The sequence below is a fragment of the Glycomyces sp. NPDC050141 genome (assembly GCF_055586545.1).
Genome location: NZ_JBVJHZ010000008.1, coordinates 55,845 through 156,689, shown reverse-complemented (window position 1 = coordinate 156,689; position 100,845 = coordinate 55,845). Strand labels below are relative to the sequence as shown.

Sequence of the window (100,845 nt, the reverse complement as noted above, 5' to 3'; positions counted from 1 at the left end):
CCGGCCGCCGCGCGGCGGCCGGGCCCGCCCCGACTTGAACTACCCCTAACCCCTTGCCGCCCAGGCCCTCCCACCGGGCCTGGGCGGTCCTCCGCCCGCGTGGGCCCGGTCGCCTCCCGGGGCCGCCGGGCCCGCGCCCGCCGCCCGCACTGCCAGACTGGGCCGGTGAACCGACCGCGCGTGATCGCCACCGACCTGGACGGCACCCTCCTGGCCCCGGGCCGCGTCCTCACCGAACGCTCCCGCCTCGCACTGCGATCCGCACGCGCCCAAGGCATCGCGGTCGTCGCCGTGACGGCCCGCCCGCCCCGCGTCTTCCGCGAATGGCCCCAGCTCTCGGCCGTCCTCGACGCCGCGATCTGCGCGAACGGCGCCATCACCTACGCCCCGGACCGGCACGAGATCGAGTCCACCCGCACCATCGACCCCGAAACCGCTGCGGCCGTGGCGAAGACCCTCCGCGCCGCCCTCCCCGGCGTGAAGGTCGCGGTCGAGACCGGCTTCGAGGTCGTCGCCGAACCCGGCTACCGCAAGGTCGACACCGTGGGCGACAAGCGGGTCTTCGTGCAGACCTTCGACGAGGTCTTCACCGCCGCCGCCCCGATCGCCAAGCTCCTCGTCCACGACGCCGCGGGCCGCGCCGACGCGATGCTCGCCGCCGCCCGCACCGCGGCCCTCCCCGGCGTCCACCTCTCCCACTCCGGTGGCGAAGGGCTGCTTGAGATCACGGCCGCCGACGTCTCCAAATCGACCGCGCTCGCCGCCTGGTGCGCGGCCCGCGGCATCGGCCCGGCCGAGGTGGTCGCGTTCGGGGACATGCCGAACGACGTCCCGATGCTGCGCTGGGCGGGCCGCTCCTTCGCCGTCGCGGGCGCCCACCCCGAAGCGGCCGAGGCCGCCACGGACCGGTGCGGTCCGAACGGGGACGACGGTGTCGCCCGTGTCGTCGAGGCGCTGCTTTCGCCCGAATAGCGTGCAAGGCCGCATGACTTTCGGCACCAATCTCCGCCAAATCCAGGGACAATACCGGACAAACAGTCAAATGCGAGAATAATTTCCGCGCTGGCCGGGTGCAATGCGGCGGGAGTGCTGTAGGGTCCAGGGGCCACCTCGGATCACGGCAACGCGAACCGGAGTGGAGAAGCGCCAGCAATGGCGGCAATATCAGACCGCGTGGCGGCAGAGGACCAAGGGATGCGAATCCCCGATTCCGAGCCGTCGGTCTGAGCATCAACACCAAGGATATGTAGTAATGGCGCAAGGCACCGTTAAGTGGTTCAACTCGGAGAAGGGCTTCGGCTTCATCGCTCCGGAGGGCGACGGCCCCGACATCTTCGTTCACTTCTCCGCGATCACCGGCAACGGCTACAAGTCGCTCGAAGAGAACCAGCGCGTCGAGTTCGACATCGAGCAGGGCCAGAAGGGTCCGCAGGCCGCTAACCTGCGCGCCCTCTAAGCTCCCACAGCTCTGAGACAGGAAGCCGCTGCCCTTCGTTGAAGGACAGCGGCTTTCATGGTGTCCGGGAGTCATTCCGCCACGGTGACGACCACGTTCCCGCGGGCGTGGTGGCCGTACATGTGCGCGACGGCCTGCGGGGCCTCCTCCAGCGGGTAGGCCCGGTCGACGACCGCCCTGACCGCGCCCGAAGCCAGCAGTTCCCCTACGGCTGTGAGGTTCTCGCGGCTCGCCTCCGAGGGGCAGAAGCGCACGTCGACCCCGCGGAACATCCCCAGCAGCTTCGCGCCGCCCATGCGGCCGAGCCCCGCGAAGAGCCCGCCGCTGTTCCCGACGCTGTTGGGAATGAGCACCCCGCCCGGCGCCAATGCGCGGGCAGTGCGCCGCGGCGGGTGGTTCACGACGTTGTCGAGGATGACGTCATAGCGTTCGCTCCCTTGCGTGAAATCGGTACTGGTGTAGTCGACGACATGCGCCGCGCCGATACCGCGCACCAGTGCCGCATTCGCGCTGCCGCAGACTCCGGTGACTTCGGCGCCGAAATGCGCGGCGAACTGGACCGCGAAAGTCCCCACCCCGCCGGAGGCGCCGTTCACGAGCACCTTCATTCCCTTTCGGACTTCGACGACGTCCCTCATGGCGCACAAGGCGGTCACTCCCGACATGACCGAAGCGGCCGCGTCCTCGAATCCCACGCCTTCGGGAATCGGCGCGAGCTGCCCTGCAGGGACCACCGTGAATTCGGCGAAAGCCCCGGCGGTGACGAACCCTTCGGTCCACAGCGAGCCGAACACCTTGTCGCCCACGGCGAAGTCCTCGACGCCCTCGCCGAGCGCCGCGACGGTCCCGGCGACATCGCTGCCGCGCACCGCGCCCGCCGAACGGCCCATCTGGAGCCGCAGCACGTAGGGGACGCCCGCTACCGCGATCCAGTCGGGGGTGTTGACGCTGCTGGCCCGCACCCGGACGAGCACCTGGCCCGGACCGGGCTCAGGCCGGTCGATCTCCTTGAGCCCGAGCACTTCCCCGGGCGGCCCGTACCGTTCCTGGACGATGGCTTTCACGGTTCCTCCTCCACGCGTTGCAAGCCACGATAAGCGCTCCGCCGCGCTGATGTCCAGGACCAACCTTCCGTTCACCTGCGCAAACACGGACCAACCCGGTCTAAAGTGCTTGGTTCCCGACCCCTCCGCGCTACATCGGGTACGAGTCGGTCATGAGCAGGAAGACCTGGAACACGGTTCCGGCGACCGAGATCCACCCGAGAACGATCCCGGCCTGCGCCAGGCCCTCACCGGCCTCCCCGGTCACCTCGATCTTCTGCTTCGCGATCGAGCCGAACACGAGCCCGAGGATGCCGAGGCAGCCGCAGAGGCCGACGATGCCGAGCACGAGCGCGGCCACGGCGAAGCCGTTGGTGCGGGGCCGGGGCGGAGGGTGGTAGTGCACGGCGGGGTCGGTCCCGAAATACGTCATGGGCGTGCCTTCAGTTGTCGAGGGGTGGGGGTTTGGCACCAGCGTACGAGATCACGCGGCCGCCGTGGGTTCTCAGCGGAAGGCCGGGCCGAGGACGGACGTGGCCGGGAGCTTCACGTCCGCGATTTCGCATCGCGGCCTCTCACCGCGCCATACGATCAGCACCATGCTCAGCGACTACGCGCACCTTGACGCCGGCACGCTTCACGTGGACGGTGAACACCCGATCGACGGGCGAGTGCAGTTCCGCCCCGGCACCCCGAACTATCAGGGCGCCGAATTTCACACCGAACCCCTCACGCAAGAAGAAGCTGCGACCGTCAACGACGGCGGGATGACCTTGACGTTGATTCACGGGGACACGGAGATCGAGATCGACCCGGAAGCGCTTGTCATCGGTGCCACGGTGACGGCAGGCGATGAGGTCGTACAGCTTCAAGCCAGCGGCCCGGAAGGATGGCCGCTCGACCTCTGACACGCATTCCCGAAGGATTTCCCGGTCCGGGTCTCGTTCGTGTGAAGGGCCGGCGACTGACGCCTGCCGTTCCCATTCGGTGAAGGAGGGGCGGGCCTCGGCCGGGCCGTGAATCCTGTCGGGACTGCTGTACCCTGGCTGAGGCCGCTCAGCGGCCGATCGGGACGTGGCGCAGCTTGGTAGCGCACCTCGTTTGGGACGAGGGGGTCGCAGGTTCGAATCCTGTCGTCCCGACATTCACCCAGGTCAGAAGCAATTTCTGACCTGGGTTTCGTCGTGTTCGGGTCGGTGTTGCGGCTCGGAGCGGGGCTAGGGGTGCCGTCGGTCTCGGGGGTGGGTTTCGGGCATGCGCAGCGCCACTGTGATGCCGGAGGCGAGGGAGAGGACCACGGCGGCCCAGACGGCGGCGCGGAGGTCCCACAGGTCGGCCACGACCCCGCCGACGACCGCGCCGAACGCGTACCCGCTGTCCCTCCACAGTCGGTAGACGCCGACCGAGCGGGCCCGCCAGGACGGGTGGGCGACATCGCCGACGGCGGCGAGGAGCGTCGGGTAGACCATCGCGGTCCCGGCCCCGAGCAGCGCGGTCGCCCCGGCCCATCCTGCGAAGCCGTCGGCGAGGGCGATCCCGGCCAGCGCGGCGGCCTGGGTGAGCATGCCGGTCGTGATGAGCGCCTTGCGGCCGATGCGGTCCGAGAGCCCGCCGGTGACGAGCTGGCCCGCGCCCCACACCGCCGGGTACAGCGCGACCAGGACGCCGATCTGGGTGACCGCGAGGTCGGCGGCCGCGAACAGCAGCGGGAACAGCCCCCAGGAGAGCCCGAAGTTCAGGTTGTTCACCAGCCCCGCCTGACTCGCCGAGGACAGGGCCGGGTCGGTGAGCGTGGTCCGCTTGATCACTTCTCGGTCGGACAGGGTCTCGGCCGGGGCGGGCCCGGTGTGGTCGGCGGTCTCGAACGCGGCGTGGCCGCGGGTCTCGCGCACGGCCCAGGCCGTGAGGGCGATCCCGAGCACGGCGTACGCCAGGCCGACCAGGAACGGGACCGGCCGCAGCCCGTACTGCCCCGCGAGGTACCCGGCCAGCGCGGAGGCGACCGCGACCGCGCCGTACCCGGCGGCCTCGTTGAGCCCCATGGCGAGTCCGCGCTGGCGGGGGCCGATGAGGTCGATCTTCATGATCACGGTGGTCGACCAGGTGAGGCCCTGGCTGACGCCGAGGAGCACGTTCGCGGCCACCACCCAGCCCCAGGCGGGGGCCCAGATGAGCAGGAGCGGGACAGGCAGGGCGAGGAGCCATCCGGCGAGGAGGACGGGCTTGCGGCCGAACCGGTCCGACCAGGTGCCCGCGAAGTAGTTGGTGGCGGCCTTGGCGAGGCCGAAGGCGAGCACGTAGGTGAACAGGAACGTGTAGCCGGTCAGCCCGAACTCGCTCTCGGCCATGAGCGGCAGGACGGTCTGCTCCTGGCCGACCATGGCGCCGACGAGGGCGTTCACGGCCACGAGGAGGCTGAACTGGGCCAGGTTCTCCTTGAGGCCCAGCCGGATCGGCGCGGCGGCGCTCACGCGCCGGTCTCCAGGGCCGTGCCTGCGGCCCGGGCCAGGTCCGCGCTGCCGCCGGACAGGACGGCGACGTCGGCGCCGCGGCGGGCGGCCAGGCTCGCGCCGGTCATGGCGCGCTCGCCGTGGCCGCAGAGGGTGAGGAGCGGCCCGTCAGGCAGGGGTGCGACTGCGATGTGTCCCAAGGGGATGGCGATCGCGGAGGGGACGTGCCCGCTGCGGTACTCGCGCGCTTCGCGGACGTCGACGACCGCGGTCCCGCCGAGGCGTTCGGCGGCGCGGGCGGGGTCGAGGAAGGGGATGGCGCGGACGGGGCCGTCCCAGGCGTTCATGCCGCCGTCGAGCTCCCCGGCGAGGTCGTAGCCGATCTTCGTTGCCTGCCAGGAGATCTCGTCCGTGTCCTGGTCCGTGTCGCGGACGACGACCACGGGGGTGTCCTCGGGGACGACCCAGCCGAGCCAGGTCGCGAAGGCCGACCTGAGCGGGATCGAGACCGCCCCGGGGACGTGCGCTTCGGCGAAGGCGGCGGCGGGCCGCACGTCCACGACCGTCGCGCCCGCGTCGATCGCAGCGCGGAAACCGCCGATCGCCAAGGGCGCGAGCGCGGGCGGTTCGGCGATGACGCCCGGGCCGCGCCTATTGACCTCGCCGAGGCGGTCGAAGTACGCCGGGTACTCGCCGAGTGCGGCGAGGAGCCGCCGCACGAAGTCGTCTTCGCCGTCGGCCGCGAGGAGCGTGTTCGTGGCCTTCTCGGCGCCGATGGTGGAGGTGCGGGCGGCTCCGGCCGGGGCCGAGCAGAACGAACCGGCCCCGTGCGTGGGCCAGACCGCGGTCTCGTCGGGCAGCTCGGTCAGCCGCTGGACCGACCGGTACTGGGCGCGGGCCAGTTCCTCGGTGCGGGCGGGGTCGACCAGGTCGGTGCGGGCGGCGGTGCCGACGATGAGGGAGCCGCCGGTGAAGACGCCCAGCGGTTTCGGGCCGTCCAGCAGCAGGTAGGAGAGGTGCTCGTCGGTGTGGCCCGGGGTGCCCAGCGCCCGCAGCGTCAGGCCGCCGAGGTCCACTTCGTCGCCGTCGGCCAGGCCGCGGTGCGCGAAGGAGCGGCCCCCGGCCGCGGCGGCGAGGATCTCGGCGCTGTCGCTCGCGTTGAGTTGTATTGCGCCGGAGACGAAGTCGGCGTGGAGGTGGGTCTCGGCGGTGAAGCGCGGCCGCAGTCCTGCCCGCCTGGTCGCTTCTCGTACCTGGCGCAGGTCTCTGGACGGGTCCACCACCAGCGCGCCGCCGTCGCCCAGGTCGAGCACGTAGGCGCTGTTGCCCAGGCCCGTGTCGACGAGCGCCGCCAGTCCGTTCACGGTCATCGCGGTCTCCTCCCGATATGAGTAATGATACGATATTCCATGGAATCTTGGATTATCGAGTCTAGCGAGGAGTACCGCGGTGGGTCACCCCGGGAAGAAATCGGCGCTGTTCGACCAGCTCGCCCGCGTCGGCAAGGCCCTGGGCAACGGCAAGCGGCTCGAACTGCTCGACCTGCTCATCCAGGCCGAACGCTCGGTTGAAGCCCTCGCGGCCGCCAGCGGCCAGGGCCTGACCACCGTCTCGTCCCACCTCCAGACCCTCAAGGCCGCCGGGCTCGTCACGGCCCGCCGCGAAGGCCAGCGCATCTACTACGCCCCCGCAGGTGAGGACGTGCCCGCCCTCTACCGGCTCGCCCGCGACACCGCCGCCGCGCACGTCGCGGAGGTCGAGCGGGCCGCCGCCGACTACCTGGGCGACCGGCCGCGCCAGGTCGGCCGGTCCGAGCTGCTCGCCGGGATCGAGGCGGGGCGGTACACGGTCCTGGACGTGCGCCCGGCCGAGGAGTACGCCGCCGCCCACCTCCCCGGCGCCGTGGGGATTCCGGTCGGCGAGCTCGCCGACCGCCTCGGCGAGCTTCCCGCCGACACCGAGATCGTCGCCTACTGCCGCGGCGCGTACTGCGTCTTCGCCCACGACGCGGTCGCCCTGCTGGAGCGGTCAGGCCGCACCGCGTTCCGCCTCGAGGACGGCCTGCTCGAATGGTCCCTCGCCGGTTTGCCCGTGGAGGTCGGGGCCTGAGCGGTCCCGGCCTAGGTACCGGGCGGCCCGGCGGGTCGGCTGAGGTCCCAGAGCCGCTGCAGGAGTTCGTCGTCGAGCCGCGGGACGGGTTCGGCGCGCGGGCCGGAGGGCCCGTGGACCTCCGCGTGGAGCTGCTCCATGCGCGCGTCCAGGTGCGCGGCGGCGTCCGCTGCCGCTGAGAGCTCCGCGGCGAGGTGCTCGGGGACCTCGCCGTCGTACTTGTAGAAGATCTTGTGCTCCAGGCTCGCCCAGAAGTCCATCGCGATGGTCCGGATCTGCACCTCGACGATGACCGGCACGGCTCCTGTCGAGAGGAACACGGGCACCTCGATGATCGCGTGGAGGCTCTTGTAGCCGTTGGGCTTCGGGTCGGCGATGTAGTCCTTGACCACGACCACGCGCACGTCCTGCTGCGAGGTGAGCGCGTCGAGGATCCGGTAGGTGTCGGCCTTGAAGGAGCAGGTGATGCGGATGCCCGCGATGTCGGTGATGCCGGCCCGGATCGACGGCAGCGTGGGGGCGACCTTGCGGCGCGCGACCTTCTCCAGGATGCTCTCGGGCGTCTTGACCCGGGAGGAGACGTGCTCGATCGGGTTGTAGCGGTGGAGGTGCCGGAACTCCTCTTGGAGGATGGTGACCTTGGTGAGCACTTCGTCGACCGCGAACCGGTACTCCATCATGAAGCGCCCGAAGTCCTCGCGGATCTGGCGGGCGAAGTCCAGCATCTCCCGCTCGGGGAGCGCGACCGCCGCCGCGCCCGGTGCGGCGACGGGCCCGCGCCAGATGGCGGTGATCGAATCGATGAGGTCCTCCAGGCCCGCGTCGGCCTCGGCCGGTGCCGCTTCGGGCCGCTCGGCGAAGCGCCGTTCGCGGTCGACCATGGCCTGGTCGACCAGGTGGCGGGTCATGGCGGCGCGTGAGTCCGCGACCGCCTCGGGCAGGTCCGGCAGGCACCGGATCATGCCCTTGCGCAGCGTCTCCAGCGACGGCGACTCGGCGTCCTCCGGGTCGAGCCGGTGCAGTTCGGGGTCGGCGGCGACCTGGGCCGTGAAGCGGGCGTACCAGGTCGGCTGGGGCAGGCTCGCGAGATGCGAGGCGACCGACCGGACCGCTACCGCGACCCATCCGCGCAGGTCGTCCTCGTCGTGCAGCTCCGCGATGAGGCGGGCGCGGACGCGTTCGATCGCGGCCGAGTGCTTCGCGGTGATCGCCTGGACGAGCGACTCCTTCGTCCCGAAGTGGTAGCCGACGGCCGCGGTGTTGCCCTGCCCGGCGGCCTCGACGATCTGCCGGTTCGACACCGCGTGCACGCCCCGCTCGGCGAACAGGCGCTCGGCGGCGACCAGCAGCGCCTCCCGCGTCTCCTCGCTGCGCTCGTCCCGGCGCCGTTTGCCGTCTTCCACGTCCGCATCCCTTCGGTCGAAGCCCCGACCATATCTAAACCAAGTGATTGAACCATGGTAGCGACACGACCCCAAAATTCAATCAGTTGGTTGACTTAGGTCGGGGCCGTGGCTGTACGCCGTCGAAGAATGATCAAAGCGCATAGATTTATGTATTGACAAAGTTTAACGAGCAAACTTAGTCTGGACCGGTGGCGCTCCGAGCCCGATCCTCCCCGGTAGCGACGCTGCGCCCTTCATGAGCACGCACCTCTTCCGGCAAGGAGACTCGCCATGAGTCCGACCACTGTGCATAGACAACGGCTGCGCCTCGGCGCGATCGCTGCGTCGGCCGCCGCCGTCCTCACCGCAGGCCTCCTCGGGGCCGTCGGCGCCCAAGCGGCCCAAGGCTGCGAGGTCCAGTACGAGGTCACCGGCCAGTGGCCGGGCGGCTTCACCGCCGATGTCGAAGTCACCAACCTCGGCGAGCCGATCAACGGGTGGGACCTCGAATGGGTCTGGCCCGAAGGCCAGCACGTCACGAGCATGTGGAACGCCCAGTACACGAACACGCCCCCGGCCGTCAAAGCCGAGAACATGAGCTACAACGCCCAGATCGCCACGGGCGCTTCGACCTCCTTCGGCTTCCTCGGCTACTGGGCCGGGGTCAACACCGACCCCACCGAGTTCCGCCTCAACGGCCGCGTCTGCGACGGCTCCGTAGGCCAGCCGACCACCGCGCCCACGACCGACCCGCCCACGGGCTCGGTCTCCGCGATGGAGCAGGTCGCCGCGATGCAGCCCGGCTGGAACATCGGCAACACCCTGGACGCGCTCGGCGGCGAGACCGCCTGGGGCAACCCGATGATCACCCAGCAGCTCCTGCAGACGGTGAAAGCGGAGGGCTACAACTCGATCCGGCTCCCGGTCACCTGGGACGAGTTCACCGGCGACGGCCCGAACTACACGATCGATTCGGCCCGCATGGACCGCGTCGCCCAGGTCGTCGACTGGGCGCTCGCCAATGACCTGCAGGTGCTCTTGAACCTCCACCACGACTCGTGGATGTGGCTCGACGAGCTGCCGAACGACCACGACAACGTGATGGCCAAGTACGAGGCCATGTGGACCCAGATCGCCGACCGCTTCAAGGACTACCCGGCCGAGCTCTCGTTCGAGAGCATCAACGAACCGCAGTTCGTCGGCGCCGAAGGCGCTGCCGGTGACGCCTACACCGAGGAGCTGAACCTCGCGTTCCACGAGATCGTGCGCGCTTCCGGCGGGAACAACGACGACCGCCTGCTGGTGATGCCCACCTTGGTGACCAACGCCGAGCAGCCCCGCCTGGACGCCCTGAAGGCGACCATCGACGGCCTCGACGACGACATGATCGCCGCGACCATCCACTTCTACGGGTTCTGGCCCTTCAGCGTCAACATCGCCGGGTTCACCACCTACAACGCCCAGGTCGAAGCGGACCTGGTCGGGACGTTCCAGCGCGCCAACGACACCTTTGTGGACAACGACATCCCGGTCATCATGGGGGAGTGGGCCGTCCTCAACTACGACCACAACCGCCCCGGCGTCCACGAGCACGGCGAGCTCATGAAGTTCTTCGAGGCCGCCGAGTTCCAGGCCCGGGACAAGCAGGTCACCACCATGCTGTGGGACGCCGGCCAGTTCCTCGACCGCAGCACGCTCCAGTGGCGCGACGAGCACATCGCCTCCTACTTCGAGTCCGGTTGGAGCACGCGTTCGGGGACCGCCTCGTTCGACGCGATCTACCTGGAGAAGGCCGGGACGATCGGCTCTGAGTCGCTCACCTTGAATCGCAACGGGCTTCAGTTCCAAGGCCTCTGGCATGGAAGCACGAAGCTGACCGAGGGGGCCGACTACACGGTCTCCGGCGACACCCTGACGCTCCACGCCTCTGCGCTCACCCGCCTCGCCGGGAGCCGCGCCTACGGCACCAACGCCGTGATCGAGGCCCGCTTCTCCGCCGGAATCCCCTGGCGCATCAACATCATCACCTATGACACGCCGGTCTTCGCCGACGCGACCGGGACCACGACCTCGTTCGCCATCCCGACCCAGTTCAAGGGCGACCAGCTCGCGACGATGGAGGCCAAGTACGCCGACGGCACCAACGCCGGGCCGGCGAACTGGACCTCCTACAAGGAGTACTGGCAGCACTTCCAGCCCGACTACACCGCCGGGACGACCCTGCTCAAGACCGCGTTCTTCGACGAGGTCAACGACGGCCAGCCCGTGACGCTGACGTTCCACTTCTGGGGCGGCGGCCAGGTCTCCTACGAGATCACCAGGACCGGCACCACCGTGACCGGATCGGCCGCTTAACGCGGCAACCGCCAAGGCGGCGTGAGGGTTCCGACCTTCACGCCGCTTCGCGTCCCCCGACGATCACCGTAGCCGGGTGCCCGTTCACCAGCACCTCGTGGACCGAGCCGATGCTGAGCCGGTTCGCCTTGAGCGCCTGCTCGGCCACCTCCGCCGCCATCCGCGCGACCAGCAGCACGAACCGCCCGGTGCGCGGGTCGAGCACCCGGTCGAACGACCGTGCCATCGCGCCGAGGAACTCCGGGAGCGCAAGCGGCAGCTCCTCGTACTCGCCCCAAGGCGGATCGGTGACGATCACGTCCACCGCGTGGTCCTCGAACGACGCGAGCGTCAGAGCGTCCTCGCCCAGGAACTCGATCTCGCGGCTCCCGCGCACCGACGCCGGGAACTCCTCCTGCAGCCGCTCCAGATCCGAGTCCGAGTACACGATCCGCTGCGCCGGGAACGACATCCGCGCCAACGGGAACGAACCCGAACCCGCGAACGGGTCGAGGAACACGTCCTCCGGATGCGGCTTCGAAGCCGCGATGAGCAGCGAGGAGAGCTCGTGCGAGATCGCGCCCGCCGCCTTCGCGGCCCGCTTCGGCCGGATGTGGCGGCGGCACAGCATCAGGTACTCGAAGTCGGACCTGCCGACCACCCAGTACTCCTCGCCCGAGCCCCGGCCGACCATGCGCTGGCCCGACGCGTACTGAATCTCCGTTTCGAGCGCCCGCTTCGCCCTCGGCGCCACCGGGATCAGCGCACCGTCCACATGGAACATCACCCGGAACGAATCGGCGTAGGCGTCCAGGCCGCCGTAGCGGAGGCTGTCCGCCAGGTCCAGCACGTTCCCGTCGACATCGCCCCGCACCACGTCCGCGATCACCGTGAACGAGTTCTTCACGAACGGAATCCGCACCACCTGCTCATAGCGGCTGTCCGACTCGAAGACCAGCGAACTGTCGTCGGCATAGACGGTCTCCGGGCGGTCCACGTAGGAACCGATCGACTCGGCGACCAGTTCGCCGGTGCCTGCGGGAAACTGAACGAAGTAGCGCACGCCCGGAATCCTACGCGCGGGCCGCGACCCTAGACTTGCGCGCGACGCACACGAACGACTTGGGGGGACCAATGGAGCAGCGCGCATTCGGCCGGAGCGGCCAGCGGGTATCGGTGGTCGGGCTCGGCACCTGGCAGCTCGGCGCCGACTGGGGCGACGTGCGGGAGGAGGACGCGCTCGCCGTCCTCGACGCGGCAGTGGAAGCGGGCGTCACTCTCTTTGACACCGCCGACGTCTACGGCGACGGCCGCTCCGAGCAGCTCATCGGGCGCTTCCTGAAGGAGCGGCCCGACGCCGGAACCATGGTGGCCACCAAGATGGGCCGCCGCGTCGCACTCGACCCGGCGCTCTACACGCTCGAGAACTTCCGCGCCTGGACCGACCGCTCCCGCGCGAACCTCGGCGTCGACCGGCTCGACCTCGTGCAGCTCCACTGCCCGCCCACCCCGGTCTACGCCTCGGACGCGGTCTTCGACGCGCTCGACACCCTCGTGGAAGAAGGCCGGATCGCCGCGTACGGCGTGAGCGTCGAGACCTGCGACGAGGCCCTGACCGCGATCGCCCGGCCCGGCACCGCCAGCGTCCAGATCATTCTGAACCCGTTCCGCCTCAAGCCACTCGAAGCCGTCCTGCCCGCCGCCGAGGCCGCCGGAGTCGGCATCATCGCGCGCGTGCCGCTCGCCTCGGGCCTCCTCTCGGGCAAGTACACCGCTGCGACGGTGTTCGCCGCCAACGACCACCGCACCTACAACCGGCACGGCGAGGCCTTCGACCAGGGCGAGACGTTCTCGGGCGTCGACTACGCCACGGGCGTGGAAGCCGCCGTCGAGTTCGCCGCCCTCGCACCGGAAGGCGCGACTGCGGCCCAGACCGCGCTGCGCTGGCTCATCCAGCAGCCCGGCGTCTCGACGGTGATCCCGGGGGCCCGGAACCCCGAGCAAGCCGAGGCGAACGCGGCGGCGGCCGAGCTCGCACCGCTGCCCGAGTCCACGCTCGCGGCCGTGCGGGACCTCTACGACGCGAAGCTCCGCGCCCAGGTCCACCACCGCTGGTAGCAGGCATTCGAGCCCTTCGATACGACCGTCCGGGAGCCGCGGCTCCCGGGCGGTCTCCATACTACGGCGAACCGGTTCTCTAGAGTCTTGCCAAAGCCGCCTCAGGCTCGGTACGGTGTTGAGCGAACCGGTTCGCTGGGATGCTTCCCTCCCAGCGGACCTCTCAATGACGAGAGTGAGGCGACATGAAGTCCCGCGCACCCCTATGGCGAACGGCGAGCGCCCTCGCCGCGATCGCCATCGCGCCGCTCGCGGCCGTGCCGGCAACGGCTGATCCGGCTCTTGAAGAAAGCACAGGCGAGCACCTGATCCTCTCCTACTCGTTCGAGGAAGGGCAGGTCGCGAACGGCATCGTCGACGACCTGTCGACCTCGGGCCTCGACGGCACGGTCGTCAACGCCGGGCAGGCCCCCTCGGTGCCCGGCCGCGCCGATGGCTCGGCCGCGCTCGACCTCACCGGCGGCGCCTCGACCTCCACCACCGCGCCCTATGTGCAGGTCCCGCACGGCCTCTTCGCGGGCCGCGACCAGATGACCATCGCGACCTGGCTGCGCTGGGACGGCGGCGCCGACTTCCAGTGGGCCTACAACCTCGGCAAGAACAATGCCAGCGCCACCTTCCTGACCCCCTCCTACCAGGGCCCCGGCACGAACCGCTCCTCGATCAAGCCGGTGAACGGCGGCAGCGAGGTCGGCGTGGACGGCACCGGCAAGCTCCCGGCGGGCACCTGGGTCCAGGCCGTGACCGCCATCGACGGCGAGCAGATCGTGTACTACCTCAACGGGGTCGAGGTCGGCCGTACGCGGGCGCAGCTCGACCTCGACGCGGTCATGCACGACCCGAACGGCACGACCTCCGGCTTCATCGGCAAGGCGTTCTGGTCCGGGCACCCGTTCTTCGACGGCGCGATCGACGAGTTCCAGGTCTACGACCTCGCGCTCGACGCGGCCCAGGTCGCCGGGCTCTACGGCGGTACGCTGCCGGTCCTCGAAGGGCTGCAACAGGACTCGTTCGAGACACGCACGATCGTCGGCGAGGCCCCCGAGCTGCCCGCCACCGCCCCGGCGGACTTCAGCGACGGCATCGGCCGCACGGTGGCCATCGACTGGGACGACATCCCGGCTGAGCAGTACGGCAAGCCCGGCTCGTTCACGGTGTCGGGCACCGTGGTCGGCCACGACCTGACGGTGTCGGCCACTGTGGAGGTCGTCGAGAACGCCCTCAACGTGAACCTCGGCAAGACCACCGGTGATTTCCTCGGCGGCGCCTCCGGCACCCTCTACGGCCTCTACGACGAGGGCCTGCCGTCCGAGAACCTGATCGACGGCATCGACCTCGCCACTGTCGCAACGAAAGCCCAGGACGGCCCGCAGCACCCCGGTGCTGACGCGCTCGAAGTGCTCGGTCCCCTCGTCGAGGCCTCGAACGGCGACGTCTACATCTATATGACGGACATCCACCGGGGCTTCCCGTACCAGTGGCCCGGCAGCACTCCGGAAGAGAAGATGGACCTTTACATGGAGCAGCTGCGGCTCCAGGCCGAGCAGGTCGCGACCCTGCCCGCCGAGAAGCAGTCCAATGTGGTGTTCATGCCGTACAACGAGCCCGAGGGCAACATGTTCGGCACCGGCCAGTGGAGCTACAACGGCACCAGCTGGCTCAGCGACCCCGACGACTTCTTCGCCGCCTGGGACCGCGCCTACGCCGTCATCCACGACGTGCTGCCCGACGCCCGCATCGGCGGGCCGAACACCAGCGTCCTCTACAACCAGGTCAAGGGCTTCATGGCCCACGCCATCGAGGCGGGCACGGTTCCCGACACCGTCGTGTGGCACGAGCTCTCCGACCCGGCCAACATCCGCGCCAACGTGGACCGCTACCGCGTCTGGGAGTCCGAGCTGTTCGCGGGCACCGCATACGAAGGCACGCAGCTGCCGATCAACATCACCGAGTACGCCTTCAACTACCACACCTCCGTCCCCGGCCAGATGATCCAGTGGATCTCCGCGCTCGAGGACAAGAAGGTCTACGGCGACATCGCCTACTGGAACATCGACGGCAACCTCTCCGACTCCGCCGTGCAGGCCAACCGCGCCAACGGCCAGTGGTGGCTCCTCAACGCCTACAGCAACATGAGCGGCTCCACCGTGGAGGTCACGCCGCCGCACCCCGGCCAGAGCTACACCCTTCAAGGCGTCGCGACGCTCGACGAGAGTCTGCAGCAGAGCCGTGTCATCCTCGGCGGCGCGGGCGGCAACTACACGCTCCGGCTGGGCGACGTGCCGACAGAGGTCTTCGGCGAGTCCGTGCGGGTCACCGTGCGCGAGATCCGGTGGAGCGGGCAGATCGGCGACAGCGCCCGGCCGGACGTGATCGCCGAACTGGACGTGCCTGTGGCCGATGGCGATGCGGCCGTGCACTTCGGCGCCGGGGACCTGCCGGAACTCGACGCCGAATCCTCCTACGAGGTCATCGTGACCCCCGGCGCCGACACCGGCACGAGCGCCGAACCGAGCGCCGCGTGGGAGGCGACCTACGAGGCCGAGGACGCCGCGTTCCAGGGCTCGGGCCTGAACGTGAACGGCCCCGAGGGCTCGCCCTCGAACGTCTCGAAGTTCTACACCTCCGGCGGCTACAACGTCGGCGGCATGCGCACCGGCACCGACAACGGGATCAAGTTCACTGTGGACGTGCCCGAAGACGGCGAGTACGACCTCAGCGTCTTCGCCGGGTCGCTCAACACCGACGCCGAAGTGCAGGCCCAGGGCCCCACCAACATGTTCGTCAGCGTCGACGGCCAGGCCGAGCAGGAGATCTTCCTTCCCCTGGGCTACAAGTGGGTCGTGTGGGACCACGCCGACACCACTGTGGACCTCACCGCAGGGGAGCACGTGATCACCCTGGCCACCAAGAGCCTCGACGGCACCGGCGCGATCTCCGGCGACGTGCTCGTCGACAAGATCGACCTCGCCCTCCCCAACCCGGACCACACGTCCGACGTCTACGAGGCCGAGCACGCCGAACTCGCAGGCGCGAGCCCGGTCTACGGCACCTCCAGCGGCGCCTCGATCCCGAAGGGCGCCACCGCGACCTTCTGGGTCTACTCGGCAGCTGACGCCCCCGCGCTCCTCGACCTCGGCAAGAAGGTGAACCTCGAAGTCAACGGCGAATCCGTCAGGACCGACAGGTACGGCAAGGTCGACGCCTTCCTCCTCGGCGGCGTCAACAAGATCGTCGTCCAAGGCGCCCGGAGCCTCGTCATCGACCGGCTCACCGTGGCTTCGTCGGACGCGCTCGAATCCACCGCCTACGAAGCCGAGTCCGGCACGCTCGCCGGAACCGCCACCGCCACGGACCTGTCCCTGGCCTCCGGCGGCCAGGCCGTCACCGGCATCGGCGGCGAACCCGGCAACGGCAACACGCTCACGTTCGACGCCGTCGAGGTCGACGAGGCCGGGCAGTACGCGCTGACGTTCCGCTACTCCAACGAGGAGCAGTCCCCGGCGACGCACTACAACCCCGACCCCGTGGCCCGCTACGCGCTCGTCTCCGTCAACGGGGCCGAACCGATCCGCGTGGTCTTCCCGCACTCGTTCCACGAGAACAACTTCTGGGAGCTCACCGTAGTCGTCGAACTCGAGGAGGGGGTGAATGAGATCGGCGTGAGCGGCGAGGAGAAACCGCAGTTCGACGGGGTCAGCTACGGCTCCGACGTCTGGCCCGGCGTCCTGCTGCGCTCGCAGTACGCGCCGAACCTCGACCGGATCACCCTCACCCCGCTGTTCGACTAGGTGATCGGGGGCGGCCGGGCCTCCTCGGCCGCCCCCGACACCACCGCTCCCGACACCACCGCTCCGACCAGGCGAACCGCTACACTCGCCGAGACAACGAGAGAAGGACACCTCTTGAGAGGAGCGGCAGTGGCGACGATCGGCGATGTCGCACGCGAGGCCGGCGTCTCGCGCAGCACCGTCTCGTCCGTGCTCACCGGGCGCAAGTTCGTGACCCCCGAGACACGCGCCCGCATCGAAGCGGCCATCGCCAAACTCGACTACTCCGTCAACAGCGGCGCCCGCGCCCTCGCGACCTCCCGCACCATGACCTTCGGCGTCGTCGTCCGCTTCCACGAGGCCGAGTTCAGCCCCGCGCTGGCGACCTACCTCGTAGCGTTCTCCGACGCCGCGCGCGAACGCGGCTACGCCGTCATGCTCCTCACCGAACCCGATGGGGCCGAAGCGGTCCGCCGCGCGATCGCGGGCCGCCAGGTGGACGGCCTCATCCTCCTCAACGTGCTCGACGGCGATCCCCGGCTCGACCCGATCTCGCGGTCCGGCTTCCCGGCGGTGCTCGTCGGCAACCCCGAGGACACGCGCGGCATCGACGCCGTCGACCTCGACTTCGGCGCGGCCGCGCACATGCTCGTCGACCACCTCGCCGACGCCGGGCACCGGGACGCGGTGTTCGTGCGCTGGCCCGAGGAGCTCTACGACTCGGGCTCTACCTACGCGACCCGGTTCGAGCGGGCGGCGCTGCGGCGCGCGGCCGAGCGGGGCGTGCGGCTCGTGCCCGTCCCGGTTCCCGTGGGCCCCGAGCAGGTGCGCGAGACGCTCCGTGCGGCGCTGCAGGACCCGAACCTGCCGAAGACCCTGCTGATCCACAACGACGCCGCGGTTGCCATGCTGCCGTTCGTGCTCGGCGACCTCGGCCTGCGGGTGCCCGAGGACCGCAGCGTGGTCTCGCTGCACTCGGCCGAGCTGGCGCGGCTCTACGTCTTGTCGTACACAGCGGTCGAGTCCGAGCCGGTGGCCGTGGCCGAAGCCGCGGTCGACGTCTTGTGCAAGCGGGTCGAGGACCCGCGCGGGCCTGCGGAGAAGCGGCTCATCGTGCCGCACCTCGACCGGAAGTCGAGCGTCGCTCCCAAGGCCTGACCCCCTCCTTGACGTTCTGCCGAACTCTTGGCATGATGCTCAGCGAACCGGTTCGCTGGCAATATCAGCGGACCTAGAGCCGTACCGAAGAGAAGAGTGAACCCCCATGAACCAGTTCGAGACTGCGAAGGACGCCATCACCTGGCGCGGCGACGGCGAGACCCTCGTCGTGCAGGCCTGGGGCCGCGACTCGCTGCGCGTGCGCAGCACCCGCGCGGGCGAGGTGCTGGACACCGACTTCGCGCTCCTCGAACCCGAACCGGTCGACGTGCAGATCACTGTGGACGGCGACACCGCGACCCTCGTCAACGGCGCCATCACCGTCGTCCTGAGCGCCTGGGGCGGGCTCGACTGGCAGACCGGGTACGACCGCTTCGAATGCTCGCTCGAGTTCCGCGACGCGAGCGGCAAGACGCTGCTGAAAGAACTCGGCACCGGCGGCGCGCTCAAGCGCATCGCCCGCGAGTTCCGGCCCCTGCCCGGCGGCGCGCACCGGCTGCGGGCCTCGTTCGAGCCCGCCCCGGGGGAGAAGCTGTACGGCATGGGCCAGTACCAGCAGGCGATCCTCGACGTCAAGGGTTCGACTTTCGAACTGGCGCACCGCAACTCGCAAGTGAGCGTCCCCTTCGTCCTGTCGAGCGCCGGGTACGGCTTCTTCTGGCACAACCCCGCGATCGGCACGGCCACGTTCGCCGCCAACCGCACCGAGTGGACCGCTGAAGCCACCGAGCAACTCGACTACTGGATCACCGCCGGGGAGCACCCCGCCGCGATCACCGCCGCGTACGCCGACGCCACGGGACATGCCCCCGTCATGCCCGAGTACGGCCTCGGGTACTGGCAGTGCAAGCTGCGGTACTGGAACCAGGAGCAGCTGCTCGAAGTCGCGCGCGAGCACCAGCGGCGCGGCCTGCCGCTCGACGTGATCGTCGCGGACTTCTTCCACTGGCCCAAGATGGGCGACTTCCGCTTCGAAGAGGAGTTCTGGCCCGACCCGGCCGCGATGGTCGCCGAGCTCAAGGAGATGGGCGTCGAACTCATGGTCTCGGTGTGGCCGCAGGTCTCGCTCGAATCGGAGAACTTCGCGGCGCTCAAGAAGGAGAACCTGCTCGTGCGCACCGAGCGCGGCCTGGACGTGCAGATGAGCTTCCTCGGGCCCAGCATGTTCCTCGACCCCACCAACCCGCGCACCCGCGAGAAGGCCTGGGAAATCTTCAAACGCAACTACCACGACCTGGGCATCAACGTGTTCTGGCTCGACGAGGCCGAACCGGAGTACGGCGTCTACGACTTCGACAACTACCGCTACCACCTCGGGCCGAACGCGCAGGTCGGCAACGTCTACCCGCAGGCGTTCTCCCGCATGTTCTACGAGGGCCAAAGGGCCGCAGGGCAGTCGGAGGTCGTGAACCTCGTGCGCTGCGCCTGGGCCGGCTCCCAGCGCTACGGCGCCCTGGTGTGGTCGGGCGACATCCACTCCTCGTACGCGGACTTCCGCAAGCAGATCACGGCCGGGCTCCACATGGGAGTCGCGGGCATCCCGTGGTTCACCACCGACATCGGCGGGTTCGGCGGCGGGAACATCGAGGACCCGGACTTCCGGGACCTGCTCGTGCGCTGGTTCCAGTTCGGCGCGTTCTGCCCGGTGATGCGGATGCACGGCGACCGGCAGCCCGGCGAGGAGGTGCTCGCGGCCGACGGCTCGAAGCGCTGCAACTCGGGCGCCCCCAACGAGCTGTGGAGCTTCGGCGAGGACGTGTACGAGATCCTGGTGCGCTACGTACGCCTGCGCGAGGCGATGCGGCCGTACACGAGGCGGCTCATGACCGAGGCGCACGAGTCGGGGCAGCCGGTCATGCGCGGCATGTTCCACGAGTTCCCCGCGGACCCGGTCTGCTGGGACCTGGCCGACCAGTACATGTTCGGGCCCGACGTGCTCGTGGCCCCGGTAGTGGAGGCGCACGCGACCGCGCGCCGCGTGTACCTCCCCGAGGGCGCGTCGTGGACCGACCTCCACACTGGAGCATCGTTCGCGGGCGGGCAGTGGATCGACGCGGCCGCGCCGATCGACGTGATCCCGGTGTTCGCGCGCGACGGCGCGCTGGCGGAACTGGTGGGTACCATCTGAGGACCGTCGGCTTGACACTGCTCCAGAACGTGGCGTAGGTTACGCCTGACAACGTAGTCACACCAGTTCTGGAGCTCTATGCCGTCCCCGACCATGCCCGACGACGCCCGGCGCCGACCGCCCGGGATGACCGACGTCGCGCGCCTGGCCGGGGTCTCGCAGAAGACCGTCTCCCGCGTCGTCAACAACGAGCGGTACGTCAGCGAGGAGCTGCGCGAGAAGGTGCTCCGGGCCGCCGCCGAGCTGGGCTTCCGGCCCAACACCGCCGCCCGCGCGCTCATCACCGGCCGCTTCAAGCGCATCGGCGTCGTCTCGCTCGGCTCCGCGCTGTACGGCCCGGCCTCGATGCTCGTGGCCCTGGAGCGCGCCACCCGCGCCGCCGGGCTCTCGTTCATGGTCGCCAACACCCCTGAGGGCCAACCGGAAGCGGTCCAGGACTCGGTCGACTGGCTGCTCGCCCAAGGCGTGGACGGGATCATCCTCTCCGAGCCGATCGACGAGGGCCAGCACGTGCGCCCCGACGCGGGCGTCCCGATCGTGAGCCTCGGCCAGGCCGCCGACCTGCCCGCCGACCGCGTGGCCCTCGCGCGCGGGCGCACCGCCGCGTCATGCCGCGAAGCCGTCGAGCACCTGCTCGACCTCGGCCACGAACAGGTTTGGCACGTGGCCGGGCCGCTCGACTGGTGGGAGGCGCGCGAACGCCTCGAAGGCTGGGCCGAGGCCCACCGCGCGCGCGGCATCGAGCCGCCCCCGCACCTCGAAGGCGACTGGACGCCCGCCGGGGGCTACGCCGCCGGGCTCGCCCTGCCGCGCGAGGCCACGGCCGTGTTCTGCGCCAACGACGACACCGCGATCGGGCTCGCCCGCGCGCTCCACGAGGCCGGGCGGCGCGTCCCCGAGGACGTCTCGCTCGTCGGCTTCGACGACATCCCCGCCGCCGCCTACCTCTCCCCGCCGCTGACCACCGTCAAGCAGGACTTCGAGGGCGATGCGACCCATGCCCTCGACGTCCTCATGCGGCTCCTGCCCGGAGCCGAGCCTTCGGCGCCGGAGGCGACGGCGGCACCACCGCGCCGCCGCCTCGTCGTCCGCGCCTCGACCAGACCGCCCCTCTCCCACAAGTAGTGCCAGCTGGCAGATCCTGAGTCGCACTGGCGCGCAACAGGAAGAACCGAGTCGGATGAATCCCCGTTTCAGCCGCAGGACCGGCCTCGCGGCCGCCCTGGCGGGCCCGCTGGCGCTCGCGGCCTGCGGCAGGCACACCGTCGATCCGCCCAAGAGCGTGACCCAGGCCGAGATCGACGCGGCCATGCGCCAGCCGACCGAACTGAACTTCTGGACCTGGGTGCCGGGCATCGAGAAGGAAGTGGCGCTCTTCCAAGAGGCGTATCCGCAGATCACTGTGGACATCGTCAACGCCGGCCAGGGCAACCCGCACTACGCGAAGCTGCGCACCGCCCTGCGCGCCGGGAACGGCGCCCCCGACGTGGCCCAGCTCGAATACCAGATGATCCCGTCGTTCACCATCACCGAAGACCTGCTCGACCTCGGCCCCTACGGCGCCAGCGAGATCGGTGACAAGTTCGTGGCGTTCGCGTGGGCGCAGGTGAGCGGCGCGAACGGCGAGATCTGGGCCATCCCGCAGGACACCGGCCCCATGGGGATGCTCTACCGCGAGGACATCTTCCAGGCCCACGGCATCGCGGTCCCCGCGACCTGGGACGAGTTCGCCGCCGCCGCGAAGACGCTGCACGAGGCCGACCCCGAGGTGTACCTGACGAACTTCGCGCCCTCGCAGGGCGCGTTCTTCGCCGCGATGCTCTGGCAGGCCGGGGCCGACCCGTTCGGCGGTTCCGAAGGCCCCGACCTCAACGTGGACCTGACTTCCCCGGAAGCGGAGAAGGTCGCCCGCTACTGGGGCGAACTGTCCGAACAGGACCTCATCTCGGTCGACGCGGACTTCAACGACCAGTGGTACCAGGCCCTCAACAAAGGCAAGTACGCCACGTGGATCGCCCCCGCCTGGGCCCCCACGTTCCTCCAGTCCGCCGCCGCCTCGACCTCCGGCCTGTGGCGGGTCGCCCCGCTCCCGCAATGGGAAGCGGGCCAACAGGTCTCCTCCAACTGGGGCGGCTCCACCTCCGCCGTCATGGCCACCACCCGCAACCCGATCGCCGCCGCCGTCTTCGCCCAGTTCATCAACACCGACCCGCAGTCGACCGAGACGATGGCGAACGAGCAGTTCCTCTACCCGCCGACGAAGGCGATCCTCGAAGACCCCGCCTTCACAAAGCAGCCGCTCCCCTTCTACGGCGGCCAAGAAGTGAACGGCCTCTTCGCCGAGATCGGCACCACCGTCGCCGAGGACTTCCAGTGGGCCCCGTTCCAGGACAAGGTCTACGCCGACTTCACCGCCACCGTAGGCACGGCCGTCGCCGAGCAGACCGACGCCGTCGCCGCCATGCAGGCATGGCAGGAGCGCATCGAGGAGTACGCGAAATACCAGGGATTCACGGTGAGGCAGCCATGACAGCGACCGCCCAGACCCGCAAGCGCCGCCAGGAGGGCACCAAGCGCAAGGCCCTCGCCGGGTACATGTTCGTGGCGCCCTTCATGATCGTGTTCCTCGCGATGTTCGCCCTGCCGCTCCTCTACGCCGCCTACTTCAGCCTCTTCCGCGAACAGCTCGTGGGCGGCAACGTCTTCGTCGGCTTCGAGAACTACACCCGGGCCTTCGGCGACGAGCAGCTGTGGACCGGCATCGGCCGCGTCTGCCTGTTCTTCCTGATCCAAGTACCGGTCATGCTCGTCGCCGCGCTCGCCTTCGCGCTCGCCCTCGACACCGGCCTCGTCCGTCTCAAGAGGACCACCCGGCTCGGGATCTTCGTCCCGTACGCCGTCCCCGGCGTCATCGCGACCCTCATGTGGGGCTTCCTATACGGGCCCGAGTACGGGCCCTTCGCGCAGCTCGCCGACGCGATCGGCACGGCCGCACCCGACTTCCTCGGCCCCGACCTCATGCTCGGCTCCCTCGCCAACATCGTGTTCTGGGAGTTCACCGGTTACAACATGGTGATCCTCTTCGCCGCCCTCCGCTCGGTCCCGACCGAGATCTACGAGGCCGCCGCCGTCGACGGCGCCGGGCAGTGGCGCATCGCCTGGAGCATCAAGATCCCCGCGCTCAAAGGCGCGCTCGCGGTCTGCATGATCTTCTCCATCATCGGCAGCTTCCAGCTGGTCAACGAGCCGCAGCTCATGCAGTCCCTGGCGCCCACCGTGATCGACGCCGCCTACACGCCCAACCTGTACGCCTACAACCTCGCGTTCGTCGGCCAGGAGTACAACTACGCCGCCGCCGTCTCGTTCGTGCTCGGCCTGGTCATCCTCGTCGGCTCGTACGCGTTCATGTTCGCCACCAACCGCAGGAGCCGGCGATGACCACCACCGCAATCAAGCCGCGCCGCCAGAAGCCCAAGCGCAGCACCGTCCTCACGATCGGGATGCTCGCCGCCGCGGCCTACTTCCTCCTGCCGCTGTTCTGGCTCCTCGTCGCCTCCTCCAAGACCAGCGAAGACCTGTTCTCCACCTTCGGACTCTGGTTCTCCGGCGACTTCCACCTGTTCCAGAACATCCAGCTCACGCTCACCCAGGACGACGGCGTCTTCCTCAAGTGGCTGTGGAACACGCTCCTGTACGCCGTCACCGCCGCGGGCGGCGGCGCGCTCCTGGCCGCCCTCGCCGGATACGGCTTCTCCAAGTACCGCTTCCGCGGCAACCGCACCATGTTCATGGTCGTACTCGGCGCGGTCATGGTCCCCACGACCGCGCTCGCCATCCCGACCTACCTCGTGTTCAGCGAGATCGGCCTCGCCGACACGCCCTGGGCGATCATCCTGCCCTCGCTCGTGAACCCGTTCGGGCTCCTCCTCATGCGCGTCTACGTCGAAGCCGCCGTGCCCGACAGCCTCCTGGAGGCCGCCCGCATCGACGGCGCGAGCGAGTTCCGGATCTTCTTCCAGGTGGTGCTGCGCCTCCTCGCGCCGGGCTTCGCCACCGTCCTGCTGTTCGCCCTGGTGCACACCTGGAACAACTACTTCCTGCCGCTCATCATGCTCAACGACCCCGAGCTGTACCCGATCACCGTGGGGCTCGCGCGCTGGCAGGGCCAGGCCGCGGCGGCGGGCGGCGCGAGCGGCGACCTGATCCCGCTGGTCGTCACCGGTTCGCTGCTGTCGATCATCCCGCTCGTCATCGCCTTCCTGTTCCTGCAGCGGTACTGGCAGTCCGGCCTCGTCGCCGGAGCGGTGAAGCAGTGAAGGCCCGGTTGTGCGAACTTGTTCGAAGATGAAGTTCTTATAACGAATCCGTAAGCACTCCTTGGGGTCGCGAAGGCGCCGTCCGCATACCCGCGGGCGGCGTTTCGGCGTCCCCGCTGCTCAACCCGCTCGCACGCATCGAAACCCGTTGGTATCCAGCCGATTACCCACATTCGGTGCGCCGGGTGCCGAACACCGGGTTTCGGAAAGGTGTGCTTATCATTGGCGCCATCTCCGCTCCTAGCGCGCGCCAGCCGGGCCGAAACCCCTGCGGGCGTGCGCCTCAGAGAGCGCTCTATACCGGCACTGGGCCCGAGCGCCCTCACCCACGGATAGGCGACCTCAATGGCCGAACGAGTAATCGACACCGAAGCGCTAGAGGAATACCGGACGGTCGTCCGCGAGCAGCTCGACCACCTCGAATCCCTCATCCCCCGGATGGAGAATGGCCAGCGGCTCGGCCTCCTGCCCGCGTTCGGGCAGCTCGACGCCTCCGCGACCGCGCGCACGAACTACGAGACGTTCCACCAGACCACTTGGGACAACCTGCAGGACCTCCGCGAGGCCCTGCACGGGATGATCACGACCCTCAACGACTCCGCAGACCTGGCCGAGGAGGCCGACTCGACCTCCGCGGGCGAGATGGACGGCTATGCCGACCTCCTCTGACGCGCCGCACCCCCAGCCCGCCACCCGATCTGAGAGCGAGTAGCCGCCATGTCCGAAGAGGAAGATTTCGAGCGCGCCGATTACGGGAAGCTCTCGGAAGGCCAGAGCAGCGCCGAGTACACGACCTCGCTCAACGAGCTGAAGGTCAGCCCGCAGTGCAGCCACGACGCGTGCACCAACGCCGCCGAGGACCCGGCCGAACCGGCCTGGGTCAAGCTCATGTCGGCCGTTCCGGTCGCCGCCCAGATCGACAGCCTGAAGGCCGCGCGCGAGGGCACCATGATGCTCCCCGAAGGCAAGACCATCAAGAGCATGGTCGCCTCGATCCGCCCGCAGCCCGAGGCCGACTACGCGCTCGACACGATCCGCGACCAGTGGATCGAGTTCCAGGAGGCGTTCTCCAGCATCAACCCGAAGCTCAAGGAGGGCCTGGCGACCCTCTCGGGCTTCTGGAAGGGCGACGACTTCGACGCCTTCGAGGAGCAGGCCGAGACCGTCCTCAAGAACTGCACCACGGTCAGTGGCGACATCGCTGGTGAGGACGGCAAGGGCGGCGTCGTGAAGCTGCTCGACGACAAGCAGGCCGAGATCTACGAGCAGCAGGGCGGCACCTCGTGCGTCTACCCGGCGCCGAAGTTCTACATGCAGGGCACCAGCTGCGGCTCGCACCAGATCCACATCAGACCGCCGTTCTTCAAGAACTGCGAGATCCACAAGAACGACGAGATCGCGAAGGCCGTCGAGCTCGCCGGGTTCGACCCCACGGTGATCGACGAGGTCCAGGAGGGCCGCGAGACCACCTACAACCGGTGGATCGAGTACGTCAACGCCAACCCCGAGTACGAACAGGACGGTCTCAAAGGCGAGGAGCTGGCCCGCAAGAAGGCCGACGAGTATGCCGACGAGCGCCTGATCTCCCTTGGCGCGCAGGGCTCCGAGCAGCTGGAGGAGGAGGCCGCCCGCGTCAACGAGGAGGTCACCGAGCGCCACGCGAACGTCGAGGCCCACGTCCAGGAGATCGCGCCCGACGTGCGCAAGGGCGAGCAGACCACGTTCAACGACGGCGGGACCGACAAGTTCGACCCGCCGGAGCTCGACACCGGCGACGGCGGCGGCATGCCCGACCTCGACGGCGCGGGCATCGACTCGATGGCCCCGCCCGGGAGCCTCGACTCCCTCGGCGGCAGCGGCCTGAACGGCAATGGCCTGAACAGCAACGGCCTCAACGAGAACGGCCTGAACGGCAACGGCTTGGGCGGCAACGGCCTCGGCTCCGGGAGCGTGCCCGGCAGCGTCAACGGCGGCGGCGACATCAACGGCCTGAACGAGGACAACCCGTTCAGCTCCAGCACCGACCCCGACGACCTCCTCGGCAGCGGCAACGGTTCCAACCTCCCCGGCTCCTACTCCGGCGGCGCGGGCCTGGACTCCCTGGGCGGCAGCGGCCTCGGCGCCAACGGCGGCGGCGTCCCGCCGACCGGCTACACGGGCGGTTCGGGCCTCAACGGGCTCGACGACAACCCGTGGAACGCCAGCACCGACCCCGACGACGTCTCCGGCGGTCTCGCCAGCGGCGGCACCACCACCTCCTTGCCGCCCACCAGCATCGGCGGCAGCGGGCTCGGCCCGAGCAGCAGCCACCTCCCGCCCGCCATGACCACGCCGACCTCGACGCGCACACCAGGGATCACCCCGCCGCGCTCGTCCCTGCCCCGCGGCAAGGGCCTCGGCGGCTCCGGCGGCACCGGCAGCACGGGCCCCCGCAAGCTGGACTCGGGCCGCTCTTCCGGCCTGTCCGGCAAGGGCATCGGCGGCACCAGCGGCGGTGGCGGCGGCGTGCCCGGCTCGGGCGGACGCGGCAGCGGCCTCGGCGGCGGTGCCGGAGGCGGCGGACGCGGCCTCGGCGGCGCCATGGGCGCGGCAGGTGCCGCGGGCGCCGGAGCCGGCGGCCGCGGGGCGGGCGGCTCGGGCGGCATGATGGGCCCCGTCGGGGGCGGCCAGCGCCCCGGCGAGGACGACAAGGAACTGGAGCGCCAGTTCTGGATCGCCGAGGACGAGGACGTCTGGGGCGGCGGACCCGAGGACGAGGAAGAGGACCCCTACGCGTAGGGCCTCGCAGACCATTCACCGCAAGAGAAACCGGAGCCTCCATTGTTCAATGAGGACAAGATCGCCGAGCAGCTGGCGGCGGCCCGCGCCGAGCTGAGCGCCGTCGCCGCTACCCAGGTCGGCCCGCCCGAGCCGGTCACCGTGGAGAACGAGAAGGGCCGCATCCGCATCACCGTCGGCTCCGACGGGCGCCTCTCGGAGCTCATGGTGAGCGCCAGGGCGATCCGCGACGGCTCGGACGACCTCGGCCCCGAGCTGATGCGGCTCGTCAACGAGGCGCTGGACAGGCACCGCGAGCACAGCGCCGCGCCTGAGGCCGTGCCGGACCTGAACGCGATCAACGAGCGGTTCGCTGAGATGCAGGACCGTTCGCTGCGCAACTTCGCGGCGATGAGCCAGCAGATCAGCGAGACCATGGCCAAGCTCCAAAACCGGTCCGCGTAGTGGCCGGGCTGGAGATCACCCCGGAGTCGATGCACAAGTCGGCCGGGGACATGGACGCGGTGAAGGACCAGATCCAGGCGCTCATCGACAAGTTCAACGGCAAGGTCGAGGAGTACGCGGACGCGTTCGGCGGCGACGAGATCGGCTCGCTGCTGGGCATGGCGCACGAGGCGTGCACCGGGGCCCTCAACGACTGCTTCACCACGAACATCGAGGAGCTCGTCCAGTACGGGCAGAACATCCGCGAGATGGCCGACAGCCACCAGGCCACCGACGACGAGATCGCGAAGGGCTTCGAACAGCTCCTCGGCGAGCTTGGCCGCTAGCTGAACCCCTTGCAGAGGAAGGCGATACGCACATGGGCATGGACCTGCCCCCCGAGGTCGCGGGACTGCTGAGCGCCGTCACCGGCTCGACCTGGCCCGAATCGGACGAGGAGTCGATGTTCCGCCTGGCGGGGGAGTGGACGGCGATGGCCGACGAGCTCCAGCCGCTCATCGAGCAGCTCCAGCAGGCGGCCGGGACGATCCCGGCGAACAACGCGGGTGCCGACATCGATGCGTTCCAGACCCGTTGGGACGCCGAGGAGTCGGCCGCGCGGAACCTCGCCGACGCGGGCGATCCGTCCAATGTGATCAACATCGGATTGACCGTGGGTGCGGGTCTGGTGCTGGCCCTGAAGATCCAGATCATCATCCAGCTGGTGATCCTGGCGATCCAGATTGCGCAGGCCATCGCGTTCGCGGCCGTGACGTTCGGGGCCTCGCTCGCGCAGATCCCGATCTTCAAGAAGATCGTGGGCACCATCATCGACCAGCTGATGGAGATGGCCACCAACCGGATTCTGAATGGTTAAACGCAAGCGCTCCAACGCCTCCGACGGCGAGGCGCCGGGCGCGAAGCTCGTCTCCGGCGTCCTGGAGGACCGCCGGACCTACCGCCAGGGCGAGGGCCTGGGCGACGGTGACCGCACGCCCGACGCCGACCGGGTCGCCGGCCCGCCCGGCCCGGGCTGGCGGCACCCGGACAACCCCGACAAGGCCTTGCATCCGGACGACAACGCCGCCGTGGACAAGTTCCTCGCCGACGCCCGCGACGCCGAGGAGCGGATCACGCCCTCGTTCAAGAAGGCGATGGAAGAGAACGGCGGCAGCCCGCAGGGGCTCGACAACCGTTTGAAGACCGAGAACTCGCTCAAGCTCAAAGTCGCCAACATGCTCGACGAGGACCCGGCTCTCGGTGTCGACGGCGCTTTGAAGAAAGTGAACGACTCGGTGCGCTACACCGTCGAGTTCGACACCAAGGACTACACCAAGGGCGCGGGCGGCGTGCACGATTCGCTGAAGAACGACGGCTTCAAGCCGAACAGCGATCGCGGCAGGTTCAACTGGAACGAAGGCCCTGGGTACAAGGGGATCAACTCCACTTGGAGAGATACGAAGACCGGTACGGAGTTTGAAGTTCAGTACCATACGAAGGAAAGTTTCACGGCCAAGGAGTCCACGCACGACCTGTACGACAAGAAGAAACTGGTCGAGTACGGGGGCCCGGAATGGCAGAAGCTGGACGCTGAGCAGGGGAAGACCTTCGGTGCGGTGCCGATGCCCGAGGGCGTCGAGAGTCTGAGGTGGATGGATGGAAAGTATTAGGTACTACTTCAAGACCGACGCCGACAGGACCCGGGCGAACCCCGCCGGGATCATGCGGCGCTACACCGCGGACGGCGTGAACCGCGACGAGGTCTACAACTTCCGCCTCCGGCGCTGGACCGAGACCGACTTCTTCGACAAGTACCGCCTCGGCCACCAGGACTTCGAGTATGTCGAAGTGCCGCAGGAGGAAGCGGAGCAGATGCTCGCCGAGAAGGCCCGTATTCAAGCCGAGAAGGGCCGCTGATGCCGCCTAAGAAGGGCAAGAAGGGCTCTAAGGGCGCGAAGCTGATCTCCGGGGTCCTGGACGACGACAAGACCTTCGTCGAGGGCTCGAAGCTCCCCGGCGGGAAGCAGAAGACCCGGCCGGACGCGAGCAAGCAGGAGTTCAACAAGCAGGACGAGGACGCGATCGCGTTCTACTCCGGCCCCGGTTTCCGGGACCTGAACAAGTACCTGCGCGACCCCGACTCGGTGAAGAACCCGCGCCAGCGGGCCGAGTACGACGCCCAGGCCGCGAAGATCTCCAACGCGCTCAACAAGATGGAAACCTACGACGGGACCACCTACCGTGGCACGTCGAACAAGGCCAAAGACCTCTACAACAAGGGCGACATCGTCGAGGAGAAGGCCTTCACCAGCAGTTCGAAGGACAAGACCGAGGCGGAGCAGTTCGCCAAGTGGGACGGCTCCATTATGGAGATCAAGGGCAAGAACGGCCGCCCGATCGAGAACTACACGAAGTTCCAGGGCCAGGACGAGGTGGTCTTCGACCGCAACTCGAAGTTCAAGGTCACCGACGTCGACAAGTCGAGCGACCAGTACAAGATCTTCCTAGAGGAGATGTAGCCGTCACCGCGGCGGGACGATCTGGTTCACCGCCGCGGTGACGAGCGCTTTCGTGCGCTCCTCGCCGAACACGTCCGGGAGTGTCAGCCGCTCCACGATGAGCCAGCTCAGCGCCAGGTAGAGCAGCTCCACCGTCTCGGCGTTCCCGGGCATCCCGGCATCGACGTGGAACCGGATGTTCTGCTGCACGTTCTCGCGGATCTGCTCGGTGAGCACCTTCGCCAGTTCGGGGCGGCGCGTGGCCTCGAGCCGCAGCTCCAGCATCGCCAGATACCCCGAGCCGAACGCGGTGATGCGCTCGATCATCTCGTGCATCAGCTGCGCCACGGACTCGCGCGTGCGCGGCAGCGCGAGCGCCTCGCCGACCACTTCGGCCCCGGGGTCGAGCCGCTGGAACACCCGCTGACCCGCTTGCACCAGTAGGGCATCGCGGTTGGGGAAGTAGTTCGAGGCTGTGCCGATGGGCACACCCGCCTGGTTGTCGACGGCCCGGAACGTGAGCCCGCGGGCCCCCTGGTCTGCGAGTACTTCGATGGCCGCGTCGATGAGCGCCGTCCGGCGCTCGGGGTTCTGCCGCATCAGTCCCACCCTCCTGTTGACACCACTTCATGTGTAGTGGTAAGTTCAAACCACTTCAATCATAGTACTTCAAACGGAGTGAACTTGCGAGATCTCACGTACTACATCGGCACCTCCCTCGACGGCTTCATCGCCGGCCCGAACGACGAAGTCGAACCGCTCATGGTCTTCGCCGACGTCATCGAAGCCATCAAAGAGGACTGGCCCGAGACCCTGCCGGTCGTCGCCCGCGAAGCCTTCGGCATCAACGACAAACCCAACACCCGCTTCGACACCGTCGTCATGGGCCGCCGCACCTACGACCCGGGCCTGGCCATGGGCATGACGAGCCCGTACGCCCACCTGGAGCAGTACGTCTTCACCGGCAGCCTCGACGCCGAGACCGACAAGGACGTCAACTTCGTCAGCGGCGACCCGCTCGAACTCGTCCGCGACCTCAAAGCGCGCGAAGGCAAGGGCATCTGGCTCTGCGGCGGCGCCACGCTCGCGGGCCAGCTCAGGAGCGAGATCGACGTGATCGTCGTGAAGCGCTACCCCGTCCTGTTCGGCGCCGGCGTGCCGATGTTCCTCGGCGGCTACGAAGCGACCCCGTTTACGCTCACTGAGCACCGCACCTTCGACTCGGGAGCGGCGATCCAGACCTACCGAAAGGCATAGCCCCGTGCGACTCCTCCAACTCCTCGCGCTCCTCGCCTCCACCCTCAGCGTCGGCCTCATGGCCGGGCTCTTCACCGGGTTCTCCTACGCGGTGATGCCCGGCCTCAAAGTCCTCGACGACCGCGGCTGGATCGCCGGGATGCAGAGCATCAACCGCGTGATCCTCAACGGCTGGTTCATGACCGCGTTCCTCGGCTCGGTGCTCTTCACCGTCGCCGCGCTGGCGCTGAACTGGTTCTCGGGCAACCGCGCCGCGTCCCCGTGGCTCCTGCTCGCCCTCGTCCTGGCCCTGGTCATGTTCATCGGCACGATCGCCGTCAACGTGCCGATGAACGACCGCCTCGAAGCCGCGGGCGACCCGGCCGCGATCGCCGACCCCGCGGCCCTGCGCGCCAGCATCGAGTCGCGCTGGATCGCCTGGAACACCGTGCGCGGCGTGGCCTCGCTCCTGTCGCTCCTGGCCCTCGCCTGGGCCCTGGTCGTCCACGGCCGCAACTCCTTAGCCCACAAGAAGACGGGGCGACCGTTCCCGGTCGCCCCGTTTCGCTATGCGCCGCTTAGCAGCCGATGCTGCCGAAGCGGTCCTTGACCACGTTCACCACGGACGGGCGGGGGAGGGTGCCCTCCGGGCCGTCGGGCCACTGCGAGAGCGGGACCTCGGCGCTGGCGCCGTCGATCTCGCCCGGGTGCTGCACGGAGACCAGGATGTGGCGGTCCTGGACGACCGGGCCGCAGGTCTCCGCGCCGAGCGGCACGGTCAGGAACTGCTTGGTCAGGCCGCGGGTCGGGCCGGTGAGCGAGACGCCGAAGAGGCCGTCGTTCATGCCCAGGGCGTTGCCGTCAGTGGAGATCCACAGGTTGCCCTGCGGGTCGAACGCGACGTTGTCCGGGCACGAGATCGGGCTGACCTGGTCCTTCGGGTAACCCGCGAAGTACGTGGCCGGGTCCTCGGGGTCGCCGCAGACGAGCAGCAGGCTCCACCCGAAGGTCAGCGAGGTGACGTCGCCGTTCGTCTCGGTCAGCTCGAGCACGTGGCCGTGCTTGTTGCTGTTGCGCGGGTTGGCCTCGTCGGCCGCGGCCTTGCCGCTGGCGCCGCGCTGGGAGTTGTTGGTGAGGGCCGCGTACACCTTGCCGGACTTCGGGTTGACCTCGACGTCCTCGGGACGGTCCATCTTGGTCGCGCCGACCTTGTCGCCCGCGAGGCGCGTGAACACGTACACCTCTTCGGCGGTCATGCCGTCCACGAAGGACTCGTCGCCGCTGGCGAGCTTGATCCACTCGCCGGAGCCGTCGAACGCGCCGTCGTCGGGGAGCGCGCCGGTGCCGTCGATCTCGCCGGTGCTGTCGCCGGTGAACTTGGCGACGTAGAGGGTGCCCTCGTCCAGGAGCGTGCGGTTGTGCTCGCGCGCGCTCCGGCCCGAACCGGACTTCATCTTGTGCTTGGAGACGAACTTGTACATGTAGTCGAAGCGCTCGTCGTCGCCCATGTAGACCACGACGCGGCCCTGGCGGTCCACGCGCGGCCCGGCGCCCTCGTGCTTGAAGCGGCCCAGGGCGGTGCGCTTGCGCGGGGTCCAGTCGGGGTCGTACGGGTCGAGCTCGACGATCCAGCCGAAGCGGTTGGGCTCGTTGGGCTCCTGGAGCACGTTGAAGCGCGGGTCGTACTGCTCCCACTTGCGCTCGCTGGCGTTCCCGGAGAGGCCGTAGCGGGCCAGGCGCGCCTTCGCGGTCGCGTCGGTGACCTGGCCGGCGTTCGCGAAGTACTGGTTGAAGTTCTCCTCGCCGGAGAGGACGGTGCCCCACGGGGTGACGCCGCCCGCGCAGTTGTTCAGCGTGCCGAGCGCGAGCGCGCCTTCGGCGTCGGCGGTCGTCTTCAGCAGGTCGCTGCCCGCGGCAGGACCGGAGATCACGAACTCGGAGGTGGCGGTGATGCGGCGGTTGAGCTCGTGGCCGACGATCGGGGTCAGGTCGCCGGAGTCCTTGTCCTCCTTGAGGACCACCACGGAGAGGCCGTGCGAGGCCCAGCCGATCTCGACCTGCTCGCGCGTGGGCGCGGCGGAGTCGTAGCCGTAGTGCATCATCGACTCGGAGGTGTACTCGTGGTTGGCGACGAGCACCTTGCGGCGCCGCTCCCCGGGGAGGTCGAGCAGGGCCAGGAAGTCGCAGTTGTAGCCGAACTGGCCGTTCGCGTCCTCAGGGGTCTGCGACTCGGGGTCGAAGTCGTTGACGTCGTCGAGGATCGGGTCGCCCCAGCGGATCACGACCTGCTGCTCGTACCCGTCCGGGATCGTGACGGCGTCCTCTTTGTTCGGCTCCACGGCGTCGAACCGGAGGCCGCGAGGGACCGAGTTCCACTGCGCCGCACCGGCTTCGTCGGTCTCAGAGGCGAACACGGCGCTGCCGCCGAGCGCCCCCGCGACGCCGGCGCCCGCGGTCACCACGGCACCGGTCTTGAACAGGGAGCGGCGGGAGACGACGGAGGCGATGAGGTCGCCCATGTAGGGGTTGTCCGAGGTGTTCGGCACGGGGTGGCTGCAGGCGTCGCCGCAGCGGTAGAGGCAGGTCAGCTGCGAGCGGCCGCCGATGTGGTCGGACAGGAGCGGCAGCTTGCGCCGCTTGGCGGCGTCACGGTGATTCATTTGGGACTCCTATGGCAGTACGTCCGGAACAGGATCGCCGATGCACGGGTCGGGGCGGCGGATCGGCGCGTTCCGATTCCGGAGGCTATTCGCCGCGGGTACCCCGCCCACCAACCGAAAGTGAACAAAACGTGAAGGGGCGCTCTCGGATTGCGCAAGGCCACTCGGTTTCGGAAACGCTTTCGGAGCCGTTCCGGCCACGCCGCGTTCCGCAGCGTGGGACCCCTGTATCGGTAAATGCGCGGCCCGGGTAGCCTGTCCGAAAACCTTTTCCGTCCGTCCTCTCCGCCACGCCGAAGGAACCGCCATGCCCGCTCCGCACCGGACCTCCCTCCCCATCGCCGACGTGCAGATCGCCGACGATTTCTGGTCCCCGCGCCGCGAGACCGTGCGCACCCGCACCATCCCCCACCAGGAGACCCGCCTGCGCGAAGGCGGCATGTTCGACGCCCTGCTCCTCACCCCCCGCAGCCACGACGGCGACGACCGCGAGCGCTTCCCGATCTTCTGGGACTCCGACGTCGCCAAGTGGATCGAGGCCGCCAGCTACGTCCTCGCCACCGGCGAGAACCCCGAACTCGATGCGGCCGTTGACAAGGCGATCGACCTCCTCGCCGGGGCCCAGCAGGAGGACGGCTACCTCAACAACTACTTCACCGCCGTCAAGCCCGGGAAGCGCTTCACCGACCTCAGCGACGCCCACGAGCTCTACTGCGCCGGGCACCTCATCGAAGCCGGCGTCGCCCACTACGAGGCGACCGGCAAGACCAGCCTCCTCGGCATCGTCCGCCGCTACGCCGACCTCATCGACCAGGAGTTCGGCCCCGGCGGCTCCTGCGAAGGCGGCTACGACGGCCACCAGGAGATCGAGCTCGCCCTCGTCAAGCTCTACCGCGCCACCGGAGAACGCCGCTACCTCGACCTCTCCCTGCGCTTCATCGACAACCGCGGCACCCAGCCGTTCTTCTTCGACCTCGAAGGCGAACGCCGCGGCCACGCGGGCTACTTCGCCGGACGCGAAGCCCGCCCCTTCAGCCCCCGGGACCAGCGCGGCCGCGAATACGCCCAGTCCCACGCGCCCGTACGCGAACAGACCGAAGCCGTCGGCCACTCCGTGCGCGCCATGTACCAGTACACCGCGATGGCCGACCTCGCCCTCGAACTCGGCGACGCGGGCCTTCGCGAAGCCTGCGAACGACTCTGGGACGACCTCGTCTCCACCAAGCTCTACGTCACCGGCGGCATCGGCTCCGACCCGTCCATCGAGGGCTTTGGCAAGGCCTACGACCTCCCCGACCACACCGGCTACGCCGAGACCTGCGCCGCGATCGGCCTCGTCCTCTGGGCCCACCGCATGATGATCCTCACGGGCGACGCCAAGTACGTCGACGTCCTCGAACGCGCCCTCTACAACGGCGTCCTCTCCGGCGCCTCCGCCGACGGCACCAAGTACTTCTACGGCAACCCCCTCGCCAGCGACGGCACGGTCGAACGCAGCGACTGGTTCGACTGCGCCTGCTGCCCGCCCAACCTCGCCCGGCTCCTCACCTCCCTCGAGCAGTACGCGTACGTCGCCGACACCGAGGGCCTGTGGGTCAACCTCTACGTCACCGGCTCCGCCCGCTTCGCCCACGGCGGCCAGCGCGTCACCGTCGCCCAGGAGAGCGACTACCCGTGGGACGGCACTATCACCTTCGAAATCACCGAAGCCGAAGCGCCCCTTCCCATGACGCTCCGCCTGCGCCTGCCCGAATGGGCCACCGGCGCGGCAACCGTGAGCGTCAACGGCACGGTCCTGCCGTACACGACCGACAAGGGCTACGCCGTCCTCGACCGCGCCTGGGCCCTCGGCGACCGCGTCGAACTCGTCCTCCCCATGGCCCCTGCGCTGGTCCGCGCCGACGCCCGCGTCACCTCCACTGTGGGCAAAGTGGCCATCCAGCGCGGCCCGATCGTCCACTGCGTCGAAGAGGTCGACAACGCGGGCCCCGTGCCGCGCCTCGTGATCGACCGCGGCGGCGAGCTCCGCACCGAGCACGCCGACGGCCAGGACGTCATCGTCGCCGCAGGCCTGGTCGACGGCCCCGCCCCGACCGGCCTCTACGCCACCGCACCGCTGGCGGCCGAGCCGACCGAGATCCGCACCGTCCCGTACTACGCGTGGGCCAACCGCGGCAAGGGCACCATGGCCGTCTGGGTCCGCGAGACCCCGTAGCGGTTTCGCCAGCGCCTTGTCGGTGCCGCATGGGACCCTGGGCCCATGGCTTACGACGAGGCGCTGGCCGAGCGCGTGCGCGACATCTTCGACAACCGGCCGTACGTGACCGAGAAGTTCATGTTCGGCGGCCTGTGCTGGTTCGCGCACGGCAACATGGCCGCGGCCGTCCTGGGCGGCGGCGGTGCGATGATCCGGGTCGGCCGCGAGGACTTCCCGGACCTGGTCCTGGAACCCGGCGCGGAGCCGATGGTCATGGGCGGCAACGACTCCAAGACCTGGATTCGCATCGCCCCAGAGGTATGCGCCTCGGACGAGCAGCTGCGCACGTGGATCGAGCGGGGCCTGGCGTTCGCGGAGTCCCTGCCCCGCAAGTGATCACCGCCCGGGGGAGAGCGGCAGCGGGAGCCGCTTGAGGGTGCCTGCGGTGAAGAGCGCGGCGGGCCTGCCGCCGTCCCTTGTCGTGGTCTCCCCGGTGGGCTGCAGGAAGTCTTCGATGCGGGTGACCTTGCGGTGGAAGTTCCCGGGGTCCAGTTTGGTCTCCCAGACGATCTCGTAGACGCGCCGCAGTTCGGCGATGGTGAACGCCTCCTGGCAGAACGCGGTCGCGTCGGTCGTGTACTCCAGCTGCCGCCGCGCATGATCGACGGCCCGCTCCAGGATCGCGACGTGGTCGAACGCCAAGGGCTCCTTGAGGGCCCGGTCGACGGGCAGCCACTGGGTCGAGGCGGCGTCGCCGCCCGCGCGCGACTCGCCGGGGTTCGGTACGAGGGCCGCGAAGGCGACGCTGATGACGCGCCGCCGCGGGTCGCGCTCGGGCTCGGAGTAGACGCCGATGCTGTCGAGCCGCGACGCGGACTTGGGTATCCCGGTCTCCTCGAACAGCTCCCGCGCGGCCGCGCGCTCGACGGTCTCATCGGGCTCGACGAACCCGCCCGGCAGCGCGAGCCTGCCTTTGAACGGCGGGTTGGCGCGCCTGATGAGCAGGACCGAGAGGACGCCGTCGCGGATCGTCAGGATCGCCACGTCGGCCGCCACGAAGTACTGCGGGCTCGTGCTGTCGCTCAAGGTGATCCCCTTATTGACGTCTTGACAATTATTGGCGGCGCGGTATACGCTCGCTCTTGTTGTTATATCAACAATAACCGAGGCTCCGCCACACCCCCTGGAGACGCGATGAACGACCTCCCGACCGCCGTCCTCTGCACTCCCATCGACCTCGAACGCCGCGCGGTGCTCGACCTCCTCCCGGGGCACGAGTTCACCGACCACGAGATCGGCGGTACCGTCTACCGCGAGACCGAGTACGAAGGCCCCCAAGGGCTCTGGCGCCTCGTCCTGGTCATGGCCGGGCGCGGCAACGAGCGCACCGCCGCCGCCGTCGAGCACGCCCTCGCCACCTGGCGCCCGCAGATCCTCGTCCTCTGCGGCATCGCCGGGGGCCTGCGCGACGCCCGCGTCGGCGACGTCGTGGCCGCCACCCACGTCTACGGCTACGAGTCCGGCCAGGACACCGACACCGGGCTCCTCCCGCGCCCCGAGTCCTTCCGCACCTCCTTCCCGCTCCACCAGCGCGCCCAGCTCATCGCCGACGACCCGGCCTGGGCCGACGGCCTCGACACCGCGCCCCGCGTCTTCCACCGCCCCATCGCCTCCGGCTCCAAAGTGATCACCGGCAACGCCTCGGCCTCCGCCGAGCTCATCAGCCGCCACTCCAGCGACGCCCAGGCCGTCGACACCGAGAGCTACGGCGCCATGGCCGCCGCCCACCGCCGCCCCGCGGTCGACGCATTCGTCGTGCGCGGCATCTCCGACCTCCTGGGCGACAAGACCAAAGAGGCCGACAAGCTGCGCCAGCCCATCGCCGCCCGCAACGCCGCGGCATTCTCGCTCGCCCTCATCGGCCGCTCCAAACCCAAGCAGGCCGAGATCCGCAAGCTCGGCCAAGGCCGCAGCAACACGTACATAGGGGCGGTAGGCAACGGCGCCAACGCCAACATCGCGGCAATGGGCGACAACGCCCAGGGCCGCATCACCATCGAACACCGGAAGTGAGTCCGCACCCGCACTGAGAAAGGTGTCACCCCCATGACCACACCCGCCTCTGCTCAACCGAACGACTACGAACCCGTCTTTCGCCGCCCCAACCGGCCGCACCCCCCTGCCCCGCCTTCCGAACCGCCGGTCGCTCCACCGCCTGGGCCGCAGCCGGCCCCCAAGAACGCGGCGACCCAGCATCTCTGCGCGGCCGCCTACATCGACCGCGACTTCCGCAACGCCGTATTCGACGAGGTGTACGACCGCCCCGATCGCGCCGTCGCCCCGAACCCCGGCACCGACGCCGTGCCGATCCTGCGGCACATGCGCAGGGCCCGCGCGATCGACCTCTCCCAACTCGGAATCCTCGCTATCCTGCTCGTGTTTCTCCTCTGCGCCCCGGTGGTGTCGAAGACCGCGCTCCTCTTCGGACTCGCCATCTGGTCGCTGATCGCCATCCCGGCCCTGCTCGCCGAGTCCCGCTCGGTCACCCCGACCGGGAGCGTCTCGGCCCTGCCGCTCTCGCGGCTCGGTGGCGCCCGGATTGCGCTGTTCGCGCTCGCCGCACTGGTCGTAGCGGCCTTCCTCTTCACAGTCCTGCCTGAACTCGTCGGGGTACTGTTCCTGGACGCGTCCGGACCGGGCATCGACGAGGGCCCGGGCCCCGGATCGGCGATCGCCTGGCTGTTCGTCCTCGCCGCGGTGTGCGCGGTCTGCGGGGCCACGCGCGCCCACAGTCTGATGTCCATTCCGGATGAACTCGAACCTGCTGGCACGGTCGACAAACGGACCCATTTCATCGGCCTGGTCCAGCGCTCGCCCGTGGTCACCTTCAACGCCAACCGGGCGCCGTTCGTCGGCTCCGGATTCACGCTCGCCACTTGGCAGTTCGCGATGACGCTGCACCCGGCCGACGAGAAGGCGGGCGGCGGCTCTGCAATGACCATCGACCCGGTGGGCCTCAACCGCTTCGTCAAGAGCCGCATCGAGCAGCTCAGCACGGACACCGCGGTGACCAGGCGACTGCCGGGGCTCGAACTGAGCGACAACGTGTACGTGTCGGGCCGGGACACTGCCGTTCCGGCGTTCGACCCCAGCCACCTGCGGAAGTCGAACTACACGTTCGAAACCATCGAGGAGATCCAAGCCGACCCGACCACGCCTGTGCGGCACTACCTGCGCTGCACGATCGACTCCTGGAGCGGCGAACTGGTCACGACCGTATTCCTCCACTGCGCACTGCAGGGCGAGACCCTGTACGTCGAGTTCACCAGCTGCGTGCTCCCGCCGACGCCCGAGCGGTACCACGTATACGGCGGCGCGTCGAAGGACTACGCGATCTTCCTCGGCGTCGTTCGCGGGATCATCGGCATGCCGATCGATTTGCTGCGCAGTCCCTTCGTGGTCCTCGCCGAGCTCGCCCGAGGCAACGGCGGCACCTCACGTGGCGGCACGAAGGTCGGCGCGGGCGACCACGGCGCGGTCGCGGGCATCCGCGAGCTCGGCACCGACGTCGTCGAGCACAACTACTTCCAGTACCGCGACTCGATCAAGTACATCGAGATCCTGGAGCGCCAGATCCTCGACGCCCTCCTGGACTACCTGCGGGAGAACAACGTCGACATCAGCGAGCTCGACGAGCGCGCCAACACCATCGTCAACAACGGCGTCATCAACTACGGCAAGCTCAACACCGCCGCGGCGGGCGCCAACTCGAAGGCCAACGTCGGCTCGGTCGGCGATTCGAGCCGCGGCACCGTGGCCTGAGGAAGCGGGGGCCGCGAGGCCCCCGCTCTCCTAATCCAGCGTGACTTCGAGGTGCGCCGTGCCCGCCTCGCCGAGTGCGAAGGAGGCCTGGCGGTCTGCGAACGCGACCTTGTAGTCGCCGAGGAAGCCGTTGAAGCGGAGCCGCCCCGCTTCATCCGTCATGAGCGTCGTAGGCGGGGTGCCCCATTCCTCGTTCACCAAGTGGTGCAAGCGATCGTAGGAAGGCTTCGGGGTCCCGTCGAGGCGGACGAAGCCGCCGGGGGCGCCGAGCCACATGCCGGTGTCGTACATGCCCCAGTAGGTGACCGCCTCGACCGACGGGTGCGCGAGGAGCGTCCGGTAGTGGCGTTCGATCTCGTCGGCCTGGCGGGCCTCGCCTTCAGGGGTCGAGGGCCAGGAGTCGACCTGGTGGTCGTTCAGGTCCTCGATCTCGGGCGGCATGATCTCGCCGGAGACGATGGTGGTCTCGGTGAAGTGGATCGGGAGGCCGTAGCGGGAGAACCGCTCGAGGATCGCCTCGGTCTTCTCCTCGCCCCAGTAGCCCTGGTGCATGTGGCTCTGGAGCCCGAGCGCGTCGATCTTGATGCCCGCTTCGAGGACGCCCTCGATGAGGCATTCGTACGCCGCGGACATGTCGAAGTCGTTCAAGAGCAGTGTGGCGTTCGGCCCCGCCTCACGCGCGGCGTCGAAGACCATGCGCACCATCGGAATCCGGCCAATGTCGCGGCAGATCCTGGTGATGCCGTTGTCGTACTTGTCGAAGATCGGCATGATGACGACCTCGTTGATGACGTCCCACATGTCGATGACGCCCGCGTACTCGCTGACTTCCCGCTTGATCCGCTCGACCTGGACGCGGGCGATCTCCTCGTTCTCGAGGTCGAGCAGCCATGGGGCGCATACGGTGTGCCACGCGAGCGGGTGGCCCTTGACCGGGTGCCCGCGATCGGCGAACCACTGCGCGGCCTTGAGCAGCGCCTCGGTGCGCGGCTTGCCCCGCTCGGGCTCGAACGTGCCCCAGTAGAACGGCAGGGTCGCGAAGTTGAACAGGCCCTCCCACAACTCGGCGTTCCGCGCGTCGGCCTCGGGGTCCGCTGAGGTGCCGTTGGCGTGGTCCATCAGCTCGAACCCGGTGCAGCCGAACAGGAACTGGTGCCGCGTCTGCTCCAGCACCACCTCGCGCCCCGCGAGTGGCTCCCCGTCAAGCGTCAGCGTCACCGTCGCATCGGCCGCCCGATGCTCCCTGATCCGAGCATCACCGAAAGTTTCAGTCATTAAATCGCTACTTTCCATGGAAGTTTCACCACCCGTATTCCAACAGCCCGAAGCCCCCGAGTCAAGCTCGCTTTCTGCGCCGTGGGATCGATACCAAAATCTTTCGCGGAGTAGGCAACCTTGGGTACACCCTTGCGCGTTCATAGTGCGGCATCGTCGTTTGACGCGGATTCCCCTGCCGCGCAGCGTGTCTGCGGCAACCCGCTCAGTAGCCGACTTGAGTGGGAGCCTTAGTCAAGAAAGGAACGCAATGATGCGAAAGCGGATTCCCGCAATCCTTGCCATGCTCGCCGTCTCACTCCTCACCGTCCTGGGGATCGCCTCCCCGGCCGCGGCCGCCACCGAGATCAACTACGCCGTGGACGCCGACTGGACCGGCTCCTGCACCGACCGCCGATACACCCCCAACGTCGACGGCTGCGTCCAGCCCAGCGGCGACATCCTGTGGCTCAAGGACAACGTGGCCAACGGCTACGGCGTCAAGCTCAAGTGGTACGACCTGGACGGCGACCGCACCGGCGAGTGCATCGACACGCTCGGCCAGGCCAAGGCGTGGACCGTCTGCAACAAGGACTTCCCCGAGGGGCATGACTTCCGGTGGAGCATCTGCTGGGACTCCGCCAACGGATGGGACTGCTCCGACTGGTTCACCACCCGAGTCTGAGTGAACGAATGCGCGCCGGTCCGCAAGGGGCCGGCGCGCTAGCCGTGCCAGCGCTGCCACAGCGCCGCGTAGGTGCCGTTCTGCTCCAGGAGTTCGTCGTGGGAGCCGAGTTCGGTGATGCGGCCGTGCTCGACGACGGCGACGCGGTCGGCGTCGTGGGCGGTGTTGAGGCGGTGGGCGATGCTGACGACCGTGCGGCCCGCGAGGATGCGGTTGAGGCCCTGCTCGATGTCGCTGGCGGCGTTGGGACTCAGCATCGACGTGGCCTCGTCGAGGACGATCACCTCGGGCGCGGCCAGGATGACGCGCGCGAGCGCGACCTGCTGCACCTCGGCCGGAGTGAGCGCGTGGTCGCGGCCGCCCACGACGGTGTCGAGGCCGTCGTCGAGCCGGTCGGCGAGGTCGCCCGCGCCGACGACCGCCAGCGCCTCCTGCAGCTGCTCGTCGGTGGCTCCGGGCGCGCCGAGGCGCAGGTTGGAGCCGAGGGTGTCGTTGAAGAGGTGGTACTCCTGGGTCGCGAGGATCACGAAGCGGCGCAGCATGGTCTCGTTGATCTCGGCCGTCTCCGCGCCTCCTACGAGCACCCTTCCGGCATCAGGCTGGTGGATGCCCGCCATCAGGCGGGCCAGTGTGGACTTTCCGGCTCCGGTGGGGCCCACCAGCGCCAGGCGTTCGCCCCTTCGCAGCGCGAAGTCGACCTCCCGCAGGACCGGCTTCTCCGGGACGTAACCGAAGGTCACGCCCTTGAGCTCGATGATCTCGTCCTGCTCCCGGTCGGGCTCCGCGTCGCCGCCGGCCTGCTCGCCCGCGACGCCGATGAGCCGCCCGAGCGACACCATCCCGCTCTGCACCCATTCGAGCGAGAGGATCATCTCGATCGCCGGGGCCACCGCGAGCTGCATGATGAGCACCACGGTGGTCGTCTGCGCGATCGTCAGGTACCCGGTCGCGGTCAGGACGCCGCCCAGGAGCAGTGCCGTGAAGCACGGCAGGAACGCGGAGAAGTCCAGCACCGGGAACAGCGTGCCGCGCAACCGCATCGACCGCATCTGCGCCCCGAGGAGCCGGTCGATCGCCCGGTCGGTGTGCGCGACGCGCCGCGTCTGCCAGCCCAGCGCCTCGACGGTCTTGACGCCGTCGATCGTCTCGGCCACGGCTGAGGTCATCTCGGCCTTAGCGGCCTGCACGTCGTGGAAGATGTTGAACGCGCGCTTGAAGTACCAGCGCAGGATCAGGACCATCGGCGGCACGGCCACCAGGATCGCCGCGCCCAGCACCGGTGAGACGAGGGCCGCGCCCGCCACGTACACGAGCACCGTGACCATCCCGGTGAAGAACTGGGGGGCGGCCTGCACGAGCGAGTGCTGCACCTGGGAGACGTCGAGGCTGCTGCGCGACAAGAGCTCCCCGGTCCCGGCGGCCTCGACCTGGCCCGGCGGGAGGGCGAGCGTGCGCTCCATGAACTCCTCGCGCACGTCGGCCACGATCTGCTCCGAGAGCACCGCCAGGTTCCGGTACGAAGCCCACGTCAGGCCCGCCTGCGCGAGCACCGCGGCCAGGATCAGCGGGATCTGCCACCGCAGGTCCGCGCCCGGGTCGCCGATGCCGTCGCGCGCCCATGACGCGAACGCGTCGGTCATGAGCCCTACGATGTACGGCGTCGACATGCCCGCGAGGGCCGCGCCGATCGTCAGGGCCACAACGAGACTGAAACGGAGACGGTGTCGGCCGACGAGCCCGCGCAGGTACTTGCGGGTCTCGGCCGGGGTCGCGATGGGGAGCGTCGCGCGGCTCATCGGGTGACCGCCTCTCGGTACTCGGCCTGGTGCAGCAGTTCGGTGTGGGTCCCCGACACGACTTCGGTGCTGAGGCTGTGCCCATAAAGGAAGTGGACGCGGTCGCAGACCGCCAGGAGCTGCGGGGAGTTCGTCAGGATCGCGGTGGTCCGGCCCCGCCGGTGCCTTGCGAGGCGTTCGGCGATGCGGGCCTCGGTCTGGGCGTCGCACGCGCTGGCCGGGTCGTCGAGGACCAGGATCTCGGGGTCGACGAGGAGCGCGCGGGCGAGGATGAGGCGCTGGCGCTCGCCGCCGGAGAAGTTCCGGCCCCGTTCGCCCGCAACGGTGTCGAGGTCGTAGCCGCTGTCCGGGACCTCGTCGCTCTCAATGAGGGAGGGGTCGACGCCGACGATATCGACGGCCGAAGCGGTGTGGAGCGCCCGCATGATGTCGGCGTCGGTGCGCTGCCCGTCCACGTCGAGCTGGTCGCGCAGCGGCCCGCTGAACAGCTGCGCGCGGGCTTCGAGGAGGTGCACGTGGCGCCGCACGGTCGCGGTGCTGAAGGCGTCCAACGGAGTCGAACCGATGCGGGCGGGCTCGCCGGTCTCGGTGTAGCCGGAGAGCCGGTCGAGGAGCTCGGTCGCGCCCTTGCCGTCGCCGGTGACGATCCCGGTGATCAGGCCCGGCTCGATGGTGGTGCCGGTGACCGGGTCGCGCAGCCGCTCTCCTGCGGGCCAAGGGGTCTCGTCCTCCGGCTCGGGTTCGGGGTGCTCGTCCTGGAGCTTCTGGAACCGGCCCGAGGCGATGATCGCCCTGGTGAGGGCGTCCACGCCCTGGATCGTGTAGCCGAGCGGCCGGGTGAGCGCGACGAGGTACCCGAAGAGCGCCACGAACTCGCCCGCCGTGATGCGGCCGTTCAGCGTCATCTCCGCGCCCATCCACAGTACGAGCACGAGCAGCGTCCCCGGCAGCGCGAGCCGCGCGAACTCCAGCCCGGCCGCCGTGCGGCGCACCTGGACCCCGGCGCGGCGCGACGCCTGCGACGCCGCCTTGTAACGGCCGATGAAGTGCGCTTCGCCGCCGATGCCGCGCAGTACGCGCAGGCCCGCGACGGCGTCGGTGCCGATGCCGGTCTGCTCGCCGATGCGGGCGCGGAACTCGCGCCCGCGCGCTTCCAGGCGAAGGAACAGCGGCCGCAGGAGCATGAACATGGCCGGGACGCCCACGCCCGCGGCGAGCACGAACCACCACGACAGCGTCGCGAGGATCGACAGCGCGAGCACGAACGCGAGCACCGCGGAAGCCAAGCGGCCGAACATCATCGACACCGAGCTCAGGGCGTGCGCGTCGGCCGCCGAGATCGCGACGAGCTCGCCCGCGTCCGCCCGCGACCTGATCCTCGAACCGACCGCCACGACCGTGTCGACCAGCCGCCGCTGCACCCGGAAGTCGGTGTCCATCGACGTGTACATCATCCAGTAGAAGCTCGCCACGCCCGTGACCGTGGCGATCCCGATGCACGCCATGAGGCCCGCGGACCACCAGTACAGCGCGGTCCGGTCGCCCGCGACCAGGCCCTCGTCGACCGCCCGCCCGACCACGAGGGGCACGAACTGCTGGGCGCCGAGGAACGCGAACGAGATGAGCGTGCTCATCAGCAGCATCCGCCATTGCGACCGGAAGAGCCAGCCGATCACCGCGACCGCCGGTTTCGGGTGTGCGAGGGGCCCGCCCGGGTCCCGAGGGGGAGTGAAGCGTGCCATCTGCGGTGCTTTCGGTTCGAGGGAATGCGCGAGTGAACGCTACCGGGCGCGAACGGCCAGCCCCAACCCTTTTTTCACTCATTGGACGATGTCCCGGCGGCGCCCGGAAAGCGCTGGCGAGGCGGTGCCCGCCTCCCGGATACTGTCCCGATGCCTCGAGAGACCGCGTACCACGGCGCGCTCGGCGACGCCTTCGCCGCCCATGCGCTGAACGGCGCCTACAACGCCTACGTCGACCGGCCCGCGATGCTCGCCCTCGCCGGGGACGTCACCGGCGAACGCATCCTCGACATCGGCTGCGGCGCAGGCTATTACGTCGAAGCGCTCCTCGAACGCGGTGCCGCCGTGACCGGCCTTGACGGCAGCGCGGAACTCCTCGCCCACGCGAGAGCCCGCGTCGGCGACCGCGCCGAACTGCGCCGCCACGACCTCGAACGCCCGCTCGGCTTCGCCGCCGACAACTCCTTCGACACCGCCCTCTGCGCCCTCGTCATCCACCACATCCGCGACCGCGCCGGGCTCCTCGCCGAGGTCTTCCGCGTCCTCAGACCCGGCGGGCGGCTCCTCATCTCGACGACCCACCCGGCCGCCGACTGGAAGCACTTCGGCGGCTCCTACTTCTCCGACGCCTGGGTCGACCTCCACCTCCGCGACGACCTGCCGCCGATCCACTTCCAGCGCAGCACGGTCGCAGGGTTCGTCACCGACCTCCTCGACGCCGGGTTCCTCCTGGAGCAGCTGATCGAGCCCCGCCCGGTCCCCGAACTGGAGGCCGTCGACCCGCAGGCGTTCGCGAAGCTCAACGCCCGGCCCTCGTTCCTCGCCGTGAGTCTGCGCCGCCCCTGACCTCGCCGAGGCGCAGTAGAGTGGGCCGCCCCGACCCGATCGAAGGACCCCATGCCCGCATCCCCGACCCGCCTCCTCGACCGCTGGAACTGGCGCGACACCCTGCTCGCCGCATTCGGCGGCCTCTTCGCCGCCACTGGCGTCCAGGCATTCGCCAGCGACCCGGAGGTCAAGACGATGTTCGCGGCGGTCTTCTGCATCGCGCTGTTCGGCGGCCTCCCGATCGCCCGCGGCGTCTTCCTCGCCCGGGGCGCGGTCGTCGCCGAGCTCGACCACCAGGGGCTGCGCCACTTCGAGGACACCCCGCACCTCGCCCTGCACAAGCGCAACCGGTCCCCTCGGACCGAAGCCGCGTGGACCGAGGTGCGCCGGATCGTCCTGTGGCACCGCACTTACACCGCTCGCGGCCTGTCCTACCGCGCCACGATGCTCGGCATCGAACTGCGCTCCGAGCCCGAAGCCCGCGCTGGCGACGTGGACGGCCTGCTCCTCGACCCCGGCGCCACGGCCCTGACCGACCTGGGCAAAGCATTCAGCAGCGATCCGCGCCAAGGCATCCCCGCCCACATCCCCGATTCGCTGGTCCGCCGCAGCGTCGTCTTCAGCGCGAGCGGCAGCCGCGCGCTGGCGGCAGCGGTAGCCCAGTACGCGCCCGCAGTGCCGGTGATCGACGCCCGCAAAGCCGGCCGTGAGCGCCCGGTCGAGGTCTAGTCCGCCAGCCCTGCGTCGTTGACCAGCAGCGCGAGCTGCACGCGGTTGTTCAAGCCGAGCTTGCTCAAAGCCGCCGAAACGTGGGTCTTCACGGTCGGGACGCTCAAGTGCACGGCCGCCGCGATCTCCGCGTTCGAGCTGCCGCGCCCGACCTCGACCGCGACCTCGGTCTCGCGGTCGTTCAACGCGCCCAACCGCTCCCGGGCCTCGGCCCGGCGATCAGGGGCGCCGCCCGCGACGATGCCGATCAGCCGCCGCGTCACCTCAGGAGAGAGCACCGGCTCACCGGCGGCGACGCGGCGCACCGCCGCCACGATCTCGGCGGGCGGCGTGTCCTTGAGCAGGAACCCGCCCGCTCCCGCGCGCAGCGCCCGCCGCACGTGCCCGTCGGCCTCGAACGCGGTGAGCACCAGCACTTCCGGCGCGTCCGGGACGGCCCGCAGCCGCTCGGTCGCGGTCAGCCCGTCGACACCGGGCATGTGGAGGTCCATGAGCACCACGTCCGGCCGCAGCCTCGCGACCAGCTCCGGCACCTCGGCGCCGCTCCCCGCCTCGCCGACCACGACAAGGTCCTCGGCGCCGCCGAGGATCATCCGAAGGCCCGAACGCACCAGCGGATCGTCGTCCACGACCAGGATCTTCACGGAGGGCTCGCTCATGCGGTCCAGGGTAGCCACGCGTGCACCCGCCAGCCGCCATCGGCCGTCGCCCCGTACTCGAGTCGCCCGCCCGCGAGCGCGGCGCGCTCTTCGAGGCCGATGAGCCCGTGGCCCGGCCCTGCCCCCGACACCGGCCCGGTGTCGCGGCCCGGCCCGTTGACGACCGTGACGCCGAGCCCGTCGAGGACCCGTCCCTCCACAGTGATCACGACCGGACCGTCCTCGGCGTGCTTGCGGGCGTTCGTCAACGCCTCCTGCACGATCCGGTAGGCCGTGCGCCCCGCCCGCTCGGGCACCTCGCCGTCCACGCTCACGTCCAGCTCGATCCGCGCACCGGGCCGGGCCTCGTCGACCAGGGCCCGCAGGTCGGCCATCGTCGGCTGCGGCAGCTCGCCGATCGGGGCGCGCAGGATCGCGATGATCTCGCGCAGGTCCCGCATCGCCAGCTGCGACTGCTCCCGCACGACCCCGGCCGCGCGCGTCAGCTCCTCGGCCGGGGCGTCGGGCCGGTACTCCATGCCGCCCGCGTGCAGGCTCAGGATCGAGAGCCGGTGCCCGAGCATGTCGTGCAGCTCCCGCGCGAGCTCGTCGCGCGCCCGCTGCCGGGCCCGCTCGCGCTCGTCCGCTTCCGCTTGGGCCGCACGGGCCTGCAGCTGCCGCCGGTACCGCACGAACAGGCCCCAGCCCGCGGTGGCCGCCAGCAGCGCCAGCGAGAATCCGAGCGAGCCCGCGACGCTCATCTCGTCCGGCCGCAGGGCCATGTACACGACCCCGGCGGCGAACGCCGCCGCGAAGACCCACGCAGCGGTGCGCAGCGGCCGCCGCACGACCACCGAGAACAGCATGACGATCAGCGGGAACGCGACGGTCTCCGCGTACGCCGACGCGACGACGAGCGCCACGGCGGCCTGCACGGGCCAGCGCCGCCGCAGCCACAGCAGCGGCAGCGCCAGCAGCCCGGTCGCCATGTCGACATCGAACAGCCAAGGGGGCGAGGGCATCTCGGCGTTCAGTCGCTCCCCGGCGATGAACAGCCAGGAGAACACCCCGATCGCGAACACGCCCAGGTCCACCGCCAGGCCGCGCGCCCCGCGCCTCGTTCCGTCGCCGCTCATGGGCCCGAACCTATCCGCCCCGGGCCGCCGCGGCGAGCATCCCGGCCCGATCCGATACTTTCGTCGGCCCGCATCCTTCCTCGGTCGCGGATTCCGTTGCGGGGAGGCGCGGTCTGCGCCAGGCTTGAGGCATGCACGAGGCGCTCACCGACGGCACGGTCTCGCTCCTCCCGCTCGGGCCCGCCGATTTCGCGGCCCACTATGCGGGGGAGGACGAGGAGCTGGTGCGTTGGCTCAGCGGCGACCCGGCCTCCCCGGAGGGCCTGCGCGACTACCTCGACAGCTGCGCGCGCTGGTGGCGGGACGGCGGGCCGTTCCACAACTTCGGCATCCGCGTGGTCCCCGGTCTCGCGCTGGCGGGCACAGTGGACGTCCAGACCGGCCTGTACTACCTGCGCGAGGGCCAGGCGAATCTCGCGTACGGGCTGTACCCGCAGTGGCGCGGCCGGGGTCTCGCGACCCGCGCGGTGCGCCTCGCCTGCGTCTACGCGGCCTCGATCGGCTGCGTTGAAGCGGTGATCCGCTGCGAGCCGGCGAACACCCGCTCGGCGGCGGTCGCCGCTCGGGCGGGCTTCGCGTTCCTGCAGCGCCGCAGCGAACCCGACGGGCGCGTCCTGGACTGGTACACCCTCGGCCTGCGGGCGTTACCGCCCTTCGATCGCCGCGTCGAGCCGGGCCTGGAGGCCGTCGAAATCGGGGGCGGCGTCAGTGCTCAGCTTCTGGTGCACGACTTCGCAGAACGCGCGGCTGAACTGGGTGTACCGCTGCACTTCGGGCCGCTGGCCGGTGCTCTCGCCGGTGAGGGCGTCGTACATCGCGCGGGCCTCGCTGCGCGGCCCGCCGGTGGTCTCGCAGTCGCTGCCGGCCGCCGCGATGCCGCTGTCGATCTGCGCGATCGCGTCGAAGTACGGCTCGGGCCGGGTCGCGGCGAAGCCGCCGCGTTCGAACAGGAGCTGCTGGCTCGTCGGCCCGGTCAGGAACTTGACGAGGTCGCGGGACACGTTCGGGCGCTTGGAGTACGCGCTCACCGCGAGGCTGCCGCCGCCGAGCACGCCGCCGGGCATCGGGACGACGCCGATCTCGAAGTCCACTGCGGACTGCGCGGCGGCGAACGCGTCGCACGCTTCGAGGGTGCGGATCGCCTGCGGCCAGTGCCGCAGGAAGGGGGTGCGGCCCTCCTGGAACGCGGCGAGCGATTCGTCCTCGTTGTGCTGCAGGGCGTCGGGCAGGATCGTGTACTTGCCGTCCGCGACCTCCTCGTGCAGGTCGCCCGCGAGGTCGTCGAGCTGGTCCTTGGCCGCGGCACTGCTGAAGTCGATCGTCGCGTGGTCTCCGGTTTCGACGCCGTTGGCCAGGAGGTACTCCCAGACGTTGACGGTGAAGCCCTCGTAGTCCGCCAGCTGCATCGCGATGCCGCCTTCGAAGTCGTTGTCCTCCTTGAGGATCACCTCGATCTGGTCGCGCAGGCCGCGCCAGTCCGTGATCGACTCGGCCTGCTTCTGGGTCAGGACGCCGTTGGCGAAGTCGTGCTCGCGGGCCCTGCGGTAGTACAGCATCCCCACGTTGGTGTTGAACGGCAGCGCGAACAGCTCGCCGTCGTAGCGCCCGGCTTCCATGGGGCGCTTGAGGAAGCCCTGCTTGTCGGCGTCCTCGAACGGCCGCAGTCGCCCGGCGGCGGCGAACTCGGCGATCCACGGCACGTCGAGTTCGACGACGTCGACGCCGTCGTCCTCGGCCTGGAGCATGGCGTGGACGGCGCTGTACTGCAGGTCGGCGGTCGGAGGGAGCTCGACCATCTCGCACTTGTGGTCGGGGTGCCAGGCGTTCCACTGCCCGATGAGGAGCCGCCGCTGCCCGTTCGCGGTGTCGTCGCGGGCGGCGTAGAGCCGCAGGTGGTCCTCGCCGACCTCCTCCCATCCCCGTGCTGCCTCCCGGGAGCCGAGGAGGTACGCGCCGCCGATCGCGCCCGCGGCGGCGAATCCCCCGACCGCTTCGAGCACGGTCCGGCGGGCCAGGCGCAGGTTCAGCGGTCGCCGTCTACTCATTGCCGCTCCACAGCTTGTTGAAGAGGTCGTCGAACTCCTTCGTGAGCTCGTCGCTCTCGGGGTTGATGCACTCGACGCGGGCGTCCTCGACAAGCGGAGCGAGATTCGCTGAGCCGCAGGACTTCTCGCCCACCGGGATCAGGTACAGGCGCGCCTGTGAAGCGTCGAGCGCCGCCAGCACCGCATCCACTGTGGTCTGCGAGTGGTCCTGGTCGTCGCCGTCGGTGAGCACCACCATCGCGCTGCTGCCCTCCGCGGGGACGGCCGCTTCGAGCTCGGCGAGGCCGTCGACCACGGTCTGGTGCAGGTCGACCCCGTCGCTGGGCTCGGTGGCGGCGAGCAGCCCCGCGACGTCGTCCACCGGCTCCGAGGTCATGCCGAACACCTCCTGGTGCGAGGCGTCTCCTGCCGCAGGGAACGTCCACAGTGCCGCCTGGTCCGCCGCGTTGGCGCCCAGGTATCCGAGGGCGGTCGCCGCGCCGTCCGCCGCGAACTGGAACCTGGTGCGGCCGCCGCTCGCCGTCTCCTCCATGGAAGGCGAGTGGTCGATCGCGAGCAGGACGGTCGTCGGCGGGCGGTTCTGCCCGTAGACGCCTTGGAGGTCGGTGAACTCGGTGGCGCTGATCGGATCGGCCGCGACCGGGAACTCCTTGTCGAAGTCGCGATCGCCCCAGAGTTCCCCGCCCTTGTAGTCCTCGCCGCGCACCCCCATGTCCCCGGGCTTCCAGCCGGTGTCGTCCGCGAGCCACTGCCGCAGTTCGCGGGCGACCTCGGCCCGCTCCTTGCCGTACGGCTCGTCCCAGTCGAGCAGCACGCCCTGGTAGTCGAGGGCGCCGAAGCCGGTGCTGTAGACCGGGACGAGCCCTGAGCGCCCGCTCTCGGTGAGCGGGCAGTCGTCGCCGAGCGGGGACCCGGCGTTGTACTGGGCGAGGGCCGCTTCGGTGGTGAGCACGGCCGCGGTCGGGTTGGGGCCCTGCTCCCGGGTCAGGTCGCACAGCAGGTCGGTGTCGCTGGGGGACAGGGCGATGCCGGTTGCGGCGGCCGCGTCGCCGAGCATGGCCTCGATCCGCGCGCCGGCCCCGCCGGGCACGGCTTCGGGGCCGTAGAGGGCGCGCAGGAACAGCAGCCCTGAGGTGGTCACGGCCGGGTCGGAGCGGAGCACGGGCGTGCCGTGGTCCTCGCCGAGCGCGGTGACCAGGTCCGGCAGGGAGGTCTCGGTGACGCGGTGGCCGCCGTTGAACCCTGCTGCGATCAGCCTGTCGGGCACGGCCAGGACCAGCGGGGTGCGGCCGATCGGCTCGGTCCCGCTGGGCTTGAACACCTCGGCGTTGAACGTCGAATCGTCCAGCAGGTCGTACGCGAGGTCGACCTGGGTCTGCGATTCGGCGATCCACAGGTGCGGGCGCGGCCCGAGGTCGCGCAGCGGCTCGAACGGCACCGCCTGCTCCTCCTCGCCCTCGGGGCGCGGCTCCCAGCCCGCTTCCATGGCCTGCCGGATCTCGGGCCAGGTCGCGCTGTACGCGGTGACGTTCGCCTTGCGGCACTTGTTGGCGTCCACGTACGTGCGGTTGAACTCGGTGATCGCGTTCTGGAATCCGAGCGCGCCGTCCTCCGGGACCATGACCGTGAGCTCCACGGGGTCGTCGCAGTCGACGAACCACTCCTGGTGGACCCGGTGCACCACCGGGCGCAGGAGGTACCCGAGGACGAGGCAGAACACGCTGACGCCGACGATCACGCCGATCATCGAGCGGCGCCTGCCGTCGCCCGGGTGCAGCAGGTTCCACACCCAGGAACCGGCGGAGAGGCCGATCGCGGCGACGATGAGCGCGATCCGCCACGGCTGCGAGGCGGCGCTGATGAGCAGTTCGAGGCAGAGCACGAGCACGCTGACGCCGGTGATGGCCGGCGCGGCGCGGCGCAGGCCTTCGGTCACCGCGCGGGCGATCGCGCGTTCTTCGCTGTCGCGCTTCGGGTCGGGCTCGGGTTCGTCGCTGGGTTCGGTGCGGTCGGGTTCGTCGTCGGCCACTGGTGGCTCCGTTGCCGTATCGCGGGGGGGGGGGGGGGAGTGTCGTCCGAGGGAGGTTCGGGAACAGTATGCCGCAACCGCGCTCCCATCGGGGAGTGTCTATGTCCGCAACCCGTACCGCCGGGACGCCCGGGACGCGGCAGAATCAGGTCATGATCACGATCCGCCCCGTCGCGCTCGGCGACGCCGAAGCGATCGCCGCGCTGCGCCGCGACGGCCGCGACTACCTCGCGCCCTGGGAACCCGAGAAAGGCGAGGCCTCGTACACCGCTGCGGGCGTGCGCGAGGCGATCGAGGCCGCGTTCGCGCGCGCCGAGGCCGGGACCGGGCTGACCTACGCGATCGAGGACGACGGCGAGGTCGCGGGCCAGATCTTCCTCAACTCGATCATCCGCGGCCCGTACTTCCGCTCGTGCAGCACCGGCTACTGGGTCGCCGCGGCCATGGCCGGGCGCGGCATCGCGACCGAGGCCGTGCGCCTCGCCAAGCGGGTCGCGTTCGGGGAACTGGGGCTCTGCCGCGTCCAGGCCGAGACCCTGATCGACAACCGGGCCTCCCAGAAGGTGCTGGAGCGCAACGGCTTCGAGCCGATCGGCGTGGCCCCCGCCTACCTCAAGATCGCCGGGAAGTGGCAGGACCACCTGCTCTTCCAGGTGCTCAACCCGGAAATGGACTGACCGTGGACTTCAACGTCAACTACCCCGAGGTCGGCGCGACCCGCACCGGCGACCTCCCGCCCGGCTACCGCCACATCGAACTCGCCACCGACCTCGACGCCCCGCTCGCCGCGGCGGCCGAGATCGTCATGACGTTCGGCCTCCAAGCCCGCACCGGCCTGCGCCCGGAAGCGTCCGTGCCGCGCGCCGCGCCCGGGGCCGAGTTCACCCTCCGCTATCTCGGCCTGCGCCTGCCCTGCCAGGTCGTGTGGGCCGAGGAGGCACCCGAGCGGACCGGCTTCGGATACGGCACCATGCGCGGACACCCCGAATGCGGCGAAGCGTCCTTCCTGCTCGAACCCCTCGGCGCGGACCGCACCCGGTTCACCGTCCGGTCCTTCTCGGTCCCGGGCACGCTCCTCACCCGCCTCGGCGCCCCCGTCACCCGGTTCCTCCAGACGCGCGCCAACGCCCGCTACCTCACGGTCATGCGCGCGGCCTGCGGGCGGGCGAATCCCACCGAATCCCGGTAGCCTTTCGCCTCTGCCCGTAGATTTCGGACCATGAGGCGCTGATACGGAGGTGAGGACATGGACATCGCGCTGCTCGGCGTGGGCCATCTCGGCGAGGCGGTCCTCGCGGGGCTGATCGACTCCGGCCTGCCGCCCGCCCAGATCTGGGCCACCGCCCTGCCCGCCGAACGGGCCGCCCAGCTCGCCGACAGGTACGGCGTCGAGGTCGGCACCGACAACCCGAGCGCCGTCGCCGAAGCCGACGTGGTGCTCGTCGCCGTCCCGCCCGTCGCGGTCGGGCCCCTGCTCTCCGCGATCGGGCCCTCCCTCGAACCTGACGCGATCGTCGTCTCCCTCGCCGCCGGGGTCCCGCTCGCGAAGCTCGCCGAGCGGCTCCCCAAGGGCATCACGGTGGTCCGCGCGATGACGAACATCGCCGCCGGAGCCCGCCGGGCCGCGACCGCGCTCTCCGCGCCCGAAGGCACCGACCTCACCGAGATCGAAGACCTCTTCGACCGCATCGGGGTCACCGTGATCGCCGAGGAGTCCAAGATGGACCTCATCACGGCGATCGCCGGTTCAGGCCCCGCGTTCCTGTACTACCTCGCCGAATCGATGACCGGCGCCGCCGTCGACGGCGGCATGGACCCCGTCGACGCCCGCCTCCTGGTCGACCAGATGCTCCTCGGCGCGTGCCTGCACCTGCAGGACTCCGACGAGCCGCCCGGCGAGATCATGGAGCGGATCGCCACGCCCGGCGGCACCACGGAGGCCGCTCTGGAATCGCTCGACGCTTCAAATGTGGACGAGGCGATCCGGGCCGCCGTCGCGGCCGCCGCCGAACGCGGCGGCGACCTCCACGGCTCTTAAGCCGAACGCTTGCGGCGCATGAACAGCGCCGCCACCGCGATCAGCGCCAGCACCACCGTCACGGTGAGCATCACCAGGTAGGTCGTGCGCAGCTCATCGGTGAACGCGTCATACGTGACCGGCGCGAACGCCGCATCACTCGCACGCGAGACGAACAGCGTCCTCCCCTCCGCGAGCCCCCACAGCGACGCGCCCGCCAGGACCGCGCCCAGCACGCCGACCACGAGCACCCCGACCCACCGGCGGGGGATCACCACGAACCCGATGACCAAGAGCCCCAGCGCGATCCAAGGCAGCCAGTCCGCGGCCCAGTTCAACCGGTCCACGTACCGCTGCAGCTCCGGCACCTGCTCGGAGTCGACCAGCACGTACTGGGCGTCCACATCGGGGATGTCGGCGGCGAGCGCGACCCCGTTGTCCACCATCCTGTCCTTGACGACCGTGACCACCTGCCCGAGGTCGACCACGAGCGTGTTCCCGTCGACCTGGAGCACGCCGTCGCCGCCTTCGAGCGCCGAGACCAGGCCGCTGTGCGCCTCGTGCACCGCCGCGTCCCACACGGAGATGAACTGCGGGCTCGCCACGAACTTGTCGACCTCGCTCGCGATATACGCCTTGAGCGTCTCCACCGCCGAATCCACCAGCGACTCGATCACGTCGGGCGCGACGCTGGAGCCGATCCACGCGTCCGCGTCCGCCTCGATCTGGTCGATGTCGAGCGCCGAGTCGATCTGCGCCGTAATGATCCCGGCGATCCCGGCCTGCACGTCCGGGTCCTCGGCGATAGTCGCGGTCAGCTCGGTGAACCGGTCGGTGTCGAGCAGTTCGAGCCGCGCGTAATAGGCGGCGACCGCACCGGTCACCGCGACGACGGCGAGCACGCACGCGAGCACGCCCACGACCCAGCGGACCACGTGCAGCACGCCCTTGCGCTCCTTCGCGGGTGCGGGCTCGGACGCCGCCTCCTCGGTCTGCACTTCGCTCACATCCGGCTCCTATCAGGTCAGGTACGGCGCGATCAGCGGGTAGATCAGGTCCATGCGCACGGCCTGGTTCGGGCACCCTCCGAAGTGGTGGATGCCCACGACCTGCCCCGTCGCGCGGCTGATCACCGGCGAACCCGAGGACCCGCCCTCCGTGTCGCACAGGTACGCGAAGTCGCTGCCCGGGGCGCGACCGGCCCGCCGCTCGTCGCCGACCAGGCACCGCGAGCCGAGCCCGTCGGGCTCGGAGGTACTGGCCGACGCGATCCGCAGCGGCCGCCCGCCCGGGTGCTCGGGGATGTAGATCTTGTCGTGCAGCCCAACGGGAGCCGAGCTGACCTCCAGCGCGGGCAGGTGCGCGATCCGCTCCGGTTCGGCGACCGTGAACAGCGTGAAGTCCAGCGCCCAGTCCGTCTCCAGGACACTCGCGCCGCTCACCTTGACCGTCGTGCGGGTCTTCCCGCCCGAGCACTTGACGCACTCGTACCCGAACTGCACCTCGGTCACACGCGCTTCGTCGCCGGAGTCGAAGCAGTGGTTGTTCGTCATCAGCCGGTCGTCCCCGGCGATCCAGCCCGTGCAGTAGGACTCGCCGCCGATGATGAGGCGCGCGACCCCCTGGCTCTGCCCGTACACGGCCGGGTTGGAGTCCTTGTAGCACACGGCGTTCCGCGAATCGTCTCGTCCGCAGATGCTCTCCTCCTGCGTCTCGCCCGGGCGGGACGCGAGCTCGGCCTCGTTGAGGCCCCGCGAGTACTCGGCGACGTGCGCCGCGGCGGCCGTACCGTCCTCGGCGTCGTGGAGCAGCACGGCGGCGGTGTCGCCCTCGATCGAGAGCGCCCACAGCCCGCCGTCCGCGACGTCGGCCGCACTGTACTGATAGGACTCAGTGCCGTCCGGGCCCGAGACGGTGATCGTGTCCCGCTCGCCGAGCGCGACGCGGTCGAAGCGGACCTTGACGAACGCCGCACCGGCGTGGGCGAGGTGCTCCGCTTCGCCTGGTGCGAGCGCGATGTCGGCGGGTTCGCGCTGGCCGATCTGGTCGGCGCGGTACTGCGGTGCCGCTTCCGCGGCGGCGTGCGGCGCCCAGGCGAGCACGGCTGCGGCGGCGATGGCGGTGGCGGCGGTTCGGGCGAGTGTGCGCTGCAAGGGAGACCTCTTCTGTTCGTCGCGTCGGGTGGGGTCTCGCCTAGTAGCCGTTGTCCCTCTTGTACTCGTCCCAGCGGTCCATCCAGGCGTCCCAGCCGCCTGCGAACACCAGCACGAGGATGAACACGACGAACGCGATGATGGCGATCCAGCCGAGGATGATCGCGGTGGTGGCGAGGCCGCCGCCTGCCATGTTGCGGGCCTTGATCTGGCTCTTCGCGACGTAACCGAGGATGAGCCCGAGGATGCCCAGCGGGGAGCACAGGCCGACGATCGCGAGCACGAAGGCCGCGATCGCGAGCCCGTTCATCTCCCGGGGCATGTTGACCTGCGCGCCCGGTCCGTAGTCCTGCGTCATGCTGCCTCCATTGCAGACGGTGAGTGTGCGCAGTCTACGGAGGGGTTCGGGTGGTATGGGGCGTTTCGGGGGAATCAGCCGTGGTGCTTGAACCAGGCCAGGGTCGCCGCGATCGCCTCGTCGTGCGGGGTCACCTCGACGTGGTCGGGGAAGGAGGCGCGGAACGCGGTGTCGTCCACGACGAAGGGGCGGTCGCGCTGGTACCAGGTCTCGCCGAGCTCCTTGACGACCGGGTTGAAGAGGCCGATGAGGCGCTGCATGCCGCGCCCGACGTACCCGTTCCTGGGTGTCGTTCCGGCGGCCTGCCAGACGAGGTCCAGGAACTCGCTGCCGGTGAGGGGCGGTCCTACCGGGAGGTGCCACGCATACCCGTCGGCTTTGGGGTTCTCGCCGAGGGTGACGAGCCCGGCGGCGACGTCGGGGAGGTAGGCGACGGTGTGCGGCTCGTCGGGTTCGCCCATCCAGCGGGCGGTCTTCCCGGCGGCCGCTGCGGGGAAGACCGGCGGTCCGAGGATGGTGTTCACCCCGCCGGGCCCGAAGTAGTCGGAGGCCCGGCCGAGCGTCGCCCTGACGCGGCCTTCCTTGTGGGCGTTGAGGATCATCTCGGCGACCCGCGCACGGGCCCGGCCTTTGGGGAACGCCGCCGCGTACGGCAGCTCCTCGGTCATCGGCACTTCGACAGACCCGTACATGTACAGGTTGTCGGCCATGACGAGCCGCGCTCCGGCCTTCTCGACTCCGGTGAGGACGGTGTCGGTGAAGCCCACGAACTCCTCGGCCCACAGGGCGTAGGGCGGCTGCGCGCACTGGTAGACGACCGAGGCGCCTTCGCAGGCCGCGGCGGCGCCCTCGGCGGTGGTGACATCCGCTCGGAAGCCCTGCGGGCCTTCGGCATTGCGGCTCACGGCGCGGACCACGCGGCCGCGGGCGGCGAGCTCGGCGACGACGGCCTTCCCGATGGCGCCGGTGGCGCCGAGGACGACATGCAGTTCAGACATGGGGTGCTCCAAGTTCCGAGGTTTGGTAACAGTGTTATGTAACCATGTTACGATACTCTTGTCAACATGCCGAGACCGAGGAAACGCGATTACGAGACGCTGCGCCGCGAGCTCATCGACGCGGGCGGGCGCCTTCTCGCCGAGGAGGGCCCGGCCGCGCTGAGCACCAGGCGGGTCGCGCAGGCGACCGGCACCTCGACCACCGCCGTGTACAACCTCTTCGGCGACAAGGCGGGCCTGGTCCGGGAGATGTTCCTCGAAGGCTTCGACCGCCTCACCGCGGCCTTCGCGGCCGTGCCGCGCACCGGCGATCCCGCCGCGGACCTGCTCGCCCTCGGCGACGCGTACCGGGCCAACGCGCGCGACAACCCGCACCTCTACGAGCTCATGTTCGGACGCCCGGTGCCCGAGTTCCGGCCCGACGCCGAGGCCGGGCGCCGCATCCAGCCGACCTTTGACGCACTCGTCGCGGCCTGCGCCCGCTGCGTCGAGGCCGGCGTCTTCGCCCCGGCCGAGCCGTTCGCGATCGCCGTGCAGCTCAACGCGATGGCCCACGGCCTCGCGAGCCTTGAACTGCGCGGCGCCCTCGGCGAGGAGGCGGAGGCGGACGCGCACTGGAAGCGCGCCTTCGCGTCGCTCTTCAAAGGACTGGCTTAGGCCCCGCCCGGTTCCGCATCCGCGGAGGCGTCGAGGCGCCGCGCGAGGGCTTCGATGCCGTCGAGGGTCAGGCCGAGGCCGAGTTCGAAGAGGCCTTCGAGGTCCAAGTCGTAGCCGTCGGCCATGGAGCCGAAGTGGCCGAACAGCTTCGCGAAGTGCGGGTTGGTGCTCATGAACGCGTCGTCGCCGAAGCGCGGCAGGTACTGGAGGTCGGTCCACTCCTCCGAGGAGAGCCCGGTCTCGGAGACCGCCAGGTCCTCGGCATCGAAGTTCGAGGCGAGGCCCACGATGTGGCTGAAGAGCAGCACATGCACGTCCATGTGCAGCTTCGGCGGCAGCCCGAGCACCTCGAGCGCGCCGAGGAGGCGATCGCCGAGGCGGATGACGCTCGGCAGCGGCAGCGGCCGGGTGAGCGGCTGGGTCCGGCCGAGCCACGGGTGGGCGCGGTGCAGCCGCCACAGCTCCCGGCACAGCGACTCCACTTGCAACCGCCACGGGTCGGCCTCGTTGCGCTCGAACCTCGCCGAGCCGTACACGGCGTCGGCCATGGCGGTCGTCAGGTCCTCTTTGTCCTCCACGAACCGGTACAGCGACATCGGCGCGACCCCGCACCTACCCGCCACCGCGCGCATCGAGACCGCTTCCAGCCCTTCGGCATCGGCCATCGCGATCGCCTCAACGAGCACCCGCTCCCTGGTGAGCTCCGCGGGCTCCCCGGCCTTGGCGGCCCGCCTCGGCGCGACCACCGTGCCCGAGCGCGGACGCGTGATCACCAGGCCCTCGGCCCGCAGCACGTCCAGCGCCTTCGTTGCTGTGGCGAGCGCCACACCAAATTCTTGGGCGACCTGCCGCGTGGACGGCACCTTGTCGCCAGGAGCCAGTTCCCGGTCGGTGATGCGCCTGCTCAGCTCGGCGGCGATGCGCACATAAGGCGGCACTGCGGGCGGCTCGGTCGGTTCAGGCACTGCGGCCCCTTCCTCGGTCTGTACTACGACAGATCCTAGCCCCGCCGGTCCTCCCCGATGCCGTCTGTACTAGGCCAGTTCAGGCACGTATTTGCAGGTCAGAGCCGTATTTCCTACATTGGTTCCAGACAGCCGAGTACAACGTATCCCAAGGAGCACCCCATGAACGCCACCGTCCTCATCTCCGGTTCCAGCGTCGCCGGCACCGCCCTCGCCTACTGGCTCCGCGAGCAGGGCCTCACCCCCGTCGTCCTCGAACGCGCCCCGCAGCTGCGCCGCGGCGGCCAGGCCATCGACGTCCGCGGCGCGGCCCTCCACGTCCTTCGCCGCATGGGCCTCGAAGGCCAGGCCCGCGCACTCGCCAACCACAGCAACGGCATGAGCATGCTCGACCCCGAAGGCAACGAGATCTTCCGCTCCGAGGAGTTCGCGCTCTCCTCCGGCGCCCTCGACTCCGACGACATCGAGATCCTCCGCGACGACCTCGTCGACCTCGTCCACGCCGAGAACGACGGTATCGAACACCTCTTCGGCGACTCCATCACCGCCATCCACCAAGAGGACGACGGCGTCACCGTCCACTTCGAGCACGCCGAGCCGCGCCGCTTCGACCTCGTCGTCGGCGCCGACGGCCTCCACTCCAACACCCGCAAGCTCGTCTTCGGCCCCGAAGCCCAGTACTCGCACCACCTCGGCACCTACCTCTCGGTCTTCACCGCGGAGAACTACCTCGGCCTCGACCACTGGCAGACCTGGTTCAACAACGGCAGCGACGGCGGCGCGGTCATGACCGTCCGCGACAACGCCGAACTGCGCATCTACCTCGGCTTCGCCGCACCCGAACCCATCGAGTACGACTACCGGGACGCCAACGCGCAGAAGCAGCTCGTCGCCGACCACCTCACCGGCTTCGGCTGGGAGGTCCCCGGCTTCATCGAGCGCATGTGGAAGGCCGAGCACTTCTACTTCGACGCCATGGCCCAGATCAAAATGGACACCTGGAGCGAAGGCCGCGTCGCCCTCCTCGGCGACGCCGCCCACTGCGCCGCGCCCCTCTCCGGCCAGGGCACCAGCCTCGCCCTCGTCGGCGCCTACGTCCTCGCCCTCGAACTCGGCCGCACCGGCGACCACCGGCTGGCCTTCGAACGCTACGAGCGCCGGATGCGCCCGTTCGTCGAGGTCAACCAGGCGCTGGCCCTGATGGACCCGCAGTCCACCTCCCCTGAGGAGCGGACCGCCCGCACCGACGAGGCGAAGAACGCGATCGACCTCGACACGGTCCTCGACTAGCGCAGCATGTAGGGCCGCACCAGAACCGGTGCGGCCCTACATCCGTCTCAGCCCTTGCGCGGAGGCAGCGGCAGCGGGAGCGCCGGGAGCCCGTCGAGGCTCGTCACGTTGGTCTCCTTGGTCTCGCAGTACTCGGCGAACTCGTCCTCGGTCTTGCGGCCCCAGTACTGCCGCAGCAGGGTCCGCTCCTCCTTGTAATCCATGAAGGGCACCGCGAACCCGCACGTGTCGCTGATGAGCTTGGCGCGCACGACGATGATCGCGCGCACGCCCGGCCCGTCCGCCTCATTGAACAGAGGGATCAGCTCCTCGAAGCGCGGGTCGTCGCGGTAGACCGCCTCGCCGGTGCCGTGCACGCGGACGATATTGGCCGGTCCCGTGAAGGCGCACCACATGACGGTGATGCGGCCGTTCTCGCGCAGGTGCGCGTGGGTCTCGGCATGGGACCCGCCGAAGTCCAGATAGGCCACGGTCCGTTCGTCGAGTACCTGCAGCGATCCGTTGTGGCCCTTGGGGGAGAGGTTGACATGCCCGTCCTCCGTGAGCGGCGCGGTGGCCACGAAGAACACCGGCTGCGCCTCGATGAACTCGCGCAGGCGACCGTCGATCGCCTCATACGTCTTTCCCATGATGTGAACCTCAACTCCCAACTTGTGGACGAAACTCAACTTACGCCCGCCGCTCCGCACCCGCAACAACCTTCCCAGCTCGCGGATGCCCGCGCCACCCGCCGCGGTCGCGAAAAATTTCCTCCGAAGCCGCGATGAATCCGCCGGACCCGGGAAGTCTCTATAGGCGTACACCGAACGACACGAACCAAGGAGCAAGCCATGAGCCACGCCTACACCCTCACCGCCGATGCCGCCGCCCCCATCGCCGCGGTCTGGGCCGCCTGGACCGAGGACGCCCCCTACGAGGCGTGGAGCTACTCCAAGCCCGGTTCGGTCTCGATGGACCCGACCCCGGACGGCCGCTACACCGCCACCGTCGTCACCCCCGACGGCCAGGAGTTCCCCATCACCGGCCGCTACATCGAGGTCGTCCAGCACGAACTGCTCGTCATGGGCATGGACACCCCCGGCGGCGGCGAAGAGGTCATGCGCCTCGACCTCGCCGACCTCGGCGAAGGCCGCACCCGCCTTACCATCTCCCAGAACTGCGCCACCAAGGAAGAGCACGACATGGCCAAGGAAGGCAGCCAGATGCTCCTCGACTCCTGCATCGCCTACGTGGAGAAGGCCTGACCGCGACCTGATCCCCGCGGAGGCGCCGGGGCCGGGCCGCCACAGCCCGGTCCCGACGCACCTGCGACGCTGACGCCATGCAGCTCACCGCCACCCAACTCAACCGCGCCACCCTCGACCGGCAGTCCCTCCTGGAACGCAGGCCAGGGGACGTGGTCGCCGCCGTCCGATCGGCCGTCGCGATCCAGGCCCAGTCGCCCGCGTCCCCCTACATCGGACTGTGGAACCGGGTGGAGGGCTTCGGCCCCGCCGACCTCGACGCCGCGTTCACCTCCTACGACCTGGTGCGCGGCAACCCGATCCGCATGACCCTGCACGCCGTCGCCGCCGACGAGTACCGGCCCTTCCGCGAAGCCACCGAACCGTCCCTCTACGCCGCGAAACTCGGCGGGCGCATCGCCGAATCCGGGATCGCCGCGCCCGAAGCCGCCCGGCACGCCGCCGACATCCTCGACTTCACCGCCGAGATCCGCACCGCCCGCGAATGCGAGGACCGCCTCGCCGAACGGCTCGGCCCCGACACCGCGAAAGCCGCCTGGCCCGGCATCCGCCAGTACGCGCCGCTCCTGCGCGTCCCCCTCGGCGGGCCCTGGACGTTCAACGAGAAGGTCGCCTACCTCGCCGCGCCCGACCGGCCCGCGCTCGGCGACAAGGACGCCGCCGACACCGCCCTCCAAGGCCTCGTCCTGCGCTACCTCTCCGGGTTCGGCCCGGCCTCCGTCCCCGACATCGCCCAGTTCGCCATGGTCCAGCGCGGCAGGGCCAGACACGCCGTCAAAGCCCTAGGCGCACAACTGCACCAGTACGGGGGCCCGAACGGCGACACGCTCTACGACCTGCAGGGCGCCGCCCTCCCCGACCCCGGGACACCCGCGCCGCCGCGCCTCATGGCCATGTGGGACAACGTGTTCCTCGCCTACGCCGACCGCAGCCGCACCATCCCCGCCGACCTCCGCACCACCGTGATCCGCAACAACGGCGACGTCCTCCCGATGCTCCTCGTCGACGGGCACACCGCAGGCGTCTGGCGCACCACCCCCGAAGGCATCGAAGCCACCGCGTTCCGCAAACTCACCGCCGAGGACTGGGCCGGTCTCACCGCCGAAGCCGAAGCGCTCGCAACGCTCCTCGCCGACCGCGACCCCGACGTCTACTCCCGCTACCGCCACTGGTGGCCCAGACTCCCCGCAGGCGAGACCATGCTCCTGGCCGCTCGGTTAGGCTTTCCGCCCCACCCCCCGACCCGGAAGGAGCCCGCCATGAGCGGCCGCGAGCACCACTACGAGATCACGATGCGCTGGACCGGCAACACCGGCAAAGGCACCGCGAACTACCGCGAATACGGACGCGACCACGACCTCGCCGCCCCAGGCAAACCCGTCATCCAGGCCAGCGCCGACCCCGCCTTCCGCGGCCAGCCCGAACGCTGGAACCCCGAAGAGCTGCTCGTCGCCAGCCTCGCCGACTGCCACATGCTCACGTACCTCGCGCTGTGCTCGCTCGAACGCATCGTCGTCACCGCCTACGAGGACACCGCGACAGGCACCATGGCGCAGGACGGCAACGGCGGCCGCTTCACCGAGGTCACCCTCAACCCCGTCGTCCAGATCGACGACCCGGCGAAGGCCGACCGCGCGCTCGAGCTCCACCACAACGCCAACAAGGACTGCTTCATCGCGAACTCGGTGAACTTCCCGGTCCACCACAACCCCCGGATCCTGGCCGGGTAGCTCACACCGGCGTGCAGGGCACCGTCGCCGGGAGCTCGTAGCGGCCCTGCACGTCGGCCTGGAAACTCGCGTCGACGCTGCCGCCCGGGTCGAGCGCCGCGTTGAGCAGGATGTCCCCGTACCGCTCGCCCTCGATGTGCGAGAGCCCCCAGGTCGCGGTCACCGTCAGGTGCTTGATCCCGATCAGGACCTCCCAGCCGTCCACCGGGTCCGCGCCCGGGTTGGCGATCGTGACCGTGACCGACACCGTGTCGTCCCAGGCGTTGTCGAGCGTGAGCGAGGCCGTGCACTGCGGGCCGCTGACGGCTGCTTCCGTGGTCGCCGCCGGTTCGCTCGCGCTCGCACTCGCGCTGGCCGTCCCGGACGGCGACTCGGAGGCGGTGGGGGAGACCGACGCGGTATCGCCGGGGGCCGCGCTCTGCGGAGCGCTCGCATCGGGCGCGCTGACGGTCTCCGTGTCGTCGAACTGGGCGAGGTCCGGGGCGTGGTCGTCGCGGACCGCGCCGAACTGCCAGATCGCGATGACCGAGGCGAGGACGGCGACGGCGACGAGCACGAGCAGGAGGCGGCCGTGGATTCGTCCGCGCAGTACGGCGCGGTCCATCCATGGGCGCATAGTTGCACTCCTCCAACGGGATCGGGGCCAGCAGGGGTTCGCGGCCGCCGGGCGGGGGTACCGGCCTTTATGGTGCTGAGCCAGGTGAAGCGTACAAGGCGCCGGTCCGCAGGCCGAACGCCTGAACCCGCCACTGTGACCGGTGTAGATTCGGGCGAACGGAAGGATGTCCATGCGTGCCGTTGTAGTGACCGATTTCGATACCGAACCGAGCGTGGCCGACCTGCCGGTCCCCGAGCCCGGCCCCGGTGAGGTGCTCGTGCGGATCGCCGCCGCCGGGGTGAACCCCTTCGACTGGAAGGTCATCGAGGGCGCGATGCGCGGTTCGGTCGCGCACGCCTTCCCGCTGGTGCTCGGCTCCGACGGCGCAGGCACGGTCGAGCGCGTCGGCGAGGGCGTCGAGTTCGCGCCCGGCGAGCGCGTCTTCGGCCAGTTCATGGACGTCAAGGAGGGCCGCGGCTCCTACGCCGAGTACGCGGTCGCGAAGGCCGCCAAGCTCGCCCGCCTCCCCGCGGGCCTCCCGTTCGACACCGCGGCCGCCCTGCCCACGGCGGGCGCCGCCGCCCACGACTTCGTGGAGGGCACCGGGATCGGCCCGGGCCAGACCCTGCTCGTCAACGGCGCTTCGGGCGGCGTCGGCCAGGCCGCGGTGCAGCTCGCGGTCGCCCAAGGGGTGCACGTCATCGCGACTACGGACCCTGAGACCGCCGCGTACCTGCGTGAACTCGGCGCGGCCGAGACCGTGGACTTCACCGCCGGGCCCACGGCGGACCAGGTGCGCGTCGCCCATCCGGGCGGCATCGACGCCATTGTGGACCTTATCTCGGATGCGGCCGCGCTCGAGCCGATCGCGGCGCTCCTCAAGCCGAACGGCGTCGTCGTCTCCTCGAACGGCGCGGTCGACGCCGAGGTGCTCGCCTCGCGCGGCCTGCGCGGCGCGAACCTGTACGCGAACGCCCGACCGGCGACGCTCGCGTCCCTCGCGGAGGCGGTCGAGCTCGGGCAGCTGCGGCTCCGCATCGACTTCAAGGTCCCGCTGGAGGACGCGGCGGCGGCGCTGGCACGCTTGAAGGCGGGGCAGTCGCGGGGCAAGACGGTGCTCACCGTCGAGACCGCCTAGGCCCCGCCTCCGCGGGCCTATGCCGCAGCCGGTTCCGTTTCGGCCGCAGCGTTCTCGGTCGACTTCTCGGCCTTGATGCGCTTCTCGATCGCGTGGAAGAACAGGATCAGGCCCACCGTGAGCACGATGTGCCCGAGCCCGGCGATCCCGGCGAGCGCCGAGTCGGCGGCGCCGGTCGGCTCGTTGCCGAGGACCGTGAGCGTCCCGCGCAGGGTCAGGACCGCGACGGTGATGACAAGGCCGCTGTTGTAGACCCAGTAGAACCACTTGAACAGGCGGCTCTCGCTGAGCGTGAAGACCTTTTCCAGCGCGAGGGCGATGAGGAAGAACAGCATGCCGAGCGCGAGGATGTGGGTGTGGACGACGCTGAGCCGCGTCTCGCCCTCGTACCCGGTGAGATGGGTGAGTTCGCGGTAGTACAGGCCGCTGACCAGGCCCAGGATCATGTAGATGTTGGCGGTGTGGAACAGCAGTTTCACGGGGGCTCCTCGGGGGGGATTCGGCATCGGCGGGGCGGCTGATGCGGATGTTGCGGGGACACCGTATCGCCCCGGCCGGGCGGCCGCTCCGCGCAGGGCGGAGCGGCCGATGCGATGGGGCTCAGGCGGATTCGACGGGCAGCCCGGCCTCGGTCCAGTCCTCGATGCCTTCCTTGTACTTGCGCACGTTGCTGTAGCCGAGGCCCGTGAGCCGCTCGGCGACCTGGCCGCTGTTCGGGCAGGCCTCGTTCGAGCAGTAGGTGACGATCGCGGCGTCGCGGTCGGGCAGCAGGGTCGGCGCGAGGGCGTCGACGTCGGCGAGCACCAGCGGGAGGGCCCCGGGAAGGTGCTGCTTGGCGTGGTACTCGCCGCCGAGGGCGTCGAGCACCGTCACCGAGCCCTTCGCGATCGCGGCCTGGAGTTCGTCTCGGGTGATGAGCGCGGTCATGGTATCGCCTTCCAGGTAAGTGGACTATAGTCCATATGTGTCTGACGATAGTAACGGACCGCAGTCCGGTTCCGCAACCCCGCTTGAGCTGCTGCGCACCCCGCCGCCGAAGGAGCGCGCCGACGCGGCCCGCAACCGCGCCGCGATCCTCGACGCGGCCGCGCGGCTCTTCGCCGAGCACGGCGTCGAGGCCGTCTCGATGGACCAGGTGGCGACGGCCGCAGGGGTCGGCAAAGGGACGCTGTTCCGCCGCTTCGGCGACAAGGCCGGCCTCGCCGCCGCCCTCCTCGACGCGCGCGAACGCCTACTCCAGGAAGCGGTCCTGAGCGGCCCGCCCCCGCTCGGGCCGGGCGCGCCCGAACCCGAGCGCCTGGCCTCGTTCGCGGACGCCTACCTCGACTACGCGTTCGAGTACCTGCCGCTGCTGCGCATGTCCGAGACCGCCAGTCCCGGCGCGCGCTACCGCATCGGCGCGTACCGCTTCTGGGTCCGCCACGTCGCGATCCTCTTGCCGCACAACGAGGACCCCGAGCACACGGCGCACGCGCTCATGGCGATGCTCGACGCTGAACTGCTCACCGCGCTGCTGCCCGAGCTGGGGGAGGAGCGGATCAGGTCCGGCATACGTCGAATGTGGACTAACTCGGGTCGGGGGTGAGCGGGCACCCCGTGCCCGCCCGCTCGGCCAGTTCCGCGCGCAGGGCCGCGAGCTGGTCCATCTTCGCGTCCACGACGGCGATCTTCTCCGCGAACATCGCCGACAGCCTGGCGGCCGAATCGGGCGCTTCGCGCACCTCCCGGCCGTGCTCGGCGATCTCCGCCAGCGAGAACCCGAGCCGCTGCGCGGTGCGCACGTACGCGAGCCACGGCTCCGCCTCGTCCCCGAACTCCCGGTAGCCGTTGGGGGATCGGTGTGATTCGACCAACCCGATCTTCTCGTAGAACCGGATCGCGTCCCTGCTCAGGCCCGACCGCTCCGCCAGTTCACCGATGCGCATCCCGATTCCCCGCTCCGCTCGACTTGACCTTGGAGTGCACTCCACCGTTTACGGTAGCGCCGTCCCCGCAACCGCAACGAACGGAGCCCCGCCATGACGGACCTGACCCTCACGCCCGCAACGAGTCCCGCCGCGTACCTGCGCCTCGTGCGCTCCAGCGCGGTCTACGACCTCATCGTGACCGCCGCCTTCGCGACGCCCTGGACGTTCACGCTGCTGCACGCCGGGCTGGACGCCGCGAGCGGCGCCCTCGGCCTCCGCGGCTTCCCCGAACTCGACCTCATGCAGGTCTTCTACGCCAACCTCATGGGCTCGGTCGTCCTGGTCTGGTCAATGCTGCGCGTCGTTCGGCCCCAAGTGATCCACGGCCTGTTCGACGGCATCGCCCGCGTCCTCTTCTCCACCTGGATGGCCTACGTGCTCGCCCATGGCGGCCCCGAGATCCTGTGGGGCTTCCTCGCCGTCGAAGCCGCCTGGGGCGTCGCGCAGCTCGGCCTGTGGGCGCGCGCCCGCCGGGCCTAATCCTCTTCGGACATCGGATCGAGCACGCGGTTGTGGTGGCGCTGGAACACCATCGACGTCTGGAACCTGGCCACCTCCGGCCGCGTGCCGAGCCGGTCCACGAGGAACGCGTGCAGCTTCTCCGCGTCCTGCACCGCCACATGGATCACGATGTCGCTGCTGCCGGAGACGACGAACAGCGTCACCACCTCCGGCCACGACCCCACGGTCTCGCGGAACGCCTCGTACGTGGCCCGCTGGTGCTGGCGCAGCTGCACCGACACCAGCGCCTCCGCGCGCCGCCCGAGCGACGCGAGGTCCACATCGGCCCCGTACCCGCGGATCACCCCGCGCCTGGTCAGCGCCCGCACCCGCTCCAGCGCCGTGGAAGGCGCGACGCCGAGCCTGCGGGCCAGCTCCCGGTTCGACACCCGCGCATCCGACTGGAGCAGGCGCACGATCGACGCGTCAAGTTCGTCCATCCACGGATTATCCCGCCGATTCCAGCCGAACGTTCGGACAGGCCCCTTCTTCACCGAACATCCGAATAGCGTTGATCCACATGAACGACCGGACACCCCCTCGCGGCACCCTCGGCTCCGCCCGCGGCACCGCTCTCTACCTGGGCGCGATCCTCGGCCCCGGCGTGCTCGCCCTGCCCGGCCTCGCCGCCCGCGCCGCCGGGCCCGCCGCCCTCGTCGCCTGGGTCGCCCTCCTCATCCTCTCCATCCCCGTCGCCGCCACCTTCGCCGAACTCGCCGCACGCCGCCCCGACGCGGGCGGCGTCGCCACCTTCACCCGCGCCGCCTTCGGCGACCGCGCCGCCGCCGTCTGCGGCTGGTGGTTCTTCAGCGTCATCCCGGTCGGCGCGAGCTCGGCCGCCCTCGTCGGCGCCGCCTACATCGCCGACGCCGCCGGACTCGGCCGCACCGCCACCACTCTCATCGCCGCCGCACTCATAGCGGTCGCGTTCGCCGCCAACCACATCGGCCTGCGCCTCTCCGGCGGCGCGCAGCTCGTCCTCATGGGACTCCTCATCGCGCTCCTCGCCGTCGCCTGCATCGCGGCGCTCCCGCACTTCGACCCGGCGAACCTGCGCCCCTTCGCACCCCACGGCCTCGCCGGGATCTTCTCGGCCGCCGCCGTCCTGTTCTACGCGTTCTCCGGCTGGGAAGCCGCGAGCCACCTCTCCGGCGAGTTCTCCGACCCCGCAAGGCAACTGCGCCGCGTCACCGCCCTGGCCCTGGCGGTCGTCGCGACGGTCTACCTTGCGCTCGCCACCGCCACCGCCGGAGCGCTCGGCGGCAGCGCCGCCGACTCCGCGGTCCCGCTCACGGACCTGCTCGCGTTCGGTTTCGGCCCTGCCGCGGCGCCGCTCACCGCCGTCTGCGCGGCACTGCTCAGCCTGGGCGCCATGAACACCTTCATCGCGGGCGCGTCCCGCCTCGGCGCGGCGCTCGCCCGCGACGGCGCGATGCCCGCACCGCTCGCGAAGGGCCATGAACCCGGCCGCACACCGCACCGCAGCCTCGCCGTCCTCGCGGTCCTCACCGGGACCGCGTTCGCCGGCGCCACCTGGCTCGGCCTCGGCCTCGACACCCAGATGCGCGCGACCTCGGCGGTCCTCGCGGCGGTCACGGTCCTGGCCTGCGCGGCGGCGGTGCGCCTCCTCCAGGGCCAAGCCCGCGTCCGGGCGGTCATCGCCACGGCCTGCACGGCCGCCATCGGCACGGCACTGTCCTGGTACCTGCTGCTGCCCTTGGGCATCGCCGTGCTCGCATACGTCTACTTGAGAGTGAAGAACCTCCCGCCGCGCCGGAGTCCGGCACGACGGGAGGCGATCCCGGTTTCCTTGCAGGTCAGCGGAAGTCGTCGGCGTGGTCCACGGACCACTGCGCATAGGTCCGGGCGGGTCGGCCGGTGACGGCCTCGGCGGTCGGACCCCAGACCTCGGTCGACCCGGCGGCGAGCATGTCGAGCACCGGTTCGGGCATGAACTTCGCGGCCACCTCACGCGGCAGCTCCACGACCTCGATCTCCCGCCCGATCGCCTCGCCGATCAGCTCGGCCTGGCGGCGCTGCGTCAGGTGCCCGGGTCCGTCGACCACGTGGGTGCGGCCCTGGTGGCCGTCCTCGGTGAGCGCGGCGAACACGACCTCGGCGATGTCGCGCTCGTGGATGGGGTTGACGGGCGCGTCCGGGTAGGGAAGGCGCACAACGCCTTCCTTGCGGATCGACTCGGCCCACCACAGCGAGTTGGTGGCGAACATGGCCGGGCGGACGAAGGTCCACGGGATGCCGGAGGCCTCCAGCGCCTGCTCGACCTTGTAGTGCATGAGCCCGATCGCGTTCGACGGGTCCGCAGACGCAGCCGACGAGAGGAGCACGACGTGCTTCACCCCGGCCTCCTGCGCTGCGGCCGTGAACGCCTCGATGCCCTCGTGGGCGGCGTACAGGAAGACCTTTTCGACGCCTTCCAAAGCGGGCGCGAGGGTCTCGGGCGCGGTGAAGTCGACCCGGACGGGCTCCACGCCCGCCGGGAGGTCGGTCGCGCCGGGGACGCGGCTGGCGGCGCGCACGGGGGTGCCCGCGTCGAGCAGCTGGTTGATGACATTGCGCGCGATGGCGCCACGGGCGCCAGTTACGAGAACGGCGCTGTCGAGAACAGTCATTGGGTGTTCCTTTCAGGGTGGTTCCGGGTTTCCTCGGCGAGCCTCGCGAGGATGCGAGACAGGGTGTCGCCGTATCTGGTTTCGAATTCGGGATCGTCGATGTCGACGCCGAAGAGTCGTTTCGCGGTGCGGCGGAAGACGACCGGAGCGATGGTCAGGCCCATGAGCGCGATCTGCACGGCCGCCGGGTCCAGATCGGCCCCGATCTCGCCGCGCTCCTGGCGCAGCCGCATCCGCTCGAGTTCGCCGTCGGCGTCCTCTTGGGACTCCTCCTCGGGCATGTCCTCGGTGAGCGCCTGCCACAGCACGAACCGGCCGATCCTCGGGTCGCGCAGGTTGTGGCGCAGGTACGAGCGGAGCACGTCCTCGGGCGGCACGTCCGGCGCGTTCTGCTGGCGCTCGGACTCGAGCCACTCGCGCTGCATCGCCCGGTAGAGGCCTTCCTTGCCGCCGAAGTAGTAGCTGATGAGCTGCTTGTTCACCCCGGCCCGCGCGGCGATCTCGCCGACGCGGGCGCCTTCGTACCCGTTGGCGGCGAACTCGGTCATGGCCGCTTCGAGCAGCTTCCTCTTGGTGCGCTCGGCATCCCGCACCCGCTCCGCCGACTCGGGGGAGCGCCGACCAGGCCTCTTCGGTTCCATACCGAAGACGCTACCACGTAATCAACCAACCGGATAATTAAATTATCTGTGAGGATGATTACCTCACTCGGCTTGCCCTCCCGGCTTGCGGACCAGCAGGCAGCCGTGGTGGAAGCCCCGCCTCGGGTCCTCCTCCGCCGCCACGATCTGCCGGGCCACCTCCTGGAACCCGGCCTCGGCCAACAGATCGCCGACCCGCCCGACCGACAGCCGGTACGCGGTCGTCACCGTGTGGTCGAACGCCCACGCGAGCTGCGAGGTGTCGGTGTGCGCCTGGAACATCAGCAGCAGATGCCCGCCCGGCGCGAGCAGCCGCAGGCACTCGCCGAACACGGCGGGCAGCCGCTCCGGCGGCATGTGGATGACCGAAGACCGCGAGATCACCCCGCCCAGGACGCCGTCCGGCAGGTCGACCGCGGTCATGTCGCCGACAGCGAACCCGAGGTCCGGATACGCCCCGCGCGCCAGCGCGATCATCTCGGGCGACAGGTCCACACCCGAGGCCTCCAGCCCCAGTCCGCCCAGATAATCGGTCACGTACCCCGGACCGCAGCCGATATCGAGGACCCGGGCGTTCCCCGAATCCTTGACCAGCTCCGCGAACGCGCCGATCATCGCCCGGTCGAAGGGCCTGCGCTCCAGCGAATCGCGGAACTGTGCGAAGTACTCGCCCGCGAAGTGGTCGTACCGTTCGCGCGTGGCGCGCTCATACCCGTTGTCGCCCATGGCCCGACACCCTACCGCTGCCGCCCGGATGCGTGCCGGGCCTCTCTTCGAGTCGCTCCGCGACCGGGGTGCCGTCGTCCTGGAGGCTGACTAACCTGTGCCTCGTTCTGGACACTGCCTCTGGCCGAGACGTGCATGGCTGCTGCCGCTGAAAGCGGTCTTGAAGTAGAGGTGCTGTTCCATGTGGACCACGTACTTCGGGTCGGCGGCCTCGATCGTGAAGCGGGCCTTCTCGCTGCCCGGCTCGCCCTCGATCGTGAAGGCGTCGATGATCGCCTCGGCCCGCCGCTGGAACTCCTCGCACTGCGGTTTGAGGACGAGGTAGTCGTACCCGCCGGAGCGGCCGCTCGAGCCGTCGAGGCGGTCGGCGTAGTGGTCGGCGGCTTTCACCTTGGGGCGCACCGGCTCCTTGGTGTCGGCGTCCAGCAGGTGGCCTTCCGAGTCGGTCCAGATCTGCTTGCCGAGGAACAGTTCGAAGCATTCTTCGAACTCCTTGGCGGTGCCGAGGTCGAGGGCCATCGTGCCGAAGCCCTGGAACCAGGCGTCCATGAGCAGCTGCAGCGCGAACTCGGGGCCGCGGGGGAACTCGACGTCCGGGCCGAGACGGCTGGTGAGCTGGCCGTCGACCCTGGTTCCCTCACGGCCCCAAGTCAACACCTCGAAGATGGTGGTCATGGTCGCGAATCATAACCAGTAAGGGCAAACCCGTCATTCACTGCCACCACTTGGTTACTCGCGGGTAGTAACAGCAATAGGAAAGCGTGTCAGTCGAAGTCGGCGATGCGCACGTCGTTCGGGTGCGCGGCGCCCTTGCCGTTCTCCAGGTACTGCTTGAGGCTCAGGAGGTACGAGCCCCACTTGGTGCTGCAGTGGTGCATGAACTCGACCGGTTCGCGCCATCCCTCGTGCTTGAAGAGCACGAACGTGAAGTCGCCCTCGCGGCGCAGATCCCAGTGCACTGTCGTGCCCACCCATTCGGCCGGGCCTTCCACGACCTCCCAGAGGACGCGCTTGCCCGGTTCGAGTTCGAGGACCTTCATGTCGAAGCCGCCGGCCTCGAAGCGGAACTCGATCACCTCGCCGATCGCGACGCCGCCGCTCGTCCGCTCCGTCCACCAGCCGGAGAGTCCGTCGATGGTGGTGAGCGCTTCGTAGACCTGTTCAGGGGTGCTGTGTTCGGTGCCGATGCGGTGCAGGATGTCGACCATGGCGTGCTCCTTCTACTCTTCTTCGTTCGGGGATGCTTGTTTCTGGCGTTCGATGGTCTCGGCGAGGCGCTTGATGCGCTGGAGCCGGGAGTCCCACGCGGAGCCGACGGCGCCGAGCTGGGCGACGGCGCGCGCCAGCTGGGCCTCGTCCACGCGGAAGTGCTTCTCGCGCCCGGCGGTCGCGGCGTGCACGAGGCCGACGCGGTCGAGGACGGCGAGGTGCTTCGCGACGGCCTGGCGGGTGACCGGCAGCCGGTCGCTCAGGCTGGTGGCCGTGCCGCTGCCTTCGCTGAGCAGCAGGTCGAGCATGCGGCGGCGGGTCGGGTCGCCGATCGCCGACCAGAGGTCGTCGTCGACTGCCGTGCTCATCGCCCCGCTCCGACCTTCTCCGCGTACGGGGTCAGCCGCGCCAGGAAGTAGTCCCAGCCGGTGACGTGGTCGGCGTGCTCTGCCGCGACCTTCGCCTCGGCCCAGCCCTGTTCGCGGAAGCCCGTCTCGGTCATCTTCAGGAGCGTGCCGGTCCCGGCGGGCTCGAGTTCGAAGACGACCAGGTACGAGTTCCCGACGGCGGCGGTCTCGCCCTCGGCGTGCGTCCACCGGAACGAGAAGTGGCGCGGCGGCATCGCGTCGACCACGGTGAGCCGCTGCCACATGACGCCGTCGGCCCCTTGGCTGAAGCCGATGCGCCCGTCCCCGGCGGGGGAGAGCTCGGCCTCGTCGGGCCACCACTCCTTCAGGTGCTCGGGGCTGCTGACCACGTCGAAGACGACCTCCGGCGAGGCATCGATGCGGATCTCCCGCTCGATCGATCCGAGTTCCATACCCGGCTCCTTTCGCAACGTTTGGTTGCACATCACGCTACCGCAGAAGATGGGAACGTGCAACCTTTTGTTGCTAAAGGTTCAGGCCCACCGGGCAGGTCTGATCGAACACGCCCGCGAACGGTTTCAGGACGATCGTTCACAAACGGGCGCTGCACCCGCGGGACGCGTGGCAGGATTGCCGACGGAACACCATCGGAAGCAGGACGCCACGCGTCCCGGGAACGCAACCACAGCACGGAGGTTCGACATGGCCAAGCTCGGCAGGACCGACATCGAGATCCACCCCCTCGTCCTGGGCACCAACACCTTCGGGTGGAACACCGAGGAGGCCGAGGCGCACGCCGTCCTCGACGCGTTCGCCGCCGCGGGCGGCAACCTCGTCGACACCGCCGACTCCTACTCCGCCTGGGCCCCCGGCAACTCCGGCGGCGAGTCCGAGACCGTCATCGGCACCTGGCTCGCCAAGAACCGCGACAAGAACGTCCTCGTCGCCACCAAGGTCTCCCAGCACCCCGAGTACAAGGGCCTGGCCGGACCCAACGTCCGCGCCGCCGCCGAGGCCTCCCTCAAGCGCCTCGGCGTCGAGGCCATCGACGTCTACTACGCCCACTTCGACGACCCCGACACGCCGCTCGAAGAGACCGTCACCGCCTTCAACGACCTCGTCATCGACGGCAAGATCCGCCATATCGCCGTCTCCAACTACACGCCCGAGCGTGTGCGCGAATGGCTCGACATCACCGAGCGGATCGGCGCGGCCCGCCCGGTCGCCCTGCAGCCCAAGTACAGCCTGGTCAGCCGCAGCACCTTCGAGCCCGGCCTGCGCGACATCGCCGTGGCCGAGGACCTGAGCGGCCTGCCGTACCACGCGCTCGCGTCCGGGTTCCTCACCGGCAAGTACCGCACCGAGGCCGACCTGGAGCAGAGCGTGCGCGGCGGCTCGGCCGCCAAGCACCTCAACCCGTCCGGGCTCGCCATCATCGAGAAGCTCGACCAGATCGCCCAGGCGCGCGGCGTCGCGATCGCGTCGGTCGCGCTGGCGTGGACGCGCACCCGGCCCGGGATCGCCGCGCCGATCGCGGGCGCCCGCACGGCCGAGCAGCTCGTCCCGCTCCTGGCCTCAGCCGAACTCGAGCTGACCCGCGACGAAGCGGACGAGCTCACCGCGCTCTCCGACGTCATCGGCGCCTGACCGCGAGACACTGAGGCCCTTACCGTCGAACGGCGGTAAGGGCCTTACCCGTCCGCTGCTAACCTTCGGACCTCTCAAGCGAAGGGCGGCAGATGGACTCTTGGGTGGCGATCGACTTCGAGACCGCCAACGGCAGCCGGGCGAGCGCCTGCTCGGTGGCGGTGGCGCGGGTCAAGGGCGGCGAGGTCGTCGACCGGTTCGCGTCGCTCATCAGGCCCCCGGCCGGGCACGACCGGTTCGAGTACCGCAACACCCAGATCCACGGCATCCAGGCCTCCGATGTGGTCGGCGCGCCGATGTGGCGGCAGGTGTGGGCGCGCCTGAGCGAGTTCGTCGGCGGCGACCCGCTGGTGGCGCACAACGCGTCGTTCGACACGTCGGTGATCCGGGCGGCGAACACCGCGACCGGGCTGCCGTGGCCCGCGATCCGGTACGCCTGCACCATGGTCATCGCGAAGCAGACGTGGCCGATGCGCTCGTACCGGCTGCCCGATGTGGCGGCGGCCGCGGGCGTGGACCTCACCCGCCACCACGAGGCCGCGTCGGACACGCTCGCCGCGGCGGGCATCCTCGTCGCCCAGCAGCGCGCCCACGGCGTCGACTCGCTCGACGGCCTCCTGAAGTCGGCCCGCGTCGACTGGGGCCGGATCTACGACGGCGGCTACGACACCTGCCGCCGCAAGTAGCCGAACATGCCGAAGGCCCCCACCGCCTTCCGGCGATGAGGGCCTCCGTTTCGCTCCCTTAGACGGCCGGGGCCTTCGCGAAGACCTCGATCTCGCTGAGGATGATCCAGCCGACCGTGCCGCCGCTGCCCGCGGTCATGGCGACCCGGACCGCCGAGGCCTCGGCGTTCACCTCGACGTCGATGATCGGCGCTTCACCCGTGGGCACGTCCACGACGTCGCCCGCGTTCTGCCACACGCCCGCCGCGTCCAGGTACTGCACCTGGAGCGTGTCGGCGTAGCTGTTGCGGCCGCCGTCGCTCCAGAAGTGCGACACCACGCGGGTCACGTCGCGCGTCTCCGGCAGCGTCACCGTGATCGTGTCCTCGGTGTTGAACGGACCGGACTTCCAGTTCGACCAGCCCTTGTCCGTGAGGTTCCCGTTGCGCAGGGCCTCAGTCGAGTAGCCCGGTTCGGTGTACGTCGCCGACGTGGTCACGCCGTCGTTGAGCGCGACGTTGACCTCGATCGGGTCGGTCACCTCGACATCGATGTGGGCCGGAAGCTCGGAGCCGTCGATCAGGGTTGCCGTGCCGCCCAAGGTCACCGTGCCGTAGTCGTCGAACGCGCCCTCGGGCGCCTCCTCCCACACCACCGGCACCGTCGCCTGCGTGCCGCGGCTGCCGATCGCCGTCACCGTGCCAGGCAGGTCGGGCGTGAAGCCCGGGTAGGTCTTCGCCGAGGCCGGAGCGGTCTTCGCGAACGTGTCGACGCTGACCTTCGCCTTGGCGCGGTGCGTGTTCCCGAGCGCGTCGGTCGCCGTGCCCTTCACGGTCACGGTGCCCTTCTTGTCCCACTTGGTCTCGCTCGGCATCTCCCACACGACCGGGAGTGCGCCGCGCACGCCGTCGCGGTAGACGCCCGCCACCGTCGCAGGCAGCTCGGGCGTGAAGCCCGGCACCGTGTACGCCGCCACGGTGGCGGTGCTCAGCACGGTCTCGTCGGTCAGGGTCCAGCGCTGGTTGCTCGCCGAAGTGGGGGAGTACGTCTGGACCGGCGAACCGTCGGCCGTGGCCTCGCCCCACACGTCCAGCACCAGCCCGGTGCCGACGTTCACCGGCACGTACGTGCCGTCGCCCGTGGTCGACAGGTACCACTGCGCCGCTTCGGAAGCCTCGCCCTCAGCGGATTCGAGCACCGCCAGGCCGTCGGCCACCGCCAAGCGGGTTCCCGTGTCGGCGTTGGCGATCGTGTAGACCTCGCGGTTCGAGAGGCCGTCGGTGAGCTGGTCGATCTCCCACAGCTGGGCGGCGCTGGACGCGTCGTCGGTCTTGAGCACGATGCCTGTGCCGTCCTCGGACGGCGCGATCGACTTGCCCGACTGCACGCCGTCGAAGCGGTACACGTGGTGCTCCTGCACCATCGCCGCGTCCTCGTTCACGCCCGAGACGCCGTCGATCTGGAAGGTCGTGACCGACTTCGCGGGCACCGTCAGGGTCGCGGACGTACCGTCGACGACGACCGGCGAGCCCTCGACGAGCGCGCCGTCGGCGCTGGTGACCACCGGGGTCACCGTCGCGCCGGAGTCGACCGAGCCGAACTTCGACAGGTCGAGGGTCACGTGGACGGCGTTCTCGGCGTTGTTGGTGTACACGGCGACCGCCGCGTCCTCGGAGTCCTTGATCGCGGCCGTGGTCGAGGTGTCGTCCGTGCTGATGATGTAGTCGCCCGGCTCGATGTAGTGCGTGAAGTTCCGGATCGTGTGGTACTTCGTGTTCGTCTCGATCTTGCAGGTCTCGAGCGTGTCCTCAGCGGTGCAGTCGAACGGGAGCTGGATCGAGCCCCAGCTGTGCCCGAGGTTCTTGTCCTCGACCGGCTGCCACAGCACCCACGCCGACGGCTCCAGCTCGCGCAGGTCGTCGGTGATGCGGGTGGCCATGCCCAGGCCGTTCTCCATGGACGTGTAGTCCTGGCCGTTCGTCCACGCGCCGCCCACTTCGCTCATCCACAGCGGCTTGTCGCTGCCCTTGGCGAGGTCGCGGACGCTGGTGCGCCCGCCGGTGCCGTAGGTGTGGACGTTCATCTGGCCGACGTTCGCCCGCGACTCCTCGGTGTACGCGTTCCAGTTGGTGCTGAACCGGCCCGGGTTGGTCTCGTCCATCGCCGAGACCACGGCGTCCAGTTCGGACTCCGAGAGCTGCGCGGCGAGCGCGTTGACGACGAGCTGCTGCAGCTCGGGCCCGGCGTGCGCGCCCTCCTGGCCGCCGCCGGTCGGCTGCACGCCGTCGGCGCCGAGCTGGGTGCCCCAGTAGTTCGTGTTGGGCTCGTTGAGCGGGTCGACGGTGTCGAACTCGATGCCGTGCTCGGCCTCGACGTGCTCCATGACCTCGGTCAGGTAGACCGCGAACTCGTCGACGGTGTCCGTGCGGATCTGGTCGGTGTTCGAGTTGAAGCCGCCCGAGACGTAACCGGAGACGGTCTGGAAGTACGGCGGGGAGTTCGAGAACGCCTCCCAGTGGGTGACGTCGTCTTTGGCCTGGTCGATCCACCAGCGCTGGTTCGCGTCGGCGTCCCAGTTCCAGTGCTCGGGGTTCTCGGGGTCCCACCAGTCCTTGTCGGCCTGGGTGGTGCCCTCGGGGGCGGCCCACCAGCCGGGGACGGCGGAGGCGCCGCCGCGCAGGTACTCGTTGTCGATGTTCGGGGCGTTGCCGCCGCCGATGTTGTACCTGGCGATGTTGAGGTTGAGGCCCTCGTCGCCGAAGACCATCTCCGCCAGTTGATCGCGGATCTCGTCGGGGTAGCCGCCCGTGGCGTTCGCGAACCAGACGAGGCTCGTGCCCCAGCCTTCGAACTGCTGCCCCTGGTAGGAGGGGTCGAGCGTGACGTTGACGGCGGTCGCCGCGGTCTCCTGGGCGTTGGCGCCCGCGTTGAGGAGCGGCAGCGCCGATGCGGCGACGACGGCGGCGAGGCCTACCGCGCCTGCCGCGGCCAGGGGGCGCCCGCGCCTGGGTCGGGGAGATGACATCGTTGTCTCCTTCAAAGGGGGGTGCGATCGAGTGATCTGAATATTCGCACAGAACTCAACGCTTGTGAACACCCTTTGTATAACGGGTTGAAAAACCTACCCGGCGGCCCGCCTCGCGCTCCTGGCCACCCGCGTGACCGCCAGGATGCTCACGTCGTCGTCCATCCGCGACGCGAACCGCGCCGCGTCCTCCCACACGAACTCCACCAGCCGCCGCGGCGCCGACGGGACCACAAGGCCCGCAAGGTGGGCGGCGAGCGGATAGTAGTTCCCGTCCGCGTCCCGCGCCTCGACCAGGCCGTCCGAGAACGCCAGCAGCGTGTCCTCCTCGCCGAACGCCACCGACACGGTCCCGCTCGGCCGCACCGGCGCCGCCAGCCGCAGCCCCAGCACCGGCGCGGGCTTGAGGTCGACCTCCTCGACCCGCTCGCCCCGCAGCAGCAGCGGCGGCGGATGCCCGCACGACAGGAGCCGCACCTCGCCCGACCCCTCCGCGAACTCCGCCAGGAGCACCGAGGCGAACAGCTCCGGCACGTACCCGTGCGCCGCGTCCTCCAGCAGCCGCCGCTCCAGCCGCCACGCGATCCCGGCCAGCTCCTCCTCGTCCAGGATCGCCTCGTGGAACACCGAGAGCAGCATCGAGGCGGTCCCCACCGCCTCGAGCCCGTGCCCCTGCACGTCGCCGAGGATCATCCGCACCCCGAACGGGCTGGGCCGCACGTCGAACAGGTCCCCGCCGATCATCGCGCCGCGCTGCGCCGAGTGGTACAGCCCCGCGCACGCCAGGTCGTCCACCCGCGCAGGGAGCTCCGGCAGGACCGCGCGCTGCGCCGCTTCGGAGACGCTCATCAGTGTCACCAGGCCCGTCTCGAAGCGCTTGCGGAACCAGGAGATGCCGACGGCCGTGGCGAAGATGATGCCCACGACCACGTCGTCGACGAGGTCGAACCCCTCGGTGATCGGCAGGGGCGCGGCGATGAGGGCGAGCGCGACCGCGGAGATGATCGCGGTCCACAGCGGGCCGAGCACGAACGCGGCGAGCAGCGGGACGACGGTCATCGCGATGCCGGCGTGGAACTGGTCGTCCGAGAAGACCTGGGTGACGACGGCGATGCCGAGGGCTAGCAGCGGCAGCAGCCGGACCCACCGCGGAATGGCCGTGCCCGGCCGCAGCTCTTCCGCTCGGGGGACCTGCGCAGCCATGGCCCGAGTCTAGGCCGACGTGCGGCCGCTACCTGCGATTTCGAACAGGTCGACTGAAGAATTAGGACGGGCGGCGCGCGTCGAACGCGGCGTGGGAGTCGAGCACCTTCGGCATCTCGTCGTACAGGTGCACCACGAGCTCGCGCAGGCGCGCTTCGAGCCCGGCGCCGACCTCGGTGAGCCGGTACTCGACGCGGGACGGGTAGCCGTCCTCGGGGGCGAGGCGGTCGACGATGCCGTCGCGCTCGAAGTGCTTGAGGCTCTGCGACAGGGCCTTCTCGTTGATGCCCTGCACCGCGCGCCTGATTTCGCTGAACCGCATCGGTCCCTCGTGAAGGGCCAGCAGAATGAGCGTGCCCCAGCGGCCGGTGATGTGGTCGAGGATGATGCGCGACTCGCAGCCCGCGGCCTGCACTTCGAAGCCGGGCACGAGTTCGGTGGGCTGGGTGCTCATGACGCGATGTTACCTCCGCAACAGTACTTTCGAATTGATTGTGCTTTCATTTGGTAAGTGCAATGGTAGACGCAACCGACAGTTGAAGGAGCAAGAAATGATCGTCGTCACCGGTGCTACCGGCCAACTCGGCCAGCTCGTCGTCGAAGGCCTGGTCAACCAGGTCCCCGTGGAAGAGATCGCCGTCGTCGTGCGCGACGCCGCCAAGGCCGCCCGCTTCGGCGAGCTCGGCGTCGAGGTCCGCGTCGCCGACTACAGCGACCCGTCCACCCTTGTCGACGCCTTCCGCGAAGGCGAGAAGGTCCTGCTCATCTCCGGCAGCGAGGTCGGCCAGCGCGTGCCGCAGCACAAGGCGGTCATCGACGCGGCGAAGGCCGCGAATGTCGCGCTCCTGGGCTACACCAGCGTCCTCGGCGGCCCGGCCGCCGACTTCGAGCTCGCGCGCGAGCACCAGATCACCGAGCGGTACCTGATCGACTCGGGTCTGCCGTACGTGCTGCTGCGCAACGGCTGGTACCACGAGAACTACACCGGCGCCCTGGGCCAGGCGATCGCGAACGGCGGCGTCCTGACCAGCACGACCGAAGGCGCGAAGGTCGCGAGCGCCTCCCGCGCCGACTTCGCGGCGGCGGCGGTCGCGGTGCTCACCACCGAGGGCCACGAGAACAAGGAGTACGAGCTCAGCGGCGACCACGCCTGGACGTTCGAGGAGTACACGGCCGAGGTCTCGCGCCAGCTCGGCAAGGAGGTCGCGGTGAGCCGCGTGCCGGGCGAGCAGCACCGCGAGATCCTGGTCGGCGCGGGCCTGCCCGACCCGCTCGCGGCGATCTTCGTGGGTGTCGACGAGGCGATCTCGCGCGGCCTGCTGGCCGTGCAGACCGGCGACCTGTCGAAGCTGATCGGGCGTCCGACCACGCCGATCGCGCACTCGATCACCGAGGGCCTGCAGGCCGCTCAGGCTTAAGAACAGCGAAACGGCCCGCGGGGAAACCCCCGCGGGCCGTTTTCGCGTGCTCAGACGTCGATGTGGGAGCCCATGATCACGGTGCGCTCGCGCGGGAGTTTGAAGTGGTCGGCGGCGTCGGCGGTGATGTGGGAGGTGGCGATGAACAGCCGTTTGCGCCACAGGGCCATGGTCTTCTTCGGGCCGCAGCGCAGCTGGATGGTCGAGAGGAAGTAGGTGGCGTCCTTGAGCTTGAGTTTGCGGCCCTCGGACTGGCGGGACTTGACGAGTTGGAGCGCGGCGGGCACGTCCTGGGCTTCCATGTAGCCGAACCGGGCGGTGACGTGGATGATGCCGTCGTGGGCGAGGCCGAGGTCGTCGACGATGACGCGGTCGGTTTCGGAGACGCGCGGGACGGGTTCGACCTCGACGGAGAGGATGACGATCTGGGCGTGCCGCACGTGGTTGCGTTCCATGTTGGCGCGCAGGGCGAGCGGTGCGGTCTCGACGCCTCGGTTGAGGAAGATCGCGGCGCCGGGGACCTGGGCGACCTTGGGTTCGCCCCCGTGGAGCCGGGCGAGGAACTCGCGGAGCGGGCCTTCGAGGCGGCCGCGTTTGGCGGTGACGATCTCGCGGCCGCGCTGCCAGGTGACCATGACGGTGAACGCGGCGACGCCGATGACGAGCGGGAGCCAGGCGCCGTGGACGAGCTTGGTGGAGTTGGCGGCGAGGAACAGCAGGTCGAACGCGAGGAGCAGGCCGCCGCCGATGAAGACGAGCCAGCGGGGCGCCTGCCACTGCGTGCGGGCGACGTAGAAGAACAGGAGCGTGACGATGGTGATGGTGCCGATGACGGCCATGCCGTACGCGTACGCGAGGTGTTCGGAGCTGCGGAACCCGAACACGAGGGTGAGCACGGAGACCATGAGCAGCCAGTTGATCCAGGGCACGTAGATCTGGCCGATCTCGTGCTCGGAGGTGTGGGAGATGCGCAGGCGCGGCAGGTACCCGAGTTTCGAGGCCTGGGAGGCCACGGAGTACGCGCCGGTGATGACGGCCTGGGAGGCGATCACGGTGGCGGCGGTGGCGAGCACCGTCAACGGGATGCGGCCCCATTCGGGAGCGAGCAGGAAGAACGGGCCGGTGACGTTGGCGGGGCTTTCGAGGATCATCGCGCCCTGGCCCATGTAGTTGAGCAGGAGCGCGGGGAAGACGAGGAAGATCCAGCCGGTGGTGATGTTCTTGCGCCCGAAGTGCCCCATGTCGGCGTAGAGGGCTTCGGCGCCGGTGAAGGTGAGGACGACGGCGGCGAGGGCGAAGAACGCGATGTGGAAGTGGCCGAAGAGGAAGTCGATCGCGTAGGCGGGGTTGAGGGCGCGCAGGACCTCGGGGTGGCCCTGGATGCCGCGGATGCCGAGGACGGCGAGGGTGAGGAACCAGACGATCATGACGGGCCCGAAGAGCCGCCCGATGGTGGCGGTGCCTTTGCGCTGGAACCCGAAGAGCAGCACGATGATCACGGCGGTGATGGGGATGATCCACGTCTCGAGGTGCGGGTCGATGACCTTGAGGCCTTCGACGGCGGAGAGCACGGAGATCGCGGGGGTGATCATGGAGTCGCCGAGGAAGAGGGCGGCGCCGAAGATGCCGAGGGCGGCGAGGATGAGGCTGGCTTTGCGTCCGCGGCCGTGGGCGTGGCGGCGGATGAGGGTGATGAGGGCGAGGATGCCGCCTTCGCCGTCGTTGTCGGCGCGCATGGCGAGCATGACGTAGAAGATCGTGACGATGATCATCATCGACCAGAAGATGAGGGAGATGAGCCCGTAGACGTTGGCGTCGGTGATCGGGACGGGGTGGGGGTCGGCGGGGTTGAAGAGGGTCTGCAGGGCGTAGATGGGGCTGGTGCCGATGTCGCCGAAGACGACGCCGAGGGCGCCTACGGCGAGGGCGAGTCTCAGTGTGCCGCGGGCGGATACGGCGGGTGCGGCGGACGCGGGCGACGGTTCCGGTGCGGGGGCGGAACCGGATGGGCTCGCGTCGAATTGGGCGGTCACGACGGCTTCTCCTTCTCGGGGACCGGGCACCAGTGGTCCGATCCGACCGGTGGACGATACCGCGCGAAACGGGTTCCCGACTACCGACTGGCGTAATCAGGAACACCTTGTGACCTGCGAGTCGGCCCCGGGCAAAAGCCCGGGACCCTCATCTTTTATCTGAAGGCGTCGGCGTGGTCCTCGGCCCAGGCGGCGAAGGTGCGCGCGGGGCGGCCGGTCACGTCGGCGACGGTGGGGAAGACGTTGCGCGCGAACTCGGGCGGGTTCGCGCGCCAGTCGAGCACGTACTCGATGGCGTGCTCCTCGATCCCGATGGCGCGCATGCGTTCCTTGGCGCCCTCGGGGTCTTCGGCCTCGAACCGCACGTCCCGGCCGAGCGCGGCGGCGATGGCCGCGACCTGCTGCGGGGCGGTGAGCACTTCGGGGCCGGTGAGGATGTAGGCCTGCCCGGCGTGGCCGTCCCCGGTGAGGGCCTTGGCGGCGACGTCGGCGATGTCGCGCACGTCGACGGGGGAGTGGCCGACCTCGCCGTACGCCTCGCGCACGACCCCTTCGGCGCGGATCTGCCCGGCCCAGCCGAGGGCGTTCGACATGAACTCGCCGGGCCGCAGGTGCGTGTACTCGAGTTCGGAGTCCTCGACGGCCTCCTCGACGGGCCCGGTGTAGCCGTTCCACAGGAGGGTCACGCGCCGGACCCCGGCTTTGACGGCGGCGGCGACGAGGTCGCGGCTGTTCGGCACGGTGGTGTTCCCCGGCCCGAAGGTGGTCATGAGGTGCAGTGCGGTGACGCCTTCCAATGCGGCTTCGAGGCTCGCGAGGTCGGTGAAGTCCCCGGCGCGCACGTCGACCCCGGCGGGCAGGTCCGCCTTGGCCGGGTCGCGGGTGAGGGCCCGGACCGGCTGCCCTGCGCCGTGGAGGCGCTCCACGAGGTGTCGTCCGACGTTCCCGGTGGCACCGGTGATGAGGATGGTCATCGCTGTTCCCTCTCGGTTCGCCCGGAGCCGGACCGGCTCCCGTGGCGGCCCGGCCAACGTTAAGGATGCTGGGGTGCAACGCCATCGGACCAGCGGCGCGGTCGCGCTACACCGCTGGTCCTAGGACTAAGGGATAACGACGATCTTGCCTTTCGCGCCGTCGGACTCCATGAGCGCGTGGGCGTCCCGGATCTGGTCGAGGCCGAAGACCCGGTCGAGCGGCACGGCCGCCCGCCCCGCAGCCACATCATCCAGATAGGACTGCAGGACCTCGGGCGTGAGGTCGCTCGCGTCGCCTGAGTAAGCGGTGAGCCGGACCCCGGCGGGCAGGTAGCCGATCGGGTAGAACTCCTTGACGATCCACTCGTTCGAGAGCATCCCGGTGAAGCACACGGTGCCGTGGACCTTCGTGGCGCGCAACGTGTCCGGCAGGGTCGGCGTGCCCACCAGCTCCAGCGCCGCGTCCACGCCCTCAGGGAAGAGCCGCCGCACCTGCGCGGCCACGTCCCCGTCGTCGACGATCACGTGGTCGACCCCGGCCCGCACGAGCGCGTCGGCCTTCGCCTCGCTGCGGGTCGTGGCGAGCACGGTCATGCCGATGCGCTTGGCCAGGATCGCGGTCGCGACGCCCACAGAGGACGTACCGCCCCGGATGAGCAGGCGCTGGCCGGGCTGCGCGTCGAGGCCCACGGTGAGCGAGCCGTTCGCGGTCTGCAGCATCTCCGGGACCGCGCCGAGCAGCTCCCAGTCCAGTTCGGACTTGAACGGGACGGTCTGGCTGAGCGGAACGCACGTGTACTCGGCGTACCCGCCGTCGAAGACCCGGCCCATGCCGCCCATCATCGCCATCACCTGCTGCCCTTCGGCATAGGTGCCGCTCGGGTCGGCGTCCACGACGCCCGTGGCCTCGATGCCGAGCACGCGCGGGAACGTCACGCCCTCGGCCAGGCCGAGCCGGGTGTGGAGCTCGGACCGGTTGAGCCCGAACGCCTTCACCTTGATCCGCACCCAGCCCTCGCCCGGTTCGGGCACCGGCAGCTCGCGGAGGTGCAGGTTTTCAACGGGTCCGGGTTCGTCGAGGACGACGGCTCGCATGGTGTTCATCAGTGCCTCTCGAGTTGTTCGCGCAGCCAGGCCCGTTCGGCCCTGCTGGTGGCCTTGGCGATGACGAGCATCCCGTTCCGGTAGGGGTCCTCGACCTCTTTCGCGCGCATCGGGTGCGCCCCTTCGTAGAAGAAGCTCGCGGGCTGGTCGAGGAACGCGAGGCGGCGGCGCAGCACCGCGTCCCGCTCCGCCGCGTCAGGAAGCTGCGACAGGAACGCCAGCACGACGAAGTACCGGCCCGTGTCCGTGATGTCGTACCCGTGCGCGTCGCGCAGCATCCGCTGCAGCCGCTCCCGGCCCTCGCCGGTGAGCTTGAGGATCGCCTTCTGCGCGGCCGCCTGCCCCGGGTGCAGCTCCCGCACCATGGCACCGGCGGCGACGAGCCGGTTGATCGCGGGGTAGACCGTGCCGTCGCTGAAGGTCCGGGAGTATCCGTGCAGCTGGGCCATCTTGCGGCGCAGTTCGTACCCGTGCAGCGGCCCCTCCGCCAGAAAACCCAGGATCATCAGTTCGATCACATGTCCTATTCTATACCTCGAATCGTTGTATACACTGGGCCGTGACCGCTTTGCCCCCACTCAGCAGGGACCCCGCTGTGATCGAGTTCGAATCGGTGTCGAAGACCTACCCCGGCCAGACCACCGCCGTCGCCGGCTTCTCGCTCGTCGTGCCGTCGCACCGCACCGTGGTGCTCGTCGGCTCCTCCGGCTCCGGCAAGTCCACGCTGCTGCGCACCGTGAACCGCATGGTCGAGCCCACCTCCGGCCGCGTCCTCATCGACGACGAGGACGTGCGCGACAAGGACCCCGTCGCCCTGCGCCGCTCCATCGGCTACGTCCTCCAGCACGGCGGCCTCCTCCCGCACCGCACCGTGCTCGACAACATCGCCACCGTGCCCGTCCTCAACGGCGTCCCCAGACGCCAGGCCCGAACGGCCGCAAGCGAACTCCTCGAACGCGTCGGCCTCGGCCCCGAGACCGGGCGCCGCTACCCCGGCCAGCTCTCCGGCGGCCAGCAGCAGCGCGTCGGCGTCGCCCGCGCCCTCGCCGCCGACCCGAACATCCTGCTCATGGACGAGCCCTTCGGGGCCGTCGACCCGATCATGCGCCGCGAACTCCAGGACGAACTCCTGCGCCTCCAAGCCGAACTGCAGAAGACCATCGTCTTCGTCACCCACGACATCGACGAGGCCTTCCTCCTCGGCGACGAAGTCGTCGTCCTGCGCGAAGGCGGCGTCATCGCCCAGCGCGGCACCCCCGCCGAGATCCTCGGCGCGCCCGCCGACGACTTCGTGCGCGACTTCGTCGGCGCCGACCGCGCCGAACGCGAACTCCACATCACCGAAGTGGACGGCCGCACCATCGCCGTGGACGCCGCCGGGCGGCCCGTGGGGGTGCTCGCACCTTGAACTGGCTCACCCACAACTGGCCGCAGGTCATCGAACTCACCCGCGACCACCTGCTCCTCAGCGCCCCCGCGATCCTCCTCAGCGTCCTCTTCGCCGTCCCCATAGGACGGTTTGCGCAGCGCCGCCCCCGCCTCGGCGGCGCGGTCCTAGGCGCGGCCAGCCTCCTCTACGCCATCCCCGCCCTGCCCCTGCTCATCATCATCCCCGTGGTCTTCGGCATCCCCCTGCGCTCGCCCGCGACCATGGTCATCGCCCTCACCGTCTACGGCCTCGCGCTCCTCGTGCGCTCCGCCGCGGACGCGTTCGCCTCCGTCGACCCGCGCGTGCGCGAAGCCGCTGTCGCCGTGGGCCACTCGCCCCGCAGCGTCTTCTGGCGCGTCGACCTCCCGCTCGCCGTCCCCGTGCTCCTCGCCGGGGTCCGCGTCGTCGCCGTCTCCACCGTCAGCCTCGTCACCATCGGCGCCCTCATCGGCGTCCCCAGCCTCGGCACGCTCCTCACCGACGGCTTCCAGCGCGGCATCCCCGCCGAAGTCGCCACCGGCGTCATCGCCACGATGCTCCTCGCCCTGCTCTTCGACGCCGCCCTTGTCACCGCCGGGCGCATCCTCACCCCGTGGACCAACACGCACCGCGAACGCCTGCAAGGGAAGACGACATGAACCTCTTCCTCGACGCCCTCGCCTGGCTCGCCGACCCGGCCAACTGGACCGGCCCCGGCGGCGTCCCCACCCGCGTCCTCCAGCACCTCGCCATCACCTTCGCGGCCGTCGCCGCCGCAGCGGTCCTCGCCCTCCCCACCGGCGTCCTCATCGGACACACCGGCAAGGGCGCAGGCGTCATCGGCGCGATCGCCGGAGCCGCCCGCGCCATCCCCACCCTCGGCCTCCTCACCCTCCTCGGCCTCGCCCTCGGCATCGGCCTCGACGCGCCCTTCATCGCCCTCGTCGTCCTCGCGGTCCCGTCCGTCCTCGCGGGCGCCTACGCGGGCGTCCAGAACGTCGACTCCACGGTCACCGGCGCCGCCAAAGCGATCGGCATGAGCCCCAGGCAGGTCGTCTTCCAAGTCGAGGTCCCGCTCGCCGCGCCCGTGATCATCGGCGGCCTGCGCGCCGCGACGCTCCAGGTCGTCGCCACCGCGACCCTCGCCGCCTACACCGCCGACTTCGGCCTCGGCCGGTACCTGTTCTCCGGCCTCAAATCCCGCGACTACGCCGAGATGCTCGCCGGGGCGCTCCTCGTCGCCGCGCTGGCCCTCCTGCTCGAACTCCTCCTCGCCGCCGCGCAGCGCACTGCGTCGCGGCGGATCGCCGCGCCCGCCCGATCGTCAAGCGCGGCAGCACAGCCCGAGAAACCCCGAGAGAAGGAAACTGTATGAACACCCGCACCAAGGCCCTGGGCGCGGTCGCGCTCGCGGCCGCCCTCACCGCCACCGCCTGCTCCTCGGGCGACCCGCTCTCCAGCGGCGGCTCCGAGTCCGAAGAGACCATCGTGATCGGCTCGCAGGACTACTACTCGAGCGAGATCATCGCCGAGGTCTACGCCCAGTCCCTCGAAGACGCCGGGTTCACTGTGGACCGCCAGTTCCGCATCGGCCAGCGCGAGGCCTACCTGCCGGAGATCGAGGGCGGCTCGATCGACCTCTTCCCCGAGTACACGGGCCCGCTGCTGCAGTACTGGGTGCCCGACACCGAGGCCCGTCTGAGCGAGGACGTCTATGCGGCCCTGCAGGAGTCGACGCCCGAGGGCCTGCGCGTCCTCGACCAGTCGGGCGCGACCGACCAGGACTCGTACACCGTGACGCAGGCGTTCGCCGACGAATGGTCCCTCGCCACAGTGGACGATCTGGCGAACGTGACCGTGCCGATCACCATGGGCGCCAACTCGGAGGCGGAGACCCGCCCGAACGGCCCGCAGGGCCTGCTCGACACGTACGGCGTCGAGGTCGGCTTCACGCCGATCGAGGACGGCGGCGGCCCGCTCACCGTGCAGGCGCTGAACGACGGCGACATCCAGATGGCCATCATCTACACCGCCGACCCGTCGATCGCCGCGAACAACCTCGTCTCGCTGCAGGACACGAAGGGCCTGTTCCTGGCCTCGCACGTGGTGCCGCTCGCGAGCGACAACGTGAGCGACGAGGCGGCCGCGGTCATCAACGCGGTGAGCGCCGCGATGACCCCGGAGGACCTCATCGGGATGAACTCCCGCAGCGTGAACGAGGAGCTGCCCGCCGAGACCATCGCGAAGGACTGGCTCGCCGAGGCGAACCTCTAGTACGACGTGAACGGGCCCGGCACCACTCGGTGCCGGGCCCGTCCGCTTGCTACCGCTTCATGAGGGCGAAGACGCCCCAGCCGAGGTAGTCGCGCTGGTAGCGCACATGGTTGCTGCGACCGGTCCACAGCCGGTCGCGCATCTCGTCGCCGAGCTCGTGGCCCGGGTTGGCGTCGAGCCAGCGGCGGATGTTCAGCCACTGCGCGGCCGCGTACCGGTCCCAGGAGTCCCGGTCGGCCAGGACCATCTCGACGACGTCATAGCCGAGGCCGTCGAAGTGGTCGATCAGGCCCGGCAGCAGGAACAGGTCGTCCCTGCTGCCCATGTAGCAGCCTTTGACGGTGGCGTCGTCCGGCGGGTCCTGGCGCCAGTACGGCTCTCCGATGAGCATGAGGCCGTTCGGCTTCAGGCTCTTTTCGAGGAGCTCGACTGTCCCGGCGGCGCCGCCGCCGATCCAGGTGGCGCCGATGCACGCGGCGATGTCGACCTTCTCGGCCGCGACGTGCCCGGCGGCGTCGCCGTGGACGAACGCGACCCGGTCGCTCACCCCGAGTTCTTCGGCGCGGGCTTCGGCTTTGGCGATGAACGCGGTGCTGATGTCGACGCCCGTGCCGCTGATGCCGTGCTCGCGGGCCCAGGTGCAGAGCATCTCGCCCGACCCGCTCGCGAGGTCGAGCATGGTGAGACCGGGGGTGAGGCGCAGCGCCTCGCCCAGGTCGGCCAGCTTGCGGCTATCGAACGGGTTGTGGATGCGGTGGCCGCTCTCGGCGATGACGAATGACTGTGGAAGATCCACTGTGGAGGTCCTTTGGATTGGATGATCGGTTGACGGTGTCGAAGAGCGGTCGGCCTCCGACCGCGTGCGCCTGGACCTTCAAAAAATCATCCTCCAAAGCTCGTGGACCTGCGGTTTCGCCGCATTTTACGACGCGAGCCGCCGTCGTGTCGAGTGGATTTCTCTCCCTGATAGCGTTTTCTGCATGAGCGAGCCGATGCCGTCCGCCTTCCCGCTGCACCTGCCCGAGATGCCGCTGCACGACCCGTACGTGGTCGCCGACGCCGAGTCCGGCCTGTACCACCTCTACACCGCCAACCAGGGCTTCACTGCCGGTGCCACTGGCCCGGTCTCGAACGCCGGGGTCGGCACGATGTGCTACCGGTCCCCGAACCTGCGCGACTGGGCCGAACCCGTGCCGGTCTTCCTTGTGGCCGAAGAGGAATCGCCGTGGGCGGTGCACGGCGCGTGGGCGCCGGAGGTCCACCGCTGGAACGGCCGCTGGTACCTGTTCACGACCCTCCACAACACCGATGCTGAACTGCCGGTTCCGGAACCGGGGGAGTTCGGCACGCCGTTCCCGGTCCCGAACTACCGCCGGTCGACGATCGTGGCGGTCGCCGACTCGCTCACCGGCCCGTTCCGGATGGTCAGGCCCGAAGCGCCGATCCTCCCGCCCGAGCTGATGACCCTCGACGGGACGCTGTTCACCGGCGACGACGGCCGCCCGTGGATGGTCTACGCGAACGAATGGCTCCAGCGCATCGACGGCACGATCGAGGCGTTCCCGTTGTCGGACGACCTGGACGCGATCGCGGGTGACGCGGTCATGCTCTTCAAGGGCTCTGACGCCTCCTGGATCACCCGCGACCTCCCGGCCGGTGTCCCGCACCAGATCGCGCCGTACGTGACGGACGGCCCGCAGCTGGTCCGCGCGCCCGGCGGCGCGCTCGTGTGCCTGTGGTCGACGTACGAGAAGAACCGCCTCACCCCGGGCGGCGTCGACGGCGACTACGTCCAGACCTGGGCCGTGTCGCCCTCCGGCCGCCTCGAAGGCCCTTGGGAGCAAAGGGAACCGCTCGTGCGCGGCGACTCGGGCCACGGGATGCTGTTCACCACCTTCGAGGGCGAACTCATGCTCGTCCTCCACCGCCCCTTCACCGGCGCGCGCGGCAAGCTCTACGAGATGGCCTGGGACGGCGGCGAACTCCGCGTCGTACGCCAGCGCACCGACCTCGACGGCGACTGACCCGGCCGCTCCACGATGGAGCGGCCGGGACCTTGCGTGCTACCACGAAACAGGGCCGAGGCGGTCGATGAAGATGCCCGTGGGGCCGTCGGCGTCGATCGTCGCGAGCTCGATGAACGGGTCGGTGCCCTCGGTGACGGTGAGCTGGCCGCGGTGCGCGTTCATGTCGGTCGCCGCGAACTTGCCGTTGGCGACCTCCCCGGGGGTGACGAGGTTGAACTTGATCTCCGGGATCGCCTGGGCGTACCGGACGGTGATCATGTTCAGGGCCGCTTTCGAAGAGGTGTAAGCGAGTTCGTGCATCTTCGAGATGCCCTGCGCGGGGTCGGTGACGACCGCGAACGAGCCGCCGCCGCTCGACACCATGACCACGCGCGGGTTCTCGGCCGCCTTGAGCAGCGGCAGGAACGTGTGCGTGACGCGGACCGGCCCGTACACGTTCGTGTCGTAGACGCCGTGCAGTTCCTCCACTGTGGTGTCGGCGGGGTTGACGAAGTGCCCCGGCGCTCCGGCGTTGTTGATCAGCACGTCGAGCCGGTCGGTGTGCTCGCGCACGAGCCGTTCGGCGGCGGCGATCGACTCGTCCGAGGTCACGTCGAGGGGCACGAGCACCACGTCGGTGCCGTCGGCCGCGAGCTTGTCGACGGCCGCTTGACCGCGCTCGATGTCGCGCGAGCCGAGGAACACCTTCCAGCCCATCTCGCCGAGCCGGCGGGCCGCTTCGAGGCCGAGGCCCTTGTTGGCCCCGGTGATCAGGACGGTGGTGTGTGACATACCAGTCTTGTTCGCGCTCATCGTTTGACTTCCTTCTCGCTCCGGTGGAAATTTGGGCTTGCACTTTCACTGACGGACGGCGGCGAGGAAACCAGACAGGTGAGCGGAAAGAATTTTTCGGCGGCGGTGTTCGAGCAGCACAGGGCCCATCTGCGCACGGTCGCCTTCCGGATGCTCGGGTCGCTGAGCGAGGCCGAGGACGCCGTCCAGGAGGCGTGGCTCAAGGCCGACCGGGCCGGTGCCGACGGCGTCGAGAACCTCGCCGGGTGGCTCACCACCGTGGTCGGCCGGGTGTGCCTCGACCAGCTCCGCTCGCGCAAGTCCCGCCGTGAGGACACGCTCGAGGGCCAGGAGTCCGCGCCCGAGGTCCGCGTCTTCCGCCGCGTCGACCCTGAAGAGGAAGCCGTGCTCGCCGACTCGGTGGGCCAAGCCATGCTCGTGGTCCTGGACGCCCTCTCGCCGGTCGAGCGGCTGGCGTTCGTGCTGCACGACATGTTCGGCGTCTCGTTCGCCGACATCGCGCCGATCGTCGAGCGCAGCCCCGAGACCACCCAGAGACTCGCGAGCCGGGCCCGGCAGCGCGTGCGCGGCAAGGAGACTGCGGCCGACGGCGACCGGATGCGGCGCTACCGCGCGGTCGACGCGTTCCTCCGCGCCGCCCGCGACGGCGAGTTCGAGTCGCTGCTCGCGCTCCTCGACCCGAGCGTCACCCTCCGCCTCGACGGGCGGGCCCTGCGCATCAGCCCGAACCCGGCGGCCTTCGGCGCGCACGCCGTGGCGACCACGTTCAACGGCAGCGCGATGCTCGCGCACGCGGTGCTCCTGGACGGCGAGGTCGGCCTGGCGGTCGTGACGCCGCGCGGCTCGCAGCTCCTCATGGTGATGACCCTGGCCTTCGACGGCGACCGCATCACCGCGATCCACGCGGTCGCGGACGAGCAGCGCTTGGCGCACATGGCAATCACGGTGCCGGAGGGTCACTGACTCACCGCGCAGGGCGAACCTTGGATCAAGATATTGACATGTGGCAACCCCTTGCCTAAGCTCGGTGGACAAATCGCGTTTATCTCGCATTTCAACCCTGCGTAGCGACGCGACGACCAGCACGGGCCGCGCCCGAACGGGCGCGTCCCGCACCGAGCGACTCCCGTGAAGGAGCGAGAGCACATGGCAAGGACACGAACCAAGACCGCGGTCGTGGTCGGCGTGAGCGGCCTCGTGGCCGCAGCGACCACAATGGTCGCCATGACCACCGCGAACGCCGACCCGACGGCCGAGCCCGCGCAGGACGGCGCGATCTACGCCGCCCCCGACGGCACCGACGGCGCGGCCGGAACCGAAGCGGACCCGACCACCGTGGCAGCCGCCATCGCCAAGGTCGAACCGGGCGGCACGATCCTCCTGAGAGGAGGGACCTACGAACTATCGGAAACGGTTGCCATCGAACCCGGCAACGACGGCACCGCCGCCGACCGCACCGAGCTCTTCGCCTACGAAGGCGAAGCCCCGGTCCTCAACTTCTCTGCGCAAGAAGAGAACTCCGCGAACCGCGGCCTCGCCATGGGCGGCGACTTCTGGCACGTCAAGGGCATCACCGTCGAGCACGCCGGAGACAACGGCATCCTCGTCGGCGGCAGCGACAACATCGTCGAACGCGTCGTCACCCGCCACAACGCCGACTCCGGCCTCCAGCTCTCCCGGTACACAGCTGGAGCCCCCGAAGCGGAGTGGCCCGCGAACAACCTCATCGTCTCCGTCGAATCCCACGACAATGTGGACTCCGACGGCGAGGACGCCGACGGGTTCGCCCCGAAGCTCACCGTCGGCACCGGCAACGTCTTCCGGTACACGGTGTCGCACAACAACATCGACGACGGCTACGACCTCTACACCAAGGGCGACACCGGCCCCATCGGCGCGGTGACCATCGAACACTCCCTCGCCTACGAGAACGGCACCCTCTCCGACGGCTCCCAGGCCGGCGCGGGCGACCGCAACGGCTTCAAGCTCGGCGGCGAGGACATCGGCGTCGACCACGTCGTCACCGGCTCCATCGCCTACGACAACGGCCAGCACGGGTTCACCTACAACTCGAACCCCGGCTCGATCACCATGGGCGACAACGTGAGCATCGGCAACACCGAGCGCAACTTCAACTTCGACGAGGGCACGCACCAGTTCAGCGGCAACACCTCGTGCGACTCGGGCGACGAGGACCGCATCGTCGGCACCGACGACGGCACCAACCAGTTCTGGGAGGGCTCGAACGGCCCCCGCTGCGCCGACTACACCGGCGAACTCGACTGGAGCTTCGCCGCGGACGGCAGCCTTGTCGTGACGTTTCGTGCCGCATGATTTCGGCTTTTCAGGGCAAACCCCTATAGTTGGACATGCCAACGCGAACAAGGGGGAATCACCATGGGTTTTGCGGACAAGTTCAACGAGCTGAAGGACATGTTCACGGGGGCCGTCGACGACGTCAAAGGCAAAGCCGAGGAGATGATCGGCGGCGTCGCTGACGCCCCGGTCGACCAGCTCGGCGAACAGGTCGGCGGCGCAGCCGAAGACCTGCAGGGCCAGGCGCAGGAAGGCGTCGAGAACGCGCAGGGCCAAGCGCAGGAACACGTCGAAGGCGCCCAGGGGTCCGTCGAGGACTTCCGGAACCAAACCGGTCTCTGACCGGGCGAAAACGGGCGGGCGGATCTGGTGGATCCGCCCGCCCTCGCGCATTCGTCAGCAGCGCAACAGCTCAACGCCTCGACTCAGCGGGTGTTGAGCGTACCGCAAAGGCGCACATAGTCGCCGAACGCGTCCTCCACGCCCTGGATCGACAACCCGTACCGCGACAGCGAGTACTCGTGCCGCCGGTCCCGCTGCGGACGCGCGAGCACGTTCTCCAGGTTCGCCGCGTCCTTGTCGGTCCACTTCGCGTCGATCGCCTGGTACAGCTTCGGCACCTCGTTCACCGGGTCCGAGTTCAACCGGTGGTAAGGAACGTCGATAATGGACTCCGAAGGCAGCGTGATCCGCGACTGACGGCCCCGCTCGATCGACTCCACCAGCATGTTCAACGCCACCTCCCCGATCTCGTCCAGGTCCGGGCGCTTCTGGTACAGCGACCACGAAGTCTCCATAAGCGAGCACACCGAACCCATCACCGTGGTCGGATCACGGTGCGTCCAAACGAACTTCGCGTCAGGGAACACCTTGCGGATCACGTCGAGGTCGTTCAGGTGCGCCGGGTACTTCAGCGTCCACCGCTTCGGCTCGCGCCGGAACTGCAGCACCTGCAGCGCCCGCTTCAAGTACACGTAGTCGTCCGTGTAGTCGCGCTGGCCCAGCCACTGCTTGTACTCGGGCAGGGCCGCGCGCAGCGCCAGGTGGTACGTGCCCTGCGGCAGGATGAACATCGACTCCTCGGGCGCCTTCACCCGGATCGGGTGGATGACCTCCCACGACGGCGCGAACCTGACCATCATCCGCGCCCCGGACTCCATGGTCTTGATGAACTTGTCCGTCTCGGCCGGGTCCACCGGCACGTCGGTCCGCATCATCTCCCACAGCAGCGGCCCCCGGTGGTCGTCCGAGGCCGCGAGGATCTTGTGCGCCAACGTGGTCGCGGTGCGAGGCAGGCCCACCACGAACACCGGGGCGACGATCTTCTCGTCGGCGATCTCCGGGAACTCCTGGAGGCGCTGGCGGATGCGCAGTCGGTTCTCCAAGCGCCCCTTGGCGTCGAGGAGTCCGGACTGCCAGCCGAACGGCGTCAGCTTCGGCTCGTCGGCGAGGCATTTGAGGTGGAAGCCGAGGTCGGCGATGAACCGCTCCTCGCCCGCGACCGACCACTTGGTCGACTCCTCGACCTGCGCGACGGTCTTCTCCCACGTTTCGAGCGGCCGCTTCCGCCCTCCCGTGGTGGGTCTGAGCATGGCGTTCACGACACTGGCGGTAAAGGTTGTCCGGCTCATGAAGGGTTCCTCTCGAAGCGCAAGGCCCGCAAGGCGTTAGCTGGCACCGACAGACTACCTCCGGTAGTTTCCGATGGCGAGGGACGCTCGCCTACCACCTCAGTGGACGGACAACCCGCCGTCGACGAACACCGATTGCCCTGTCACATAAGCGGAGGCGCGACTCGCGAGGAATACGGCCGCGCCCGCGAAGTCCTCTGCGAGGCCGTTCCGGCCGACCAGTGTGCGCTCGGCCAGCGCCGCCACCTTCTCGGGGTCGGAGGCCAGGCGCTCATTGAGCGGCGTCATCACGAACCCGGGCACGAGCGTGTTGGCGGTGACGCCCTGCGGCGACCACGCCTCGGCCTGCGATCGCGCGAGGGATTCCAAGGCGCCCTTGGAGACCCCGTACGCCCCGCTCTGCACGAACGCCCTATGCGCCTGCTGCGAGGTCACATGGATGATCCGCCCGAATCCGCGCGCGGCCATGCCCGGCCCGAACCGCTGGCCGAGGAGGAACGGCGCTTCGAGGTTCACGGTCATGGTCTGGTCCCAGACGTCCTCGCCGATCTCGCCCATCGGCGGCCGCAGGTTGATCCCGGCGGAGTTGACGAGGATGTCGGGCTCCCCGAACGCCTCGACGGCCGCTTCGGCTGCGGCCCGGATACCGTCCCGGCCGCTCAGGTCGCCGCTCACCCAGGCGGCCTGGCAACCGTGTGCGGTCAGCTCGTTTACGGTGGCGGCCAGCGCCTCTCGCCCGCGAGCAACGACCACGGTCTTCGCGCCCGCACGGGCAAGCGCGGTCGCGATGGCCTTCCCGATCCCGGAGCTCCCGCCGGTCACGACGGCGACGCGGCCTTCAAGGGAGAACAGTTCACCGAGGTAGTCGTGTGCGCTCATCCCCGAACCCTAGATCCCGCCCCGCTAGTCGACGACAAGGAGCCGCGCCCCGCTCGCGGTGCTCGACCGGTGCGGTTCGACGTCGTCGCCGACCTGGTAGCTGCTGCCCGCTTCGATGGTGACCACGCTGCCGTTGCCGAGTTCGGTGGTCAGGGTCCCTTCGAGGACGAAGAGGAGGTGCCCGCGGTTGCACCAGTGGTCGGCCAGATATCCGGGGCTGTACTCGACGATGCGCATCCGGGTCGCACCGAACTCGCGGGTGCGCCATGTCGCGGTGCCGGTCTCGCCCGCGTGCTCGGTGGGGGTGATCGACGACCAGTCGGTGGTCCCGAAGGGGAGCTCTCCAATATCCATGCGGGGACCTTATGTGCGGGACGGCTGTGGCGCGAGGGCTTTCCCACCGGCCGGTAGCCCGGCGCTCCCGGAGGCCGCGACGGTGAAGTCGACCTTGAGTGCGAAGCGCTCGGCGACGTAGGCGCTTTCGGTGTGCTCCAAGGGTTTGCCGTCCTGGTCGAGGATGGTCCGGACTTCGACGAGCATGGGATGGCCGGAGGGCACGCCGAGTTCGCGGCCTTCCTTGCCTGCGCTGCGGGCGGTGAGCAGTGAGGAACCGAGGTCCGGGCGGTGCCCGAGGTCGCGCAGCGCGCGGTGCAGCGACCCGTGTTCGAGGTCGGTTTCGAGGAGTGCGGCGAGTGCGGCGGGGAAGACGGCGTGCTCGATCGCGACGGGCTGGTCGTCGAGGTACCTGACGCGGCTGATCGCGACGACGGTCAGCGGGGGTTCCGCCTGGTCGGGGTAGAGCGCCGCCCGTTCGTTCGGCTCGGCCGCCCGGACCGATGCCGCGAGCACGCGCGAGCGGGCGGTCTTTCCTTCGGCGATCGCCTGGTCGTGGAAGCTCAGGAGCGTGCCGACGGGTCGGGAGGCGGCGGCGCGGCGGACGAAGCTGCCGCGTCCGGGCACGCGTTCGAGGAGGCCGTCGCGTTCGAGTGCGGCGAGCGCGGCCCGGACGGTCATGCGGGCGACGCCGAACTCCTCGGCCAGACGGGTTTCGGGCGGGAACGGGTCGCCGTCGGCGGCTTCGGCGAACCGGCGGCGAAGCTGCTGCTCGATGCGCTGGTAGAGCGGCGGCGACTTGGCCATGAGTGCGTCTCCTCACGGATGGCGGCGATCTGTCTAGACATCATGATGTTAATCAGTCTATGCTGTCTAGACAATTTCTGGATCGGGATTGAGAAGGAGTTCGCCATGCCCGTCGCACCGATTGAGGCCGCTCGCTGGACCGGCCCGCTGCCGACGATCGCCGAGGTCGCCGCCATGATCGACCACTCGCTGCTGCGGCCCGAGCTGACCGCCGCCGACGTCGCGGCCGGTCTCGCCACCGCCCTCGAATACCGCACGGTCTCGGTGTGCGTCCGTCCCGCCGACGTCGCCACTGCCGCCGCGACCCTCGGCGGCAGTTCCGTCGCGGTCGGCACCGTGGTCGGCTTCCCGCACGGCAGCGGGACGGTCGCGGCCAAGGTCCAGGAGACGGCCGAAGCGATCGGCTCCGGGGCGGGCGAGATCGACATGGTCGTCAACATCGGCCGGCTCCGGAGCGGCGAGACGCACTATGTGGAGGATGAGATCGCCGCCGTTGTTGAAGCGGCCGCGGGCCTTCCCGTGAAGGTGATCGCCGAGAACGCGTACCTGTCGGAGCCGGAGAAGATCGCGGCGTACCGCGCGACCGAGGCCGCGGGCGCGGCTTATGTCAAGACGAGCACGGGCTTCGCGCCCGGCGGGGCGACCGCCGCCGACATCGCCCTGATGCGCCGCACGGTCTCACCTCGTGTCGGTGTCAAAGCCGCTGGGGGAGTTCGCACCCTCGATGTCCTGCTCGAACTGCATCGGCTCGGGGCCACCAGGTTCGGTGCCACTGCGACCGCTGCCATCCTGGACGACCTGGGGGCAAGGCGAGGCCGGTCGGACTCCACCTTGTCCGACCGGCCTCAGGGCAAAGTCTAGAAGTCGAAGCGGCTCGGATCGGCGACCAACGCGCGGGCGTTTTGCTCGATCCAGGGGCACCACTCGTCGCCTTGCCAGGCGCCGCGCCAGATCACGGGTTCGGCCGGGTCGTCGCCGAAGCGGCAGACTTCGTGCGGTCCCACGCCGTCGTCGCAGTCGACGCGGTAGGTGTCGGGCGTGCCCGGGGGAGAAGCGACGTAGATGACGGAGAACTCGGCGCGGTAGCGCCGGAACTTGCCGAGGCAGTGTTCGCCTTCGGGTTCGGCTGGGTTTTCGTCGGCCGGGTCGGCGAAGGTCGTTTCAGCCACGGCAGAACCGGACCGTGTGGAAGGCCTTGAACGCGTTGTTGCGCGCCCACTCGCGCCACTCGGGTGAAGCCGAGCGCCATTCCTCGTTCCAGGTGGCGTGGAGGTTCCCGGAGCTGAGGCCGGAGACCACCAGGATCGGATCGGACTGGTTTCCCTTGGGATGCACCTGGAACGAGTCGGGCGCTGAGGAGCTCGAGGTGCGGACGACGAAGACGCGGCGCCCATCGCTGAACTGGCCCCGGATCAGAGGGTCCGGGATTGGCTGGTTCTTGTCAGGCTTCGGCTTCGCGGCTCGGTTGTACATCGCAACCTCCATTGCAGAGAGTGTCGGATAGCCGACAGTGAGATTGCCGGGGAACCCGCAAAGGGCCCACCAGATGCCCTGCGGGGCAGCGCCTCCCCGGCAATCTCACCGCTCGCGAGCCGGGAGGTGACCCGCGATGAGACCAACATAAGCCATGTTTCGGCTGGTCAATAGGCATGCGGCTCTTTAAATGTCGTCGTTCAGCGATGGTGTCACAATGCCGATGCACAATATTTGAACGAAAATATTGTGCGACGTTGTTGTGCACGAAAATTGGTTGCTGTGTCGGAGGTTTTCCCTGCGCCGCAACATGGGATCATCGATTACCACCAGTCATCGACCCAGCGCAGGGGAGCAACGCTATGGGGTCTCATCGATACTCGGACCTCATTGAGGCGTTCGTGACGGCCGAGTTGATCGCGATCCGTGAGGAGCGAGGCTGGTCCCGAACCAGACTTGGCGGAGCGATTGGGAAGCACGCCAATACGATCCGAGGATGGGAGATCGGGGATCGGCTTCCCGACAAGGCCAATGTTGCGCTCATCTGTCGAACACTCCAGGTGGAAGCTGCACGAGGCGCCTTCCTGGAACATGTCATCGAACAGCTCAATGAGGGGCCCGACCTCATCTCTGACCTAGACAAGCGCAATCTCTTCATCGTCGAAAGCGCTGAACGTCGTTACGGCGAGATCATCAAATGGGACCCGCTGTTCCTCTCCGGGTTGATTCAAACCGAGGCCTATCACATGAACGAGGGCGGCGAGCCGGTCGAAGGGCCTGCGCTCCAGGTCAAGTACTGGCTCAGGAAGGAGCGCCGTCAACGAGCATTCTTCGGGCGAACCGATGCCCCTCGAACTAGGTTCCTCGTGCCCGCCGGGGAAGT

103 protein-coding genes, 1 tRNA gene and 3 pseudogenes (1 of these 107 cut by a window edge) are annotated in these 100,845 nt (G+C 69.7%); 57 read left to right on the top strand and 50 right to left on the bottom strand.

Going from position 1 to position 100,845, the window contains the following annotated elements:
- Positions 1-165: 165 nt before the first annotated feature.
- Both ACZ60M_RS07770 and ACZ60M_RS07765 read left to right on the top strand, forming a co-directional pair.
- Entirely contained in the window at positions 166-972 is an 807-nt protein-coding gene (locus ACZ60M_RS07770; protein ID WP_465415797.1) for an HAD family hydrolase, read from the top strand.
- 280 nt (positions 973-1,252) lie between these two features.
- On the top strand, positions 1,253-1,456 hold the full coding sequence (locus tag ACZ60M_RS07765; RefSeq protein ID WP_465415795.1) for a cold-shock protein: 204 nt from the start codon (positions 1,253-1,255) through the stop codon (positions 1,454-1,456).
- A 71-nt stretch (positions 1,457-1,527) separates the two neighbouring features.
- Here ACZ60M_RS07765 and ACZ60M_RS07760 read toward each other — a convergent pair whose 3' ends face one another.
- Both ACZ60M_RS07760 and ACZ60M_RS07755 read right to left on the bottom strand, forming a co-directional pair.
- Positions 1,528-2,520: an NAD(P)-dependent alcohol dehydrogenase gene (locus ACZ60M_RS07760; protein WP_465415793.1), complete on the bottom strand. Its 993-nt coding sequence runs from the start codon at positions 2,518-2,520 to the stop codon at positions 1,528-1,530.
- A gap of 130 nt (positions 2,521-2,650) precedes the next feature.
- Positions 2,651-2,932, bottom strand: a complete 282-nt coding sequence (locus ACZ60M_RS07755; RefSeq protein ID WP_465415791.1) for a DUF4190 domain-containing protein — start codon at positions 2,930-2,932, stop codon at positions 2,651-2,653.
- A gap of 166 nt (positions 2,933-3,098) precedes the next feature.
- Between ACZ60M_RS07755 and ACZ60M_RS07750 the strand changes: the two genes are divergently transcribed.
- Positions 3,099-3,407 carry a hypothetical protein gene (locus ACZ60M_RS07750; protein ID WP_465415789.1) on the top strand — a complete coding sequence of 103 codons (309 nt, stop codon included), beginning with the start codon at positions 3,099-3,101 and terminating at the stop codon, positions 3,405-3,407.
- A gap of 160 nt (positions 3,408-3,567) precedes the next feature.
- A tRNA-Pro gene (locus ACZ60M_RS07745) sits at positions 3,568-3,641 on the top strand.
- A gap of 75 nt (positions 3,642-3,716) precedes the next feature.
- Here ACZ60M_RS07745 and ACZ60M_RS07740 read toward each other — a convergent pair.
- Complete coding sequence (locus tag ACZ60M_RS07740) at positions 3,717-4,970, bottom strand: MFS transporter (protein ID WP_465415787.1); 1,254 nt, start codon at positions 4,968-4,970, stop codon at positions 3,717-3,719.
- Positions 4,967-6,319, bottom strand: a complete 1,353-nt coding sequence (locus tag ACZ60M_RS07735; RefSeq protein WP_465415786.1) for an MBL fold metallo-hydrolase — start codon at positions 6,317-6,319, stop codon at positions 4,967-4,969. Before ACZ60M_RS07735 ends, ACZ60M_RS07740 begins: the two co-directional genes overlap by 4 nt.
- 79 nt (positions 6,320-6,398) lie before the next feature.
- Between ACZ60M_RS07735 and ACZ60M_RS07730 the strand changes: the two genes are divergently transcribed.
- The gene (locus ACZ60M_RS07730) at positions 6,399-7,058 is read left to right on the top strand and encodes an ArsR/SmtB family transcription factor (protein WP_465415784.1); all 660 of its coding nucleotides are present in this window, start codon (positions 6,399-6,401) and stop codon (positions 7,056-7,058) included.
- Positions 7,059-7,069: 11 nt separating this feature from the next.
- Here the strand turns inward: ACZ60M_RS07730 and ACZ60M_RS07725 are convergent, their stop codons facing one another.
- Positions 7,070-7,783, bottom strand: a complete 714-nt coding sequence (locus ACZ60M_RS07725) for a GTP pyrophosphokinase (RefSeq protein ID WP_465415804.1) — start codon at positions 7,781-7,783, stop codon at positions 7,070-7,072.
- 492 nt (positions 7,784-8,275) lie between these two features.
- A pseudogene (locus ACZ60M_RS07720) lies at positions 8,276-8,461 on the bottom strand (TetR family transcriptional regulator); the annotation flags it as partial.
- Between the two features lie 273 nt (positions 8,462-8,734).
- Here ACZ60M_RS07720 and ACZ60M_RS07715 point away from each other — a divergent pair.
- A complete protein-coding gene (locus ACZ60M_RS07715) occupies positions 8,735-10,798 on the top strand; it encodes a cellulase family glycosylhydrolase (protein ID WP_465415782.1) in 2,064 nt (687 codons plus the stop codon).
- Between the two features lie 37 nt (positions 10,799-10,835).
- Here the strand turns inward: ACZ60M_RS07715 and ACZ60M_RS07710 are convergent, their stop codons facing one another.
- Positions 10,836-11,840, bottom strand: a complete 1,005-nt coding sequence (locus ACZ60M_RS07710) for a TRM11 family methyltransferase (protein WP_465415781.1) — start codon at positions 11,838-11,840, stop codon at positions 10,836-10,838.
- 71 nt (positions 11,841-11,911) lie between these two features.
- Between ACZ60M_RS07710 and ACZ60M_RS07705 the strand changes: the two genes are divergently transcribed.
- From ACZ60M_RS07705 to ACZ60M_RS07630, 16 genes are all read left to right on the top strand, one after another.
- Positions 11,912-12,895, top strand: a complete 984-nt coding sequence (locus ACZ60M_RS07705) for an aldo/keto reductase (RefSeq protein ID WP_465415779.1) — start codon at positions 11,912-11,914, stop codon at positions 12,893-12,895.
- A gap of 185 nt (positions 12,896-13,080) precedes the next feature.
- Entirely contained in the window at positions 13,081-16,686 is a 3,606-nt protein-coding gene (locus ACZ60M_RS07700; protein WP_465415777.1) for a LamG-like jellyroll fold domain-containing protein, read from the top strand.
- Positions 16,687-16,815: 129 nt separating this feature from the next.
- Positions 16,816-17,823, top strand: coding sequence for a LacI family DNA-binding transcriptional regulator (locus ACZ60M_RS07695; protein ID WP_465415775.1), 1,008 nt, complete (start codon positions 16,816-16,818; stop codon positions 17,821-17,823).
- 106 nt (positions 17,824-17,929) lie between these two features.
- Positions 17,930-19,951, top strand: a complete 2,022-nt coding sequence (locus ACZ60M_RS07690) for a glycoside hydrolase family 31 protein (protein ID WP_465415773.1) — start codon at positions 17,930-17,932, stop codon at positions 19,949-19,951.
- 78 nt (positions 19,952-20,029) lie between these two features.
- Positions 20,030-21,076: a LacI family DNA-binding transcriptional regulator gene (locus tag ACZ60M_RS07685; RefSeq protein ID WP_465415771.1), complete on the top strand. Its 1,047-nt coding sequence runs from the start codon at positions 20,030-20,032 to the stop codon at positions 21,074-21,076.
- Positions 21,077-21,131: 55 nt separating this feature from the next.
- Positions 21,132-22,481, top strand: coding sequence for an ABC transporter substrate-binding protein (locus ACZ60M_RS07680; protein ID WP_465415770.1), 1,350 nt, complete (start codon positions 21,132-21,134; stop codon positions 22,479-22,481).
- A complete protein-coding gene (locus ACZ60M_RS07675) occupies positions 22,478-23,389 on the top strand; it encodes a carbohydrate ABC transporter permease (protein WP_465415768.1) in 912 nt (303 codons plus the stop codon). Before ACZ60M_RS07680 ends, ACZ60M_RS07675 begins: the two co-directional genes overlap by 4 nt.
- On the top strand, positions 23,386-24,267 hold the full coding sequence (locus tag ACZ60M_RS07670; RefSeq protein WP_465415766.1) for a carbohydrate ABC transporter permease: 882 nt from the start codon (positions 23,386-23,388) through the stop codon (positions 24,265-24,267). Before ACZ60M_RS07675 ends, ACZ60M_RS07670 begins: the two co-directional genes overlap by 4 nt.
- Positions 24,268-24,612: 345 nt before the next feature.
- The gene (locus ACZ60M_RS07665; protein ID WP_465415764.1) at positions 24,613-24,936 is read left to right on the top strand and encodes a hypothetical protein; all 324 of its coding nucleotides are present in this window, start codon (positions 24,613-24,615) and stop codon (positions 24,934-24,936) included.
- A 48-nt stretch (positions 24,937-24,984) separates the two neighbouring features.
- Positions 24,985-27,045 carry a hypothetical protein gene (locus ACZ60M_RS07660; protein ID WP_465415762.1) on the top strand — a complete coding sequence of 687 codons (2,061 nt, stop codon included), beginning with the start codon at positions 24,985-24,987 and terminating at the stop codon, positions 27,043-27,045.
- A gap of 42 nt (positions 27,046-27,087) precedes the next feature.
- Complete coding sequence (locus tag ACZ60M_RS07655; RefSeq protein WP_465415760.1) at positions 27,088-27,489, top strand: hypothetical protein; 402 nt, start codon at positions 27,088-27,090, stop codon at positions 27,487-27,489.
- Entirely contained in the window at positions 27,489-27,815 is a 327-nt protein-coding gene (locus ACZ60M_RS07650) for a WXG100 family type VII secretion target (RefSeq protein WP_465415758.1), read from the top strand. The genes ACZ60M_RS07655 and ACZ60M_RS07650 overlap by 1 nt, the downstream gene beginning before the upstream one ends.
- A gap of 38 nt (positions 27,816-27,853) precedes the next feature.
- Complete coding sequence (locus ACZ60M_RS07645; protein ID WP_465415756.1) at positions 27,854-28,345, top strand: WXG100-like domain-containing protein; 492 nt, start codon at positions 27,854-27,856, stop codon at positions 28,343-28,345.
- Positions 28,338-29,138, top strand: a complete 801-nt coding sequence (locus ACZ60M_RS07640; RefSeq protein ID WP_465415754.1) for a hypothetical protein — start codon at positions 28,338-28,340, stop codon at positions 29,136-29,138. Before ACZ60M_RS07645 ends, ACZ60M_RS07640 begins: the two co-directional genes overlap by 8 nt.
- Positions 29,125-29,385 carry a hypothetical protein gene (locus tag ACZ60M_RS07635; protein ID WP_465415752.1) on the top strand — a complete coding sequence of 87 codons (261 nt, stop codon included), beginning with the start codon at positions 29,125-29,127 and terminating at the stop codon, positions 29,383-29,385. Before ACZ60M_RS07640 ends, ACZ60M_RS07635 begins: the two co-directional genes overlap by 14 nt.
- Positions 29,385-29,987 carry an ADP-ribosyltransferase gene (locus ACZ60M_RS07630; RefSeq protein ID WP_465415750.1) on the top strand — a complete coding sequence of 201 codons (603 nt, stop codon included), beginning with the start codon at positions 29,385-29,387 and terminating at the stop codon, positions 29,985-29,987. The genes ACZ60M_RS07635 and ACZ60M_RS07630 overlap by 1 nt, the downstream gene beginning before the upstream one ends.
- A 3-nt stretch (positions 29,988-29,990) precedes the next feature.
- Here ACZ60M_RS07630 and ACZ60M_RS07625 read toward each other — a convergent pair whose 3' ends face one another.
- Complete coding sequence (locus tag ACZ60M_RS07625; RefSeq protein ID WP_465415748.1) at positions 29,991-30,566, bottom strand: TetR/AcrR family transcriptional regulator; 576 nt, start codon at positions 30,564-30,566, stop codon at positions 29,991-29,993.
- A 78-nt stretch (positions 30,567-30,644) separates the two neighbouring features.
- On the opposite strand from ACZ60M_RS07625, the gene ACZ60M_RS07620 reads away from it, so the two are divergent.
- Both ACZ60M_RS07620 and ACZ60M_RS07615 read left to right on the top strand, forming a co-directional pair.
- Positions 30,645-31,223 carry a dihydrofolate reductase family protein gene (locus ACZ60M_RS07620; RefSeq protein ID WP_465415746.1) on the top strand — a complete coding sequence of 193 codons (579 nt, stop codon included), beginning with the start codon at positions 30,645-30,647 and terminating at the stop codon, positions 31,221-31,223.
- Positions 31,224-31,227: 4 nt separating this feature from the next.
- On the top strand, positions 31,228-31,812 hold the full coding sequence (locus ACZ60M_RS07615; protein WP_465415744.1) for an anthrone oxygenase family protein: 585 nt from the start codon (positions 31,228-31,230) through the stop codon (positions 31,810-31,812).
- On the opposite strand, the gene ACZ60M_RS07610 is transcribed toward ACZ60M_RS07615, so the two are convergent.
- Complete coding sequence (locus ACZ60M_RS07610; protein ID WP_465415742.1) at positions 31,781-33,862, bottom strand: PhoX family protein; 2,082 nt, start codon at positions 33,860-33,862, stop codon at positions 31,781-31,783. The genes ACZ60M_RS07615 and ACZ60M_RS07610 overlap by 32 nt on opposite strands.
- Positions 33,863-34,169: 307 nt before the next feature.
- Between ACZ60M_RS07610 and ACZ60M_RS07605 the strand changes: the two genes are divergently transcribed.
- Positions 34,170-36,077, top strand: a complete 1,908-nt coding sequence (locus ACZ60M_RS07605) for a glycoside hydrolase family 127 protein (RefSeq protein WP_465415740.1) — start codon at positions 34,170-34,172, stop codon at positions 36,075-36,077.
- A 45-nt stretch (positions 36,078-36,122) separates the two neighbouring features.
- Positions 36,123-36,455: a TfoX/Sxy family protein gene (locus ACZ60M_RS07600; RefSeq protein ID WP_465415738.1), complete on the top strand. Its 333-nt coding sequence runs from the start codon at positions 36,123-36,125 to the stop codon at positions 36,453-36,455.
- Here ACZ60M_RS07600 and ACZ60M_RS07595 read toward each other — a convergent pair whose 3' ends face one another.
- Positions 36,456-37,145 carry an NUDIX hydrolase gene (locus ACZ60M_RS07595; RefSeq protein ID WP_465415736.1) on the bottom strand — a complete coding sequence of 230 codons (690 nt, stop codon included), beginning with the start codon at positions 37,143-37,145 and terminating at the stop codon, positions 36,456-36,458.
- Between the two features lie 108 nt (positions 37,146-37,253).
- Between ACZ60M_RS07595 and ACZ60M_RS07590 the strand changes: the two genes are divergently transcribed.
- Together ACZ60M_RS07590 and ACZ60M_RS07585 are read left to right on the top strand one after the other, a co-directional pair.
- The gene (locus ACZ60M_RS07590) at positions 37,254-38,132 is read left to right on the top strand and encodes a 5'-methylthioadenosine/S-adenosylhomocysteine nucleosidase family protein (RefSeq protein ID WP_465415734.1); all 879 of its coding nucleotides are present in this window, start codon (positions 37,254-37,256) and stop codon (positions 38,130-38,132) included.
- A gap of 33 nt (positions 38,133-38,165) precedes the next feature.
- Positions 38,166-39,881 (top strand): hypothetical protein, encoded by a 1,716-nt coding sequence (locus ACZ60M_RS07585; RefSeq protein ID WP_465415732.1) that lies wholly within the window; start codon positions 38,166-38,168, stop codon positions 39,879-39,881.
- A gap of 30 nt (positions 39,882-39,911) precedes the next feature.
- On the opposite strand, the gene ACZ60M_RS07580 is transcribed toward ACZ60M_RS07585, so the two are convergent.
- Complete coding sequence (locus tag ACZ60M_RS07580; protein ID WP_465415730.1) at positions 39,912-41,156, bottom strand: endo-1,4-beta-xylanase; 1,245 nt, start codon at positions 41,154-41,156, stop codon at positions 39,912-39,914.
- Positions 41,157-41,409: 253 nt separating this feature from the next.
- Between ACZ60M_RS07580 and ACZ60M_RS07575 the strand changes: the two genes are divergently transcribed.
- The gene (locus ACZ60M_RS07575; protein WP_465415728.1) at positions 41,410-41,820 is read left to right on the top strand and encodes a hypothetical protein; all 411 of its coding nucleotides are present in this window, start codon (positions 41,410-41,412) and stop codon (positions 41,818-41,820) included.
- A gap of 38 nt (positions 41,821-41,858) precedes the next feature.
- Here the strand turns inward: ACZ60M_RS07575 and ACZ60M_RS07570 are convergent, their stop codons facing one another.
- Positions 41,859-43,616 (bottom strand): ABC transporter ATP-binding protein, encoded by a 1,758-nt coding sequence (locus ACZ60M_RS07570; RefSeq protein WP_465415726.1) that lies wholly within the window; start codon positions 43,614-43,616, stop codon positions 41,859-41,861.
- Positions 43,613-45,358, bottom strand: a complete 1,746-nt coding sequence (locus ACZ60M_RS07565) for an ABC transporter transmembrane domain-containing protein (RefSeq protein WP_465415724.1) — start codon at positions 45,356-45,358, stop codon at positions 43,613-43,615. The genes ACZ60M_RS07570 and ACZ60M_RS07565 overlap by 4 nt, the downstream gene beginning before the upstream one ends.
- 150 nt (positions 45,359-45,508) lie before the next feature.
- Between ACZ60M_RS07565 and ACZ60M_RS07560 the strand changes: the two genes are divergently transcribed.
- Together ACZ60M_RS07560 and ACZ60M_RS07555 are read left to right on the top strand one after the other, a co-directional pair.
- Positions 45,509-46,204 carry a class I SAM-dependent methyltransferase gene (locus tag ACZ60M_RS07560; RefSeq protein ID WP_465415723.1) on the top strand — a complete coding sequence of 232 codons (696 nt, stop codon included), beginning with the start codon at positions 45,509-45,511 and terminating at the stop codon, positions 46,202-46,204.
- Between the two features lie 51 nt (positions 46,205-46,255).
- A complete protein-coding gene (locus tag ACZ60M_RS07555) occupies positions 46,256-46,915 on the top strand; it encodes a hypothetical protein (RefSeq protein WP_465415721.1) in 660 nt (219 codons plus the stop codon).
- On the opposite strand, the gene ACZ60M_RS07550 is transcribed toward ACZ60M_RS07555, so the two are convergent.
- Both ACZ60M_RS07550 and ACZ60M_RS07545 read right to left on the bottom strand, forming a co-directional pair.
- Positions 46,912-47,574 (bottom strand): response regulator transcription factor, encoded by a 663-nt coding sequence (locus ACZ60M_RS07550; RefSeq protein ID WP_465415719.1) that lies wholly within the window; start codon positions 47,572-47,574, stop codon positions 46,912-46,914. The two genes, ACZ60M_RS07555 and ACZ60M_RS07550, sit on opposite strands and share 4 nt — an antisense overlap.
- Positions 47,571-48,689 (bottom strand): sensor histidine kinase, encoded by a 1,119-nt coding sequence (locus ACZ60M_RS07545; protein ID WP_465415717.1) that lies wholly within the window; start codon positions 48,687-48,689, stop codon positions 47,571-47,573. The genes ACZ60M_RS07550 and ACZ60M_RS07545 overlap by 4 nt, the downstream gene beginning before the upstream one ends.
- Before the next feature lie 131 nt (positions 48,690-48,820).
- On the opposite strand from ACZ60M_RS07545, the pseudogene ACZ60M_RS07540 reads away from it, so the two are divergent.
- Positions 48,821-49,252: pseudogene (locus ACZ60M_RS07540) on the top strand (GNAT family N-acetyltransferase); the annotation flags it as partial.
- Positions 49,253-49,333: 81 nt separating this feature from the next.
- Here the strand turns inward: ACZ60M_RS07540 and ACZ60M_RS07535 are convergent.
- Positions 49,334-50,734 (bottom strand): extracellular solute-binding protein, encoded by a 1,401-nt coding sequence (locus ACZ60M_RS07535; protein WP_465415715.1) that lies wholly within the window; start codon positions 50,732-50,734, stop codon positions 49,334-49,336.
- Positions 50,727-52,763 (bottom strand): vWA domain-containing protein, encoded by a 2,037-nt coding sequence (locus ACZ60M_RS07530; RefSeq protein ID WP_465415713.1) that lies wholly within the window; start codon positions 52,761-52,763, stop codon positions 50,727-50,729. Before ACZ60M_RS07530 ends, ACZ60M_RS07535 begins: the two co-directional genes overlap by 8 nt.
- A gap of 101 nt (positions 52,764-52,864) precedes the next feature.
- Here ACZ60M_RS07530 and ACZ60M_RS07525 point away from each other — a divergent pair, with 101 nt between their 5' ends.
- Genes ACZ60M_RS07525 through proC form a run of 3 tightly spaced genes read left to right on the top strand, consistent with a single transcriptional unit; the run spans position 52,865 to position 54,801 of the window.
- On the top strand, positions 52,865-53,440 hold the full coding sequence (locus tag ACZ60M_RS07525) for a GNAT family N-acetyltransferase (RefSeq protein WP_465415712.1): 576 nt from the start codon (positions 52,865-52,867) through the stop codon (positions 53,438-53,440).
- Positions 53,441-53,442: 2 nt separating this feature from the next.
- The gene (locus ACZ60M_RS07520) at positions 53,443-53,952 is read left to right on the top strand and encodes a DUF1990 family protein (protein WP_465415710.1); all 510 of its coding nucleotides are present in this window, start codon (positions 53,443-53,445) and stop codon (positions 53,950-53,952) included.
- A 57-nt stretch (positions 53,953-54,009) separates the two neighbouring features.
- Positions 54,010-54,801: a pyrroline-5-carboxylate reductase gene (gene proC, locus ACZ60M_RS07515; RefSeq protein WP_465415708.1), complete on the top strand. Its 792-nt coding sequence runs from the start codon at positions 54,010-54,012 to the stop codon at positions 54,799-54,801.
- Here proC and ACZ60M_RS07510 read toward each other — a convergent pair.
- The 4 genes from ACZ60M_RS07510 to ACZ60M_RS07495 all read right to left on the bottom strand — a co-directional run bounded on the left by ACZ60M_RS07510 (position 54,798) and on the right by ACZ60M_RS07495 (position 58,289).
- Entirely contained in the window at positions 54,798-55,787 is a 990-nt protein-coding gene (locus tag ACZ60M_RS07510) for a hypothetical protein (protein WP_465415706.1), read from the bottom strand. The two genes, proC and ACZ60M_RS07510, sit on opposite strands and share 4 nt — an antisense overlap.
- 12 nt (positions 55,788-55,799) lie before the next feature.
- The gene (locus ACZ60M_RS07505; RefSeq protein WP_465415704.1) at positions 55,800-56,933 is read right to left on the bottom strand and encodes a trypsin-like serine peptidase; all 1,134 of its coding nucleotides are present in this window, start codon (positions 56,931-56,933) and stop codon (positions 55,800-55,802) included.
- Between the two features lie 40 nt (positions 56,934-56,973).
- A complete protein-coding gene (locus ACZ60M_RS07500) occupies positions 56,974-57,291 on the bottom strand; it encodes a DUF4190 domain-containing protein (RefSeq protein WP_465415702.1) in 318 nt (105 codons plus the stop codon).
- A 74-nt stretch (positions 57,292-57,365) separates the two neighbouring features.
- The gene (locus tag ACZ60M_RS07495) at positions 57,366-58,289 is read right to left on the bottom strand and encodes an NAD-dependent epimerase/dehydratase family protein (protein WP_465415700.1); all 924 of its coding nucleotides are present in this window, start codon (positions 58,287-58,289) and stop codon (positions 57,366-57,368) included.
- A gap of 66 nt (positions 58,290-58,355) precedes the next feature.
- On the opposite strand from ACZ60M_RS07495, the gene ACZ60M_RS07490 reads away from it, so the two are divergent.
- Positions 58,356-58,946, top strand: a complete 591-nt coding sequence (locus ACZ60M_RS07490) for a TetR/AcrR family transcriptional regulator (protein ID WP_465415698.1) — start codon at positions 58,356-58,358, stop codon at positions 58,944-58,946.
- Here the strand turns inward: ACZ60M_RS07490 and ACZ60M_RS07485 are convergent.
- On the bottom strand, positions 58,943-59,911 hold the full coding sequence (locus ACZ60M_RS07485) for a GntR family transcriptional regulator (protein ID WP_465415696.1): 969 nt from the start codon (positions 59,909-59,911) through the stop codon (positions 58,943-58,945). The genes ACZ60M_RS07490 and ACZ60M_RS07485 overlap by 4 nt on opposite strands.
- 162 nt (positions 59,912-60,073) lie before the next feature.
- Here ACZ60M_RS07485 and ACZ60M_RS07480 point away from each other — a divergent pair, with 162 nt between their 5' ends.
- Positions 60,074-61,201 carry an FAD-dependent monooxygenase gene (locus ACZ60M_RS07480; protein WP_465415694.1) on the top strand — a complete coding sequence of 376 codons (1,128 nt, stop codon included), beginning with the start codon at positions 60,074-60,076 and terminating at the stop codon, positions 61,199-61,201.
- Positions 61,202-61,248: 47 nt separating this feature from the next.
- On the opposite strand, the gene ACZ60M_RS07475 is transcribed toward ACZ60M_RS07480, so the two are convergent.
- Positions 61,249-61,830 carry a pyridoxamine 5'-phosphate oxidase family protein gene (locus ACZ60M_RS07475; RefSeq protein ID WP_465415692.1) on the bottom strand — a complete coding sequence of 194 codons (582 nt, stop codon included), beginning with the start codon at positions 61,828-61,830 and terminating at the stop codon, positions 61,249-61,251.
- Between the two features lie 201 nt (positions 61,831-62,031).
- Between ACZ60M_RS07475 and ACZ60M_RS07470 the strand changes: the two genes are divergently transcribed.
- The 3 genes and pseudogenes from ACZ60M_RS07470 to ACZ60M_RS07460 all read left to right on the top strand — a co-directional run bounded on the left by ACZ60M_RS07470 (position 62,032) and on the right by ACZ60M_RS07460 (position 64,175).
- A complete protein-coding gene (locus tag ACZ60M_RS07470) occupies positions 62,032-62,445 on the top strand; it encodes an SRPBCC family protein (protein ID WP_465415690.1) in 414 nt (137 codons plus the stop codon).
- Positions 62,446-62,522: 77 nt separating this feature from the next.
- A pseudogene (locus ACZ60M_RS07465) lies at positions 62,523-63,557 on the top strand (winged helix DNA-binding domain-containing protein); the annotation flags it as partial.
- A gap of 147 nt (positions 63,558-63,704) precedes the next feature.
- Positions 63,705-64,175 carry an OsmC family protein gene (locus tag ACZ60M_RS07460; RefSeq protein ID WP_465415802.1) on the top strand — a complete coding sequence of 157 codons (471 nt, stop codon included), beginning with the start codon at positions 63,705-63,707 and terminating at the stop codon, positions 64,173-64,175.
- Between the two features lies 1 nt (position 64,176).
- On the opposite strand, the gene ACZ60M_RS07455 is transcribed toward ACZ60M_RS07460, so the two are convergent.
- The gene (locus tag ACZ60M_RS07455) at positions 64,177-64,791 is read right to left on the bottom strand and encodes a cellulose binding domain-containing protein (RefSeq protein WP_465415688.1); all 615 of its coding nucleotides are present in this window, start codon (positions 64,789-64,791) and stop codon (positions 64,177-64,179) included.
- Between the two features lie 172 nt (positions 64,792-64,963).
- Here ACZ60M_RS07455 and ACZ60M_RS07450 point away from each other — a divergent pair, with 172 nt between their 5' ends.
- Positions 64,964-65,911 carry an NADP-dependent oxidoreductase gene (locus ACZ60M_RS07450; protein WP_465415686.1) on the top strand — a complete coding sequence of 316 codons (948 nt, stop codon included), beginning with the start codon at positions 64,964-64,966 and terminating at the stop codon, positions 65,909-65,911.
- Between the two features lie 17 nt (positions 65,912-65,928).
- Here ACZ60M_RS07450 and ACZ60M_RS07445 read toward each other — a convergent pair whose 3' ends face one another.
- Both ACZ60M_RS07445 and ACZ60M_RS07440 read right to left on the bottom strand, forming a co-directional pair.
- Positions 65,929-66,390: a DUF2871 domain-containing protein gene (locus ACZ60M_RS07445; RefSeq protein WP_465415684.1), complete on the bottom strand. Its 462-nt coding sequence runs from the start codon at positions 66,388-66,390 to the stop codon at positions 65,929-65,931.
- 121 nt (positions 66,391-66,511) lie between these two features.
- Positions 66,512-66,838 (bottom strand): rhodanese-like domain-containing protein, encoded by a 327-nt coding sequence (locus ACZ60M_RS07440; protein ID WP_465415682.1) that lies wholly within the window; start codon positions 66,836-66,838, stop codon positions 66,512-66,514.
- A 37-nt stretch (positions 66,839-66,875) separates the two neighbouring features.
- Between ACZ60M_RS07440 and ACZ60M_RS07435 the strand changes: the two genes are divergently transcribed.
- Positions 66,876-67,496, top strand: a complete 621-nt coding sequence (locus ACZ60M_RS07435) for a TetR/AcrR family transcriptional regulator (RefSeq protein ID WP_465415680.1) — start codon at positions 66,876-66,878, stop codon at positions 67,494-67,496.
- Here ACZ60M_RS07435 and ACZ60M_RS07430 read toward each other — a convergent pair.
- The gene (locus ACZ60M_RS07430) at positions 67,477-67,836 is read right to left on the bottom strand and encodes a MerR family transcriptional regulator (RefSeq protein WP_465415679.1); all 360 of its coding nucleotides are present in this window, start codon (positions 67,834-67,836) and stop codon (positions 67,477-67,479) included. The two genes, ACZ60M_RS07435 and ACZ60M_RS07430, sit on opposite strands and share 20 nt — an antisense overlap.
- A 93-nt stretch (positions 67,837-67,929) precedes the next feature.
- Between ACZ60M_RS07430 and ACZ60M_RS07425 the strand changes: the two genes are divergently transcribed.
- Complete coding sequence (locus tag ACZ60M_RS07425; RefSeq protein ID WP_465415677.1) at positions 67,930-68,358, top strand: hypothetical protein; 429 nt, start codon at positions 67,930-67,932, stop codon at positions 68,356-68,358.
- On the opposite strand, the gene ACZ60M_RS07420 is transcribed toward ACZ60M_RS07425, so the two are convergent.
- Complete coding sequence (locus tag ACZ60M_RS07420; protein WP_465415675.1) at positions 68,355-68,819, bottom strand: Lrp/AsnC family transcriptional regulator; 465 nt, start codon at positions 68,817-68,819, stop codon at positions 68,355-68,357. The two genes, ACZ60M_RS07425 and ACZ60M_RS07420, sit on opposite strands and share 4 nt — an antisense overlap.
- Positions 68,820-68,899: 80 nt before the next feature.
- Here ACZ60M_RS07420 and ACZ60M_RS07415 point away from each other — a divergent pair, with 80 nt between their 5' ends.
- Positions 68,900-70,261 carry an APC family permease gene (locus ACZ60M_RS07415; RefSeq protein WP_465415673.1) on the top strand — a complete coding sequence of 454 codons (1,362 nt, stop codon included), beginning with the start codon at positions 68,900-68,902 and terminating at the stop codon, positions 70,259-70,261.
- Here ACZ60M_RS07415 and ACZ60M_RS07410 read toward each other — a convergent pair.
- The 7 genes from ACZ60M_RS07410 to ACZ60M_RS07380 all read right to left on the bottom strand — a co-directional run bounded on the left by ACZ60M_RS07410 (position 70,197) and on the right by ACZ60M_RS07380 (position 74,405).
- On the bottom strand, positions 70,197-71,009 hold the full coding sequence (locus ACZ60M_RS07410; RefSeq protein ID WP_465415672.1) for an NAD(P)H-binding protein: 813 nt from the start codon (positions 71,007-71,009) through the stop codon (positions 70,197-70,199). The genes ACZ60M_RS07415 and ACZ60M_RS07410 overlap by 65 nt on opposite strands.
- Positions 71,006-71,650 carry a TetR/AcrR family transcriptional regulator gene (locus ACZ60M_RS07405; RefSeq protein ID WP_465415671.1) on the bottom strand — a complete coding sequence of 215 codons (645 nt, stop codon included), beginning with the start codon at positions 71,648-71,650 and terminating at the stop codon, positions 71,006-71,008. Before ACZ60M_RS07405 ends, ACZ60M_RS07410 begins: the two co-directional genes overlap by 4 nt.
- A 63-nt stretch (positions 71,651-71,713) precedes the next feature.
- Entirely contained in the window at positions 71,714-72,376 is a 663-nt protein-coding gene (locus ACZ60M_RS07400) for a class I SAM-dependent methyltransferase (RefSeq protein WP_465415669.1), read from the bottom strand.
- Positions 72,377-72,466: 90 nt separating this feature from the next.
- A complete protein-coding gene (locus tag ACZ60M_RS07395; RefSeq protein WP_465415668.1) occupies positions 72,467-73,051 on the bottom strand; it encodes a hypothetical protein in 585 nt (194 codons plus the stop codon).
- 89 nt (positions 73,052-73,140) lie between these two features.
- The gene (locus ACZ60M_RS07390; protein ID WP_465415666.1) at positions 73,141-73,584 is read right to left on the bottom strand and encodes an SRPBCC family protein; all 444 of its coding nucleotides are present in this window, start codon (positions 73,582-73,584) and stop codon (positions 73,141-73,143) included.
- 12 nt (positions 73,585-73,596) lie between these two features.
- A complete protein-coding gene (locus ACZ60M_RS07385; RefSeq protein ID WP_465415664.1) occupies positions 73,597-73,953 on the bottom strand; it encodes an ArsR/SmtB family transcription factor in 357 nt (118 codons plus the stop codon).
- On the bottom strand, positions 73,950-74,405 hold the full coding sequence (locus tag ACZ60M_RS07380) for an SRPBCC domain-containing protein (RefSeq protein ID WP_465415662.1): 456 nt from the start codon (positions 74,403-74,405) through the stop codon (positions 73,950-73,952). The genes ACZ60M_RS07385 and ACZ60M_RS07380 overlap by 4 nt, the downstream gene beginning before the upstream one ends.
- 250 nt (positions 74,406-74,655) lie before the next feature.
- Here ACZ60M_RS07380 and ACZ60M_RS07375 point away from each other — a divergent pair, with 250 nt between their 5' ends.
- Together ACZ60M_RS07375 and ACZ60M_RS07370 are read left to right on the top strand one after the other, a co-directional pair.
- Positions 74,656-75,600, top strand: a complete 945-nt coding sequence (locus ACZ60M_RS07375) for an aldo/keto reductase (RefSeq protein ID WP_465415661.1) — start codon at positions 74,656-74,658, stop codon at positions 75,598-75,600.
- A 92-nt stretch (positions 75,601-75,692) separates the two neighbouring features.
- On the top strand, positions 75,693-76,286 hold the full coding sequence (locus tag ACZ60M_RS07370) for a 3'-5' exonuclease (RefSeq protein ID WP_465415659.1): 594 nt from the start codon (positions 75,693-75,695) through the stop codon (positions 76,284-76,286).
- A 58-nt stretch (positions 76,287-76,344) separates the two neighbouring features.
- Here ACZ60M_RS07370 and ACZ60M_RS07365 read toward each other — a convergent pair whose 3' ends face one another.
- The 3 genes from ACZ60M_RS07365 to ACZ60M_RS07355 all read right to left on the bottom strand — a co-directional run bounded on the left by ACZ60M_RS07365 (position 76,345) and on the right by ACZ60M_RS07355 (position 80,947).
- A complete protein-coding gene (locus tag ACZ60M_RS07365; RefSeq protein ID WP_465415658.1) occupies positions 76,345-79,290 on the bottom strand; it encodes an RICIN domain-containing protein in 2,946 nt (981 codons plus the stop codon).
- A gap of 96 nt (positions 79,291-79,386) precedes the next feature.
- On the bottom strand, positions 79,387-80,493 hold the full coding sequence (locus ACZ60M_RS07360) for a PP2C family protein-serine/threonine phosphatase (RefSeq protein ID WP_465415656.1): 1,107 nt from the start codon (positions 80,491-80,493) through the stop codon (positions 79,387-79,389).
- Positions 80,494-80,554: 61 nt separating this feature from the next.
- Complete coding sequence (locus ACZ60M_RS07355) at positions 80,555-80,947, bottom strand: winged helix-turn-helix transcriptional regulator (protein WP_465415655.1); 393 nt, start codon at positions 80,945-80,947, stop codon at positions 80,555-80,557.
- A gap of 97 nt (positions 80,948-81,044) precedes the next feature.
- On the opposite strand from ACZ60M_RS07355, the gene ACZ60M_RS07350 reads away from it, so the two are divergent.
- Positions 81,045-81,911, top strand: a complete 867-nt coding sequence (locus ACZ60M_RS07350; protein ID WP_465415653.1) for an SDR family oxidoreductase — start codon at positions 81,045-81,047, stop codon at positions 81,909-81,911.
- A 50-nt stretch (positions 81,912-81,961) separates the two neighbouring features.
- Here the strand turns inward: ACZ60M_RS07350 and ACZ60M_RS07345 are convergent, their stop codons facing one another.
- The 4 genes from ACZ60M_RS07345 to ACZ60M_RS07330 form a co-directional block, all read right to left on the bottom strand.
- On the bottom strand, positions 81,962-83,944 hold the full coding sequence (locus ACZ60M_RS07345) for a potassium transporter Kup (RefSeq protein ID WP_465415651.1): 1,983 nt from the start codon (positions 83,942-83,944) through the stop codon (positions 81,962-81,964).
- Positions 83,945-84,099: 155 nt separating this feature from the next.
- Positions 84,100-84,918: an NAD(P)H-binding protein gene (locus ACZ60M_RS07340; protein WP_465415649.1), complete on the bottom strand. Its 819-nt coding sequence runs from the start codon at positions 84,916-84,918 to the stop codon at positions 84,100-84,102.
- A 126-nt stretch (positions 84,919-85,044) separates the two neighbouring features.
- A complete protein-coding gene (locus ACZ60M_RS07335; RefSeq protein WP_465415800.1) occupies positions 85,045-86,013 on the bottom strand; it encodes a zinc-binding alcohol dehydrogenase family protein in 969 nt (322 codons plus the stop codon).
- An 8-nt stretch (positions 86,014-86,021) separates the two neighbouring features.
- Positions 86,022-86,540: a PadR family transcriptional regulator gene (locus tag ACZ60M_RS07330; protein ID WP_465415647.1), complete on the bottom strand. Its 519-nt coding sequence runs from the start codon at positions 86,538-86,540 to the stop codon at positions 86,022-86,024.
- A 77-nt stretch (positions 86,541-86,617) separates the two neighbouring features.
- On the opposite strand from ACZ60M_RS07330, the gene ACZ60M_RS07325 reads away from it, so the two are divergent.
- From ACZ60M_RS07325 to ACZ60M_RS07310, 4 genes are read left to right on the top strand one after another with little or no spacing between them, the layout of a single operon-like run.
- On the top strand, positions 86,618-87,430 hold the full coding sequence (locus ACZ60M_RS07325) for an ABC transporter ATP-binding protein (RefSeq protein WP_465415645.1): 813 nt from the start codon (positions 86,618-86,620) through the stop codon (positions 87,428-87,430).
- The gene (locus ACZ60M_RS07320; RefSeq protein WP_465415643.1) at positions 87,427-88,089 is read left to right on the top strand and encodes an ABC transporter permease; all 663 of its coding nucleotides are present in this window, start codon (positions 87,427-87,429) and stop codon (positions 88,087-88,089) included. Before ACZ60M_RS07325 ends, ACZ60M_RS07320 begins: the two co-directional genes overlap by 4 nt.
- Positions 88,086-88,805: an ABC transporter permease gene (locus ACZ60M_RS07315; RefSeq protein WP_465415641.1), complete on the top strand. Its 720-nt coding sequence runs from the start codon at positions 88,086-88,088 to the stop codon at positions 88,803-88,805. The genes ACZ60M_RS07320 and ACZ60M_RS07315 overlap by 4 nt, the downstream gene beginning before the upstream one ends.
- The gene (locus ACZ60M_RS07310; RefSeq protein ID WP_465415639.1) at positions 88,802-89,704 is read left to right on the top strand and encodes an ABC transporter substrate-binding protein; all 903 of its coding nucleotides are present in this window, start codon (positions 88,802-88,804) and stop codon (positions 89,702-89,704) included. Before ACZ60M_RS07315 ends, ACZ60M_RS07310 begins: the two co-directional genes overlap by 4 nt.
- 49 nt (positions 89,705-89,753) lie before the next feature.
- Here ACZ60M_RS07310 and ACZ60M_RS07305 read toward each other — a convergent pair whose 3' ends face one another.
- Positions 89,754-90,500 carry an SAM-dependent methyltransferase gene (locus ACZ60M_RS07305; protein WP_465415637.1) on the bottom strand — a complete coding sequence of 249 codons (747 nt, stop codon included), beginning with the start codon at positions 90,498-90,500 and terminating at the stop codon, positions 89,754-89,756.
- A 184-nt stretch (positions 90,501-90,684) separates the two neighbouring features.
- Between ACZ60M_RS07305 and ACZ60M_RS07300 the strand changes: the two genes are divergently transcribed.
- Positions 90,685-91,728, top strand: coding sequence for a glycoside hydrolase family 43 protein (locus ACZ60M_RS07300; RefSeq protein WP_465415635.1), 1,044 nt, complete (start codon positions 90,685-90,687; stop codon positions 91,726-91,728).
- Positions 91,729-91,767: 39 nt separating this feature from the next.
- Here the strand turns inward: ACZ60M_RS07300 and ACZ60M_RS07295 are convergent, their stop codons facing one another.
- Positions 91,768-92,523 carry an SDR family NAD(P)-dependent oxidoreductase gene (locus tag ACZ60M_RS07295; protein ID WP_465415633.1) on the bottom strand — a complete coding sequence of 252 codons (756 nt, stop codon included), beginning with the start codon at positions 92,521-92,523 and terminating at the stop codon, positions 91,768-91,770.
- A 78-nt stretch (positions 92,524-92,601) separates the two neighbouring features.
- Between ACZ60M_RS07295 and ACZ60M_RS07290 the strand changes: the two genes are divergently transcribed.
- The 3 genes from ACZ60M_RS07290 (at position 92,602) to ACZ60M_RS07280 (ending at position 95,181) form a co-directional block, all read left to right on the top strand.
- A complete protein-coding gene (locus tag ACZ60M_RS07290; RefSeq protein ID WP_465415632.1) occupies positions 92,602-93,486 on the top strand; it encodes a sigma-70 family RNA polymerase sigma factor in 885 nt (294 codons plus the stop codon).
- Between the two features lie 183 nt (positions 93,487-93,669).
- Complete coding sequence (locus ACZ60M_RS07285) at positions 93,670-94,857, top strand: right-handed parallel beta-helix repeat-containing protein (protein WP_465415630.1); 1,188 nt, start codon at positions 93,670-93,672, stop codon at positions 94,855-94,857.
- A gap of 63 nt (positions 94,858-94,920) precedes the next feature.
- Positions 94,921-95,181: a hypothetical protein gene (locus tag ACZ60M_RS07280; protein ID WP_465415628.1), complete on the top strand. Its 261-nt coding sequence runs from the start codon at positions 94,921-94,923 to the stop codon at positions 95,179-95,181.
- An 83-nt stretch (positions 95,182-95,264) separates the two neighbouring features.
- Here the strand turns inward: ACZ60M_RS07280 and ACZ60M_RS07275 are convergent, their stop codons facing one another.
- The 4 genes from ACZ60M_RS07275 to ACZ60M_RS07260 all read right to left on the bottom strand — a co-directional run bounded on the left by ACZ60M_RS07275 (position 95,265) and on the right by ACZ60M_RS07260 (position 98,489).
- A complete protein-coding gene (locus ACZ60M_RS07275) occupies positions 95,265-96,470 on the bottom strand; it encodes a sulfotransferase family protein (protein ID WP_465415626.1) in 1,206 nt (401 codons plus the stop codon).
- 99 nt (positions 96,471-96,569) lie between these two features.
- Positions 96,570-97,349 (bottom strand): SDR family NAD(P)-dependent oxidoreductase, encoded by a 780-nt coding sequence (locus ACZ60M_RS07270; RefSeq protein WP_465415624.1) that lies wholly within the window; start codon positions 97,347-97,349, stop codon positions 96,570-96,572.
- Positions 97,350-97,373: 24 nt separating this feature from the next.
- Positions 97,374-97,703, bottom strand: coding sequence for a DHCW motif cupin fold protein (locus tag ACZ60M_RS07265; RefSeq protein ID WP_465415623.1), 330 nt, complete (start codon positions 97,701-97,703; stop codon positions 97,374-97,376).
- A gap of 9 nt (positions 97,704-97,712) precedes the next feature.
- Entirely contained in the window at positions 97,713-98,489 is a 777-nt protein-coding gene (locus ACZ60M_RS07260) for a GntR family transcriptional regulator (RefSeq protein ID WP_465415621.1), read from the bottom strand.
- 105 nt (positions 98,490-98,594) lie between these two features.
- On the opposite strand from ACZ60M_RS07260, the gene deoC reads away from it, so the two are divergent.
- Positions 98,595-99,350: a deoxyribose-phosphate aldolase gene (deoC, locus tag ACZ60M_RS07255; protein ID WP_465415619.1), complete on the top strand. Its 756-nt coding sequence runs from the start codon at positions 98,595-98,597 to the stop codon at positions 99,348-99,350.
- Here deoC and ACZ60M_RS07250 read toward each other — a convergent pair.
- Both ACZ60M_RS07250 and ACZ60M_RS07245 read right to left on the bottom strand, forming a co-directional pair.
- Positions 99,347-99,658 (bottom strand): hypothetical protein, encoded by a 312-nt coding sequence (locus tag ACZ60M_RS07250; RefSeq protein ID WP_465415617.1) that lies wholly within the window; start codon positions 99,656-99,658, stop codon positions 99,347-99,349. The two genes, deoC and ACZ60M_RS07250, sit on opposite strands and share 4 nt — an antisense overlap.
- Positions 99,651-99,962 carry a hypothetical protein gene (locus tag ACZ60M_RS07245; protein ID WP_465415615.1) on the bottom strand — a complete coding sequence of 104 codons (312 nt, stop codon included), beginning with the start codon at positions 99,960-99,962 and terminating at the stop codon, positions 99,651-99,653. The genes ACZ60M_RS07250 and ACZ60M_RS07245 overlap by 8 nt, the downstream gene beginning before the upstream one ends.
- A gap of 401 nt (positions 99,963-100,363) precedes the next feature.
- On the opposite strand from ACZ60M_RS07245, the gene ACZ60M_RS07240 reads away from it, so the two are divergent.
- Positions 100,364-100,845, top strand: the 5' portion of a protein-coding gene (locus ACZ60M_RS07240; protein WP_465415613.1) for a helix-turn-helix domain-containing protein. It continues 334 nt past the right edge of the window; the window shows 482 of its 816 coding nt (coding positions 1-482); its start codon is at positions 100,364-100,366; its stop codon lies off the right edge, out of view.

Coding starts and splice junctions, on each gene's coding strand:
- ACZ60M_RS07765 (WP_465415795.1), top strand. CDS start 1,253: ATGGCGCAAGGCACCGTTAAGTGGTTCAACTCGGAGAAGGGCTTCGGC.
- ACZ60M_RS07755 (WP_465415791.1), bottom strand. CDS start 2,932: ATGACGTATTTCGGGACCGACCCCGCCGTGCACTACCACCCTCCGCCC.
- ACZ60M_RS07750 (WP_465415789.1), top strand. CDS start 3,099: ATGCTCAGCGACTACGCGCACCTTGACGCCGGCACGCTTCACGTGGAC.
- ACZ60M_RS07735 (WP_465415786.1), bottom strand. CDS start 6,319: ATGACCGTGAACGGACTGGCGGCGCTCGTCGACACGGGCCTGGGCAAC.
- ACZ60M_RS07725 (WP_465415804.1), bottom strand. CDS start 7,783: ATGCTGGACTTCGCCCGCCAGATCCGCGAGGACTTCGGGCGCTTCATG.
- ACZ60M_RS07715 (WP_465415782.1), top strand. CDS start 8,735: ATGAGTCCGACCACTGTGCATAGACAACGGCTGCGCCTCGGCGCGATC.
- ACZ60M_RS07705 (WP_465415779.1), top strand. CDS start 11,912: ATGGAGCAGCGCGCATTCGGCCGGAGCGGCCAGCGGGTATCGGTGGTC.
- ACZ60M_RS07700 (WP_465415777.1), top strand. CDS start 13,081: ATGAAGTCCCGCGCACCCCTATGGCGAACGGCGAGCGCCCTCGCCGCG.
- ACZ60M_RS07690 (WP_465415773.1), top strand. CDS start 17,930: ATGAACCAGTTCGAGACTGCGAAGGACGCCATCACCTGGCGCGGCGAC.
- ACZ60M_RS07685 (WP_465415771.1), top strand. CDS start 20,030: ATGCCGTCCCCGACCATGCCCGACGACGCCCGGCGCCGACCGCCCGGG.
- ACZ60M_RS07680 (WP_465415770.1), top strand. CDS start 21,132: ATGAATCCCCGTTTCAGCCGCAGGACCGGCCTCGCGGCCGCCCTGGCG.
- ACZ60M_RS07675 (WP_465415768.1), top strand. CDS start 22,478: ATGACAGCGACCGCCCAGACCCGCAAGCGCCGCCAGGAGGGCACCAAG.
- ACZ60M_RS07670 (WP_465415766.1), top strand. CDS start 23,386: ATGACCACCACCGCAATCAAGCCGCGCCGCCAGAAGCCCAAGCGCAGC.
- ACZ60M_RS07665 (WP_465415764.1), top strand. CDS start 24,613: ATGGCCGAACGAGTAATCGACACCGAAGCGCTAGAGGAATACCGGACG.
- ACZ60M_RS07660 (WP_465415762.1), top strand. CDS start 24,985: ATGTCCGAAGAGGAAGATTTCGAGCGCGCCGATTACGGGAAGCTCTCG.
- ACZ60M_RS07645 (WP_465415756.1), top strand. CDS start 27,854: ATGGACCTGCCCCCCGAGGTCGCGGGACTGCTGAGCGCCGTCACCGGC.
- ACZ60M_RS07640 (WP_465415754.1), top strand. CDS start 28,338: ATGGTTAAACGCAAGCGCTCCAACGCCTCCGACGGCGAGGCGCCGGGC.
- ACZ60M_RS07635 (WP_465415752.1), top strand. CDS start 29,125: ATGGAAAGTATTAGGTACTACTTCAAGACCGACGCCGACAGGACCCGG.
- ACZ60M_RS07630 (WP_465415750.1), top strand. CDS start 29,385: ATGCCGCCTAAGAAGGGCAAGAAGGGCTCTAAGGGCGCGAAGCTGATC.
- ACZ60M_RS07625 (WP_465415748.1), bottom strand. CDS start 30,566: ATGCGGCAGAACCCCGAGCGCCGGACGGCGCTCATCGACGCGGCCATC.
- ACZ60M_RS07610 (WP_465415742.1), bottom strand. CDS start 33,862: ATGAATCACCGTGACGCCGCCAAGCGGCGCAAGCTGCCGCTCCTGTCC.
- ACZ60M_RS07605 (WP_465415740.1), top strand. CDS start 34,170: ATGCCCGCTCCGCACCGGACCTCCCTCCCCATCGCCGACGTGCAGATC.
- ACZ60M_RS07600 (WP_465415738.1), top strand. CDS start 36,123: ATGGCTTACGACGAGGCGCTGGCCGAGCGCGTGCGCGACATCTTCGAC.
- ACZ60M_RS07590 (WP_465415734.1), top strand. CDS start 37,254: ATGAACGACCTCCCGACCGCCGTCCTCTGCACTCCCATCGACCTCGAA.
- ACZ60M_RS07585 (WP_465415732.1), top strand. CDS start 38,166: ATGACCACACCCGCCTCTGCTCAACCGAACGACTACGAACCCGTCTTT.
- ACZ60M_RS07580 (WP_465415730.1), bottom strand. CDS start 41,156: ATGACTGAAACTTTCGGTGATGCTCGGATCAGGGAGCATCGGGCGGCC.
- ACZ60M_RS07575 (WP_465415728.1), top strand. CDS start 41,410: ATGCGAAAGCGGATTCCCGCAATCCTTGCCATGCTCGCCGTCTCACTC.
- ACZ60M_RS07570 (WP_465415726.1), bottom strand. CDS start 43,616: ATGAGCCGCGCGACGCTCCCCATCGCGACCCCGGCCGAGACCCGCAAG.
- ACZ60M_RS07565 (WP_465415724.1), bottom strand. CDS start 45,358: ATGGCACGCTTCACTCCCCCTCGGGACCCGGGCGGGCCCCTCGCACAC.
- ACZ60M_RS07560 (WP_465415723.1), top strand. CDS start 45,509: ATGCCTCGAGAGACCGCGTACCACGGCGCGCTCGGCGACGCCTTCGCC.
- ACZ60M_RS07555 (WP_465415721.1), top strand. CDS start 46,256: ATGCCCGCATCCCCGACCCGCCTCCTCGACCGCTGGAACTGGCGCGAC.
- ACZ60M_RS07550 (WP_465415719.1), bottom strand. CDS start 47,574: ATGAGCGAGCCCTCCGTGAAGATCCTGGTCGTGGACGACGATCCGCTG.
- ACZ60M_RS07545 (WP_465415717.1), bottom strand. CDS start 48,689: ATGAGCGGCGACGGAACGAGGCGCGGGGCGCGCGGCCTGGCGGTGGAC.
- ACZ60M_RS07535 (WP_465415715.1), bottom strand. CDS start 50,734: ATGAGTAGACGGCGACCGCTGAACCTGCGCCTGGCCCGCCGGACCGTG.
- ACZ60M_RS07525 (WP_465415712.1), top strand. CDS start 52,865: ATGTCCGCAACCCGTACCGCCGGGACGCCCGGGACGCGGCAGAATCAG.
- proC (WP_465415708.1), top strand. CDS start 54,010: ATGGACATCGCGCTGCTCGGCGTGGGCCATCTCGGCGAGGCGGTCCTC.
- ACZ60M_RS07500 (WP_465415702.1), bottom strand. CDS start 57,291: ATGACGCAGGACTACGGACCGGGCGCGCAGGTCAACATGCCCCGGGAG.
- ACZ60M_RS07495 (WP_465415700.1), bottom strand. CDS start 58,289: ATGTCTGAACTGCATGTCGTCCTCGGCGCCACCGGCGCCATCGGGAAG.
- ACZ60M_RS07490 (WP_465415698.1), top strand. CDS start 58,356: ATGCCGAGACCGAGGAAACGCGATTACGAGACGCTGCGCCGCGAGCTC.
- ACZ60M_RS07480 (WP_465415694.1), top strand. CDS start 60,074: ATGAACGCCACCGTCCTCATCTCCGGTTCCAGCGTCGCCGGCACCGCC.
- ACZ60M_RS07475 (WP_465415692.1), bottom strand. CDS start 61,830: ATGGGAAAGACGTATGAGGCGATCGACGGTCGCCTGCGCGAGTTCATC.
- ACZ60M_RS07470 (WP_465415690.1), top strand. CDS start 62,032: ATGAGCCACGCCTACACCCTCACCGCCGATGCCGCCGCCCCCATCGCC.
- ACZ60M_RS07460 (WP_465415802.1), top strand. CDS start 63,705: ATGAGCGGCCGCGAGCACCACTACGAGATCACGATGCGCTGGACCGGC.
- ACZ60M_RS07455 (WP_465415688.1), bottom strand. CDS start 64,791: ATGCGCCCATGGATGGACCGCGCCGTACTGCGCGGACGAATCCACGGC.
- ACZ60M_RS07450 (WP_465415686.1), top strand. CDS start 64,964: ATGCGTGCCGTTGTAGTGACCGATTTCGATACCGAACCGAGCGTGGCC.
- ACZ60M_RS07440 (WP_465415682.1), bottom strand. CDS start 66,838: ATGACCGCGCTCATCACCCGAGACGAACTCCAGGCCGCGATCGCGAAG.
- ACZ60M_RS07430 (WP_465415679.1), bottom strand. CDS start 67,836: ATGCGCATCGGTGAACTGGCGGAGCGGTCGGGCCTGAGCAGGGACGCG.
- ACZ60M_RS07425 (WP_465415677.1), top strand. CDS start 67,930: ATGACGGACCTGACCCTCACGCCCGCAACGAGTCCCGCCGCGTACCTG.
- ACZ60M_RS07420 (WP_465415675.1), bottom strand. CDS start 68,819: ATGGACGAACTTGACGCGTCGATCGTGCGCCTGCTCCAGTCGGATGCG.
- ACZ60M_RS07415 (WP_465415673.1), top strand. CDS start 68,900: ATGAACGACCGGACACCCCCTCGCGGCACCCTCGGCTCCGCCCGCGGC.
- ACZ60M_RS07410 (WP_465415672.1), bottom strand. CDS start 71,009: ATGACTGTTCTCGACAGCGCCGTTCTCGTAACTGGCGCCCGTGGCGCC.
- ACZ60M_RS07405 (WP_465415671.1), bottom strand. CDS start 71,650: ATGGAACCGAAGAGGCCTGGTCGGCGCTCCCCCGAGTCGGCGGAGCGG.
- ACZ60M_RS07400 (WP_465415669.1), bottom strand. CDS start 72,376: ATGGGCGACAACGGGTATGAGCGCGCCACGCGCGAACGGTACGACCAC.
- ACZ60M_RS07395 (WP_465415668.1), bottom strand. CDS start 73,051: ATGACCACCATCTTCGAGGTGTTGACTTGGGGCCGTGAGGGAACCAGG.
- ACZ60M_RS07390 (WP_465415666.1), bottom strand. CDS start 73,584: ATGGTCGACATCCTGCACCGCATCGGCACCGAACACAGCACCCCTGAA.
- ACZ60M_RS07385 (WP_465415664.1), bottom strand. CDS start 73,953: ATGAGCACGGCAGTCGACGACGACCTCTGGTCGGCGATCGGCGACCCG.
- ACZ60M_RS07380 (WP_465415662.1), bottom strand. CDS start 74,405: ATGGAACTCGGATCGATCGAGCGGGAGATCCGCATCGATGCCTCGCCG.
- ACZ60M_RS07375 (WP_465415661.1), top strand. CDS start 74,656: ATGGCCAAGCTCGGCAGGACCGACATCGAGATCCACCCCCTCGTCCTG.
- ACZ60M_RS07370 (WP_465415659.1), top strand. CDS start 75,693: ATGGACTCTTGGGTGGCGATCGACTTCGAGACCGCCAACGGCAGCCGG.
- ACZ60M_RS07365 (WP_465415658.1), bottom strand. CDS start 79,290: ATGTCATCTCCCCGACCCAGGCGCGGGCGCCCCCTGGCCGCGGCAGGC.
- ACZ60M_RS07360 (WP_465415656.1), bottom strand. CDS start 80,493: ATGGCTGCGCAGGTCCCCCGAGCGGAAGAGCTGCGGCCGGGCACGGCC.
- ACZ60M_RS07355 (WP_465415655.1), bottom strand. CDS start 80,947: ATGAGCACCCAGCCCACCGAACTCGTGCCCGGCTTCGAAGTGCAGGCC.
- ACZ60M_RS07350 (WP_465415653.1), top strand. CDS start 81,045: ATGATCGTCGTCACCGGTGCTACCGGCCAACTCGGCCAGCTCGTCGTC.
- ACZ60M_RS07340 (WP_465415649.1), bottom strand. CDS start 84,918: ATGACCATCCTCATCACCGGTGCCACCGGGAACGTCGGACGACACCTC.
- ACZ60M_RS07335 (WP_465415800.1), bottom strand. CDS start 86,013: ATGCGAGCCGTCGTCCTCGACGAACCCGGACCCGTTGAAAACCTGCAC.
- ACZ60M_RS07315 (WP_465415641.1), top strand. CDS start 88,086: ATGAACCTCTTCCTCGACGCCCTCGCCTGGCTCGCCGACCCGGCCAAC.
- ACZ60M_RS07310 (WP_465415639.1), top strand. CDS start 88,802: ATGAACACCCGCACCAAGGCCCTGGGCGCGGTCGCGCTCGCGGCCGCC.
- ACZ60M_RS07300 (WP_465415635.1), top strand. CDS start 90,685: ATGAGCGAGCCGATGCCGTCCGCCTTCCCGCTGCACCTGCCCGAGATG.
- ACZ60M_RS07295 (WP_465415633.1), bottom strand. CDS start 92,523: ATGAGCGCGAACAAGACTGGTATGTCACACACCACCGTCCTGATCACC.
- ACZ60M_RS07285 (WP_465415630.1), top strand. CDS start 93,670: ATGGCAAGGACACGAACCAAGACCGCGGTCGTGGTCGGCGTGAGCGGC.
- ACZ60M_RS07280 (WP_465415628.1), top strand. CDS start 94,921: ATGGGTTTTGCGGACAAGTTCAACGAGCTGAAGGACATGTTCACGGGG.
- ACZ60M_RS07275 (WP_465415626.1), bottom strand. CDS start 96,470: ATGAGCCGGACAACCTTTACCGCCAGTGTCGTGAACGCCATGCTCAGA.
- ACZ60M_RS07270 (WP_465415624.1), bottom strand. CDS start 97,349: ATGAGCGCACACGACTACCTCGGTGAACTGTTCTCCCTTGAAGGCCGC.
- ACZ60M_RS07265 (WP_465415623.1), bottom strand. CDS start 97,703: ATGGATATTGGAGAGCTCCCCTTCGGGACCACCGACTGGTCGTCGATC.
- ACZ60M_RS07260 (WP_465415621.1), bottom strand. CDS start 98,489: ATGGCCAAGTCGCCGCCGCTCTACCAGCGCATCGAGCAGCAGCTTCGC.
- deoC (WP_465415619.1), top strand. CDS start 98,595: ATGCCCGTCGCACCGATTGAGGCCGCTCGCTGGACCGGCCCGCTGCCG.
- ACZ60M_RS07245 (WP_465415615.1), bottom strand. CDS start 99,962: ATGTACAACCGAGCCGCGAAGCCGAAGCCTGACAAGAACCAGCCAATC.